The following is a 115,343-nucleotide window of genomic DNA, read 5'->3' on the forward strand; positions in this document are numbered from 1 at the left end:
GCAGCACGCAAAGCGGTAGTGAAACCAGTAAACGGGGGCTATTTGGTAGAGGAGGGCTTTTGGGGATTCGGTTCAGGTTCCAAGCATGCAACCCATGCTTTGTTAAATTTGAATGACGCAAAGTCCATGGAAGAAAGCGGGAATTTGGGGATGATGTTAGCCGTTGTTCCGATGAGTGAAGTTACAATTGTAGATGACTGGTATACGATGAGTTTAAAAGGGTCGGCAAGTAACAGTTTGGAAATCAAAAATGTCTTTATTCCGGATCAATATGTTGTCACCCAGGACACGAAACAAATAAGTTCTTTGTCTGTTGAATTAAAAGGGCGTGACAGATATAGACCTTATGTACAGCTTATTACAAGCATTACAACCGGAATCAGCGCGATTCTCGGACTTGCCAGAGGGGCTGTCGAGTATTTTGTTGAAAAAGCGCCTCATAGAGGAATAACAATGACTATCCATCATTCTCAAGCGGAAGTAGGACATATTCAGTATAAAGTAGGGCTTGCGGCCATGAAGGTTGAATCCGCTCATCTTCATATCAGTCGAGCCATTGATCATATGGAGCATCACGTGCAAAATGCAGAAGGGTTCAGTCTAAAGGAATTGGCTCAGCTTCAAACGGATATGACCTATGCAGCGATGTTATGCTGGGAAGCTGTAGACATGCTAATGGCGGAGAGCGGAGGGAGTGTCATTGCCGATTCCAATCGCTTGTCTCAAATCTTCCGCGACATTAGAGGTGGCTCCAATCATGCGCTGACTACAGCATCCACAGGGCTTGAGCTATACGGAAGAGTGCTATTGGGCTTACCACCACAGCATGGTATGACATTAGCTTACGTATCATCTCAAAAACAACTAACGGAGCTAAGCAGACAATGAGTAAAATAGCGATCATTTCTGGAAGCCCCAACAATAGATCCCGGGTAAACGGAGTCATACAATATGCCAAGTTGAAATTGGAGCAAAAGGGCTGCGAAGTGGCGATCATTGATGTGTCATCGTTACCTCCAGTTGACTTGATGCATGCGAATTTCAATAGCAAGCCCATATTAAGCGCACATGCCAAAGTGGAAGAAGCAACAGGAATCATTGTTGCAAGTCCGGTTTATAAAACGACCTATACTGGCGTCCTTAAAGCTTATATTGATTTATTACCGCAAAAAGGCTTTAAAGATAAAATTGTAGCTTCGTATTTTGTGGGAGGCACCATTTCGAACTTGCTTTCAATTGACTATGCATTGAAGCCCCTTTTAGCCTCGATGGGTACTAAATCTTTTGCTGAAAATGTATTTGCAATCAACAATCAAATCGAACGTAATGAAGATGGCGAAAAAAACATACGTTTCCAATTAGCTAACGAAATCCAGCAACGTATGGATGCCTCCATATTCGATCTGATTTCCTACGCAAAATGCATCTAAGGTTAAGATAAAGAAAACGTTGGTTAGAACGTCATGGAGTAGTTTGCCGATTGGCAAGCTGCTCCTTTTTTCGAACACATACATATACTTATCGAATCCTGGGAGACCGGTCGTTCCTGTGATATCCAAAAAAAATTGTTTTTTTCAGTCTGCTCTTTCTTGATTTGAGTCATCGGCTGATACACGATATAGAAACTATCCGCTTCATCTTGATTCTCCCTAAAGTAATATTGTTCACGTAACGTAAACGCTACAAGCGGGATTATCCTTAATGAAGGATAGGATGTTCACCCAGGTTATGCTTGAGGATATCTGCAAGAGTGCTGAAATATCCAAGGTCACTTTTGTCAAGTTTTATCAACGCAAAGAGGATCTGCTGATTTATTTTATGCGGGTTTGGTTTACTGAACGGATGATCGAGATCGAACAAGAAGGAAAAAAGGATTTCAGGCATTCCGCCATTTACTGTCCGAGGTCGATAAGGAGCATCAAGTAAGGCCGGGGATGATGCCGAGTTTGATCTCCTTTCTTGCAGAACATAACATGCAGCCTTGCATGCCCGAGCTGAGTCGGGCGGAAGTATCGCTGCTCTTTCCCGGTCACGAGGAAGCGGGAAGCCAATCGGCTGCCTTTGTTCAACTAAACCGTCAGATTAGTCTAAAGGGTATTAAGGCGCACACCCTCCGAAAAATTACTATATAAGAATTAGCTTGCCATAAAAGAAAATATATCATAAACTGTTGATGCATCAACGTTGATATATCAACAATAAGGATTACGGAGCAGTGAACTTAAGATTGCCCGTAGAAAAGGAGAAAAATAGATGACAAAGACAGCATTAGTAACTGGTGCGAATAAAGGGATTGGATATGAGATCGCAAAAAAGTTGTTAAAAGAAGGATATCGTGTTCTGGTTGGAGCACGCGATCAGGGGCGAGGAGAAACGGCAGTAACTGCCCTTCGAGCATTTGGTGATGCGCATTTGCTATTGTTAGACTTGGCTGATTTACACAGCATTGATCAGGCAGTGACAACGATAACGCAGAATTACAAAGAGTTATCTCTTTTGGTGAACAATGCCGGTATTCCAGGCGATATGCATAAAGTTGGATGGGAATTTGCCGTTGAGGATCTCCAAACCACGTATGAAGTCAACTTTATCGGTCCTTTTGCGCTTTCAAAAGGTTTGCTCCCTCTGCTGATTGCCAACAAGGGCATGATTCAAAATATTAGTATACCTATTGAGCCATTACCATTTTTCAATGCATTTGCTTATACAACATCCAAGGCTCCATTGAATGTCATGACGAAGTCATGGGGAATGAGCTTTGAAAAGGAGAATATACCAGTAGAAATTTTCACCGTGATGCCTGGAGCGGTTTCGACAGATTTGAACGGGAATATGACAGGAGATTTTGTGAAAACACCTGTTCAAGCTGCGGAATTAATCGTTAACTTTGTTTTGGATGATGAAAACCACAATGGACAAGTAATAAATTACGACGGTACTCTGTCAGTGTACTGAAGAAATATTTCTATGGTAGCCCTCTTTCTACTGGAGAGAGGGCTTTTAGGTTTGGATGAGAGGGTGGAAACAAAACGAAAGAACGACACGTTTTCGTAGTGCTGTAGGGAGACCGACTTGTAAAAAAAGAAATTAAGTTGTATATTGTCTAATACATTGCAAACACGTAGCAGTAAAATATTATGATGAAAGATGTGATGGTTTTGAGTAAAGATTGGTCACAGGAGTCGAAGTTATTATACGAAATGTATCGTGTAAACAACTCCATAAATACTATATTTGATGCTTACATCAGTATCAGCCAATCTCGCTTCGAAATACTCGCATTAATATATCAAGAGATTGAAATCAGTCAAGGGGAATTACAAAAGAAAGTGACTCTTGACAAGGCAGCTATCGCGAGGCATCTCAAACAACTTGAAGACAATAAGATCGTATCACGAAGAAAAAAAGATGAGGACAATCGTATTATTTTGGTTCAATTAACAGATTACGGAAGAGAATTGATCGAAACATCACAAAAGGAAAAAGAGCATTTTGCGAAGGAACTATTAACGAATATTAGTGATACGGAACTGGATGTGCTGAGAAAAATATTAGTGCAATTAAATAAAAATGTGGAACAAATGAAGGAAACATAACAAGAGCAGGGTCTGAACTGCTCCCCGTCAAGTAGACAGTAAAAAAACAAAAAATGGTTCTAGGCAAGCCGCGAATAAGCGGCTCTTTGTTTTTATAAGATACTGCACTCATTATTGCTATAGTAAATTCGTTGCCTGCCACAATTGTAATTATTCAAAAGACAACAGATGCGCCGTGGAAGAAATCATATTGCAGAACATGGAGGTTGATAAGTTTTTTATGCAAATTTTAGTATTGGGTGCAACTGGACGAGTCGGAAGTCATATCGTTGCCAACGCAATTGAGGATCAACATCATGTAACTGTACTGGTTCGTAATCCCGAAAAATGCCAGACTCATGATAAAAACTTAACAATCATTCAAGGAAATGTATTGAATCAAGAGGATATTATACGTGCTATCCATGGAGCCAATGTCGTTATTAGTGCACTGAACACGGATGGGACCAATACGCTATCCGAAAGTATGCCGTTGATCATTGATGCAATGCTTAAAGAAGGAATAGAACGGATCATTACTATAGGAACAGCTGGTATCTTACAAAGCAGGCTCTCTCCAAGTGTTCTGCGATATCAATCCAGTGAATCCAGACGTAAATCCACCCGTGCTGCAGAGGAACATCATCGAGTATATTTGTTGCTTCAAGAATCAACACTGGAGTGGACGATTGTGTGTCCTACGTATTTACCGGATGGAGATCATGTAGGTGAGTATCGTGTAGAGCGTAATGTCCTACCTGAAGGTGGCACTGTAATATCGGTGAGGGATACAGCAGAATTCACGTACAATCAAATTAAAGATGACTCTAATATTAAGTCTCGTGTAGGCATTTCTTACTAATAGATAAGAGGTTGGTACACATGTAAAAATATCCTCACGTCTACTCCAAATTCTGGTGTATTATCAATCAAGTTCGCAAGTACAACCCTTGACATGAAGCTGTCTGATTTTCTGTTGACTGTTAACTTACTTGCTTGCCGTTTTATTTGAAGAACAGATTTGAACTTGGTGCTGTGGATATTTTGCTGTACTCAAACTCAAAATATAAAGATGAGAAAACACTTTTTTTCTATTTAAAATTCTAGAACTTCTAAACACCTTGATCCAGTAGACGACACTGCCCGTAATTGCAGAGAAACTATGACAGCTTGATATCTGGGCAGCAAGCAAAAAACGATAGAAACTGTACTATGATGAATCTAAGAAGATGAAAATAAGTCTGGAGCTGAGGTTTGAAAAGATCTATCATATGACGCAGAGATGCTAAACCCTTCATCTCTAAATGTAGAAAAATGACGAATACTGTGATTGCTAACTGAATTATTATGTGATATTATGATCCAGTAAACGTTTACATCAATAACGAATTGAATATTAGCAGTGTTTGGCTGTTACTGGTAAAGCAGGCATGACCAAAATGATTTTGCATTTTCCTTATGTGAGTAGGGGAAGGCATATCGTTTTGGTCTTTTTTATTTCTAAATTCAGAAACGAGGCAAAAACATGGATTATCGCAAATTAGGACAACAGATTACTGAATTGGTGGGAAAGAGAGACAATATCGCTCGGCTTACGCATTGCGCAACCCGACTCCGATTCGAATTGCACGACATCTCAAAAGCAGAGACTGAAAAACTCAAAGCACTCCCAGGTGTGATTACCGTTGTGAACAATGGTGGACAATACCAGGTTGTTGTGGGCAATGAGGTACAGCAGGTCTATCGTGTTATCACTCAACAGATGGGTTCAGCAACCGGTAGCGGGGACTCCAAATCGGATTCCGGCAAAAATAATGGATCAAAGCAAAAACAGAGCTGGATTTCCAGATTCATCAGCGTGATCTCAACTACATTTACTCCGGTAATCCCGGCAATTATAGGCGCGGGCATGATCAAAGCGATATTAGCCGTACTTGTGCTGACAGGCCTTGTAACCACAGAAAGCCAAAACTATTATATCCTTAATACCATTGCGGACGCAGCGTTTTATTTCATGCCCATTCTGCTGGCTTATGGAGCTTCCATCAAGTTTGAGACAAGTCCAATTCTGGCGATGACGGTTGCCGGAGTGTTGTTACACCCGGGATGGAGCGCTTTGATGGCGGAAGGAAAAGATGTTTTTTTCATCGGTGTTCCGGTTCGACTAACCGACTATGCGGGCTCTGTGCTGCCGATTATTATTGTCGTTTGGCTCATGTCTTACATTGAACGTTTCGCGGATCGGGTATCGCCTTCCAAGATTAAATTTTTCACGAAACCGATGATTGTACTATTGATTACAGCACCACTTGCATTAGTGGCAATCGGGCCATTCGGAACATACCTGAATGATCTGGTTGCAATGGGTGCAGAAGCGATTAATGCCAGAGCCAGTTGGCTGATACCTTTGTTAATGGGAACTTTGCAACCATTCCTGATCGTGACAGGTACTGCTTGGGCGATGACGCCGATTGCAACCAGTCAACTGACCAAAAATGGATATGAAATGATCAATGGTCCGGGAATGCTCGCGTCCAATATTGCTCAAGGTGGAGCAACGCTTGCTGTAGCATTAAAAACAAAAAACAAAAAACTGAAACAGCTCGCTGCTTCATCCGGTTTCACCGCTGTGCTGGGCATCACGGAACCATCCTTGTACGGCGTAACACTGAAACTGAAGAAACCCTTGATTGCCGCAATGATTGGTGGTGGCGTAGCAGGGATATACGCTGGTCTGACCGGATTAGTGCGTTATGCCTTCGTTTCTCCGGGGCTTGCCGCGTTGCCGGCCTTCATTGGCAGCAATCCGATGAACATCGTTCATGCCATTGTGACTTGTCTGATTGCTTTTATCGTTACCTTTGCTCTGACATGGATCATTGGTTTTGAAGATCCAGTGGACGATGATGAAGAAGGCAATACCAACGTTAACGATGACAAGACGCTTTCCGAGCAGCTGGTTAAAGACAACACCCCAAGCATGCAGTCTGCTGCAACAACAAATGCGAATGTATCGAGCCCAAATGAATCAGGCCCGCTTACGATCGCCAGTCCAATGCAAGGAGAATTGGTCCATCTTGACCGTGTACCAGACGATGTTTTCTCTTTGGGATTGTTGGGTAAGGGTGCTGCGATTATTCCTGCAAAAGGAGAACTGTATGCGCCGATATCAGGTGAAGTTACGGCTTTCATGGACTCCAAACATGCGGTCAAATTAAATGGTTATGATGGAGAAGAGGTATTAATTCATATTGGAGTAGATACGGTCAATCTAAAGGGGAGGCATTTCCACTCTTCCATTAAAGTGGGGGATCGGATTAAACGGGGTGACTTATTGATCACCTTCGATATCGATGCCATCAAGTTGGAAGGTTACGAAGTCATAACCCCGATTATTATCGCCAATTCGGAACATTTCCCCGACATAAAGCTGGAGAAGCAGAGTCGTGTGGATGTTGGAGCGACCATTATCCAACTTTCGTAACGACGGTAACACGGATCTGTCATTATTCAACATTAAATTGAAGGAGTGCTTGAGATGTTATATCAACACATCAAACCATTCCCCAATGAATTTCTGTGGGGAGGCTCTACCTCTGCCTATCAGGTGGAGGGAGCCTGGAACGAAGATGGCAAAGGCCAGTCCGTGATTGATATGTGTGATCATCCGGCTGGAACCGCCGATTTCACGATTGCGAGCGACCACTATCACCGATTCAGAGAAGACGTGAAGCTTTTTGCAGAGCTGGGCCTTAAAGCGTATCGTTTTTCGATTGCATGGACTCGAATTTTGCCCTCAGGCACAGGTGCTGTTAATAATAAAGGACTCGATTTTTATCATCAATTGATTGACGAATTGCTGTTCCATGGCATTGAACCCATTGTAACCATGTACCATTTCGACCTACCCTACGAGCTTGAGAAAACTGGAGGATGGAACAACCGGGAGACGATCGATGCTTTTGTCGAGTACGGGCGTATCTTGTTTGAGAATTACGGGCATAAAGTGAAATATTGGTTGACCATTAATGAACAAAATACGATGATTCTCCATCCGGGTGCCATTGGTACACCGAAGGGCGGACGTTTGCCTTCCAGTAAGGAACTGTATCAACAAAATCATCACATGTTTGTAGCTCAGGGCAGAACGATGCGGTTATTTCATGATATGCTCCCGCAAGGTAAGATCGGTCCTGCATTAAACATGACTTCCATGTACCAGGCAACCTCCAAACCAGCAGATGCAATCGCTGCTCATAACTGGGAGACGATCCGCGGATGGGGTTTTCTCGACTTATCAGTGTGGGGACGGTACAATCCATTATTCTGGAGTTATTTACAGGAACGTGGCATCGAGCCGGTTATTGAGCAGGGCGACATGGATGACATCAAGGCAGGCCGCCCCGATATGGTGGCTATCAATTATTACTCAACGGCAACCATTGCCGCCAGTATGGGCGATGCTTCGGATGTTACAGCTCGTGCGGGTGATCAGCAAATTATGCTTGGCGAGCAGGGAGTATACCGGGCCGCGGAGAACCCTTATACGGAAAAAACGAAATATGGCTGGGTCATAGACCCGGTTGGTCTTAGGTTAACATTGCGTAAAGTATATGAACGATATGGTCTCCCGGTTTTAATTACGGAAAATGGCATAGGAGCTCCGGATGTACTGGAAGCAGATCACACGGTCAACGATACGTACCGGATTGATTTTATCGAGAAACACCTGGAACAGATCAGACTGGCTCTGACGGATGGGGTGGATGTGATTGGTTATTGCCCTTGGTCCGTTATTGACGTGGTAAGCACCCATCAGGGTTATGGGAAACGCTACGGCATGATCTATGTAAACCGTGGTGAACAGGATCTGAAAGACTTGAAGCGGTTGAAAAAGAAAAGCTTCTCATGGTATCAGCAGGTCATCAGGCAGAATGGCAAATGTATCGGTAATTCGGATCAGGCGGTCACGAAAGAATAAAGGATCGTGATGAATGCATGAAAGTAATCAAAATATTGAATAACAGCTTGCTTCTGACCAAAGATGAACAGGGGCGAGAAGTGATTGTCATGGGTAAAGGTTTGGCATTCAAAGGCAAAGTCGGGGAGCAACTCGATGAAGAGCATATCCAGAAACGATTCATTCTGCAAAATAATCCGTCTGCCCAGGCTTACGTTCGAACCATCGAAAACATGCCAGAATCACATGTGAATGTCATTAACAAACTGATTTCCAATGCGAAAGAAAAGCTGTCACTCGACGATCAAATCTTTTTTACGCTTATGGATCACTTGTCGTTTGCTATTGAACGATGGAAAAAAGGTGTGTCATTACAGAATCGCATGTTATGGGAGATCCAGAGGTTTCATCCTGTCGAATTCGAACTGGGCGTTGAAGCTGTCCTCATGTTGAATCAAGAACTTGGCATTGAGCTTACGGAAGAGGAAGCGGGAAATATCGCCTTTCATTTCGTCAATGCCCAAACACATGAGAAGAAAATGGAGCGCACGATGCAATCCGTTAAAATGTTAAAAGATATTTTTAACCTGATTCAATACAGCTTTGATATGCAATTGAACAAAAATTCCATTCATTATGTGAGACTCGTCACACATTTGCAATTCTTCATTCAGCGTTTACAAGAAGGGCGTCTAGGTAATTCGGCGAAAGATTTTATATTCCAGCACATGGTAAAGGAGCATCCGCTTGAATACAAATGCGCCGAGATGATTAAAACCTACGTGCAAAATATGCTGGAGATCACGATATCAAACGAAGAATTATTATATTTAATCATTCACATTGCTCGAATTGTGCAGGAGGAACAAGATAATGATGGACGATTATAAGGGGGTTCTTTGGACTCAGGCAAGCCATCAACCAAAAGTGTAAAGCCCATGAGCCAGTAAAGATCATCGAATACTTTAAACATATCTGCTCTAAGATTCGTCCGGTAGGGCCGCCATTAAATGATGGATCGGCAAAAGTGTACCAACACCTCATGTTAATGTGAGGGATGGAGTGTTTCACGGTGCAGGGGGAGCAACAAATTTAGAAGAGATACTAGATTGCTTTAAAACGTGGGCCTCAAGTCTGGAGAGAAGTTAATCCACCTTCAAGAGAATGAAACCTTGTCGTAAGATAGGGAGATCATCTTGGAGGTGTTTTTGTAATGGCAGCAAGGGCAACCAGTTGGTGAGCATTATAGCTACGGAAGAGGTCCAGAACACACGACAGAACTCGAAAAAGTTAAGGCAGAAAACCGATTCTTGAAACAGCAACTGAATCTACTAAAAAGTACAAGAGACTGGAAAATAGGTGGAAGCAGAAGTCGTTATCACTTGGGTCGAGTCCATTCGCAAGAAGAGCAAGCGTCCAGATTCGACGGTGGAGAAAGTACTTCAGCTTAAGCTAACGAGCAGGTTAGTTCAAATAATTGGAAAGGATATTTTTAGAGCTATATCGAATTGTTTGTAGACATAAAAATTGTAGGTTTTGGTATGTGATATTTCAATCATTTCTCGAATGAAAACCCGCCATGGGTTAAGCCGGCCCCCTTCATAATTTGAGGTACGCTAACTTCTTTAATTCCTTTCTACAACATGGCTAGTAGGAGCAAAAGAAAACCTACAGCGGTAAGCTAATGCCCGTATAGATGGAATTTCCAAAGCTATTGCTTGCTAAAGGCGTTAAAATAACAGGAAGTTTACTTAACTTCCCAAATAGCGGATATGTACGTAAGGATGAGGAAAAGGAGGGCAATCATGGATTCAATGCGTTATCCAATCGGCCATTTCACTGCAGTTGAGAATCCTACCGAAGAACAGCGTAAGCAATTAATTGAATCAATAGATGAGATCCCAAATAAACTTCGGCAAGTCATTGACGGTTTGGATGTTGAACAATTAACTACTTCGTACCGACCTGGGGGTTGGACTTTGCAACAAGTGGTTCATCATTTAGCAGACGCAGAGATGAACGCTTATATTCGCTTCAAAAGAGGATTAACCGAAGAACAACCACTTGCAGGGACATTTCGTGAGGACTTGTGGGCAGAATTAATAGATTATAAGGATACGCCAATTGAGACATCTATCTTACTTTTGGAAGCACTTCATAATAGATTTAAGATGTTATTAGTCAAAATGAAACCCACGGACTTTGCAAGGTTAGTTGCGAGTCCAACTCACGGAACAATGACTTTAGATATCGCAATTCAAAGATTTTTGTGGCATGCCCAACATCATATTGCTCAAATAAGTTCTTTTCGGGATCGAATATGTGATGATAAACGTACTTAGAGTGTTCCACAGTGAACGACAGTTCAATCATAACAAGATGGTAGCCGACCAGAATGACCGGCTACTTTTAAATTACTTCAAAGGGTAGTTTAATGAGAGGTATCATACGGCATTCGGTAGCATGGTGCTACTGCCCAAAAAGAGCGATGCTGCGCGAAGCCTGCATACGGGGTTAATGGTGGCATAGATGATTTTCCGTCCGTATGGCGAAAGTTGTGCTATTCATAATATCCTTCAGTAGATTTTCTCAAAGTTCTGAATTGATCCGTATCATGCCCGAACCACACTTGGGAATTCGTGCGGGCAGCCAAAGTACGAATTTTCTCTACTGCGTTACGATAGCCGATCAAATCATAAATAATACCAGGCGGCTTAACCGGAGGCCCAAAACTTTCCGCGGTATAGATGGCATCGGAAGCTAGTATGATTCCCCCGGTTTCTGGCATTTCGATATGAAGACCTAACATTCCCCATGCATGACCGCTTCCGAAATTCAAGATTTTGATACCATCCACCAGATCCAAGTTGTCTTCTCCCGGTTTGATCGTTCTCCATTGCAGCTGGTTTTTGATCCATGCATCAATATCAGCCCAGACATAGGCCCCTTCTTTTTCATTGCGGGCGTAGGTCTGCAATGCTCCATTAAACTCATCCTCATGGACGATAATGGTCGCGTTCGTGAACAATTCGAGGCATCCGGCATGGTCCAGGTGCAAGTGGGAGACAACGACATACTTGATTTCCTCGGGTCTAACCTTAAGCTGCTCCAGACGGTTATGCAGGTAACATTCCTCGCTTGCCAACCATGGAGACGACAGTTGAGTCGATTGTGGCCAGCGCCCTTGAGTGCCCATTGAGTTTGGGTTGCAGGCTGTATCAAACAAGATTTTCCCCTCAGGATGATCAATCAATACCGTATAGATTGGAAACTCCACAAATTGTGTCTGGGCATTCGGATTATTAATTGTTGCTGGATTATGCATGGAGATGATCCAATTTTTATCCATGCTCATTCGACCGTTATCCAATACATATAGCTTGGGATGCATCTTAATAATATTTGTCATGTTTATTTACCTACCTATCGAAGTAATCCAGTACAAGGTAACCCCATTCGGGAGCGCATCTACTTGCTCTTGGAACACTCTGATTCGCCCTTAAGCGGTATCTTTGCTATGGCAGATCTAGTTCAAGCTTCTCAGTACTGGTATAGACATACAGTAATACAAAAAATAAAATGATATAAGTAGGCACTTTAAAGTGTCCTGGGAACTTCATAGTGCATAGGAGGGGAACTATTTGGCACATTCATCAACAACTAAACAATCTGATATTTCGGTATCCAATTGCGGCTATAGCAAGGTTCTTGACATAATCTCTAACAAGTGGACTGCACTTGTTATATATGCCATGGAAAACGGTAAAATCAGATATGGAGAAATGCTCCGGAGGGTTGAGGGGATATCTAAAAAAATGCTTACCCAGACGGTACGCAAGCTGGAACGTGATGGATTGGTCCAACGACACATTACTCCTACAGTACCTCCAAGTGTTGAGTACTCACTAACAACATTAGGGGAAACATTGCTTCTGCCGATGAAAGAGCTAAGGCAGTGGGGAAGAGAAAATTACACTCAAGTTGTAGAGGCGCGGGTTAAGTATGACTTTGCTTATACTACTGGTTCACATGAAGCCGACAGCATAAATTGATGAACTTTCAATACATGAAATATGACGTTGGAATAGCGCCGTTTCGAATATCCACTAGGCCGTGGAAGGCTCTTTGAAGGGGCTGAAAACGGACTATTATCCCGTAGACGATTACTGTCGAGGGACAATAACATGGTCCCATTGAAAGTCGCTATTTAGCGGCTTTTTTATTTTATAGGAACAAGTTCTTGTCCCGATTGTCGAAATGGACAAGAATCTGGTCCGATTGCCCCGATTAGGCATCTATCTAATCAATTTAGAGTAGAGTATAGCCCAAAATGCAATAAGTATTTGGGGAACGGATAACATTTTAGCAATTTTTATTTAGTAAATATTCCAAGTATAACGGTATAACTCTTCTTGCTGTAAAAAAATAGACAAGGGGATACAACAATGCTATAACCTTGGAAGAAGTGACTTTGTAGAGCCATTCAAGCGCTCTACAAAGAGTCATTGGATCGAGCAGGAAGAAAAAAATTACTTCAATAAGCTTTCTGAGCGATTTATGCCCATTATAGAAGCCTATTGGCAAGAGGATGGGGCAGATATGGAACTATATTGGTCTGTTATGGAGAATCAGTGAATCGAAAACCATTGTATAGATCTGATGCTCATTAACCAGTTTCTATGGCGTAAAGCAGGGATCTTGAAGAAAATGAACTGGCAGCTCATATTTATTTCACCATAACTATAGTAACTGATTGAGCTTGCTTTCAGGCTCTTCACCATTTTCTACACGTTTTATATTCTTGATAAAGAAATCATATCTTTTTTTATGAAATTTGCGACCATCAGGCATTCCTGCTGTATGGGGAGTAAGTATCACATTACTCAGATTCCTGAGCTCACTATCCATAGGAAGCGGTTCAGATTCAAACACATCCAGGCATGCGCCTGAAATATCCCCGTTTTTTAATGCATCAATCAAGTCTCTTTCGTTGACAATCCCGCCGCGGGCTGTATTGATAAAAAGAGTGGTATTCTTCATTTTCTTGAATGCCGCTTTGTTGATCATTTGTTTGGTTTGCTGATTCAAGGGTATATGTACACTGACTATGTCCGATGTGCTTAGCAGAGTATCGAAATCCGTCATTTTCACAAAATCGTCCGATTGTGCAATGGCATTTCTCGCATAAGCCAGCACATTCATATCAAAAACCCTGCAAAACGCAGCTACTTTTTTTCCGATAGCGCCCAAACCGATAATCCCAATCGTTTTGCCCTTTAATTCACTCCCTGTATAGTCCAATTGATTTTCATCCATCTTGTTTTTCATGAAAGTATCAAGAAACGGTATGTTTTTATAATAAGATAATATCAGTGCCATTACGTGCTCGGCCACTGCCTGTGCATTCACTCCTGCAGCGTTGGCCACCCAAATGCTGAGCTGTGTACAGGCAGGGACATCGACATTATCAAATCCAGCACCCGTCTGTACCAATTTTAATTTTTTGGCGTTAGCAAGCAGGCTGTGATCCACTTTAATATGTTCAGGGATGAGTACCTGGCAATCTTCAATATGATGCAGCATTTCTTGTCCGGGCGGGACAATTACAACGTTCCAGTCTTGCGGAAAATACTCTGCAATATTTGATTTTGAGGTCTCGTTAAAATGACCAACGATGAGAATCTTCATTGCTAAACCACCTTTCATAACCTATACCATTCTTCGAATAAAACCCATTTGATGCTCGTTATCCTTTGGAAAACGCGGCATCAAACTGTAGATCACCGTCAATTGGAAAATCAAGATTCATACTCTTTAATTTTATGGCTGTATTTTATCAACTGATTCTCCTATGCCTGAGCCTAACGTAATATCAGATAATAAAACAACTTTTGGAGCAATGGAAAAGACTATGCTGTTCTTGCCGTTTCAACAGCAATCTGGACGAGGACTCTCCAGTGAAAAAACATTTGCCCCCTCGTCTTTATTAAAAATAATTTTAAACATAAAGTATAATGTTGTAAAACTCAAATATTTTGTGAACTATATGAATTATTTCTATATATTGAGGAGGTATTCTATGTATTTTCCTGGGATTGAAGCGTTTTTAGCTATCGTACGGACCGAGAGTATAAGCAAAGCGGCCGAATTACTGCACCTGTCACAAGCTGCGGTAAGCTATCGGTTAAAGACATTGGAGCAGGAAATGGGTGGCCTTTTGGTTAAGCGAATAAAAGGGGCACCCAAAATCAGTCTGACCCCAAAAGGGGAGAACTTTTTATGAATTATAATTACAATATTCAAGAAAACAACTAATCTACATTCACAAAAAAATGTTGACATGAAACCGTTACATATTTTAATCTTGCTTTGTAGCGAGAGATCACACAATCATACATGTAGACAACTCATGATGAATCTTTTTTTGGACACTTATTAAATATTCATTATAAAGCGTTTGAATAAAGAAGATCATCTCAATCAAAAGGAAAAATAGAACAACCTAAAACATGGAGGGCATAAGTATGATCAAACTGGTAGTCACTGATTTAGATGGAACGTTTCTGAACAATAAAGGTCTGTACGATGTTGAACTCTTCAAAAAAGTTTATGCAGAGATGCAGCAAAAAGGAGTCACATTTGTCGCATGTACCGGCAAACAATGTGAACGTGTTGAAAAATTGTTTGACAAGCATGGCAAAGGAGTTTGGATCCTGGGTGACAGTGCTGCTCGAATTAAAAAAGATGGTGAAGTCGTTAAAGAATTCAGCATTGATCGGGATCTAGCCTTGCAGGCAATTGATCGAATTCAAGACTTTGACAAAACTATGACTCTTATCGTATGTGCAAGCGATGCTGCTTACGTTCATTCTTCCATTTCAGAAGATATGTACAACGTAGTTAGAGGCTCTTATGAACGTGTAATAAAAACAGATTCCTTCGAAACTATCGAGAGTCGTTTTATCAAAATTACGGTCTTTGATACGGAAGGACGTAGCACAGCTTTAAGAGCTCATGTTGAGGGTACGTTGAATGGACAAATTTACATTGTTGACTCGGAGGCTAAATGGCTGGATATTACGGCATTGCACACGCACAAAGGAGAGACCGTTAAGAAACTGCAAGAAATGTTGGATGTCACATATGAGGAAACGATGTCATTTGGTGACGGTGAGAATGATGTGGAGCTCATGGCCATCGCCAAATACAGTTTTGCAGTGAGTAATGCTTGTGAGAATACGAAAAAGGCAGCAAACTTCATTACGAAATCAAACGAAGAGAATGGTGTTCTTCTAACCGTTCAAAAAATACTGGATTTGCAGTAATACTTGTCTGTCAACAGGAATTGTATTATCGAAATGACAGGGCAATCATATGATTGCCCTATTTTTCATTGGATAAGAACGTTACGTTGGATCGCTGTTCGTCACTTGTCTACGATACTGTTGCGGAACTACACCCATCTGTTTACGGAAAATGGAAGAAAAATAACTAGAACTTTGGAAACCACAGGCAAGTGCAATTTCACTTATGGATCTCCGTGTTTCTTTTAACATTTCGCAGCTTTTCTGAAGTCGATATTGTGTGACATAGTTGTTGGGCGACTGGCCCACATATTTGTTAAATAAATTGCAACAACGGCTTCTGCAAACAGCTCCGGCAGATGCGATCTCCTCCAGTGTTATCTTTTGATCATAGTTCTGATGAATGAAATGTGTCATTTCCTGAACATGCGTTAATATGCCAGGTTGACCGGAAACGGGCTTCAACTGATCGCCAATTGTAGCACACAACGACAACGCTTGGGATACCAAACGAAGTGGATTGGGAGGCGTATGTTCCCTATACATTTCCCGATAGAGTTCCTGAATGGACTGTACTATGTCTGGTTGCCAGGCCATCTGCTCCGTGAACACAACAAAATCAGCCATTTTGGAACTGAATTTCTCTTCCCAGTACGTCTGAAGATATGAAGTTTTCTCACCAAGGATAGAGGGATGAATAACGACCACTAGGAACGAACAATCATCTTGATCCGCAACAGCGTAACCATAATGCAAACGTTGGCTATTTACAAAAAGTCCATCTCCTTGATGCAATCGAGTGATACTTCCATTAACCGAGAAATCCATTGATCCCTTTAATATATAGATAAACTCCAGATCCACATGCCAATGTGCAACTGCTGCATGATTATTAAATTGATGAAGGCTTCCTTTACGGACATAAAGGGGTAAATCAGGAAGATTATAATCCAACCGTTCTGATAAATCAGAGAACACCTCTAAATCTGTCATTGAGAATCCCTTCTTTACACAAATGTATACGATATTAATAAAATTATAGCCAATATTGATGGAAACAACAACGATTGTATCCTATTCTTATATTGTGGAAATCAATGGAGAGGACAGATATAGGTGAGAAAACGCATGCAACTTAAAGGTTTCGGCAAACGAGACTTTAATCGAGAGCTAATATCGCTTGTTATCCCCATTGCATTACAAAATCTAATATCAGCAACGGTGATATCTGCTGATGTAATCATGCTGGGTATGATCAGTCAATCTGCAATGGCAGCCGTATCACTCGCAGGACAAATCACGTTTACACTAACATTATTCTATATGGGGTTGTCAGCAGGAGCGAGTATCCTCACGGCTCAGTACTGGGGGAAGAAGGACACACCAACCATACAGCGCATTCTTAGTATTGCCTGCGTGTTCTCATTTGGTATATCAATTTTGTTTTTTTTATTTTCCTTCTTGGTTCCAGAGGCACTGATGCACTTGTTTACCAATGATCCTGAATTGATTCAATATGGCTCAAAGTTTTTACAGTTTAATTCCTTTTCTTACCTTGTGATGGGACTATCGCAAATGTATCTAAGTGTAATTAGAAGTATGGAAAATGCAAAACTCAGTGCGTGGATTAGTTCCTTATGTTTGATCTTAAACATTTTGTTTAATGCCATTTGCATTTTTGTTTTATTTCCATCCAATCCGGAACTTGCGATTGCGGCTGTAGCTCTTGCCACGGTGTTGGCACGTATGATTGAACTAGCATGTTGTTTGCTTCACTCCTTAACCAAGGGAACCATTCGTTTTCGTTTACCTGTACGTGATGGTATTCAGCGAAATTTATTGAAGGATTTCTTGAAATATACACTGCCTGTACAAGGAAACTATATCGTATGGGGAGGAGCGCTTACCGCTACGGCTGCAATTATAGGCCATGTAAACTCCGATATGGTAGCGGCGAACTCCATAGCTTCTGTAGTTAAAAATCTAGCGGTTGTTCTCTGTGGAGGCATAGCTACCGGGGGATCTGTGCTGGTTGGAAAGTATTTGGGACAGGGTGAAATGGAGAAAGCAAGGTATGCGGGTAACAACATGTGTTATTACGCTTTAATTTTTGGAGTCATTGCAGGCTGCACAATTTTGCTTATTAAACCTTTGGTTTACTCTATCGTCAATTTGAATCCAGTTGCGCAAAGTTATCTAGATAGTATGTTATACATTAGTGCGTATTATTGTATAGCCAAATCATTTAACTCCACAACCATAGCGGGTATATTCCCGGCTGGTGGAGATTCGAAGTTTGGATTATGGTGTGACACTATTGTTATGTGGCTTATTATTCTACCGCTTAGTTACCTGTGTGCTTTTGTTTGGCAAGTGTCTCCCATTTTCTTATATTTCGTCATCAGCTTAGATGAGTTGGTTAAACTGCCAATTGCTCTCGCCCGATATCGTCAGTTCAAGTGGCTCAACAACTTAACCAGAAACTTTACATAAATCCAAACTCCACTAAGGATTATGTAATTAACTCTAATAAATATTAGCTTTTCATAAAGGAGAAGATGGTATGAATATCCAAGAACGAATGGCAAGCAAACAATTATTTACGGATGATGATGCGAATTACCCGAAGGAGGCTGCGGAGTTAGCCAAAGCACGCCAGCGAGGTAAGGCACTATGCTATGAAATCAATAATTTGCATCCAGACGATGTTGAAATGCGAAAAACGTTAATGAAACAACTTTTTGGCAGCATGGGAGCAAATGTATGGATGGAGCCGCCACTTCGCATGTCATATGGTTCAAATACGACCGTAGGAAATAATGTATATATCAATTTCAATCTAACCGTGGTTGATGACTACAAAGTTACGATTGGGAATGATGTCATGTTCGGCCCAAATGTAACGATTGCTGTAACGAGTCATCCTGTACACCCTGTAAAGCGCAAAGAAGGCGGGATGTTTGCATTACCAGTGGTAATTGAAGATGGGGTGTGGATTGGGAGCGGAGCGATTATTCTACCAGGAGTCACGATTGGCGAAGGAAGTGTCATTGGTGCTGGTAGTGTCGTAACCAAGGATATCCCTGCAAACGTAATAGCTGTTGGAAATCCATGTAGAGTTCTACGAGAGATTACGGAACTGGATCGAGAGTTCTACTACAAAGACATGCGTTTTGATCAGGTTGAATGGTAAAAGAAGTGACACCTACCTTCTAGAGAGGAGTTTGTCGATGATTATCGTTTATTCTATTATTGTATTGTTACTTCTGTTTTTTGTCATTAGAGCCATTGTTCATTCACGCCGAACCCACTTAGTAGCAAGTAAAATGAAAAAAAAGTTTGAACATAACTTTAATGAAGAAGCCTATCATAATGATCAGCGTAATGACAGGATGTAATTCAGATAACAGAAACTATAGCTTTTAAAAAATGGCTATGTTAAATTTGCTTGTTGATTTTCATACAAAAGTTAACCGCCCACTGAAAGGCGGTTAACTTAATCCAATGGCTATTCATCTATAAATGCTTTTCATAAAATACCATTGTCATTTTGTCGTTAATTACTTTTGTTGCACTCGTTTTTTTATAGCCTATCTTTTCATACAAATAACAGTTTCCTTTCTCTTGTAAGATGGTACCCAATTTCCATGACTTTGCATCATCATATATCTGCTCAACCATTGTAAAGACTTTTTGAGCAATTCCTTTTCCTTGATGTTCTGGCAGTATAAAAATGGGACTAACACTATAGATTTGATTATCTTTTTTCACGACTCTAATTCCACCAACAGCAACCTCAAGATGATGAATTATGAAATAATCTGTAAAAGATTGATTGATTTGAGTATTAATTCTTTCTACGGTTTCATTGGCGGGGCTTGTTTCAAAATCCTGATATTTTTCCAACAAGGGCATGAATGCTTTGACTTTCATTTCATGAATAGTCACTGCATCGTTTAAATCTGCTTTACATAATGAAACCTCCATTAAATATATACCTCCTATTGAGACGCTTGTTAAAAATACGATTTATAGTACATGCTCTGTTAACGTAGTACAAGAAAGATGTTGTTCTAAGTTTGTTGTTTGTTTCATTTATAGCAAATAAACAAGATAAAACTAACATATTTTTCTTATTCGACGTTGTATTCTCATATTCCTAGCTTTCTAATTAACGGAACCACGCCAGATAATTTTGCGAATACTTGGTAGCAACACCACTAAAGTGATCCATCCATTTCGACAATGCCTTGGAAAAGATTCGGTTGGAATTTGCTTCAAAGTGGCAAAAATTTCGATGAATCGAACCCAAGTGTACGTTGGAGAGGTGTGTTCGTAAGGTCGTTAAACGTTTGACGGCAGGAAGTCCTTTTGTACGAGAATATCAAATATCAACATTAAGGATTAACATAGCCAAAAAATAAAGAAAGCAACCGACCCAATGGATCGGTTGCTTTTGTTAGCTTATGATCAGGTGTACATGATAGCTGGACACAAGTTGTCAATCGAATTTATTCCTTTTTTGTAGTTAGTGGTAAAACCTTGTTATGCGAATTATATCTTGGTATCTTCTGCAAAGTAGAAAGAACTACGCCGCCTACAATAAGGATGGAACCACCTACTTGTGTGAAATTGACTGGGTTACCAAGCATGAGATATCCAAGCACCATAGCCACAAATGGTTGGAGATTCAGAAATACGGATGCTTTCGCAGCGCCAACTTTCCGAATTTGATTGTTCCAAATGATTGCACATAAGCCTTGAATGAGCAGAGCCGAACTGATTAAGAGTATCCACCACCCCAAAGAATGAGAGTTCTGTTCATCAGGTTCGTACCATACTGCCACCGGAAATACGAGCAGACAGCCTAGCAACGTTGAATATGCAGTCGCTCTGAGGGCATCCATTTTTTCCGTGAGTTTTCTCATCAGGATCGTAGAACCAGAGAATGCGAGCATGCAAATAAACATGATTCCCATCCCCGTTGTTAGCGATAGATGTAATCCTCTGCCTTGGCTGACTACGAAAAATACACCAATAAGTGCAACCAGCGATCCTACCGCCATGCGCAGAGGGAATGATTCTCTTAAGAAGATTCTCGCTAGTAGAGCAGTAAATATAGGAGAGAGCGATAATATGAGTGAAGCCGTAGTTGCATCTATCGTCTGCAATCCTGTAAAGAAAGATACCTGATGCAGTAGCATTCCAATCAAGGCAATCGGGATGAAGTAAATGACATCCCGTGCAGTCAACCGTATCATACGTTTGGACAAAATCAGATAGCCCATCAGGAACACGGAGGAGACGGCAAGGCGGTATGCGGAAAGATGCATTGCAGGAAACTCCTGCAGTAAGAGTGAGCCGAGTACGAAGTTGCTTCCATAAAGCGTCGCACAAAATAAGAGAAGCAGATAAGTTCGCAAGCCAATGCGCCTTCTTTCAAAATTAAGCTAATCCGATCATCTTATAGGTTAGGCTGTCGTTTGATAGCAACTAGCTCAATCTCAATCTCAGCACTACGGGGTAGCTTAGCTACCTGAACGGTAGTTCTTGCGGGATGATGGTTACCAAAATAGTGACTATAAACGTCATTCATTTGTCCAAAGTGATCTAAGTTCGTCATAAAAACAGAAGTTTTCACAACGTCTTCCAGGGAGAATCCAGCTTCAGATAACACATTCTGAAGGTTCGTCAGGATCTGTTGAGTTTGTGCAATAATGCCTTCCTGTAATTGACCTTCAGCATCGATCGGGAGCATTCCGGAAGTGTACAACACATTTCCATTCTTAATAGCTTGCGAATAAGGACCGATTGCCGCTGGCGCTTGTGCGGATGTAATAACTGTATGATCCATGATGGACTTCCTCCTCTAACGATACAGATTTTTTTACTGTTCATGTAATGTGTAATTAAGAACCCGCAGCAATAAGCTGCGGGTGTCAGATCGTATTGATATCCGCTACTTGCGCGTTGTTATTGACCCGCCGGTGTATAATTCTCGTCTAGGAATGATTGAACAGCTTGGAACGCCTGAACTCTATTTTTCTCAAGCAGTACCATATGAGTACCTTCTCCAATTTCAACCCAACGTCGATAAGCAGCTCCGGTTAGGGAAGTGAAGAAGTTTTGTGCCAAATCTAACGGCACATCAATATCCCATTCCGCATGAAGGAGGAGTACAGGTACGGTGATATCTTTAGGTTCATAGAAAGCTTTGCCTACCGTCCAATATTCACGGATGTCTAGGATCGGTCCGTTGGTAGCGCGAATATGTTCAGGGTGTACAGACTGAGTATTAGGATCAGTAGCAAGAGTTGCTTCAACCCATTTCTCAAACCAACCCTCAGGGAGCAGAGTGTCACGTTTCCCTTCAGGAGCAGCACTTAACCAACGTTCCTTCGTAGAACCTGCGGGCACAAGGCGGTAAGAGCCAAGTGGACCGCCTGTATCGATCGGGATTGGTTTAGTGCTGAGCCACTGAGGAGCTATAAGGGTTAACTTGTTCACCTTGTCGTTATTACGGCTTGTATATGCCCCAGCTACCGTACCGCCCCAAGACATCCCAAGTACATTGACCTTGGATAGATTACGATGTTTTAGGACAAAGTCTACAGCCGATCCGAAATCACGAACTCCGGTTTCTGTACGGACAAGCGGAGGATTTTGCTCAGCAGGTTGTTCCATTTCCGATGGTCTTGTGGATCCGCCATAGCCACGAACATCTACCGCATAGACATCATAGCCGTGACTAGCAAGGTAATCTAGGAAGGAAAATCCGTCAAGCTCCACATCATACAGGCTACCCACTGGATAAGTTGCACCATGAACCATGACGATCGTTTTTTCATTAGAGAAGACATTCATAGATGCAGGACGTTTATTAAGGACGGATAACTCAATCCCCGGCGTATCACTAGCTATTTTAAAATTCTCAGATATGATGGAAATGGATTTATTGAATGTGTTGTTAGACATGATATTGCTCGCCTCTCTTTGATGAAATAGATGATGTATTATATAAACCGCCAGTTGAAGCCATCTTCGCTTCGGGTGACATAACCGGCTGAACTCTCTGGGAAATGCGTACTGAAATAAATAATGGGACGATCGGCGATATATTCTAAAGCCCAGCGGCGCGAGATTCGAGCCTGATCACCAAATTCACAATACATCGAATTCCAATCAGGTCTTAAGACTTGGAATGGATGATGCATGATATCGGCTCCGAACAGAGCTTCTTCACCACCTGATGAAAGACGAATGGACATTTGTCCAATACTGTGACCTGGAGTCGGAATAAATGTAAATAGTTCTAGAAACGTTCCGCCTTCTGGACCAATCGTTTCCGTCAAACCTGCCTCTACGACAGGAAGTACGCTTTCTTCGTAAACATTGAAGTTTGCTTCATTTTCTTTGTTATGGCTTGCTTCACTGGAGTAATACTCTTGTTCTTTAAGCGGGAATACGTACTTTGCATTCGGGAATGTCGGTACCCACTTGCCATCAACTAGCTTGGTATTCCAACCGACGTGATCCACATGCAAATGAGTTAGCAGCACGTAATCGACTTCTTCTGGAGTAACGCCTGCCTCTTGAAGTCGTTTGAGATAAGGCAACTGCAGATTGGCAAGATCCGGATTCAGTGGCAGGTTTTTATCGTTACCTGTAGCGGTATCAATAAGAATCGTATGATGGGGCGTCTTCACGACCCAGGTGCCGATACTCACAATCAGTTGCGTATTTTCGTCAATCAAGCCATCGGGGAGGGCATCTTGGTATTCTTCCAACAAAGTAGGATCCCATGTACCTGGAAAATAAACTTCAGGTGGAACGCCACTGATTACCATTTCAGTAACTCTAGTTACGGTAGTATCACCTACGGTGTAAATCTTAGGTAGCTTCGTCATATGCCACATCGCTTTCGTTGAAATTTCGCTGAAAATGAAATCCTATATAAAAAAGAATTATGTGAAAATGTCCCGGGAACTTATTTGCACATCAGCCTTACTAAAATCTTAGTCCAATAATGCTGTTAAATCAACGTTTTTACACCGTAATTGAACCTATGTCAGAATGCTTGCTATTGCTAGTTATTTTGATTAATATCAGTATATAAATTTCGCTAACAGCGAAAAAATGAATATGTAGGAGAAATGCAACATGAATTCGATGGGCGAGGTCATCCGAAATACACGCAAGCAAAAGAAATTAACGCTTAAAGAAGTGGCAAAAACTGGTTCCATCTCATTATCGTTTCTCAGTGAAATAGAACGTGACAAAGCGAATCCATCCATTAGTGTGCTCAAACGGATTGCAAATGCGTTGAACGTTAATTTTACCGATCTATTTGGAGAGAAAGAGCACAGCGTTGTTGTGAGAAAAAACCAACGTAAACCGCTGGTGCATTCTGAAGGCTCTCGTATTACGTGGTATTCCCTGAGCGAGGGAAGTAAAAACAAGATGGGGCCATTAATGGGCGTGCTTGAAGAAGGTGCGACCTCTGGAGATATTGGTGTAGGACACAGTGAAGGCGAGGAGTTTCTGTATGTGCAGTCGGGAGGCTTGGAGTTTGTGCTTGGAAATGACAGATATACGCTAGAAGAGGGAGATAGTATCTACTTCGATGCTAGGACGCCGCATAGCTATAAGAATGTATGGAAAGGAGAAACTATAGTCATTGCTGTAGTGACGCCTCCCACTTTTTAAAAAGTTAATGCTCTGTTAAAATTAATTGGAACATATAACCGACTTTTAAGACAGTAACACTCCAATATGAAAACCTGGATTATTAAACCATGATTAGCTTTCACTCACTCGAGAGGAAGTTCAGCGAGCATATGATCCAGGCAGTGTTGGACGTCAAATTGCAGCCATAGCCGTATCTTGCGATTGCCGCCCGCATTTGGCAAAAGTGAAGGTTCCAGTATTAATTATTCATGGTATGGACGACCCCATGTTTGTCCCTGCCTGTGGAGAAGATACGGCACAAGCTATTTCTGGCGCAGAGCTTATGTTGCTTGAAGGCATGGGACATGAAATGCCACCGCAACTGTATGAAACTATTGTTGATGCCATTGAACGGACCGCCCAGCGCTACAAATAACTTGTAATGCCTCAATTATCACTTTTGGTGACTATATATAAAAGGACCTAAACGGACGTGAGAGCTCAATCGGCTCATGAACAATATTTCGCAGAAGATGCTGATTCAAACTCTTCGAGAGCCGGAAGCAGACGGATTAATTCATCGAAAAATGTACAATCAAGTGCCGCCAAAAGTTGAATATTCAACAACAGAGCTGGGTCAATCCCTTGAACCCATTTTGAAATTGCTATGTGGTTGGGGCGGGCAATACGCAGAGCAATCCTACGCTCCAAGTGAAATCGAGATTTTGTATCCATAACCAGTAGTTAGAATCCGAGGTGATCCGCGTGAGTATATTAAGATACAGTTACCCCACGATGTTAAAAAGAAGCAAAAGCTTGTCTTATCGACAACAAGTTACTTCAATGACAACGGTACTAATGCATTTTCTAATAGAGCATAGTTTAACGGATATAGAACCTTTCCAAGAGGATGGCTCGCTCAAGGATGACTTAGCACTACAAAGCTCCGATTTAACCGATCTAGGAAATGAATTCTTCAAAGAGGTTTTCCCAAAATGGTCTGCATATATTGATCGTGGCGGCGATATTCAAAAGACGACCATTCTTCTAAAAGGATTGAACAAGCTGCAAAATGTAGCTAGCATGTCGGGAGATTAATACCGAGAGGACTAGGGTATGATCCCATTGCTAGTCGCTATATGAGCGGCTTTTTTTGTTTATCTGTACAAGTTCATGCCTGCCGATAGCCAAGAACTATCGTCCAGGTAGAGCATGCATACTCTACTGGACAAGTTGTGTGTTAGCGATCTTAGCCGATTTCGAGATGCGACCATACCACGTAGACAGGAACTAGAGAATAGGATTAGGTACATTTCTTAGAATCATTGATCTGCGGCTAAATCATCGTTGAATTGAAAGGAGGACATAAAAAATGAGCAGTTATTTGACCCAAAATCCTCCCTTAAAAGTGCAGTTCCTTAGAATCAAAGATGAACCGTTTCGGTGGAGTAATTCCATTGAGGTAGTAATTGTACTGGAAGGTAGCATTCATGCTGCCATTGCAGACGAGAATAGAACATTAAGAGTTGGTGGGATTGAAATTTTCAATATCAATCAAGTTCATCGTCTGTTACACACGAATGAAGATAATTTGGTACTCCTTATCAATATCGATGCTGAATTTGCGAAGGATCATTGCTCGGATTTATCAAAAATCTGGTTTGCTCATGAATTTGGCCCTGGAGCATATCTAGGGTTAGAATGAATAAAAGAAATAAATGAAGCCATCTGCACGCTAATAACTCCAGTTGTAAACAACAAGAGTGAGCTACGCGTCATAACTTTAATGAATATAATTGAACCATTGTTGGATCTGCTTATTACGAATTTTGATGTCCAAAGAATTTTCGAAAGTAACCCAATTAAGCTACAACGAATATGGAAAATCTACGATTATTTATTTAATAACCAAGGTTACACCAACAAGGCTTCTCTGAATGAAATTTCCAAAATGACAGAGGAGTAATTAAATTTAGATTATTTATCATCACAGTTTAAGTTATTAATAGGAGATACGCTGCAAAATTTACTTCATTATTTACGAATTGAGCATGCGATAAAACTATTATTAACGACAAATTTAAGTTTGGTTGAAATATCAATCGAGAGTGGTTTTTCTTCTCCTACGATATTTTTATCAAAAATTTAATAAGATTTTCCCAAAGGGACCGAAAGAATTTCGCCAAGAAAATAAAAAAAAGCAAGAGATGATAGAGCACTGCAGAGAAATCATTGATCCAGCATTAGTTCTGCCAAGGCATGAAGGGTTATTTTACAGTTGTGAAGCAATAAGCAGTGAGCAAAATAAATGGATTAACCTCGATCTATTTGGATCTGATGATCAAAAATCAACTTCTCTGCATTTGATTAAAAATTCTGATTTACTTAAACGCAATTCAGATATGAATTTTAATAGGATTCTTCAGGTTCATAACCTAAGCCCATATCAAGTTTTTGGATTTGAAGAAACTTTAAATTCTCTAAACAGTGATATTAAAGTTCTGACAAGGATTATAAACCAATTTAGCGAGAACGATATTCATCCTGTATTTATTGTGAAAGCGAACAGTAAAGTTATGTCAGAACAGATAACAATAATACAGCAACTAATTCAAATCTATACCCTTACCTATGGTGCAGAACGTTTGAAGGGATGGAGGATTGAAATTCGATAACCACAAAAATTGAGCTCTGCGGACTAACGTGTAGGGATAAAAAAAATTTAAATATTCCTTTACAGGAATATTCCCATTGGAGTATATTTGATTCATAAGATGACACGGCCGTTTTTCAGCGAACCAAATAGGCTGTAGACCGATGTCAAATATTCAATAAGGAGAGATTTGTAATGACAGAAAGCAACACATTGGAAAACATCACCTCAAAAGTAGGAGAGCGGGAATTTACATTGGAGCGTGTCTTTGATGCACCTCGAGAGCTTGTATTCAAGGCATTTACCGAACCTGAGCATGTGTCTCGCTGGTGGGCACCGGGACCATTTACAATCCCGGTTTGCAACATAGACCTCCGCCCAGGGGGGATTTGGCACTATTGCATGGAATCGCCAGAGGGTAACAGACATTGGAGCAGGGCGGTTTATCAGGAAATCGTAGAGCCGGAACGAATTGTTTATACTGGCGGTTTTGCGGATGAAAAAGCCAATCCTGTCGCAGGTCAGCCGGAGCATTTGGCCACAGTCACATTCACTGAGCAGGAAAGAAAAACCAAGCTTACGGTTCAGATCGCGTTTGGTTCAGCCGAAGAACTCAAGACAACGTTGAAATTGGGCATGAAGGAAGGACTTTCAATGACAATTAACGGTAAATTGGCTGAGCTTTTGGAAGAACTTCAGACGGCATGAAAAATTCAAAGAAATGACGGTCCACTTGAAAAAGATCTCCAAGAATTAATGAAAATTCGAATGTACATTGTAGGAAAAACAATGGATACGACAAAATGGAGTGCTCTTGCCGAACCCAATCGATTGAACATTGTTGAACTTTTACGCGAAGGCCCTTTCATTGTAGGAGAAATTGCTGATCGGCTTGAACTTCGCCAGCCCCAGGTATCCTAACAGGGAATAACTTCACGTTATTTAGAGTAAGTATCTAAATACTGTTATGCCTGTTCATAACCAGGCGCTTTTGTTGAATAACGAAATCCCAATTTCCCTTAATATATAAAGGGGAGTTGGGATTCTTATATGCGTTACGTATTAAAAAGTAGTATCCGCCATAATCAACGGATTGCTCTTTAGACCATTGCAGGTTACGGGAGGGAGAAGCAGCAGTGGCGCCTTTCAAACGCAAAAACCTGGAATGCCAGCCGGTGGCAGCAGCACCCGCCGGATCGCAGACATGGACAACAGATTTGTGGTCAGGCTAGCGTCCTGAAAGATTGTAGCTCTTTTGAGTTTCAACTAACGGGAAACGTTAGTATAAACATAGCAGAGCAGCCGGCGAGCGGCTGTTTTTGATATGCTAAATGAGCTGTTAGGCTCAGTAGGTATGGAACTTTAAGGCTAATATAAAGTCTAATAAAAGAGAGTATTAGTCATGATATAGTCAACGCTAGTGTCTCAGTAAAAAAAAGTGGAAGTAAAACCCAAAATAACGATTGCTTAATCAGTGATTGTAAGGTATTATTCAAATATCAAACTTTTATCTAAACGTTTAAACAGCTAATGAACGATGGTTCGTATGCTTAGACAGGAGAGACTTATGAGAAAAACCAGCATAAAGGACATCGCACTTAGGGCTAATGTTTCTATTGCTACAGTCTCCTATGTACTTAACGGCACTCGCAATGTCCGCCCGGAAACGCGCAGGAGGGTCCAGGAGGCCATCGAAGCATTAAACTATAAACCGAACGAGATTGCTAAAAGCCTTAAACGTAACAGTACCAACACAATTGGTGTTATTACGGAGGATGTGACTGTATTTAATGCTCCGGATATTATCGATGGCATCAACGACTTTGGAGACCGTCATGACCTTCATATCCTGCTCGTCAACCTTAGGCTAGACAAGCGAATTGGTCGCAATTTTCAGGACGTCGAAGCGTATCGTAAGTATGCAACCAATGCCGTATCCGAACTGCTTAGTAAACAGGTAGACGGCATTATCTATATTGGAGTTCACACTCGCGACTTGACAGGTCTGATCAATGTTGAAGGTAAACCAATTATATATACCTACGGTTACACACAAGACGATATTTCAATTCAGTATAATGATGAACAGGCATCTTATGAAGCGATGTCGTACTTGGTACGAAAGGGACACAGTCGCATCGCAATTATTAGTGGTTTAATGGATTCAATCCCTTCAAGACGCCGATTAAACGGTTATTACAAAGCAGTTACCGATTTTGAACTGCCATTTGACCCTTCCTTAATAAAGATGGGGGATTGGGAAAGAGATTCTGGCTATAGATACGCTAACGAGCTACTCGACATGGACAATCCGCCGACTGCGATCCTGTCAATGAACGATGTTATGGGGGTCGGGGTTCTTCAGGCCGCGAAGGAAAAGGGGCTTAGCGTCCCTGATGATATTTCTGTAGTTGGTTTTGATGATAGGGAATTCAGCGATTACCTGAGCCCACGTCTGACAACAATGGGATTACCGCTTCATGAGATGGGATATTTAGCGATAGAAACCCTTTACCGTCTAATCAATGGAGAAGATGTTCAAAACCTAACCATGCCGGAATGCCGCTTGATCGAGCGTGATTCAGTTCGGATTCTGGAAGCTTAGAAGCTAAAAAGGAGCATGCCAGTTTCCATACATAGAACAAACGCAGGTAGGCTTCGCAATACCATAGAGGAATTATAGTTTCTCTTTTCAAAAATAATTTAAACGTTTAACTTAATTCCGATCGAGGAAAGGGTGATCTAAGTGACCATTCTTAGTAATGAAAAATTTAGGATCGAGTTTGGTGAACGTGGTACCGTTCAGTCATTGGTGATGAAAGATGATCCCCATGAGATGAATTGGGTAGTAGATCCTCATTATTTGCGAGAGGTTGGATTTCAAGATGATGAGGATAAGCTCTTTGGAGAATGGAGTTTGCAGTTGAATGACAGGTTTGTTCAAAGCTCGATGTTTAAGCCAAATATTACGAAACATAGCACGAACCATCTTACCGTGGAGTTCAAAGACGTACAGGTCAAGATCTTGTTTTCATATTTGCTGGAAGGCGATCAATTCCGCTGGGGTATCAAACTGACCAATGAATCGGATGAGACCATTAATATTCAAGGGTTGCACGTTTGGTTTTCTCTCGCCTACATTATGTTCCGAACGCAAGATGTGTACCGTAACATGCATGAATCCTGCGCCGTATATACGCACATCGGAGGGAACTTTGCCAAATTTGCTGCTGTACGACGAAGTAACGAAGGGCCTCATCTGGGGATCTACACGCTCAGAGGGAATACATCCACCCTGGGTTCTCTTTGTCGCTATTGTAACCGCTTTCTAGAACAAGTTTCTCCATCTTTGGACGGCTTGTTATACCACAGGCTTTCTTTGGTGGAGGATGGGACCTCATTGAAAGATTTGGTACTTAACGATTGGATATATGATGACGCTTACAAATCTTTAACGTTAATGCCTGGACAAGCGGAAAATTGGGAGTACGGATTTGTGTCATTCCAGAACCTGGCGGATTTCTACCACCAAGGTAAGGTCCTCGGACATCCTCACTGGAGCTATACACCCGTTGTGCCTGAAGGAGGACAATTCACAGCCTCAGTCCGTTTGCCTAGGGATCTTGAAATAAGGACGTTAATGTTACACAGTGCGCCTGGACACACGAATGACATCGAAGAGAAGGATATCTCGACACTACTGATTCCTTCAGGAAAGTCTATGTCACTAGACGTGGGCTCTGATCAAATTAGCAACCTCGTCGTTGAACAGGAGTTCATAGTAACCCTACCCGCTGACGTACCGGGAGAACGTAAGCTGGAGTTGATACTCAAGGACGGACGTCGTGACATGCTGGTTTGGAATGTCCTTGAACCCGTTCATACATTGCTTGAAAAGCGAGCAGAATGGCTGGCAGTAAATAGCTATGAAGGCGGAGAGGCAGCGGTTCGGCCCCATGCGTTCCGTCCGTTATCTAACCAAGGTGAGTCACTGGGAAAATTGGCATTCTTATTGATGGAAAATCTGAAGTCTTCACCTGTTCCCGAGCAGGTTATGAGGGCGGAAGCAGCAGCGGTGCTGGATATGAAGGTGCACTGGTTCATTGAAGGTGATCTCTCCCGTCCGCAACCTTTGTACGGTAACTTTTATCGTATCTACGATTTCGATTATATCGCGCACGTTTTTTATCTATTATCACAAATGGATGAAGAGCTGCTTCATCTGCATTCTCCTTCCGAGTATTTGAAATGGGCCGCCGAAATTATTTGTTTGCGACTTGATCCAGATTGCCATTTAGGTCAGCGAGAAAAGGACGAATCGCGTCTAAATGGCGTGTTTATTCTTTACATACGTGAACTACTACAAGCGTTGAAAGACAAAGGATATGCTGAATTACATAATCAACTACGACAGCTATGGGATCGCTTTGGTCGGGAAATGGAAATTGGTGTTCGGCACTACGGCGGAGCCGTTACAGAGCACTTTTATGATAATGCCGGATTTGGTCCAACGTGCACAGCATTATGTTTCCTTGGGCATACCGACGAGGCTTCACAATATGGTCAGCTTATTTTGGCAAATATCGGATTCAGCAACGACTATAGGCTGCAGAATCCGGATCGATGGTGGGAAGCACTGTCTCCAATGATCCATTCCTTATGGGGCGGACTAGCGGCATCGTCGGCATTGGTTGCGTATGAACATCTCGGTAATACAGAATATCTGGAAGCAGCTTATCGCTCTACAATGGCAATCTTTCATTGCTATGACTGGAATGTAAAATCCACCCCGCGAAGGCTGGAGCAAGGTGAAGCCGCATCGACGTATAGTGTATCTGCACCCAACTTGAACATGCCGGAATTGTCGCGTAATCGTTTTGGACAATCGGTGTTCGTGGGAGCAGACGATCCGCTGTTTGCCGCTTTGTTCTCCGATGTATCGGGGGATGATTGGGATATGGGTGAGGAATTAGTAGCTTATTTGCTGGGGTTTGGAACTACGACGTACCTCTATCGAGATGAAGGAGGCACTTTAAGATGTGTCAACGGATTCGTGACAGAAGAGCATGATGGTTGGACCGTGAAAAGTTATGCGGCGTATCCGTCCAGGTACGTATTTCGTGAAGAAGACTTAGAGTTCAGAGCTCCTCAAGGAACGTTGCAAAAGAGCATTCGCCTGGAAAATGGAAAGTTCTGCGCTTGCCTTTGACGAGTCTTCTAACTTGGCAGTTCCCACTTGTTCTATAAAAGGAAGTACAGACTTGATTAACGATCAGCACCACATAATCATCCGGATATGATGCAAGACCATGTTTTTAAGTTAAACGATTAAATTCGTTGACTTGAAATAAATAGCATTGAAAAAGGGAGGAAACAAACATGAGGTTCGGTAAGCGCAAGTTGGTTCTGTCTCTCGCATTAACCTTGGCTTTCTCCACGCTGGCAGGTTGTTCTGGCAATTCGGACACTTCCGGTAATGCCAAAAATGCAGCAGCAGGCAACGGGGATCCGTCTGCTGGGGGCATCACCCTTGAGTTGTTGTATTGGGGGGATGATGTACAGAAGCAACTGGTGGAATCCGCTGCAGAAAAATATACAGCGGACACCGGGGTGAAAATTAATGCGCAGGTGTTGCCGGCAGACGGCACATTTGACACCTTCATCCAGACGAGGCTTCAATCCGGAGAACTGCCGGACATCAGTTACATGGGGGAAGCTGACATTCAAAAGTATAATGAGATGGGCATTTTAGAGGACATTTCCGACCTGCTTGCGGATGGAAGCATTCCGGAGAAACTTCCTGCAATCACCATCCATACCCCAGAACAGAAAGTTATCGGTGTAGGCTTGTCCAACCAAATGGAACTGCTGTTCTATAGCAAATCGAAATTTGATGAGGCAGGCGTCCCATATCCACCTACTAAGGTTGAAGAAGCCTGGGATTGGGATACCTTTGTTGCCAATGCTAAAAAGCTAACCAAGGATTCGAGTGGTAAGACAGCTGCCGATGCTGGATTCGATGCTGCATTGACTGAAAACTATGGTCTTGGTTTTACGGCAGGTCGTGAATTTCACCATTTCTGGGCAGCGAGCGCCAATGGAGGGGGCATTGTATCCCCGGATGGAAAAGAGTTTCAATGGGATTCACCACAAACGACAGAAGGTATTCAAAAACTGGCTGATCTTGTGAACAAAGACAAAGTTGCTTCGGCCTTTAGCTATACCTGGAGTTCTGGAATTGGCTCCGCTGTGGATGCGTTAAGCGGGGGTTATGCTATGGCTGTGAGCGGATCCTGGGATTTAGCGAATATCAAAGGCAATGAGGATATTGGTGTAGGTGTGCTCCCGAAAATGGAGAAAGCAGTAACCATGAATGCTGGAGCTCCACTAGTTGTGTACAATACCTCCAAACATATCGAAGAGGCTAAGAAATTCTACGCCTATATGGTTAACCCGGAAAACAGCCTAGACTTGCTAAAAAGCGGAGCATGGCTGCCTAATCAGGCGGACTGGTATACAGATCCGGCTTTAATTGAACAATGGACGGCTGATCTGCCAGCCAGCGCAAAGGAAACCATCCTTAGCTATGCTACGACAGAGGATGCCATTGTCCAATGGCCAGCGTATTATGTTCCGGCTTACTTGAAAATGAACACGGAATACGAAAAGTCGATCGACCAAGCACTATCCGGCCAGAAAAGCGTCAAAGAAATTTATGATGCGATTATGCCGGCAATTAAGTCGCTGTGGGAAAGCGGAAAGGTTTCCTAACCATAGGAACGAAGTTTGAATTCGAAAAGAGAGGCTATGCTTATGAATCCAGAACGCAAAATCGGTTCGGAAACCGTTCCTGCCAGAAGATTTGCAAAAGGTGCCACTAAAGAGGCCATTGCCGGATATCTATTTGCTGCCCCCGCCATTATCGGATTTTTGGTGCTGACGATGTACCCAATGCTCGCCAGTTTATATTACAGTTTTCATAAAATTACGATTATGAGCGGCAGTCAGGTCATGGAATGGATTGGGCTAGATAACTTCAGGTATATTTTCAGCAATCCGAGCTCTGAATTTAAAAAATCGATTACGGTTACGCTGGTCTATGCCTTTGTAAACGTTGCGCTAGTTATCGTGTTCTGCCTGATCGTTGCCTTGCTACTGAACCGCAAGTTTCTTGGGAGAAATGTGCTAAGAGCTATCTTTTTTCTTCCATCCGTCGTACCGATGCTGGCGACAACGATCGTTTGGCAGATGCTATTGCAAAATCAGGCCAAAGGCGGGCTCGTCAACTGGGTTCTACTACAAATGGGCATTGCTCCATGGGATTTTCTCAACGACCCACTTCGGATCTTTTACACCTTGTTTATCATGAGCCTGTGGACATGCGGCGGGACGATTGTTGTATTTATCGCCACGTTGCAGGATGTCCCCGGAGAATTGCTGGAGGCCGTTGAGATGGATGGAGGCAATGCCTGGCACAAGTTTTTAAAGGTGACTTATCCAACGATTAAACCCGTACTCTTTTTTCAGCTCATCATGTGTATGATGACGTCGATCCAGATTTACACTCAAAGCGTAGTATTGTCGAGAAATGGCGCGCCTGACCGAATGACATACTTTATCAACGTCATGATCTACGACCATTCCTTTGTACAAGTGGGCATGCGAGGTTTGGCATCGGCGGAAGCTTGGATCGTATTTCTCATCACGTTGGTGATTACGGGCGTGTTGTTTTACTTTCAAGGCGCGCTTAAACGTGATGATGCCAAGGGCAAACGAAAGTGGGTGAGATAATGGAGACAGCACCTGCACCGATGAAGTATACGAGCATCAAGCAGGCTAAAAACCGAAGAAGAGCAATTCATTTCGGCTTGATTGTGTTATCTCTCCTGCTTGCATTAATTTTTGCTTTTCCATTGTACTGGCTGTTACGCGGTGCAATGGTGAGTCATTCGGAAATTTTGGCCAGGCCGCCTGTATTTTTTCCGAAGGAGCTTGGGTTCGAGAATTTCAGGCTAGGACTGGAACGGATTCAGTTCTGGCGGCAGTTATGGAATTCGGTCTCCATCGTTGTTCCGTATGTCATTGGCACCGTCATCACGACCAGCTTTGCAGCATACGCATTTGCCAAATTACGATTCCCCATGCGCGGCACCTGGTTTGTGCTGGTTATCAGCAGTATGATGCTTCCTAGTGCAGTTACACTGCTGCCGCAATTTTCGTTATATACATCGCTTGGGCTTGCAGGCAAACCTGCCCTAATTATTCCAGCCTTTTTTTGCGCAGGCGGCAATGCATATTTCGTTTTTCTGCTAAGACAATTTTTTATGACAATCCCTGCTGAACTGAGCGAGGCGGCCAAAATCGACGGCGCAGGTTATTTCCGCATCTATTACCGAATCATGCTGCCTCTCATTCGCCCTGCCATGATCGTTGTTGCACTGTTCAGTTTCATTAACTGTTGGAATGAATTTTTCTACACCATGATTTATCTGAAAACAGAGGCTGATTATACCTTGCCTATGGGCTTGTACATGGTGAACGGAATGCGTATTCCAAACTATGAGCAGGTCATGGCGCTTGCACTCATCGTAACACTTCCCTGCCTGGTGTTTTTCCTGATCGGCAACAAATATTTCGTAGAAGGAATTACGTTGACGGGAATTAAAGGTTAATAAGGAGGAGACGAAGCAATGGCGACAAAGAAGAGGAAATGGGCAACAAAAATGTGGGTGGCCGCTTTGGCCACCGTCGTAACCTTGAATACAGGCATCATACCTGCATCGGCGAACTACACGACAGACTTTGTGCATGAAGGCGTAGGTACCGACTACGGCGATGCAACATGGAAGAACAATCAGATCGTAAGCCAGCCCGTGGATTTCAGTCAGGAAACTGTCGGTCAAATGATGAAAGCGATCGAAGATTTTGATTTTGACCAGTTCGCTGCAGATCATGCCGACTTGCCATGGCTCGATAAGTTGCTGGTAAACGAGGGTGTCATCCCAGACGATAACAATGATGATGGCAGTGCCAACACGCTCTTCAGCCGGGGGAGCGCGCTGTACATGAAAACGCAGGATAACCGGCAGCTCGGTTTTGTTGGGACGGTACACTATGCGGATACTCTCAACAAGGATACGATGTACAACATAACTCTTTCTACGGGAGCCGTAGTGGAAGACAAGGCTGCTCGTAAAAACTACCCTAGCCATGCTGACCAAACCTACATGAGTGGCGGTTTGGACATCAGCCAGCGTAAATTTATTACCTCCTCTAACAGTGCTGTTACTTTACTGAAGTTAACCAATAACGGTAATGCGCCAATTACGTTAACCATGACCGTCAAATCGCCATTTGTAACCGAAGCCGAGGGAGATGAATTGATCGGTAAACGGGTGGCTGCCCCAATCATGGTTGGACGTGCCGGAGAAAAGTATGTGGAAGCGATGTCCCATGTTGACGTTCATCTCAGCGGGGATGGCATGACCCCTGTTGGCAATGATTTGGTGAAAGAGATTACGGTCTCTGCAGGTACCTCGGTGGATGAAAAAGTGGTCATGGGGTGGTTGGCGGAAGAAATCCCGGCCTCGAAAACACAGTATGCTGAATTTAAAGCAAGCAATAATGAAAAGGCTTTCAATGATCAAGTAAAGGAATACAACGAATGGTGGGCACAAAATATCCCCTACATCGATATTCCAGACGAAAATGTGAAAAAGGTTCTGTATTATCGTTGGTGGTCCAATCGCTTCAACTTGCTGGAAGCGAACATTCCCGGAAACGACTGGCAATTCCCGATGAACATGGAAGGGGTGCTGGGTTATAACAACGGCATCACAGTAAGTGTTCCGTGGGTGTTGCAGGATTTGAAGTGGCTGCGAGACCCATCTTATGCATATGGGACTTGGCTAGCCCAAGGCGAATATTCTGAAAACGCCAACTACAAAAACAATCCGGGAAGACCGAATATCTGGACATGGGATATGATGCAAAATACCTCGCAAGTCGGTTGGGAAGCTTACAAGATTTATGGTGGCGGAGAAAAGGTGTTGAAAAAATTCGCTGATTTCTCGGCAAACGATGTGACGGGCACACTGAATCATTTCAGGGGAACCAATCCTGATTTGGTTTATTACAATCACGGGCCAATTACCGGCAATGATGGAGACACCGTGTCCATGCACTGGAAAGGAAACGGAAACTATGCGCGTTTGGACGGTTCTTCTACAGCATATGCAAACGCAGTAGCCACCCAACAAATGTACGAACAACTGGGGGATGACGCAAACGCAAAGCGAATGGAAGAGGTGGCACAGCGAATTCGGAACGCCATTTTGAACAACATGTGGTACGACGAAGCAGATTTTGACGGTGACGGCGAAGCCGATACCAACGGAGAAGGCAGCTTTTTGCACAAAAAAGTCATCAACCAACAAGACGTATTCAATCCATGGCGTGACAACAATATGTTTGTGTTTAACTTCGGTGTAGTGCCGAAAGAAGGGGAGGCAGGATACGAATCCAAGTACTTGACCCAGTTATCCGATTACGGTGATCCGAACTATTACCCGATTTTCCCATTCTTTACGGCAGATCAGCACAGTATCATGAAACGTGTGGAAGCATTCCAGAATGGAGAGACCAGCGCGTTCGGAACGGACCAGTTCGCTTGGTGCAACTTTGGAAATTACATCAACACGATTCGTGCTTCCTTGCGTCATTACCCGGTGGAGAATATCAACAGCGACACCTACAAAACATTATTTGACTGGGGTGCATGGTTACACACGGTTGAACCAGGCATTACGGATCACCTGGATTCCAATGAGTTTTTCTGGCTGGAGGATTATTTCTTCGGTACACCTTGGACGCCACAAAATCCGCCAAACCCAAGTGGCAAGATGGTTCGTGCCTGGATTCACCACGATACGCTGGGCATGATGAATTATTCCGTCATGGAAGATATGGCAGGCCTTCAACCAAGAGCGGACGATAAAATCGAGCTATGGCCACTTGATATCAAATATGACCATTTCGCCGTGGACAATGTGCGTTACCATGATGCCAATCTGTCCATTGTGTGGCAAGACCCGGCCAAATATAGAGATAGCGATCCATATTACAAGGATATCCCCGTGGGATACTCATTGTTCATCAATGGCGAACGTGTCATGACTACGGATGAAATGTCGCATATCATCTTTGATACAGCAACAGGCAAGGTAGAAAAACCGGACGGGGACGTGCCGGGGGCGGTTGGAGACAACACAAACACCAACGTTATTTATGAAATGGGTAGTGCTGTTAATCTGGCTTCGGCAGACGATACTTCACTGGCAGGCAATGAAAAAGCAGTGGACATGTTCAATAAAGCTGGAGTTGATGTGGAGCATAACGGCGTAAACCTGGCGACGGCAGCTGGTACTACGGTTGAATCCAGCTATATCCATAGCAATTCCAATGTGAACAGACTGGCAGACGGGTCTACGATTGCATCCATTAACCATACCTCGAATACTGCGTTGTTCGGCGGCTCGCCGAATCCATCTGATTCAGTCACGTTTCAATTTGATGGAGTCCAAACGGTGGATAACGTAAAAGTGTACTTTTATAATGACCGGCGGCCAAACGGCTATGCAGCTCCACAAACGTTTGGTTTGGAATACTTGGATGCGGACGGCACCACATGGAAGCCTGTAGAAGGGCAATTCCGTTATCCGAATTATGTGGCCGCAAATTACAATAATGTTGAATTCAGTGCGGTGAACACAGCGGCTATCCGAGTCCATTTTACGCATGCATCGGGCTATTCAACAGGAATTAAGGAAATTCAAATCTACAATAACGACCTGAACGTTACGCCTTCGGAAAATCTTGCACCAAAAGTGCAACTAGACCTGCCGGTGAACGTGGAGCAAGAAGCTCCATTGAAGTTGGCGCCAGTAATTACAGATGATGGTCTGCCAAGCGGGCGTTTGACTTATGCATGGAATCTAGTATCAGGCGATGCTGGTGCAGTACAGGCAGAGGCAATGGATCAGGCGACATTGAATGTGACATTCGGCGCGGTAGGCGAATACGTCTACGAGTTGAGCGTCAGTGACGGGGATGCAATCACGAAGGTAGAAGTGCCCATCACGGTATACGTAGCGACAGCTGAATTGTCTAATGTCATTGCCAAGTTTGCAGACCGGGTATCGCCACAGGGCAAACTTGTCCGCAATGCGGATGACTTCACGCCGGAGTCGTGGCAGGCGTTGCAAGCAGCATTGACTGAAGCCAAGGAACTGCTTGCTAGAGATGATTATTCGCTTGATGAAGTGCAGTCCATGACGAATCGAGTTCGCCTTGCTGAGGAGAGTCTTCGTTACCGCAATGCTGCACTGTTGGCTACGCCGAGTGCTTCTTATACATCGGCATGGGAATCTTTGAACTCGGTGAATGACGGGTATATTCCTTTAGTCCCTGGAAGCATCGGCAACCCAGAGATCGAAACGCAGTATGGAAACTGGGGATCGCCTAACCAGAGTCATTGGGTGGAGTATACATGGAAAACGCCTGTGACCCTGTCTGGCAGCTCAATGTACTTTTATGATGATGGAGGCGGCGTACAGGTTCCTGCCGATTACGACTTTGAGTATTGGGATCAGGAGACGGGCGAGTATGTGGCGGTTAGCGGACTTAGTGAGAAGGAAATGGAAAAGGGTAAATTCAACCAAGTCACCTTTAATGAAGTCACAACCGACAAATTACGTTTAACGATGAAAAACCAAAGCAGTTCGGTATACACCGGTTTAAAAGAATGGCGTGCTATATCGGCCAAACCTGAAGGGGAAGAACCACCTCAAACGGACCATGGTGCGATAACAGCCATTGAGCCAACATCAGTTAATACGACCATCAACGTCATGCCGGAGTTGCCTTCACAAGTGACCGTGACCTATGAAGACAAAACGAAAGGGCTGGCTAATGTAGTATGGGATGAGATTCCCGAAAATAAGCTATCCATCGCAACTGATTTTGTTGTGCTTGGCAGTGTGGAAGGAACCGACATAAGAGCAAGCCTTCGTATTTATGTCAAATACGATAAGTCCCGCCTGAAAGCGGCAATTGATGCTGCATCAGATCCTTCCGTGAATGAAGAGAACTATGTTGGCACACCGGAACAATGGCAAACGTTGCAAGCAGCTTTGCAGTTAGCTAGTGACGTGTATAATAATGACGCTTCGACCGAAGGAGATATCGATTCAGCGTACAAAACGTTGCTCGAAGCTTTTGAAGCTCTAGAGCCCGTAGAGGAACACAATGTAACTATTATCGGGATCAACATTCCGGGCGGTTCTGTGGATCAGTTGGCCAAGGAAATCGTTGTTCCTGAATCGACAACGCTGGAGGAACTTAAAACTGGTTTAAACGTTCCCGCAAGTGTGACATTTGCGGTTTACGAATCCGATGGGTTGACGTCGGCCATTGATTTGAAGACAGGATACAAAGTGACGTTAACCGGTTCTGATCAAATCACAACGAAGACGTACACGGTCCTGATGGTTACAGAAAATCCGCCAGTGAATACAGCTGCGCTTCAAGCAAAGCTGAATGAAGCAAGAGCGTTCAAGCAAGAACGCTACACGGTGGCAAGCTGGAAGAATTTAGCGGAAAAGATCTCGACTGCCGAACAATTGTTGACGAGTGGGTCCGCTTCACAGGCTGACATTGATGCTGCGGTTCTCGCGCTGGATTCTGCCATTGCGGGATTAAAACTGTTGCCTACACCTAAACCGACTCCAAGTCCATCGCCATCGGCTCCAACACCAGTTCCAGCACCAGCTCCTACTCCTCCGGATCCGGAAGAAGTTACGCCAGTTACCATTAGTCAAGGCAAAATCAATGTAAAAGCAGTTGCCACCGACAAAGATGGTAAGGACAAAGTTCAGCTCACAGAGAGCGATATTAAAGCAGCGCTGGAAGATACGAAGGACGGGAAGTTAACCATTATCATCCAAAAGGGCTTGGAAACACAACAAGTCGAAGCCTTGCTCCCGTGGAAGACGCTTAGTACTATGAAATCTTTAACCAGTGTAAGAATTGAAATGGGATCAGCCGTGTTGACGATACCTCATCAATTCCTGACTACGATTAAGGACATCAATAATCTAGGAGTGGTCTTTGAAGCCGTGGAACCAAGCCAGTTGCCAAAACAAGCTGGAAAACTTCTTGAAGCTGAAATGGTCACCAACATCACGGTGAATGCGGATGGGAAAAGTATTTCTTCTAAAGAACTACATGGAAAAGGACTTAGACTAGCCATGCCTTATCAGTTGAAGGCAGGGATAAAAGGGCATCAGGTGGTTGCATTTACGCTGAACGATGCCGGAGTGGCCCAAGCTGTAGTCGGTGGTAAGTATGATGCATCCACTAAAATGTTTGAGTTTAACATGCAGCAGAACGGCATGTTCGGAGTACTTGGCGTAAACGTTGCCTTCAAGGACTTAATCAATGTGAACTGGGCTGTGGAAGGCATTGAAGCCCTAGCAGCAAGAGGAGCTGTTGAGGGAACGGGAGCTGGAGATTTCAATCCGGCATCTCTAGTAACCCGAGCAGAATTCCTCAAAACGTTGATGAACTCATTCGATTTGTTGGATGAAACAGCAACACCTGCATTTAGCGATATCAAAGAAGGCACATGGTATAACACTCCAATCGCAAGTGCGCATAAGCTGGGCATTGTCAAAGGCAAAGCAAATGGCACTTTTGGTCCCAATGAACCAATTACCCGTGAGGAAATGGCTGTGATGATTTATCGGCTTGCAGAAAATTTAAATGTGACATTATCAACCGAAGGGGAAGATGATTCTGTGAAGTTTGTTGATTTGGATAATCTTTCTCCGGAATCCTCAGCAGCAGTAGAGGCTGTTCGCAAGGGTGGTTTAATTACAGGCATGCCGGATGGCCGCTTTATCCCTAATGGCCAGACCACACGCGCGCAAGCGGTGACGGTCATTTACCGATTGCTGACACACCTAGAAAAGTAGAATCTGGACAACTCTAAAATCTAAATGTTACAAAAATAATGGTTGCCCAACATTTTTGTTGAGGGGCAGCCATTATTTATATTATACATTATAAGTAAAGGGATTTGTTATACTGACCAGTTTGTTCCACACATTAAAAATAATAATTGTAACGGGATACAGAACTACGCCAGCGGTATATGGTACGGGTAGTCTTTTGCCTATCATGGTTATAAGCTGCCGCCGTGTATCTTGTTGAGGAGACAAGCCTGAATAAGAACATTGTAGCAAGGAAGGCGGTCGTGAAAGGTTGCAATCATGTAAATTTCAGTTGGAAATGATGATTTCACCCTGATGTAATGATTTGTAAAATAAGGATATTAAATAGAACAAGGAGAGGTTCCCATGACAAAACCAGATGTACCGCACCATCCACAGACGCCAAGGTATAGCCATAAAATCAATGATCCATTCTGGTCGCATTATATTGAACTGGTCCGCAACGTAGTTGTTCCCTATCAATGGGAAGCGCTCAATGACCGTATCGAAGGAGCTGAACCAAGCCGGGCCATTCGGAATTTTCGCATCGCTGCAGGGGAGGAAGAGGGCGTTCATTATGGCATGGTATTTCAGGACAGCGATGTTGCGAAATGGATTGAAGCAGCTGCGTATCTGCTCTCTGCGAAGCCCGATCCGGAACTGGAAGTCCTCGTGGATTCCGTTGTTGAGACCATAGCACAGGCGCAGCAAGCCGATGGTTACTTGAACACATACTTTACCTTGCGTGAACCTGGGGCGCGCTGGACGAACCTCGCCGAATGCCATGAACTCTATTGTGCAGGACATATGATTGAGGCTGGTGTGGCGTATTATCATGCCACGGGCAAGCGTACGCTGCTGGATGTGGTTGTTCGCTTGGCAGATCATATAGGCACCGTGTTTGGTACAGAGCCGGGACAATTGCCTGGTTATGATGGGCATCAGGAGATTGAACTTGCACTCTTCAAGCTGTATGAGACGACAAAGGAAGAGAAATATCTCGAACTGAGCCGATATTTTTTGGATCAGCGGGGAGCGAGTCCGCATTTTTTTGTAGAAGAATGGGAACAAAGGGGCCGTACCGTACATTTTGATGGGTTGGACATGGTTCACAGGCACACCTACTCCCAGTCCCATCTTCCCATTAGGGAGCAGTCGACAGCGGAAGGCCATGCGGTTCGACTGGTGTACATGTGTGCGGCTATGGCAGATGTAGCTGCAGAGACGGGGGATACATCGCTGAAAGAAGCCTGTGAACGGTTGTGGAGCAACACCGTAAGCAAGCGAATGTACATTACGGGAAGCATTGGTTCATCAGCAAAAGAAGAAGCATTTACAGGCGATTATGATCTGCCGGGAGATACCGCCTACGCAGAGACCTGTGCCTCGATTGGCCTGATCTTTTGGGCGAAGCGCATGCTTCAGATGAAGCAGGATAGCCGGTACGCGGACGTTATGGAGCGAGCCCTGTACAATACGGTGATTAGTGGAATGTCCCTGGATGGTCAACGCTTCTTCTATGTGAATCCGCTTGAAGTCGATCCGGAGATTCAACGTGTGAATCCTAATTATGCCCACGTGCGAACACGCCGACAAGGGTGGTTTGGCTGTGCCTGCTGTCCGCCGAACATTGCACGATTACTGGCCTCATTGGATCAATATGTGTATACACCAGCTGTGGAAGAGGCTACGTTGTATGTGCAATTGTACATCGGCGGGGAAGGGGAATTCACACTTAAGGGTAGAAGAACAGCGCTAACTATGGCGTCTGACTATACCTCCACCGGAGAAGTGAAGCTGATCGTTCGGCCCGATTCCTCGGAGGGTATGGAGTTTACGATAGCTCTGAGAAAGCCGGACTGGTGCGAAATTCCCGAGCTGTGGATTAATGGGGAGAAGACAGAACAGGGTGGACTTATTTTTGAATGCGGTTACATGAAGGTGACCCGTACGTGGAAAGCCGGTGATGAGATCAGGCTTCTCTTCCCAATGGAGTTGCTGCGGATGAAAGGACACGATCAGATCAGAGCCACTTTCGGAAAAGTAGCCATACAGCGGGGACCGTTTATGTACTGTCTTGAAGAAGTCGACAATGGCCGCGGATTGCATCGCATTCAGCTGCCCCGGGACGCCCGGTTTCATATCGGTAGCGGGGAGCGGATGCCTCTGGGAGTTCCGGAACTTACAACCATTGGGCAGCGAATGATATCCCATGAAGACTGGGGAACACATCTGTATCGCAGGGATGTCCACTGGGATGTCCAGCCTGCCGAGCTTCGTTTCATTCCCTACTTCACTTGGGCCAATCGGGATGAGGGAGAAATGAGCGTTTGGATTCGGGAGTGCAAATAAGGGGGATGTCTACCGGAAGAGAAGATGATGAGCGAACGAAGCGGGCACTTATACCGTTCTAGGAACAGTGGAAGGGACCGAGCTAAAAGGTGTTGCCACAGTGACGATTGCGGAACAGGAACCAGAAGCAGGGCAAGGTAAGGGTGAAGCTTGGGTTGAAAAGAGCTTCTTCAAAAAGGGTAGACATAAAGGGAAAGCGTCCGATAGGCCCGGGATGCGTTGTAGGATGACGCGATCTCTGGTGAACGGACGCTTTTTATTTTTCAGGGTATCGGTTCTGAAGGAGTCGGTTTATTTTCTGTGTTGGTGAACTTGCTGCGAAAGTTGGAAGGGGAGATGCCCTCTTTTTTGGAGAAACAGGAAGAGAAGTAGGATACATGATTAAAGCCGATCTCTTCGGCGATACGAGCAACGGACCAGGCGGTTTGCAGCAGCAGCTTTTTGGCCTGTTCGATTCTGTAATGCAGCAGATATTCCATGGGTGTCATACCGTACACTTTCAGCATGCTGCGTGCGAGATAGTTTGGATGGTAGTTGAGTTCCTTTTGCAGCAATGGGTTGGAGATCGGTAGAGGGTAATTGTGGCGGATGTAGAGTTCAATTTTCTCGGCAATCCGGATGGCGGTAACGTCGGACAGTGAGGAGAGCCCAAGGTCCAGATGCTGCATAAATTGCTGGAAGGTCGCCTGTCGTTTCCAGTTGCGCATGGACTGAGGCTCCTGATCAAGCTGAGAGAAATGCTCCAGCAGCTCCATGTCTTTGGTTGTAATGTGCATATGCTTGGGGATGAAGATGGAACAGACATCACAGTGGTTCAGATACGCGCTTACCTTATGTGCTTCGATTAGTTCGGCCTGATTGGCGAGGCATTCGTCCATGTTGGCAGACTCTCTCCAGCTGCCATAGGTTTGAAAATGAATCCAGATCATTTCCGTTTCCGTCTTACAGGCTGCGCTGCCGTAGTGGTGTCCGTCCGGCTTAAGGATCAGTGCTTCTCCTTGCTTCAGAAGCCATTCTGTCCCGTTTTCGCTAATGGCGAGTGAACCACGTGTAACGACAATCAGATCAAAGACACCGATGTCACTGCGGCTGATGTGATATTCACCAGCTTCGTAATAAGCACGTCCGCAATCAATAAAATAGGGAATGGGTGGGGTGATGAAATGAAGGATGGGCGAGTCCAATCTGGCACCTCCGAACAGGTTGAAATATTTAAAATTCATGTTGGCATCAAGCATTTATTTTTTATGATACAGCAAGTAACATAGAAAATAAAGCGCTTACGAATTTCGGTTTTCTATCCTTAAACGGATTCAGATTACAACCTTGGGAAGGGGATTGAACATGAAGAAAATGCACGTATGGTTAGGGGTATGTCTTCTTGTGGTGGTGATGGCTCTGAGTGGTTGCAGTACAACAAAGGAAACATCAGGCGGGATATCTGGAGAGGCAGGAAACGGAGGAGTGACCAAACTGGTCTTCTGGACTTTTGTGGATGCCCATCAGAAGTTTTATGAGAGCATGGCAGAGCAGTGGAATCAGGAGCATCCTGACCAACAGATTGAACTGGAAGCAACCACGATTCCATATGACGATATGCATACCAAGCTATTGCTTGCCTTGCAATCCGGTGTGGGCGCACCTGATCTGGTTGATATCGAGCAGAGCAAGTTCCCCAATTTTATGAAAGGTGTACCGCAGCTGGTGGATCTGACTGACATGATTCAGCCCGAACTGAATAACATTGTGCAATCCCGGGTGGAGATCTACAGCAAGGAAGGTAAATACTACGGTATCGATTATCATGTAGGAGCCACCGTCATGTATTACAACCGGGACATTCTGGATCAAGCGGGCGTTAACGCAGATGACATCAAAACATGGAGTGATTTCGAGCAGGCAGGGAAGCAGGTGCTCGAGAAGACAGGCAAACCGATGATCACGTTTGAAGGTAACGGGAACTGGTCCTGGTGGCCGGCCATTAGCCAGCAGAAGTCGGATCAGGTGGATGCCGATGGCAATGTAACGGTGAACGCCCCCATCAATATTGAAACGATGAAGTTCTTTCAGAAAATGGTCAAAGAAGGTGTTGCTGCTGTCGCGCCCGGTGCAGGGCATGACACGGAAGAATACTTCGGATATATGGATAAGGGGAGTGCAGCAGCAGTGTTTATGCCGTTCTGGTTCATGAACCGGTTCACCGATCATATTCCGGATCTCAAGGGCAAGATGATCATTCGCCCAATGCCGGCCTGGGAGGAGGGCGGTAATCGTTCCGCAGGCATGGGAGGTACAGCGACGTCCATTACCAACCAGTCCGCATCGATTGATCTCGCCGAGCAATTTCTCGCTTATGCCAAACTGTCCAAAGAGGGTAACATTCAGATCTGGAAGCAGCTTGGATTCGACCCGATCCGCACAGACGTATGGACAGATGCAGCCATGAAGGAGTCGAACAAATATACGGATTATTTCGGTGATGATATTTTTGACACCCTGCTGGGGGTTAAGGATGAGATTTCTCCAGTCCACATTCGGGAGAAGTCGCCTGAAGTATTCGATGCGGTGCGTAACAAAGCGATGCCAGAGATCTTCATTAATCTGAAGGATCCTGAACAAGTTCTGAATGACGTGCAGGCTGAATTGACTCGGTAAACGGTATTGTTGGGATCGTTTTTGATATAGAGTATATGGCTTATTCCAGGTAGGGGGTTGGTCCACAGTGCAGCTTCATAAGGAAACAACTGCTTCTGTACGCGCCACCAGGCGCCGGAGCATCAGAGTGAATTCCAGAACATGGGCTCCATATTGGTTTGTGTTGCCGTTTATCTTGTCATTTCTCATTTTTTTCGCTTATCCGTTGTTTCGGGCCGGAATGATGAGCTTTCAGCAGGTTCTCCCTGGCGATGTTCAGTTTGTGGGACTGGAGCATTACCGCAAACTCTGGAACGCCGACTTTCGGGCTGCACTGTGGAATAGCACACGTTACACCTTCTGGACGCTGCTGCTGTTGGTTCCGGTACCCATGGTGCTTGCCGTATTGCTCAATTCCAGTCGCATGATGGCGCGAAACCTGTTTCGCTCAGCCCTGTTTATTCCTGCACTGACGTCGGTTGTTGTGGCGGGGGTAGTATTCCGGCTCATCTTCGGAGAACTCGACGGAGCACTGTTGAATTCCGTCCTGAATGTCTTTGGCATTCCAAGCCAGCAGTGGTTATACAGTTCGTCACTCGCAATGGTTGCACTGGTCGTGCTCGCAGGCTGGCGCTGGATGGGCATCAACATGCTGTACTTTCTCTCTGCGCTCCAGAGCATTCCCAAGGATCTGTATGAGGCCGCAGATATTGATGGTGCTGGAGTGATGAGGAAATTCACGAGTATTACGGTGCCCATGCTTAAGCCGATTACCATCTATGTGATTACGATTACGCTGTATGGCGGGTATGCGATGTTCACGGAGAGCTATATGCTCTGGGCAGGCAAACCCTCTCCGCAAAATATCGGACTGACGATGGTGGGTTATATCTATCAGCAGGGATTCCAATATTTCAATCTCGGATTCGGTGCAGCCATCGGCATCACATTACTGGTGATCACGCTCCTGATCAGCATGCTTCAGCTGACCGTGCTGGGCATGTTCAGGAAGGAGGATTAGAACCTTGAGTGGACAGAGAACTAAAATTAGTGCTGCTTCTGTTCTGTTACTGGTGTTGTTTGCAGTTTTGGCTGTCTTGATGTTATTTCCATTGTATGCACTGATGCTTGCTTCACTGAAGCCAGCTGCCGAACTGTTCCGGTACGGCCTCAACGTTCGTTGGGACTGGGCCTTAATGAGCCTGGACAATTATAAGACGATCTTTGCCGGATCGGGAGCGGCAGGCCATTATTTCACGTGGTACAAAAACAGTCTGGTCATCACCGCGTTGTTCACGGTTTTGAGCCTGTTGTTTTCGTCCATGGTCGGTTACGGACTTGGCGTGTACCGGTTCAGAGGACAGAATCTGATCTTCACCCTCGTGCTGGTTGTGATGATGATTCCGATGGAAATTATTATCCTGCCCCTGTATGAATTGACAATTAAACTGAAGCTGATCAATACAGTGTGGGGTGTCATTCTGCCTTTTGTGGTGGCCCCTTTGCCGATCTTTTTCTTCAGACAATTCGCTCAGGGTTTGCCCAAGGATTTTATGGATGCTGGCAGAATTGACGGCTGTACCGAGTTTGGCATCTTCTTCCGTATCATGGTGCCGCTGATGGCCCCGGCATTTGGCGCAATTGCTATCTTGCAGGCCATGAACAGCTGGAATAACTTTCTCTGGCCACTCATTGTGCTGCGGACAACGGAACAATTTACCCTGCCGATTGGGCTGGCTTCCTTCGTATCCCCGCTGGGCAATCATTATGAGGAACTGATCTCAGGAGCCGTGCTTGCCATTGTGCCCATCTTGATTCTGTTTCTTTTCTTTCAGCGGTACTTTATCTCAGGTCTCACGGTCGGCGGGGTGAAAGGTTAAAGCAAACTCCCTCTATACGACGAAATTGATGTGTCAGGAATAAGATCGAGTTCGAAGGGAGTCAGAGGCGATGAAAACATGAATGAAGCTTGGGGCAGATTTTACCCTCACTGCGCTAGCAACCGGCGCCGCTGGGAGACAATGAAGCAAATGCAAGCACAAAAATAGAAGTGCAGCGCTTTGATGGAAAGTACTACACGAAAAAAAATTACGTTATCAACATATTGTCAATTTTCGTATGCAGGGACGTTGAAGGAGTTGTCCTCTGAAAGGATCCTAAATGGTGTAAGCTCCATGTACGAGGAAGTCACGGATTATCTTAACAATTTACTTCAAGGCTCTACTTTAGCCGAAAGCATGAACGTCATTTTCTATTGATCGGTCAAAGGTCATTCGTAGAGGGCACTTTACTTACCGGTTTAAGAGAATTAATCCCCTAATCGATAGGATCACATGTATACAGGAGGTTATAATGACAATGATTTCGAAGAAGTGGAAGCCGCTAATGATCGCGCTGCTACTGGCTTTTCCAAGTCTGCCGTTGCAGATTAGCGCTTTGCCTGATGTCGCGGCGGCTGCAGTAAAGACAGGTATCTCCAATGCCAGCCTGTCGGCCAAAGTCGGCGACTTAGGCCAGATAGAAGAGCTCTACATTAACAACAATCCTACCAATAAACAGGGGGAGCCCATCAATTTCGTCCTGCCTAACACTACATCACCGCAGAATGGTACCCAGCACCAGTGGATGGGTGAAATGATCTTCTCTTACCGTACGGGTGCCGATGGACAATTCCCTGACAACAGGGACGGCTTTGTAGAAGTTGATACCAATAAAACATTGGCCGCCGGAGGATCTACACAATATTCGACCATCAATCCTGATAACCCCTATATTAACAAGACAGCATCAGCAGACGGCAAGAAGGTAGAAGTCAACTTTATCGGACATAACCTGGCCTCTACGGACCAGCGGGTAATGAAGGGCTTTGATGTGAAGTCAGTTTTCGATATGGAGACCAATGATGGTTCAATGCTGTGGGAAATTACAGTGAAGAACAAGAGCAGTCAGTATATTGAATTCGGGGATATCGGTTTGCCGATGCCATGGAATAACAAATACCAGACCTTATCCGATACTTATGATGACCGTGTGACGGTGCATAATTTCGCAGGTGCTGACAGCGGCTATTCCTATGCTATCCGCACCAGTGGTGAGGGGAACTTCATGCTCTTCACCCCGGTGCCGGAAAGCGGCGCTCGAATCGAGTATGTGGATTATTGGATGCATGAAGCTGGAGAGCGGCGTGCTGCAGATACCTTTAAGAACTGGACAGGGGACAGTGGCGGCTGGTATCCGGGGCTGAACGTGCTCTATATCCACTCCAAAGAAATCCAAAAAACGGGACGCGGATACTTCACCGATGCTTCCAGCCTCGTCCTAGGACCAGATGAGTCCAAGACGTATAAGTTCAAATTCTCAGCGGTCCGTGGAGGCGACAATACTCCGCAGGAAAGCGCCCAAAGCCCAAATAACAGTTCGACCTCAATGGAAGACCGCGAAGCCAATCTTCGGTCCATCTTATATAAATCAGGCATGATTGATGCCGTAGCGGTGCCGGGCTTCCAGACAGCGATCAATATGCCTGTAAAGCTAGACCTGCACTATGACGACAGTATCGTTGAAGTACAGTCCATCGATATTCAAAATGTGGCGGAAAATGATCCGTTTGACGAAGCGCATATTCCGGATATCAAGCCTGGGAAGAGCAGAAAGGAAATGGTTGACAACTCGCGGGCCGGACGTGGACTGCCTGACGGAAACCCCGGCTACAACGAGTCGGTTGAGTTTGTGGAGACCAAAATCGTAAATGGTGAACAGCATCATATCTATTCACTTCGGTTTGATTCGATCGGCAACAACAGCGTGCGTATCGATTATAAGCTGAAAGACGGCAACGAATGGGTGGATAAATTCACTCAATTTGAATTCAATGTTCTAGCCGAACTGGATGCAATCTCGGATGCCCATTCCGAATTCATGGCCCAGCAAACACAGGATAAGAACCCGGATAGTCCGACTTACGGTAACTATTTCGACTGGTACCTGTCAAGCGGCATGGATCTCAACACAAACCATTGGGGAGATGACTGGAGCCATGACAATATCAACTTCATGACGATGAAGAACTATCTGGCCCCTAACCCCGATGAAATTCGCTCAATTGAAACATACCTGATCGACTTCATGTGGGGACGATACATGAAGAATACTCAGGATAGCTATATCGTTGCGAACTGGCTGAAAGACTCTGGAGCGTACACCGACAAAGATAAGCCTTATACACGTACATTCTCCGAAATCATGGAAGCTACCGGATTTTTCAACATGTACCGAATTCAGAAGGCATATCCCAATCTGATCGAGTACCGGGAATCGCCTCAGTTTTATCTGGAGAAAGCTTATAACATCTACTATAAGCGTGTTTCCACCGGGGCCATCGGATTCTATGGCGAGCAGCAAGTCCCGGATATGATTGAAGCGCTGAAAGAAGAGGGGATGCAGACCGAGTCAGCCAATCTGCAGAAGAACTTCGCCCTCGACAAGGGACGCAATATGACTAGAGCCACGTATCCTTACGGCTCGGAATTTGAATATGATAATACTGGCGAAGAAGGGGCTTATGCAGCAGCAAAGGCGCTGCGCACTTACTATCCTGCAGACGCGCTTACAGGCGCAGCTGAGAAAAGTATGGAAATGGCCGATTGGAAAACACGTGCCATGCGCGGGATACAGCCTACTTGGTTCCATTATTCCGTGCCCGTCTTCCGCGGGGGTGAAGGCTGGTGGAATTTCCAATATACTGCGTCTTTAGCAGGATACATTATGGATGACTGGCTAAGGTATGAGAATGATGGCAGATCGGTGGAGCAGACCGCAATTGCACAGCAGCGCAATTATGCGGCGAAAATTTCGAATTTTAACGCTGTCAATATGGGACAGATTTCGGCGAATTCAGTTGGCAGCACCTCTTGGAGATATTCGATGTATAAGGGAGGCACGGGTACGAAGGACGTATACGATGGCGGCTCACGCGTCATGAGTAACGGCTGGAATGATTTTTCGGGTGAATCAGAAGAAGGCCTCTATGGTTCCTTACTCAGCATTAGCTCCGATATTGTTACAGATCCCATATTCGGGCTGTTTGGATATGGAGCGCTGGTGACTGATGAAGGAGACAGCTACAACATTACGCTGAAAGACGGTTTCGGCAAGCGGATCAATCTGATCGATGAGAAAATCTATTTGGAGCTGGAAAGCGATAAAATAGAAAACGCGCAAATTCAAAAAGATGGTAAGGGCTTTACTCTCCAGCTCCTCAATCTTTCCGGGAAAGAGCATACTTCACGAATTTCATTCGATGGAGCGGGGATGGAGGATGGCTACTATACCATGAAGCTGAATGGTGCAGCTGCTGGACAGTTCTATGTTAAGAACAATGAAGGCGTTGCCATGTTTCAGATGGGCAGTGTGCAGCGTGCTGAATTGACCATTGAAAGGTCAGCAGGCGGTGAAAATGAAGCTCCGCGAATGAATGTAGAGCTGGCAACACAACATCCGCAGGCGTTGATTCCATTTATGCTGAATGGAATTGTGACCGACGATGGCGCCCCGGAGGGGACTCTGTCCTATCAATGGGAAGTGATCAGCGCCCCGGAAGGCGGCAAGCTAACTTTTAATCATCCGAAAGCAAGTATGACACAGGCTACGGGTACCAAAGAAGGCTCTTATACCGTTAAGCTTATTGCAAATGATGGACAACTGACTGGCTCCGGGCAGGTAACCTTCGAGCTGGCTTCACCGCCTGATAAACAACCTCCAGCAATTGGCCAAGTGACTGCGGTTCAGGATGTTGCCAATAACAGTATCGTGGTATTGTCCGGGGAGGCTATTCCTGACCCTGTGCATAGCGAGGCAGAAGAACCCCAGTTGGAATACACTTGGGCCGTGAAGCAAAAGCCTGAAGGTTCGGCGGATATTTCTTTTGTGGATGGTGACAAAGCAGCTGCCTATGCGCGTGTAAGCAAGGCCGGCACCTACACGTTTACCTTCAGTGCGGCAGACGGAGACAAGAAGGCCAGCAAGGATGTGAGCATTGAGATCAAGGAAGATACAGTGGATGTTTACCGGGCACTCAGTGTAGTGACCAAGAAGAATACTGAACCAGAACTTCCTAGTCAAATCTATATTCTGTCAGAGGACGGCTATCAGGAGCAGGAAATCACTTGGGATGTTATTGATCCGGTCAGCTATGCTAATACAGGCCAATTTGAAGCCAAGGGAAGCGTCAATGGCAGTGTACTAGAGGTTCGGGCTACCGTATATGTCGTGAATACTGGGCTGCAGAATGCGGCGCTGACAGCCAAAGCCGCGGCAAGCTTCTCTGGTGGCGACGGATATCCGGAAGCGATGAATAACGGCATTGAACCTAAGAGCTCGGCAGATTTCTCGCCGAACCGCGGTGCAACCAACAGTGCATGGCATAACTGGGGAAGAGAAGGAGATCCGGCATGGGTGACGTATGAATGGGATCAGCCATTCCTGGCCTCTTCCATGGATGTATACGTATTTCAGGACAACGGCGGGAACTTCCGTCCAAAGGATATGCAGCTAATGCTTCGCGGCCAAGATGGGAAATGGTACACCCCGCGGGGCATTAAGGGACTTGGCAATGAGCTAAATAAGTATAATACAACTACCTTTGAGCCCGCATATATTACAGGTGTCCGTATGGACATGAAACCTTCAGTTAATGGCTGCGGTATTCTGGAGTGGAAGGTAAACGGCTACACCGGCGCGGTAGATAAGTCAGAACTGATCAAGGTCTATAACTATGTAAATACATTAAATGCCTCGAACTTTGCAGATCCTGGCCTTGGACCAATTGAAGAGGCGAAGACAGAAGCTTCTGCTGTAATCAAGAATATGAATGCCACAGACGGAGAAATTACCCTGGCGCTGGAAAAGCTGCTTATGGGTTTGCGTCTGCTCAGTCCGAGAGACGGCAATATGGCCTTCCTCGCAAATGCTTCATCCAGCTACACCTCCCCTTGGGAGAGCCTGGCGGCAGTGAATGACGGGAAGAAGGCTGGCAACAACATCGCGCATTGGGGAACCTGGGGTCACGAAGGCGCAGAGGAGTGGGTGCAATATGAATGGCCGCAGGGTGCCTCCATCCGGAGTTCGAATCTCGTGCTGTGGTCAGATGCCGGCGGGATCAAGCCGCCTACCAAAATTGTATATTCCTACATCCCGGCGGATAGTGCTACCGATGAATGGGTAACAGCGGGAACGGTTACGGAAGGAATCAAAGTAGTTGAACATTCTCCGGCGGAATCCTCCAATCCGTATACGTTTGATCCAGTGCTGAATGTAAAGGCACTGCGGGTGACCCTGACCAAGCAATCACAGGCAGGCGATAACGGTGTCGGCCTATGGGAATGGGAAGTTCTCCAGGCCGGATCCATTCCTGATCGCGAAGCTCCAGTAACACCGGCCGGGGTGGCACCGTCCATTCTCCGTGGAGATGACGGCAAACTGATTGGTGTTACAAGCGAAATGGAGTATAAGAAGGAAGGCGAAGAAGAATATACTGCAATTGCAGGAACTGAGGTTACAGGCCTCACCGCCGGTAAATATTATGTCCGGTATATGAAGACCGATTCGCTGAGCGCTAGCCTGGATAAGGAAGTAGTTATACCGGCTGGGCAGACACAGGAGCAGGCTGCACCAGATGCGAGTGGGTGGGTAATCTCACACGCCAATTCGGATACCAACACAAAAGGCAAAATTGAGGGTTTAAATGATACGATGGAATACCGGAAGCTGGGCGAAGAGGATTACGTACCTGTTACAAGTACAATTATCAGCGATCTGGAGCCTGCCAGCTATCAGATCCGGTACGCAGCCACAGACAGCCTAAAGGCAAGTCCGCCGGTAACCGTAGACATTCGCAATGAAGCCAAGGAAGGCAGAGAGGCACCCACAGCAGATGGACTGGTCATTACACCGCCTACAGCGGCAGGCGGAAATGATGGCAGAATCGAAAATGTGACTGCCGATATGGAGTACCGGAAGGTGGATCACGGTGTATACATGCCGGTCAGTGGAACCAGTATTGAAGGCCTGGAGGCCGGCAGCTATGAGCTCCGGTACGCCGGAACAGATATGAGCAATCCAAGTCCTGCTATCCTTATCGTCGTTCCTGACGGAACCAAGCAGGAGCAGAATCCGCCGTCCAATGCAGAGGTCAAGGCTGTAAATGTCAGTGCAGCCGGGGCCAAGGACGGTAAGATAACTGGTGTAAGTCCTGCAATGGAATACCGGCAAGAGGGAGGAGACACTGGCAACTGGAATGCGATCACAGGCACAGAGGCTACAGGTCTTGGCAACGGAATCTACGAAGTGAGATATAGAGAAACGGCAACTCATTATGCCAGCCAATCCCTTATAGTCGTCATCAGCAATCCGGTCAAAAATCCAGATCCGACGGAAACACCGGTGTCAACGGATGCACCTGTGACAGTCAAAGCACCTTCACCGACTCCTGAAAACGTAATAGTCAAAGGGAACTTGATCAAGATTGTGGCACCAAAGGCGGATACCAAAACCGGAATAGCTAAAGGAGCACCCATCCGGCAGGAAGATCTTAATAAGGCTCTGGAGCATGCGCAAGCGGACAGCAGCAATGTTAAGACGCTCAGGGTGGAAATACCGAAAGCAGAGGGAGCAAATTCCTATGTAATTGAGCTTCCTGCAGCTGCACTAACCGCAGATCATGGCAACATCAAGATAGAGATTAATACGGAATTTGGTACCATTACCGTACCTTCTAATATGCTGAACTATGCATCAGGTGCCAAGAGTGTGGAACTGGCACTGAGCCGGCTAGATACTGCAAAGCTTGATTCAGAAGTAAAATCCGTAACAGCCAACAGACCTGTTATTGCATTAACTGTCAAATTGGATGGAGTAGAAATGGTAGCCCTGAATGCACCGGCTGAGATCAGACTGCCCTATGCTCCTGGTGTTGAAGAATTGGCCAATTCCAGATACCTTACAGTTTCGTATGTGGCTGCAAATGGTAAGTTTGTTCAGCTACTGAATGCCAGATACGATAGTTCTTTACAAGCCATGGTTTTTCCAGCGGCAAACACAGGTGAATATGCAGTTGTGTATACTAAAAAGTACTTCAATGATGTCATCAAGGATTCGTGGTATGCACCAGCGGTTGAAACAATGGCGTCCAAAGGATTCATCGACGGGACATCAGCAACAAGCTTTGGTCCCGGCCAAAAGGTCACAAGAGGTGAGTATCTAGCCTGGTTGGTAAGGACACTGGAGCTTAAAACGGAGTTCGACACCACCTTCAGTGATATTGAGCGAACAGATCTCTATTATGAGGAAATTGGAATCGCCAAAGCACTCGGGATCGCCCTGGGCTCGAACGGCAGCTTCTATCCGGAAACGGAGATTGCTAGACAAGATTTGACTGTGCTGACCATGCGGGCCTTGCGGGCAATGGGAAAAACCCAGCAGACCAGTACAGCTGAGGATCTCAAGAGATTTACAGATGCGGCATATGTAGCGAAGTACGCAGCTGATGATATGGCTGCAATGGTTAAAATGGGTTTCATAAATGGGCGAAGCAATTCCATCTTGAGTCCTGCCGGAACGACAACCAGAGCAGAAGCTGCTCAGGTTCTGTATAATATTTTCTTGCAGCTAAAATAAAAGAAACCGACCTTGATCCTGTTTAAAATGTCCCCTATAAGATGGACACTTTGAAAAAGTCCATCTTATAGGGTATTTTGTTTATAATGAAAAAAAGATGTTGGAGCGGATATGTTATGACGAAAAGATTACTGACGAAGAAAGAACAAGAACAATTAAAACCAAATTCAAATGTAATCGCTGTTAGTGAAAAGGCGATTGCATACACCGATGAATTTATGCGCCATTTCATTGCGCAAAATGAACAGGGTAAACCTCCCCGTGAAATTTTTGAAGAAGCCGGCTTAGATGTTAAATGTATTGGTCTGGAGCGTATCCGTTCTGCTGGGAAACGTTGGCGTGCTTCCTATCGTGAGGCGGGTGTAGAGGGGTTACAGGATACACGTAAAACGAACTCAGTTCGCCCATCGGAACGTGTCGAGGGACAAGAACATGTTCCCATTGTCGATTAGATGAATACCTAAGTGGGAGTGGTGGTCTCATTTTTCGTCGTCTTCTATAACCAAAAAATGAGGGACCAACAAATGACTCCAATGTTCGATTCACTCTTAAAGCACTTAGATGAGAAAGGACTATCTCTACGATGATTGCAAAATAAAGGGATGATACCGACAAATTCGGTTGAGCCGATACGAAAGCCGCGAGCCGCGAGGCGCAAATCCAAATGGCATTCCAGAACTGAACAGAATGCTATTATTTGCGTGAAGTGCGGAGGAGCAATAGCAAACGGGATAGCAATTATTTGGTATTCACCGTCTTTTTCATGTCGGGTTGCGTGTTCATGAGCTCTGTGACTTGCTGCGTGACGAGCTGGTGCATAGTGTCTATGCGCGTGGTAAAGGTTTCAGGGATCGGGAGATGTTAGATGAAAAGAAGTAATAATCTTATTATTTTGGAGATCTGATTATCGGGGCTTCATTGTTTTTAAATATGGTGAAAAAGTTGAAGAATATTTTCAAAGGAGCACACAATTTTTTGGTTTAAAACTCATCGAGGTCTGACTTCTAATGGTGTTGTAGGTAACGGCACATCATGATGTTTTTCTGTGTACACTTAATTTGATAGCACGTTCCAGGATAAAAAAAGCGTACATGAAACATAAACAGTAAAGCAAACAAGTGTTTTAATCCCCCGGTTCATCAGCCCTAGATCCCAAGAGACCCGGCAAAAGCATCTGGAGTTGGGGAACACTTCTATGCCAATTTTGATTGTACGATCCTGGATGTCTGCGAAGTGCGGATCGGTAATCACTGTTTGCTTGGACCTGCTACACGGCCCCCCCCCCTTTAGATCCATTCGAACGAAACATAGATCCTGAATACGGAAAGCCAATAACTATTGGAGATAATGTTTGGATAGGCGGAAGCTCTGTAATCAATCCAGGTGTAACCATTGGTAATAACGTCGTGATTGGATCTGGTTCAGTGGTAACCAAGAATATTCCAGACAACATGATTGTTGGGGGTAATCCTGCAAGAGTGTTTAAGGAGATAGAAATACAACAACACTAAATATTAATAGGGAAGCCTACTACCTATTATACAATGCCAAGGTCACTGGATTTAATCAGTGCTCTTGGCTTTTACTGCGGTCGCGATATGCCAACTGGTGGACCAAGAAACCATTACTTTTGATACATTCATCAAAGATTGCTTAGAAATTTCTTTATCTTATTTCAAGTAGTGATATTACTTATGGGCGATAAATCAGGTGCAGAAATAAATTCCTCAGTATACGCCAAGATTAGTATAAGAGCGCATGTATTAAGTAAATCAACCATATGAGAGGAAGTAGAAAAATGATTATTAAAAACTTTATTATAAAATTACTGAGGTTCACGATGAAATATCTTCAGCAATGAATGGCGAATGCTTGATATTGGGACAATCACAGAAGACGAAGCAAAAAACATTTAATCAACCAAAGTAATAATAATAACGGTATGGAATAACCTTTATCTTCAATTTTCGCTTATGCAAAGTGAACCGAAACCAGAGCTGCAGGAATGTCGAGGGACAAGAACATCGTCCCATTACTGACTAGGGATGTATCTAATTTAAATGAAACTACAAAAAAATAAATTATACGTTGCATTCAATATATGTATGCGATATATTGCATATAAGAAATTGAAAGTAAGGATGATAACAATGCCGATACCTAAAGATTTTGCATCACCTGTCCGGATGTCCGCAAAAGAAAGAACATTTTCCCAGATTCAACGATGGATTATAGATGGTACGCTACAACCAGGTGAAAAGCTTATTGATGCTGAATTGGCGGAATGGCTTGGAGTAAGCCGGACACCTGTTCGGGAAGCATTTCAGTTACTCGAAGTACAAGGTCTCGTTTCCATGCATCCTGGAAAAGAAACAAAAGTAACGGAAATCGAGAAAGACGATATTTTTAAGATGTATTCAACTATGGCAGCTCTTCATGCCTTAGCAGCTGAGGTTACCGCTAAGATTATTGTTCCAGAGCAGATAGAGCAACTGAGAGCAATTAATCAAGAATTTGCAAGTGCCATTAAGAGTGGTCAACCTTACCAAGCAATGGAGACGGATGAACAATTTCATAACCAGATCGTGGAGCTTTCAGATAATCCATATGTGACTACATTCAGTGCATCGCTTCAGATTCACATTCGGCGATTTAAATACGTGTTCTTAAAGCAGCCTATTACTGCCACACAAGCTTCTGTCGAAGAGCATGATTCCATTATTAAAGCTTTTGAGAGCAAGGATAGCGATTATGCTCAGGTATTAATGAAACAAAATTTCATCCGTCCGATGCAGGAGCTGAACGAAATACTTTGAACTGAGGGGGCAAGGAAAGATGGAAAAGGGAAACGATCTTCGTATTCGAAGCAAGGTAATCAGTGAAGGTGTTAACCGTGTACCGAACAGAGCGATGCTGCGTGCAGTTGGTTTTACTGATGAGGATTTCAAAAAGCCAATGATTGGCGTAGCTAGTACTTGGAGTGAGGTAACCCCGTGCAATATGCACATAAATGAATTAGCTATTCAAGCCAAGCAAGGTGCACGTAACCATGGCGGTGCTCCACTAATTTTTAATACGATTACAGTTTCAGATGGGATCTCGATGGGGCATGGAGGAATGTTGTTCTCGCTGCCGAGCAGGGAAGCTATTGCAGATTCTATTGAAATTGTCGCCGGGGCCGAGCGTTTTGACGGCATCGTAGCCATAGGTGGATGTGACAAGAACACTCCTGCATGTTTGATGGCAATCGGACGGATGAATATTCCATCCGTCTACGTATATGGCGGAACGATTCAACCTGGCAATCTCGACGGTAAAAATGTTGATATCGTTTCAGCCTTCGAAGCAGTTGGCCAATATCATGATGGAAAAATGACAGATGAACAACTTCATAAGGTAGAATGCAGCGTCTGCCCGGGTCCAGGATCTTGTGGGGGTATGTATACCGCTAATACTATGGCCGCAGCGGCAGAAGCAATGGGAATGTGTTTACCCGGTTCCTCTTCTACGCCAGCCATTTCCACTGATAAAGCAGCTGAATGTGCAGCAGCAGGTAAACAGGTCATTTCACTACTTGAACAGGAAATCTACCCAAGAGACATTATGACGAAGAAGGCGTTTGAGAATGCGATTACCGTTGTGATGGCTTTGGGTGGTTCAACAAATGCGTTCCTCCATTTGCTGGCCATTGCGCATTCGGTAGAAGTTGATTTAACATTAGACGATTTTGAGCGAATCCGCTTGCGTGTTCCACATTTGGCAGATCTTAAGCCTAGCGGCCAATATGTCATGCAGGATTTGAATGAAGTTGGCGGTATTCCGGGGGTAATGAAGTTATTGCTCGCTGAGGGACTCCTTCATGGTGATTGTCTTACAGTCACTGGAAAAACCTTGGCAGAGAACCTAGCCGAAGCAACTCCACTTCAAAATGACCAAGAGATTATTCGCCCATTAGATAAACCACTTAAGCCAAATGGACCATTGGTTGTGCTTAGAGGTAACCTCGCTCCTGAAGGCGCTGTTGCCAAAATGTCAGGTATGAAGAAACAGCAGTTTTCCGGTCCGACAAAGGTGTACGACAGCGAAGAGGAAGCGACGGAAGCTATTATGAAAAATGAAATTCAACAAGGAGATGTATTGGTCATACGCTATTGCGGTCCCAAAGGCGGACCAGGTATGCCTGAGATGCTATCCGTTACCGCATTAATTGTAGGTAAAGGTCTTGGCGGGGAAGTTGCCCTTATAACAGATGGTAGGTTCTCGGGTGGCTCGCATGGATTTGTAGTCGGCCATGTGTCACCCGAAGCACAGGTAGGTGGACCGATCTCTCTGCTGAGGAATGGGGACATAATCACCATTGACAGCGAAATACAGGAGATAATGGTTCAAGTGACAGAAGAAGAGTTGGCTGCTCGGGCGCAAGAATGGGTGCAACCTCCGCTTAAAGTAAGTTCTGGCGTACTAGCCAAATATGCTAGACTAGTTTCCTCTGCATCAAGAGGTGCAGTAACAGATATGTTTGAATAAAATATATCCGTTTTGTCAGAACTATGGTTAAGCTAATTCCTGGTGTTGATTTCAACAGGACTGGCATGCTTAATGCACGCCTTACTTCATTCGTGGTTAGAAATCAAAGGCGCAATAGTCGATGTGTCTATCCAGCAAGAAAGGGGTTCTTTGACTTTAAAGGTATGCCGATCATAGCTGTCAAGGTTCCTGACGGAATGGAACGGAACTTTACGGATATAGAGAAGTTAGCGAAACTCCAATAGCCTATGCTCAAGAAGCTGCCAAAAATATGGGGTTCGTTTACGAGGCTTGGATCAGAAAGCATAAGCTTGAAGCGTTAATTGAATATAAGAAAATGGTAGAAGAAAATAGTTGAAAAGGAACTTGTATATGTCAATGGATTAAGACTTAGCGCATTCTTAATATACTGTCAGATCGATTTAAACGATCTGACAGTATATGCATTTAATCACATATATAAAAGAAAGGATCACCAATTATAAAATGTACCCTAATAAGATAGACACTTTGAAAAAGGTCATCTTATAGGGCTTTTTTTGTTTATAATGAAGAAAAAATGAGCGGTGGTAGGAATGAGATGACCAAAAAAATATTCACAAACCAACAAAAGGTGGAAAGAATATGGTATAAGCCCACCTAAAAAGAAATAATGAGGGAGACTAATAATGGCAAAAAAGGTTACGGCAAAGATAGGAGATGTCTTCGCAATAAGAATTAATCAGGGTCGTTATTGTTATGGACAAGTTGTTTCTAAAGGAAGGATATCAGATTGTATGATTGTATATGATTTGGTATCAATGGAACACCCAAAGGTCAGTGAAATCACGTCGAAACCAATCATTTTCTTAATACAGACTGTAAATTCTAGGATTGAAGATGGCATCTGGAATGTGATTGGAAATGGGCCAGTACCAAGCATGACATTTCCGTTGTACAAAGTGGAAACTGAAGATGGATATAAGTTGGTGGATCATAAAGGTGATGTTGTGAATGAAGACCCCAGTGCTTCGGAGATTGAAAATGTTCCCGAATTGGAGTCTTGGTCACCTGTTAGTCTAGAAAAAGCAGTCAATGCTAGGTTTGTAACAGGAGAATGGGAACCGTATTATAATGAGTTAATTTATACAGGTTAGTTTTATGTTTAACCACAGACGACGCGAGATTGGATCTATTCGTGGACGCCATTGCAGTTCGCGGCAGGAGGGCTGCGGGAAGTGATGTACTTCGGGGACTAGATGCACAAGAACTTGTACCGATTGCCGGAATGGACAAGAACATATACAGATTTTCAATTAGATATTTATCTAAATGGGTGACGAATTTAATGCACCAACAATTATACCCGGGTAATATTGACTTATTTTTTTACCCGGGTATAATTATCAGAGAAGAACTGAAAAGAAAGAGGTGTAACATGAGGACTGTACCCACTCAAATAAGCTGTACTGCCTTTGTAGGGATAGAGCGCATTGCCGAAGGTACCTTACAGCACGTTGTTGCTATCGTAAAGGATACCCTGAATGATAAAGAATTCGCCCAATTGCTTATCTTTGATGATTTTACCGGAAAACCAATCGATATTGATTTCCGTGGGAAAACAGCCGAGGTACTTCAACGGTTAAGCAATTCGGCTGGACATGTACCGGATGCAGCAGAAAGTGAACAACCAACACGTCGGGTTGGTCGTCCCAAGCTGGGGGTGGTATCCGGTGAGGTTACTTTGCTTCCTCGACATTGGGATTGGCTTAAATCTCAACCCGGAGGAGCCTCTGTAACTTTGCGAAAACTGGTCGATGAAGCTCGACGTTCCGGGAAAAATGAGAGTAAGGTTCGCGCGGCACAAGAAGCAAGTTATCATTTTATGACAGCAATGGCGGGCGATTTCCCTCAGCACGAAGAGGCCTTGAGAGCACTGTATGCTGGGAATCAGGATCGTTTCCACCAATTGATTGACAACTGGGCACCCGATATCAGAGACCATATCAAAACATTAGCCGAGAATGCATTTATAAAGGAAGAGACCTAAGAGCAACGTCAGAACTGTTGACAATAGAAGAAAAAATAATGAAAGGAATGTTATGAACGTGACTGAATTGATTCGTTACATTGAACCGACTCAAAACACTGGCATGAAGTTTGTACGACGAAACATTGAGGGGAGTATATTCATGTTAAATCTGCTGCGTTTTCGTGATATTGCAGACTACACATCTCACCCTGAGTTAACTCCTAATGAACCGATCAGTGGGGCGGAAGCTTTCGACCGATATATTAAACACACGCTTCCGTTTTTACATGAAAGTGAGGGGGAGATCGTTTTTATGGGCAATGGTGGGGAATATCTAATTGGCCCCGAAGACGAAAATTGGGATCTTGTCATGTTGATTCGTAAGAGCAGCATGCAGTCGTTTCTTGCTTTTTCGAATCATAAAGCATACCTGGCAGGTATTGGACATCGGACTGCGGCCATTGAAGATTCTCGCCTGCTACCCGTTACAGAGCTTCCTAAAGTCATTTAAATGAAGGAGAAAACAACAATGAATATTCTGAAAGTAAACGGCATTGATCTCGCATATGACAGCTATGGCAACGAAACTGACGAAACCGTTCTTCTGATCGCCGGGCTTGGAACGCAGATGATCCGTTGGACCGTTCCATTATGTGAAATGTTGGCGGCGCGTGGATTTAGAGTCATTCGCTTTGACAATCGGGATACCGGTCTATCCACACACTTTAACCACTACGCTACGTTGGATTTTGAAGCACTCGCAAAAACACTAATGTTGGGACAGCGCCCGGATATTCCATATACACTCGATGATATGTCTGACGATGCAATTGGACTGCTAGACGCTCTTGAGATAAAAAAGGCACATTTTGTTGGCCGCTCCATGGGCGGCATGATCGCCCAGCTTGCAGCCAGCAGATACCCTGAACGGGTTCTGTCCCTTACTTCCATCATGTCAACAACAGGAAACCCCGAGCTTCCACCAACATCTCCGGAAGTCATGGCGTTGATGACTCGGCCTGCACCGAATCCGATGGAGGATGAGGCAGGGTATTTAGCTCATAGCTTGGCTTTTGCCAAACGCATTGCCGGCACCGGCTATCCGTTCGAAGAGGACGAGTATCGTTCACTCATTCGAGAGGAAGTCCAGCGAGCTTATGATCCGGGCAGTGTTGGGCGACAAATTGCAGCAATTGCAGTTTCTGGCGACCGTCGTACGCATTTGGCAAAAGTAAAAGTTCCAGCATTAATTATCCATGGAATGGACGACCCGATGTTTGTCCCAGCATGTGGCGAAGATACAGCGAAAGTCATCTCTGGTGCAGAGCTCATGTTGCTTGAAGGCATGGGACATGATCTGCCACCGCAACTTTTTCAGATTGTTGCTGATGGCATCGAACGTACAGCCCGGCGCAAAGGATAACACGTTTGAAACGAAGAACTAGTATTGATTGCCGAAATGGACAGAACATATTCAACTGAAGCGAACCCGAAAAGGAGACTGCTTATGAATTTTAATATTTATGAAGCCCTGGATATGTTGGAACGTACACCCAAAACATTGGAATGTCTCTTATCCGGTCTAACGGAGGGGTGGCTATGTAACAATGAAGGGGAAGGAACCTGGACTCCGGTCGAAGTCATTGAACACCTCATAGAAGCAGAAAAATGGAACTGGGTCACACGATTAAAAACCATTGTTGCTCATGGGGAGAAAATATCCTTCACCGCGTTTGACCGCTTCTCTCATTTGAATCGCCAATCGAAAAGAACGGTAGAAGAAGCATTATCCGAGTTCCATGACATTCGAATGGATAGCCTGGCTTATGTCAGGCTGATCGCGAAGAAAAACTTTGATCTGGAGCAGAACGGTTTGCATCCGGAATTCGGTGTCGTTCGAATAAGCGAGCTGCTCTCCGCGTGGGTTGTACATGATCTGACGCATATCTCGCAAATTGTTCGAGTGATGGCGGAAAGATACCGGGAAGACGTTGGACCTTGGAGCGCTTACTTAGGCATCTTAAATAAAAAATTACCTTCTTTGATTGAAAATATCAAAATAAATAGTGGATCGGGAGACAGGAAGGATGCAAGTTGTATTCAAGTAGCAGCCTGCCAGCAGGCTGCTCTTTTGTTAGAATATAGGCTTTTTAATTTTTGATGTTCCATTAAGCATATTACGTTCGTGATTTGTTAATGACGCTTGGTTAACCACTCCGATTGCAGCATTGCATATTGATACTCATCTACCCATTTGCCTTTGGACATGTAATTTTGGAGCAAATGCCCTTCACGTCTCATCCCTAAACGCTCCAGAACGCGAATGGATTTTTCGTTTCGCACATCGGTAAAAGCGATCATTTTATGTTTGTTCAGCGAGCCAAAAACATAGTCAAGTACAGAGTAAAGAGCCTCATGCATATATGCTTTTCCTTGATATTCTGGTGCAAGAGTAAATCCGAGTTCCACGATTCGAGGTTCGGCTCCAAGTGTATGAATTGCACAATCTCCGATAATTTGATTGGACTCAGCCAAAGCAATGGCGTATTGAAACCACGTACCCGGTTGATCATGGCTTTGCATCATTTGCTTTTGAACAAACGCTTCCGCATCTTCATACGTATAATCCTCCCAGGATTGAAACCGGGAAACATCCGGGTTAGCCCGGTATTGATAAAACGACTGCACATCGTGCAAACCAAATTGCCGTATAACAAGGCGATCAGTAACTGCGTATACTCCGCTTGAATTCTCCAAAAGTTAACCTCTCTTTTCCAGTAGTTCTTAAACCGTTCTTAATTTTAAAAATTCGATGAGCCATTCCGACAATTGCTGCTGTGCTTTGCTGATAAATCGGTCAGCATATTACATCAACTCCAGGTGACGAACAGGAGTGGGCGCAGAAATAGGAATCGATACGATATCATACCATTCCGGATGTTGTTTTAGCCTCTCTCTCGGTTGTACGGTCGCACCGATGCCGGCCGCAACCAGCTGTAACAGGGAGGGTTAGTGCCAAAATACACTAAATTACGAATTTGATCAATGATTTGCGTTGCTTGAACAAATAGAAGACCAGTAAATCAAGCACTTATAATAAAAGGATACAACATTGACGCCCATTCATTGTAAGCGCTTAATTATATTAGTAACGTAAAAGGTTTAATGGGAGGTCTTCACGATGCTAAAAGTGAAAACGCTTCGATGCGAACATTTCAATAATCCGATCGGGTTGGGTTGTCTGAAACCTCGGTTCAGTTGGCATATCGTATCGGACAACACGTAGGTCATTCAAAAACGCGTTCAGCTGCAAGTATCATTAAGTGCAGAATTCGATACTCTACTCTGGAATCATTTCACTTATTCCGAGCAATCTGTTCTTGTTCCCTACGAGGGGCCACCGTTGGAATCGGGGCAACGATATTATTATCGGGTCAAAGTTTGGGCTCGAGGAGCGGAACACGCTGAGGCTGAAGAGTCGGCATGGACCGAGCCTGCCTTTTGGGAAATGGGCCTGCTACATGAACAAGACTGGAAAGTTAAATGGATTACTGTCCGGGAGCGAAGCACGCACGAGGGGTATAAAGCTCGGGCGCCATTTGCCACAACCAAAAGATTTTCGGTAGATGGTAAGGTTTGCAAAGCGATCATTTATGCGACTTCTGAGGTAAATCACTCACCTTAATAAAGATGTAATGCTCAATAATGTCTACTCCCTATAAATTATTCATGGATCGTCAATCAAGTGCATCATAGACTAATTATATCTATAAATTAACGATTTATTTCTTGAGTACAATTGACAATAATAGATTCCATATGTAGCATTTGATTAGTATCAACCAAATAAAACTTAATTAAATGGAGGGATTTTCCATGGCTAAAGTAAACGTAGGCGAAGAGAATGCACAACCCATTCAACTGTATTACGAAGATCACGGCGAGGGGAAACCCATCATCCTTATTCATGGCTGGCCTTTAAGTGGACGATCCTGGGAGAAGCAAGTACCTGCCCTGATAGAAGCTGGTTACAGGGTTATTACGTATGACCGTCGTGGTTTTGGTCAGTCTTCCCAACCTTGGGATGGCTATGACTATGATACATTTGCTTCAGATTTACATAAATTGATTGTACACCTTGATTTGCGCGATGTTACACTGGTCGGTTTCTCCATGGGAGGCGGTGAAGTGGCTCGCTATGTCGGAACATTTGGAACGGAGCGGGTATCCAAAGCTGTTTTTGCCGGAGCTGTCCCTCCTTACCTGTATAAATCCGAAGATAATCCTCAGGGAGGATTGGACGATGCAACAATTGAAGAATTCCAAAATGGGGTTAAGGGAGATCGTCTAGCCTTCTTGGATGCATTCACGAAAAACTTTTTCGCTGCAGGAGATCGTACTGATCTGGTGAGCGAACCGTTCCGTCTATATAACCGGGATATTGCTGCTTTCGCATCACCTAAGGGAACCCTGGATTGTATTGCTGCCTTTGCACGTACCGATTTCCGTCAAGATCTGGAGAAATTCAATATTCCGACCTTGGTTATTCACGGTGATTCCGATTCTATTGTGCCACTGGAAGTCAGTGGACAGCGTACACATGAATCCATCGCTGGCAGCCAACTTGTTGTGGTAGAAGGTGGACCGCATGGCTTTAACGCGACACATTCTGAAGCATTTAATGCAGCGCTTATCGAATTTTTGAATAGCTAAGCTTGGATGAAGACCGGTTAGATAGACATACGAAATAAATAAAGAGCAGGGTACCCTAATAGTAAGGATGTCCTGCTCTTTTAACGATTGGCAGATCTGTCGAGGGAAAGAACATATTCCCATTGAAGTCGCTATTTAAGCGGCTTTTTTTTGTTTTATAGTACAAATTCTTGTCCCGAGTCGAAGACAAGAACTTGTACCTATTGCCGATTTGATAGATGTTAAATCATACAGGAGTAGAGTGTGAGCAGTGTAATGTGCTGGAAGAGGCCATATGACGGTGGCTTAGTCTACAACTTTATTTTCCGCGCCTAATACTTTATTTTAATTGAACAGAAGGAAAAAAAACCTTTTACAATCATTGTCAGTACGTTATAATACACTCATCAAGTGGATTACCTAACAAGAAAAGTGAAATATTGTAATTTCCTTTTCGCAGTCATGTAGCCACCCTCGGCTGGTCATAGTCTTGAGTTGCTTATTACATAATAGATATCGGAGGTATGGTTATGGTCAAGAAGAAAATTTCCACAGCCCTCAGCGCAGCTTTAATCGTTTCTATGCTGGCTACTGGCGTGTTAGTCGCTATCCAAGCTAAAACAACGTTAGAGGTAGCGAAGTCAGCAGGGGATAAAAAGGTTGAAGTTATTAAATGAAGAAGCTATGTGAGACTCTAGTAGTCCCAATTAGGGGGATTCGAAGCACCTGATTCGAAAGTCAAGGGAATCAAAAGACACCACAGTGGTAGTAGTTAAAGATAGAAAGTGAACAAAAATAGTAAATTTATTAACCCCAGCTCGGTTAACCCAGCTGGTTTTTTTCATTATGGAGTGGAACAGAGTACGACGGCAGTCGGTCCAAGTTCTTGTCCTTAAATTTTAATAATGTCGAAGGACAAGAACATTATGTCATTGCTGATTAGATTATTATCTAAACATAAACATGGTAGAAATCGTGTCGCGTGACAAAAGCATAAACCCATAAAAATTGATAAAATAAAGCTGCCGCTGTTGGTGACGGTCATGCTGTAAGTGATTGTACCCCCGATAACGGCATCAACAGACTGGGGAGCTTTTAACCACCAGGACATTTCCGAGGCGATATTTTGGTTAATATTAGAAATGTCCTCTCTGTAATGCTTTTTACAACAGCGACATTTGGAGCGGGAATCTGCGGCTGTATCACCGGTGTGGATGTGATATTGGAAGAAGCAGAGCCAGAAAAGACACTTGAGGTATTGCTGACGGTTGACTGGTTGTTATTCTGTGAAGGAATCGGTATTGTTATCCTCACCTCGGTGCGCTGGGGTTCCCGTTACCGCGTACAATCCGTGCTTGTTTGCGCTGTACCTTCGACCATTACTTACTGCTTATTGATCATTCCAGTCATTCTGTCCTTTTGGTTCATCAATACAGGGGGCTCGCGGGCATATTTTATGCGATTTGGGATGACCGAAAATATGTCTATACCGATTTATCCCCGACTGATTCAGAGTCATGAACGGAGTCGATGGCAGGGGAAGCACGTACTGGAGATCGCCTGCGGCAGGGGCGGAAAGATAGGCACTCTGCAAAAGCTACGGGCCATGCATCGTCGCTGGCCTCGATTTGACAGCAAAATAATATGGAGCATATTGTGGTCTTGTACATACGTTCGAAACTAATGACACATCGAATTTTATTCATCAGTTTATAAGTAAACAGTTCTCAAACAGGTTAATAGAGAATACTACTTCATATGCGCTTACAGATGATGATGTTAAATTTATCAAGAAAGAAAATTTCCCACCGAATGCCAGGAAATGGTTAGATGGTTAATATGTATCGGCCATTTCTAGCTAGTTTAAATGTAACGGTCAAACACAGCCTGGAACTAGCCGTTATGCGTCAATAAACAATAACTTATTTGATAAATACAGTTCCTCGCATGTGAGTCGCTTATAAGGCGGCTTTTTTATTTGGAACAAGTTCTTTCCTGATTACCGAGTAGGATATAACTACTCAATTTTTATCCATTAATTCGGTAAAACAACGTCAGAATAATTAAATAGGCTCCTGGTTAAATTAAGTCCGAAACTGCCAAGTCTATCTATTGGCAGAAATTAAGATGAGATCGCCCACCTTATTTTTAACGAACCTGACAAAGCATGAAAATTTAAAAACTGAGAAATAGGAGCGAACAATGATAAAACCAATTGAACTGATCACTCATCCCCCGTTCAATCCAATTCACGATAAGCTCTATAATCCATTTGAGTTACTTGAGCACTTTAATCCAGAAAATGCACTTAGTTTACCTGCTACGCCAGATTTCCAGTGCTTTTTATATTTTCATCAACAAGGGGGGACTACCATCTCGGACCCCTACGCCGCGATGATGGAAGCTTTGCATGACACCTCAGTTGTGCGGGAAATGAACTCATTTCTGAAAACAGAGATGCAGGCAGGACGCCGTCCAGTCGCAATCATGGGTGGGCATCGAGAGCCACGGGGCAGCAATGCATATCGCGAGGTTGCACGAATTGCTCAGAAGCTTTCTGAATCTGGTTTCATCGTCGTTAGTGGTGGCGGACCAGGCTGCATGGAAGCGACCCATCTTGGTGCACTTTTCGCAGGACGTTCAGCAGAATCACTTACTTCCGCAATCAATAGGTTGGCGCAAAAACCATTTGATGAATTTCCAAAAAACATGCATCACCTCATTGGTAAAGATGGAAGGACAATCAATGAAGATTTGTTAAGTGATCTCCATGCATGGATGCTTCCGGCTTGGAAAATTGCTAATGAACTTAAGGACCAACTCACGCCTCTCAATCGTAGTTTGGCATTGCCGACATGGCATTATGGTCATGAACCATTTACGCCGTTTGCGACCCATGTGGCGAAATACTTCCTAAACAGCATACGGGAGGATGTTCTCCTGACGCTTGCTTCATGCGGTATCGTTTTTTCTGAAGGGCGGGGAGGAACTATCCAAGAAGTGTTCCAAGACGCGGGCCAAGTCTATTACCGAGACACAGATAACAAAGCTCCTATTACTTCAATGTTGTTTCTTGATAGCAAGTTCTGGACAGTTCCGGAAGTCCCAGATGGTAAGCTACACATGCCAGTGTTGGATTTGCTTCATCAACTCTTCGTAGTTAGTGGGAATATGACAGAGGAGGAATTCAAACGCTATATCCGGCTCGTCGATGATGCTGATGAAGTTGTGAACATCATCATTGAAAATGCTCCGTCCGCAAGCGAAGTCGTGCATAAACTTACCAGGTTCGGCATCAGTAATATCAATTCAGAGCTCATGGCCGAAAGGGCTGAGACTCTTGTTAGTCAAAGGAGGAAATGATGCTAAGGCTTGCTTCATACAATGTAGAAAATCTCTTTGAGCGAAGATACTAAACGCCGATGAATGGATGGAAAACAGGAGCTTATCTGGTCGGGAAGTTTTGGAAGGATTTGCTCAACTTAACTCGCTGTTAGCCCAGCCGACATACAGCTCATCTGATAAGAATGAAATTGTGCGCTTGATGGAAACACTGGGGCTTAATGAATCAGATGAGTCCACGTTTGTCCTGCTGCGGCGTAATCATGGAACACTTGTCACTCAAGATCTTTATGTTCTTTTTCAACGCAACTGGAAACTTAAGTTTTTCGAGAGTCTAGTGAAATACATCAGAATGTTAACCCTAGCAATAGACAGCCCACTAATTAATCGGCTGTCTTTTCGTTATGCTAACGGGAGGTTAGCTTAACGAGTGCTGGTTCAGTCATTTACAACAGTTGTGAGTGTTTCGATAATACATAAAGATAAAACAATTTTGGGCAGTCTGTTCTATCGGAATCGCCCGTTTGTCGATCACCACGTTCATGTTCTTATCCAGCAGCCGCCAATGCTTCCTTTCCAAGTGATCACGCTACTGCGGCATTTGTTGTAGCAGCAGCGATTTGGTTCAACCATCGCAAGGAGGGGTGGGCATGGTTATCCTTGGCTGCCTTTATAAGTGTTTCGCGGGTTTGGACAGGCGTTCATTATCCGCTGAATGTCATTTCAGGTTTTATATTGGGCACGGGTACTGCTATCACCATTCATACTTTTCTTTCTAAAGCTGATTTGGTGCAGCGAAGCTTCACAAAGGTTACCGGAATATATGAAAGAGTGGAGAGTAAAGTATGGCCGGTCAATTCCAAGATGAGCCGATAAATGGAACTATGACCGGCTGATGGATGGATGCCAGAAATAAATTTATTTACGTAATGAACAAACGCATGTCTTTAGAAGTCCTTTCCTTTATGAAAGAAAGTGAGGAGATGTTAGATATGAAGAAACTAATTGAAGCCGTGATGCAGCGTGCGGCTATACTGACTATCGTAGTTGTGCTCGTGCTTGCTTGGGGATCGGTTGCCGCGATCCAGATGCAGCGCGATTATTTGCCTGGTATCAATAACACGACGCTCATGGTATCGCTGCGGGCATCCGCTTACCAGGCAGATCAGGTAAAACGCGATATTACAACGCCGCTTGAGCAAGCGATCCGTAAAACCGATGGAATCGTTAACCTCGAAACAACATCCTATGATGGCGGATTGTTGATGAATCTGTATTACCCGATGAATTACAGCATGGACAAGGCCGAGCGGGATATCCGAATGGCACTGGGTGACGCAGATTTGCCGGTCGGTGTTAACACACCAACCGTTACGAGGCTGACGACCAGCACGTTCCCGGTTCTTACCTATAGCCTGACCGCCAATAACGGGAAAGTGGATGACAATACATTGCGCTCGACGATCCAGGCCGACATTGTCAGCCAACTGAAATCTGTACCCGGTGTTGCGGACGTCCAGGCCGTCGGGGGAGCAAAAAGTGGATATGTGGTTCTGGTTCGTACCAAAGACCTTGCTGCAGCTGGATTATCGCTCGACGATTTCAACAAATCAGTAACGGCTGCAGTACCAACCCTGCAGGGCAATATACAAAATGTGAAATCCCCTTTCCCGGTAAGGGTGGAAGGCTGGGATTTGACGGAGCAAGACCTTAAAAACATTGCCATCAAGAACAACGATGGCGTCAGCGTGCCATTATCGACCATAGCTTCCGTTTCGCGCTCTCTTAACGACGTACAAACGATGTCTCGTACGGACGGCAAAGCCAGTGTTCTAATTAATGTAATTAAAACTCCAGGCGCCAATATTACAGACGTTGCGGACCAGGTAAAAACGCGTGTGGCCGCCTTACCTGCCATACAGAGCGGCGATGTCACTATGACACTTACCGGAGACCGCGCTCATGATTTGAATGCTTCCCTGATGGGACTTGTCCGTGAAGGACTTCTTGGCTGTGTATTCTCGATGTTGTGCGTGCTGATCTTCTTCCGAAATGTCCGTTCGACCCTGCTTATAGCCGTATCGCTGCCAATCTCACTGCTTGCAACAACGGCGATCCTAAAGGCAATGGGTGTCACTCTCAATATATTGACTGTCTCTGGATTAATTGTGGCCATGGGCCGGATTGTCGACGATGCGATCGTTATCCTCGACAACATGCACCGTAAAATGCAGGAAAAGAAAGAACAGGGAACGCTGCATGTACTGGCTGCATCCGTGGTAGAAATGCTTCCTGCCATCTTTGGCTCCACGGCGACAACGGTGGCCATTTACGTACCTATAGCACTTGTCGGCGGCATTATCGGCGCGTCGTATTCCGGCTTTGCCTGGTCTGTCGTCATCGCGCTCGCCGTTTCGTTCCTGGTTGCCATTCTTGTGATCCCGGCATTCGCCTATATTGGCTGGCATAAACCGGGCGGAAAGGCGATAACGCTGGAACCGACCATGAAGCCGTTTCTAACGGCGGCGCTCAAACACCAGAAAACCGTAATCGGAGTATCGATAGTTATTTTCATCGTCGCGGCGTTTTTTGCTTCGCAACTTCCGTTCAGCCTGCTGCCCAGCGCAGCCAGCGGTCAGGTTGCTGTTCAGCTTGAGCTTCCGAAAGGTACACCGCTGTCCGAAGTTGACAAGGCGGTACAGGGTGTGGAAACGGTGCTGAAGCAAGATCCACAGGTCGCTTCATTTTCGTCGACGTTTGGCTCCTCGTTCACGCCGCAGGCGGATGACGTATTTGACCAGGGGGGCGGCTATATTCAGCAGCCGAATATCGCAAACTTGTCGGTATCGCTCAAAGATAAGAAGCAGGTGAACAACTATATCACTTCACTGCAGAAAAGATTGGGCAGCCAACAGGGTGAGGCAGCGGTAACGATCACGAACCAAAACATCGCTGGCGATGATTCTACGATCAATATCATGCTTAGCGGCTCAGATGCAAGAACTTTGGATAAAGCGGCAACTGCTGTGCGTTCTAACCTTTCAGAAATTGGCGGTCTGAGCGTTGTTGGTAAAACGGATTTGACCAACGGAATTCCTAAGTTTAGGATTGCGCTGGATCGGGGAAAAGTATTAAAAGCCGGAGTGATCAGAAGTGATATTAACAAGGTGCTCGCCCGTTATATGACTAAAGGAAAAGACTTTGATATCTCGGTCTCCAGCGGAACGGGCATCATCCCTGTCGACGTCTATCTCGACCCGGTGAAGACAGGGCAAACGCAGGTTGAGGGTTCGCTTCCCGTCTATACTCCGGACCAGGTGCTGGCTTCGCTCGCAGCCGAGACTGTGAAGGGGAGTGGCGGAAAGGTTTACCGGCTGGATCAACTCGGAACGATCCTTAGAAGCAATACCGTCTCATCCATTCAAGAACGCGACGGCAAGCCCTACACGGTAGTCCAGGCCCGTATTGTTTCCAGTGATATCAGCGGTGTATCGAAAGCGGTGAATAAGACGCTTCAAACCACGGATCTTCCGGCAGGTGTCATCTATTCGCTCGGCGGCATCACGCAACAGGTGACACAAATGATCTTCGAGATGACCATTGCCGTTGTTATCTCGATTCTTCTTGTATTGCTCATTACCAGTTTCGTCTTCCGAGGCTGGCGGGCTCCAATCGCCGTCCTTATCAGTATTCCGCTTGCGCTCTCCGGTGTCGTTCTCGCACTATATGCGGTACATGGACAGTGGAACCTCGCCGCGCTGATCGGTGTACTGATGCTGACAGGTATCGTGGTTACGAACGGTATCGTACTTATCGATAAAATTGAGCGCAACCGCCGCGAAGGCCTGAGCTTGCGGGACGCTGTCATGCAGGGAAGCCTGTCCCGGGTACGCCCAATCTTTATGACGGCCGCCACCACTGTGTTGACACTGATTCCGCTCGCGCTCTCGGGAGATGACGGAACGGTCATCTCCAAGGTGCTGGGTGTCGTCGTCATCGGCGGTATGATCACATCCACGCTAAATAGTTTTGTGGTGATTCCGATTTTGTATGAAGCCTTGAATCGTAAGAAGTACCGGGAGGTCGGCCTCACCGATAAAGGTGCCACGGTATAAATCCAACAGAATAAGGCGGATTGCTCGTCCTGCAATCCGCCTGTATTTCGGAAGGTGATCAATCTTGGACATTTTGACCCATTTGCTGGAACATTACGGGTATGGGCTTATCTTTCTGTTCTTGTGCCTCGAAATGCTGGCATTGCCACTTCCAGGGGAAGTGATGATGAGCTACATCGGCCTCTCTGTATATGAACAAAAGCTGAGCTGGTTAATCAGTATCGTGTCGGCCGGCGCAGGCGTTTTGACCGGAGTAACGCTTTCGTATTGGATTGGTTACCGTTTGGGAAGGCCGTTTGTAACGCGATACGGAAATCGTGTCCATCTTACGGAAGAACGCGTTGACAAAATGGCCCTCTGGTTTGAGAAATATGGAGACAAACTGCTCTTCGTAGCTTATTTCATTCCGGGCGTCCGGCATATCACGGGGTATTTTTGCGGGGTTACACGCATGTCGTTCAAGCGTTACGCTCTCTTTGCCTATACCGGCGCGATCTTCTGGGTAGGCTTGTTCATCTCCTTGGGCAAGGTGCTTGGCCCTAAATGGGAACAGTATCATTCAACGGTAAACCATTACTTGGTTATCTTCGGTATCGTATCCGCACTCCTGACCGTTGTCATCTATGTATATCGTAAGTATAAACGTCAGGTGGTTGAAGCGCTTATGCAGCTGCTCATACAAGGTGGGCGCCGCTTTAACTCGTTTGGTAAGGTTCGTTTTCTGTTGCTCGCTTCGTTTGCCTTTTTCGTGTTGTTCTTCTCGCTGATGCTCGGTTTGATCCAGGACTTTCTTGCCCAGGAATTCGGACAGTTCGATGAAATCGTATCCTATCTGGTTGCAGCCACGTTCGGTACTGAATGGAGTGAATGGATGCATGTCTTTTCGAAGTTTGGCACCTTATATTTCTATGGTCCGCTGCTTGCTTTGACGGCGCTATGGATCATGCTGCACATTAAAGAGCGTAGGTTAGACCTGATCTTTCTGGTATGGGTAGTTGCCGGAGGGGAGTTCATTGACGAGATTTTACGCATGGTGTTCCATCGTCCAGGGCCCGTCACGGCTGGCTTCCAGTTTTTTAATACTTTCCCGAGTGAAGAAACGTTAACTTCATTGACGGTGTGTGGCTTTTCGGCTTTTCTACTGCTAAGATATTACAGCTTTCATTATATCCGTGTGCCCATCATTATGGGTGTCATCCTGATCTGCCTCGCGGTAGGGATCAGCCGGATTTATTTTAAGATGCAATATCCTAGCGATGTCTTCGCAGGATATGTATTCGGCGGTGTATGGGTCAGTTTCAACGTAATGCTTCTAGAGATTCTCCGAAAATTGCGAACCGTTAGGGAATGATCAAACACGAAAGGAGGAAGCGGTTATGGCTATTCTGCATAACTTTCCGCTGATTGCCGCTCTCTGCGCGATTGTAGCTGCTCAGATTATTAAGGTACCGATATATCTCATCACACACCGTATTTGGAATGTCCGGCTCGGGTTCAGTACAGGCGGGATGGCGAGCTCACACTCCGCAGCAGTGACTTCACTGGCCACCGCAATCGGAATCAGGTTTTAATTCTAGCGGATTTGCCATTGCGGCAATTATGAGTGCGATCATCATGTTTGACGCTGCGGGTATCCGACGGCACGCCGGTATGCATGCGTCGATTCTGAACCGGTGGGCCAAATCCATTCCGGGCATTTCGCAAGAAGGAAACATATGGGGTGAACTGAAGGAGCTCCTTGGTCACAGGCCAAGTGAGGTTTTTGTGGGAGCACTAATAAGACTGCCGGGTTGCTCTTTTGAGAAGTCAACCAGCATTCGCTCGTTGGTTGCCAAAGACATTACCATATAATATAACTATGTTCCATGAGTGAACGAGTTTCTGTCTCGATAGCAGTCTTACACAAGGCAGACTGGTCACATTGCCGAAACCTTAGGCCCGAGCATTTACAGAGGCATAAGAGTATGGCATTATTGGGAAAGCTTTCTTATCGTCAGGAGTTGAAAAAGCGTGGTGGATGAGAAGCTAAGTCGGATCATTGATCGGGCAAGACGGGGCGACCAGGAAGCTTTCGCAGAACTCGTGATCCGTTATAAAGGCCCTGTATTTCGCCATACCTTCGGTATGCTTGGAGACCGCGGAGAGGCGGAAGATGCGGCCCAGGAAATTTTCATGAAAGCCTACTTTGCGCTAAGCAAATTGGATGATGTTCATGCGTTTTCCAGTTGGCTCATGCGCATTGCCTCAAATTTATGCAAGGATAAACTGAAACAAAGAACCAAGACCATTGAGACCTATGAAACGTTGAAAGAGACCATCCCTGATGATTCTGCCAGTGACCCTAATCTGAAGCTTTCGATGGAAGAAGCACTGGCACGGCTTTCGGTCGATCACAGGGAGATCCTTCTCCTGCATGACGTGCAAGGTTTTCGGTATGAAGAAATTGCCGAGTTGACAGGAATCCCGATGGGGACCGTCAAATCCCGGCTGTTCTCGGCTAGAATGTCGCTTCGGAAGATATGGAACAAAGGGGAGGGGGAATAACATGCACCCCGAAGAACAGTTATCAGCCTACCTGGATGGGGAGTTGGGGCATGAGGAACAAGTGCAAATCGAAACGCATTTGGAAAACTGCTCGTCTTGCCAATCCTTACTGCTTGAATTGACGGATCTAAAACAAACGTTCTCATCAGCTATCTATGAGCTGGCCGAGCCGGATGACCTCGAAACCCGGGTTATGCAGGCCGTTGCAAGAGAAACCTCAATACGGAACCTTGGTAAGCTATGGATCTTTGTACCGCTGCTTTCTGTGATGGTTTTTGTCCTGTTAGTCATTACAGCCGGACCTATAGTCATTCCTCTTATGCAGGGCGTATTGGTTATTGGCAGAGCGCTGCTCTATACAGTGTCTCATGCAGTAGCAGATATGCCGATGCTTTCGGGTATTGTGGTCATTCTCTCGCTGATCGTGTTATTTGCTTCCGTTCTGTCAATTCGTAAAGTGCTGCGATCGACCGCTATGTGAGGGGGAATAAATGATGAAAAAGAAAATACTTTCTTTAATTGTACTCCTTACCGCGGCAATCCTGTTTTTTTATCCGCAAGGGGTATCTGCTCGCAGCTTGTTTGAGCATTCAGAGACAACTGTCCCTGTAGGACAAACAGTTGACGATCTGTATGTTATTGGAGGAAACGCCGACATTTTGGGTCACGCATCGGGGATTGTCATTGTAGTAAACGGGAACCTACACCTTTCCGCAACCGCGAGGGTTGACGGAACCGTCGTGGTCATAGGAGGAAAAATCACACAGGATGAAGGCGCGGTCACCGGCGACGATATCTATAATATTACGCTGGATACCGGTACGCAGAACAGCCTCCTCATCGGTGGAGGAATTGTCGCTGGGCTATGGCTTATTCAACTTGCAGGCAGTCTTTTGTTGATTCTTATACCGTTGTTCTTCTATTTAGTTGGAGGGCGCAAAGCTAAAGCGTGGGTTAAGCGAAAGCCGATCGCATCTTGGAGGAAACAGTTCTACTTGGGTTCTCTGGGCAGTGCAATCCTCATTGCTTTCAGTTTACTCTGTATTGTGACATTAGTGGGTATTCCTTTACTGCTTGTTGTCTTTCTGATCTTGTTTGCAGCCTTGATCATGGGGATGACGTCCTTTAGTCATATGATCGGTGGCTTTTTACAGGAGAAATGGATCCCAAATGAATGGGTTAGACTGGTCATTGGAGCATCACTAATTGTGGCATTCATGAACATCCCGTTAATCGGTTGGCTGGTGTGGTTGCTCATGATGGTATTATCGCTCGGAACGTTTACACATTGGTTGTATACGTTTCGTAAGAAGAAACAAACTGAATAGATTTGCAGCGGGATTAGTGATGGTTCAAGTTGTTGCTAATACTAGATCAGCTCATATCGGTTGATTTTTTGTGTTAGAGTATGAAATATTGAGAATTATATTGAAAGAGATAAGAATACATTATTTGCAAAATATTATCATGAACTGTACGAATAGTGGCATTTGGGTGTTGGCTATGCTTGAAAATGATGAGGGTTTCATTTAAAAGTTATGTCTAACGACACAAATGAGACCCCATTGTAGGATTTTGACACAAATGTGGATACATTGTAGAGGATTTGAAATTCATGGTGCGAATACCTATATGGATGCAAAACATAAAAAACTCCCGTAGCTGTAGTATTTTGCGGGAGTTTATCTTCAATCTGACTGCCGGGCACAAAGCCCGGCAGTTTAGTTATTAAGGTGGGTTCGTTTAACTTTTTGGTTATTTAAAACGTCCATAATGCTTCCCATAAGGCAGAATTTTATTATATAAGCTCTTATCTTTTAATGCTTTGAGTGGGTATATTTGCAGCCGCGTGTTCACTTCCAGAATCCAAGTTTTCCCCTTTGAATCGACAGCCACATCCAAGCCAAGTTCATGGAATCCATTGTAATGGCGGTCAAAGTTTTTGCCAACGGCAACGCCAAGTCTTTTGAGTTCAGTCTCCAGCTGTGGGGTGAATGTGGATCTGAAATCGGCACCGTTCATCGTCTTGCTGAATGTTCCAATGGTGCCGCCTTGATTATAATTCGTGGCTACTTTGTTAGGGTTGCAGATTTTGGTGAATAGGGCAGCGCTGACCCAATCTCCCTGTCTGGTTTTCTGGACCATAGCCCGGATATCGAATGGCTTACCATTGCATTTGGCTAAACGAATTCCTTTTTGCAGCAGATAAGATCTGCTCCCTGCAAAGCGATTCTGTCGAGGGACAAGAACATCGTCCGATTTTCGATTAGATGTACATCTAAATAATCAACGCATGGTCTTAAAACCTCATTAAGTACCCTTCCGAAAAACACGACATTCGTGAATATAAAGGGTGGCAACCATGGTCAATTTGGCTCCTACGGGATGCAAAAGGGAGACAGCGCGCCTAAGGTTACAGGACAGGAACAGCTTCAGCAGGTTGTTCAGGCACTGAAAGAATGGATGAAATCAGTACAAAAATAAAAAAAGGACCGTAAGTGTTCATCTTCCATCGATGAATGCTTTCGGTCTTTTTTTGTTTATCCTGTACCTTTATGCCCTGGCAGCATCTTTATAAAAATATCTAATGAACGACGGTATCAGTTTCCGCCTCTCTTTGTTAACGTCTTCGGAAGGCTCCGCCGCGTGCCAGAGCGAAGAAGATGAGCAGGGCAATAATCGAGCCAACGATGGCTGGAATAATATGAAATCCGCCAATCACCGGCCCCCCTTGGTCCCAGCAATTACGTTCCTAACCAGGAACCGATAAAACCCGCAATAATGTTCCCAAGTACACCGCCCGGTACGTCCTGCCCAATCAAGTTGCTGCTTAACCAGCCAATAAGTCCACCAACTATGAGTACCCAGAGCAGATCCATGGATTGTTCTCCTTTCTTCGGGTTTATTACAAGTTATGTTGGGCTCAGTGGAATATAGCTCATCTTCCAGTTGGTGGAGGAATCTAAAGTGTCTGTGCTAAGATGAGGGTAAATTATGATTCAAGCTGGGGAACAAGGCTAGAAGGGGTGCACATTGAAGAAAATACTTGTCATTGATGATGAAGTCGCAATCAGAGATTTAATTGAGCTCGTACTGAGAAGAGAAAACTACGTCGTTCAAACAGCTGAAAACGGTAAAATAGCCCTGCAGCTGCTGGATACTTTTCAACCGGACCTGGTGGTGCTTGACTTGATGCTGCCTGACTGCTCCGGATATGACCTGTGCAAGGAAATCACCGGGAAACGTGCCGTTCCTGTGATCATGCTCTCTGCTAAAAATGAGGTAATCGACAAGGTGTTGGGACTAGAGCTAGGGGCGGAAGATTACATGACCAAACCCTTTGACAATCGTGAATTGCTCGCTCGGATCAAGGTGATTCTGAGAAGAAACGAAAGCAAGGAGGAATCAAGTGAAGGAACAGAAGTGAAATCTACACGCATCATTCATGAAGAGTTGACATTTGATCTGGAAAGCCGAAGGGTGCTGAAAAACGGTGTACCTGTGTCTTTAACGGCCAAAGAGTTTAAAATTTTGGAAACGTTACTCAAAAGGCCAGAAAAAATCTTTACCCGGGATGAACTGCTGCAGATCGGGTGGGGATATGACTTTATGGGAGACAGTCGCAGTGTGGATATGACCATCATGCGATTACGGAAGAAGTTGGAGGATAACGCGGACGAACCGAAGTATGTCAGGACGATCTATGGATTTGGCTATCAACTTGGAGGTGGCGAGGCCTGAAGTATGCAACCCGGTTACTGCTGAATTATTTATTTTTCTCCGTGCTGTCCTTTGGCATCATCATATTTGCGGTGAATAAAGCCATCGATTACTACAGCTTCATTACCATTGAAAAACAGATGATGGAGAAGGCGGATCTGTCCGAGTTGTCCTTCCGTGAGGTGTTGGCACAGCATAGGTCATCGTCAGGAGAGCCCCAGACGAAGGAAATTGTCAGACTTGCTCTGGAGAAGCTGAAAGCTTCAGGCAAGGAAGTACGTATCTATGACAGCTCCAAGCAGTTGCTGGGCCTGGCTGTGGATGGCATCATCATTAATGATGGCAAACCGCTTATTTTTGACAAAAATATTGAGAAAGCACTGAGTGGCAGCTATGCCTACACCGTCACGGAAGATCATCTGCTTTATTTTGCGACTCCCATTCAGGATCAATTCTACGAAAACGCTTATGTGTATGAGTTCGTGGAGGACATTTCCTACTTTTATGCGATCATGGATCAAATCCGTTATATCCTGTTTGCGGGTGCGGGCGGATTTATTGTGCTGATTACGTTATCCAGTCTGTGGATTGCACGCAACACAACCAAGCCGATTAAGATACTACTTGGCGCTGCGCAAAGTTTCTCTAGACAGGAGTTTCGGAGAGTTCATCTAAAACGGAAGGATGAGCTGGGCATGCTGGCAGATGGGCTGGATTCCATGGGGCGGCAGCTTCATGATTACATTCAGTACCAGAAACAATTTGTCTCCAACGTATCTCACGAGTTAAAAACACCCTTGGCAGCCATTCGTGGTTTCTCTCAATACTTGGTTGAAGGGGAGAACGAGAACAAGGAGCTGCAAAAAATCTATGCTCATCTGCTGCAGGAATCGGATCGGCTGACGCGCTTGATTAATGAACTGTTATTGCTATCCCGATTCGAAAAGGTTGGTTCTAACGAATTGGAAGTCGAGAAGACGGAAATGATCGAACTGATTCAACAAGTCGCAATGAATATGGGAGCCAAGGCTAAGGATAAAGGGATCGAGATCAGAGTCAGTCAAGCGGAGAAAGAAACGGATGATGAGGGTACGACTAGAGTTTATGCCAACGTAAATCCAATGCTGATGTCCCATGCGATCACCAACCTTGTGGACAATGCCATCAAATATTCAGGCAGTCCATCGCTAATCGAATTGAAGTTGGAACATACGCCAAGCGAGGTAGTTATACGGATACGTGATCAAGGCATAGGCATCGCGGGCGATGAGCTGGAGCGAGTGCAGGAACGCTTTTACCGGGCGAAAAATGCAAGTACAGCAAATGGTTCAGGTCTTGGACTTTCCATTTGCAAAGAGATTGTAGAGCGGTTTAATGGATATATCGACATGGAAAGTCAACTGGGAAAAGGGACGACCGTTACGATTGTTTTGCCTCGTGCGTAGACCCACGCCTAAATAGGTAACGTTACAAGATTGGTACATTTCTGTTATGAGACTAACAAATGTTTTTTTTATAATCACTTCATAAGAACAAATCACACATTTATGGAGGGATCATGATGAAGTTAACAAAGAAAGCTGCAGGTTTTATCGTACTAGGTGCTTTACTAACGGTGGCATTAACGGGCTGTCAGTCCACTGATGCTACATCTCCAGCAACCGGACAGAACACAGCGAATGAACAAAGCAAAGGCGAAGGTACAACCAATTCTACTGCGCCTGCTTCCGAAAGTTCTGAAGAAAAGGGTACTGAAGCTATTAAAGAAGGTTCGATGGAGAAGGAAGGCAATGTGGTGCTGAAGGAGCTTGCTTTTGTCTATAATGAGCACACCATTGCGATTTCGGATACAGCGAATGAAGATCAGATGGAACAGATGCTGGGCAAACCGGATAACCTGAAATCTCATACGTACAGTGCTGACGATGGAACAAACATGGATACGTTAATCGGTTTTACAGAAAAGGTTTATACGTATCCTGGTCTGGAGATTAAAACAATCAGTATACCGAAGGGGAAACAAGACTCCATTTTTCATATCGAAATTACAGATCCTAAGTACTCGACAGTACGAAACATTAAAGCAGGAGATAGTCTGGATACACTCAAAAATGCCTACCCTGAGGGGAAACTGCTTGGTAATGGAGCCCCTGATGAGGAGGATGACTTCCGTTACGAGCCATCTAATTATGTGGATGTGATGTCGTTTCATATCAAGGATGCCAAGGTGGAGAGCATTCAGATCTACAGCCTTCTGGACTAATATTTAGTGATCGATGTTGGTAAGCCATTCATACGATTCACCTTTAATACCTGCCCGGGAGAGGGGCAGGTATTTTCTCGTTTATAGACTCGTTTATAGAATGGTAGCTTCGGAAAAAAACTCCTACCATTTCTAACGATTGGGAGAGACACAAACGGTTAGAGGGGGTTGATTCCATGTATGGAGTATGGTAACTTTAATTTAATTAGTAATGAAAGGGTGACCAAAAGCCGATGATCTATTAATCCTATCCACAAAGAAAATCTATATTTCCAGGTTTTCGGGATAGGAGTAGTGTGGGCTTTTATATATTAACATTAAGTACGACTGCTTTTTTGTATAGCAGCACGTCTTTTTGTTTATATGTGTGCCTCCTATCCGTTAACCGGAAAGGAGGTTTTTTTGTGGCTAATTATTGGTTGTAAAAAATCGATTGATGGCAGATAAATTGTGATGAAGGGGATGATTTGAAAATGACAGGACCGAATCCAAATGAGAAATATCCTATACCCGGAAATAAAAATCTACAATTTTATTAAAAACATGATTACAAAACCCAATATAATTGCAGGGGATTACTCATCCTATGATGCATCTAACGGAGAATCATTTGAGGATCAAGTTTTGTACCCTTATGAAATCATTGGAACAAAATTAATAATTGGTAAGTTTTGTTCGATTGCACCTGAAACCGGATTTATTATGGATGGTGGAAATCACAGAATGGACGGTTCAACCTATCCATTCAACATTTTTGGAAACGGGTGGGAAGCATTTACTCCATCTTTAGAAGAGCTACTGATCAAAGGTGATACGATCATTGGAAATGATGTCTGGATCGGAAGGTGTGAAACCATCATGCCGGGTATACTCATTGGTGACGGGGCAATTGTTGCTGCTGAAGCCGTTGTCGTAAAAGATGTGGAACCCTATACGATCGTAGGAGGTAATCCAGCAAAGGAAATACGCAAGCGATTCTCGCCAGAAATCATTCAAGAGTTATTGGAAATCAAATGGTGGGATTGTGATATCAACCTCATCAATCAATATTTGGGCGTGATTGTAAGTGGAAATATGGATGTGCTTAAAAAATTGAAACAGTGTTCTTAATGATTGAATGGAGGTAGTCTAATGAGGATCACGATAAACGAATATGCGATCGCTAGATCAGATGCGGGGCCTTATGGAATAACCGTTGGAAAAGATGGAGCGCTATGGTATACGGAACAGAAAGGGAATCGAATTGGACGAATAACTGCCAATGGTGAAATGAATTCTTTCTCTATCCCAACATCGGATGCAGGTGCTATGACTATCGTTTCGGATCAATCTGGCGACTTATGGTTTACAGAATATAAAGCAAATAAGATCGGGAGAATGTCGATGAATGGTCTTTTTGTAGAATATGAGCTTCCTTCGCCAAACTCTTCGCCTTTTGGCATTACAGAAGGACCTGATGGCGCATTATGGTTTACAGAAACGAACAGTGGCAGAATCGGAAGGATAACAACATCTGGTGACATAACGGAGTTTGACTTAGCGAATCAAAAAGCATTTCCTTCATTTATCACTCAAGGATCAGATGGAGCATTGTGGTTTGCCGAGAATCTGAGCAATAAAATTGGTCGAATAACCACAAAAGGTGAAGTTATGGAGTATTCAATTCCAACTCCTAACTCGGGTCCAGTCGGCATAACAAGCGGACCTGATGGGGCTATATGGTTTGTACAGATTAATGGAAATAAAGTTGGAAGAATAACGACATCAGGTGAGATGAAGGAATATATTATAACGACGCCTGGCGCTCGTCCTCATGCCATTGTTTCCGGGAAGAAAGGAGATCTCTGGTTCACAGAATGGGGAGCGAATCAAATCGGTCGAATTACAACAGAAGGAGTTATTACTGAGTATGAAATACCAACAAAGAATGCAGAACCTCATGGCATTGCGGTTTGTGCTGAGGGAGATGTTTGGTTCGCCGAAGAGTGTAATCAGATTGCTTGTTTGATGGTATTATCGGAATAAGTATTCGACGTGTGTTGTGTTGCTTTGGGCTGCTCTAATAATTAGAGCGCGGTTCGAAGGAGACAACTTCCGGAAGAACATTGAGGTTGTCGACAGATTAAGGAGATCGCGATGGAGAAGAACTGCACACCATCCCAATTGGCCATTGCCTGGACGATTGCCAACGGGGGGCTGCCTATCCCGGGTACGAAGCGTATCAAGTATCTGGAGGAAAATGCGGCCGCGGCTGATATCCTTCTCATGAAGGAGGACCTCGAACGAATCGATCAGGTCAGCCCCAAGAATGTCGTTCACGGCACGCGTTATATGAAAGAACAGATGACGCTGCTCGACGGCTAGACTATCATCAGAAGAAGTAATGGTCCACGGGCTCCGTGGACCATTTGCAATTGGATTGTCTCAGAAGGTCGGCAGCCATGAACGCTCGTTTTACAGATCGAATCAAAATCGCTCCAGGCTTCTGGACGAGCCTGAGAGAAATCGGATAGAACCCATTGACGTTGCGCGCCAAATGAATCCCAAATCAACACTAAACAAGAGACTTGAATTAACGTTCATAGAATATAGTAAGCCATTTAGTGACAAGGAGACGGGATTAGGAGTGTCTTTAGGCTGGAATAGTGGACACGTGCGTGTTCGGTATGTTTACTTTTAATATATCCATGCCAGCCAGGACCTTATACTGCCGAACAGGGATCCAGCTGCAAGAATATGGAGGCTACCCGGTCCGGATCCATTTGAGAAATACATACGTTTTTCCAACCGAAGACGACCACAGCGTTGTGAAAAGTTTGATCAAAATCCCCAATTAATTTTATTCTGTTAAAGGGCATTGAATTGAATAAATGTATGTTAATTTATCGATGTTGTGAAGGAATATACTTAACGGAGTTTAGTTTAATAAAAGTTCCATTTAAAAAGGAATCGCGGTTGGCGATTCCTAAGATTATTATTTATTTGCTGCGTTTATGGTACTAAGTGAATTGTTAAGTGCTGTTTTACACTTGTTTACATCAGGATTCGATGAACGAACTGCTGCTAATACAACATCAATTGTTCCATCAATTTTCGTCCATGTAGTGCTGTCAATTTTTCGAAGCTTAGGTTCTTGTGTATCCCATTGATGTTCCAAATTATCAGCGCCTTTTTTTGCTGTAGCAAAGTCGTTTTTATTTACATCGTTTAGCATATCATTTTCAATTTTAACAAAATCGTTTAATTCACCTCCTAACGTAGCTTGCTCAGCAGCACTTTGTGATCCAATATAATTACTGCGCCAGTTATAACCGCCTATACCAACAACTAAGAAAATTACGAGTACAGCAATCGTTTGTGTTAGCACATGTTTCTTATTTGCATTACTTTGGTTTGTTTCCGCTTTATCACTTTTAGCATTTGTATCAATTTTTGAAACGGCAAGGAAAACGATGATCGCTAAAATAGCGATAAGAAAAATGACACTCGTAACGGTTGTCCCGAGTCCTAATCCGCCATTTACTTTTGGTTGAGATAGGTAATCTCCAAGTGACGCTCCAAGCGGACGAGTTAAAATATATGCAATCCAGAAAGCTAATACCCCGTCAAGTTTCAAAAATTTATAAGCTAAGAACACAAGAGCAATAATAATAACAACGCCTATTCCTGTGTTAAGATAACCAAAACCAAGTTGTTCTGAATATAAATCGCCGACTGCAGTTCCAAGTGCAAAGGTGAAAAGGATCGTAAGCCAGTAGAAAACTTCTCTTTTTTTAGTAAAAATCGAGTGGATCGATAGTGTTTTTTCACTAAGATACCAAAATAGAAAAGTCAGTCCTAGTAGCACCGAGAAAACAGCTGTACTAACCTCAAGTGGTACGCTCATATTATCTGTCAAATTATCCGTTACCAGTGTTCCAAATACACTTATAAGAACAACGGTTACCCAGTAAATGGCTGGAACATACTTGTTTGCTTTAAATTGAAAAAACAATGCAATAAAAAACGCAACTCCCATAATAATGGTAGTGAGAGTTAAACCAAGTCCAATGTTGAAATTGATGAAGTCAGCAAATGTTTCACCAACAGTGGTACATAAAATTTTGATGATCCAAAAGAAAATCGTCACTTGGGGCACTTTGTTAAGTAAAATTATCATTTTATTTTGGTTTTCTTGCATATATAATTTCCTTTCTTTAAAGTGGTTTCCCACAACTTTATTATATTTTTATTCTCTCTAAATAAAATACCCATCCAAATCCAAGTTTATAATAAGGAAGTCTGCGTTGTTTCTCCCACACTGGTTCAGCAGGTCCGCTGCCGTCTCCCCAACGGTCGTTGCCAAGATTTTAATGATCCAAAAAAAAGATGGTGACTTGCGGGACTTTGTTTAACATCCGTCTTCCTGGGCTCATGGGCGGCTGGATCAAGCCCTCCTGATTATGCGTTTACTGTTCCATTTGCCCATCCTCCTTTATCGTCATAGAAACCACCTGCATCAGCTGCTCATACTGTCCATGTTGATTCGGTTTTGTCCATTAGTGTAACAGCTGAAAATTAGAACTTTCTGTGAAAGTGACCCATCTCAACCGAAGCTACGCAGTAAGCGTTGGATAAAATTGCATCCATGGGGTATTGGCATTTCTCATCATATTTTAATTTCTGTCACCTATAACTGGTGGGGAAGGGTGAAGTGCTAATCACGCATGAATTTCACTCCATCCAAAACGAATTGTAGGGAGGGCTTATTCACGACAAATCGTCGAAGGATGCCTTCCTAATTCTTTTGCGATGGCTCTTGAACTTTGACCTTCCGATGGAGGATTTCTAGCTTGCTGCGCTCAATTATGCTAAGATGTGTGTAGCTCATGGTGGATTCTCCTTGTGTGAATGTGGTGTAGGAACCTTCATTCTACACGATCCGGCTATGGGCCCTTTTTTTATTTATTTCCAGTAGGTGTCGCACTTCATATTACAATCCGTCATTAATTTAAATCTAGGAGATATTAATTTTCACCAAATCCTATATATAAGACTGAGAATCCCTTTCATTATGTGAATGGGGCCTTGATGAGCCGTTCCACGCTGTTTCAGCTGGAGTCTTTGAACAAAGAGCATTCCCTGATTGCGATGCGCCGGGCACTGGCGGATGTGGACAAAGGTTTGGGATTCATGGACCTGCAGGCAGACGAGGAGGCGTTGGAGCATATTGCGACAATGGCGAATGGCGATATTCGGCGTGCACTGAACGTTTTGGAACTTGCTGCACTAACTACACCGCCAGAGAAAGACGGCTCGATTCACATTACGCTCGATGTAGCAGAAGAATCTATTCGTCGGCCGATTGTGAAGGCAGATGAATCGACACAATATGATGTATTGTCGGCATTTCATAAAAGCATCAGGGGTTCCAGCGATGCGGCGCTATTCTCGTTTTTATATGCGGTAGAAAAGTTGGGCATGGACCCGATGACGTTTATTCGTCGTCTGATTGCGGCAAGCAGTGAAGATATTGGACTTGCGAATCCGCAGGCCCTGACTCAGGCGATTGGGGCGCTGGATGCTTATCGCAATAATGGCTGGCCTGAAGCCAAGCTGAACATTGCCCAAGCATTCCTCTTTGCTGTTGAAAGTCCGAAGTCCAATGCGGTGTACACGGCGATCTCGAAAGCGATGAATGCCATCGATGAGGTGAAATCGGCTGAGGCCCCTCTTCATCTGAGGGATACTCATTATTCCGGTGCAGTAAAGCTGGGACATGAAGGCTGCCAATACCCGCATAATTATCCGGGCCATTATGTGAAGCAGGAATATTTGCCGAAACAGCTCTCACGCCGCATTTTCTATGAAGCAACGGAACAAGGCAATGAATCCAAGATTCGTCTAAACCAGCAGTGGCGCAGAGAGCTTTAAGATCGATAACCTGGGAGATGCTTGAACGATGAAAGAACTTGTCTATGTTGGAATCGGTGGAATTATGGGTACGTTGTGCCGATATGGGATACAGCTATGGATGCCATCAGCCAATGAAGGTTTCCCTTGGGCAGTGCTGCTGATCAATGCGATCGGCAGCCTGTTTTTGGGTTGGTTTTTCACCATAGCTGTTCCCGGCAAAATAACGCCTCAACTTCGCCTTGCGATGGGTACGGGGTTTACCGGCGCATTCACCACATTCTCCACGTTTACTTTGGATATGGTCCGTTTATCTGAGGGAGGCATGTGGGGGACGGCTATTTCGTACCTCGTTGTGAGTTTACTTGCAGGGCTGTTGCTCTGTGCATTGGGGATTAAGGCTGGACAGCGCATGTTGGGTAAATCGAAGCCGGACGGTGTTGCCCCATGATCATCTGGATTGGCCTTGCAGGAATGTTGGGCGCAGTGCTTCGCTACAGTTTAGGTCGATGGATATCCGGTTCACTCGGAACAGCTTTCCCATGGGGGACATGGGTCATTAATATCAGTGGTTCTCTGTTCCTTGGATTGCTCTATGGCTGGCATCAGTCAGCTTCAATCCCGGATGCAGTCTGGGTGATAGTGGGAACCGGATTTTGCGGAGCTTATACCACATTCTCCACCTTTGGATATGAAACCCTTAGTCTGATGGGGCAGGAGCGCTACTCAAGAGCAGTTCTGTATATCATCAGTTCGGTATTGCTGGGGGTGTCTGCATCCTTTGTTGGCATGTGGCTGGCTGCATAAATGAAAAACTTTATTTTTTTTGCAGGAAAAAGAAGGAAAAAAGCCATCCGTCATGGTATACATGAAAGATGGCTTTTGTTATAGGAATACAGGGTATTGTGCAAAATCCGTATGGGATGGATTCATTTCTGTGATTAAATCTACTGCAACGCCGGTACAGGCACTTTTTGAACCTGATCGATCGTTCCGCCGCCGAGACATACATCTCCATCATAAAACACAACGGCTTGACCAGGCGTAATCGCTTTTTGCTGTTGGTCAAACTGTACATCCACACTGCCATCTTCCTGCCATGTCAGGGTTACACCCTGATCCGGCTGACGATAGCGGAATTTGGCGGTACAACGGAATGGCTCGTTGGGCATGTGTGCTGCACCTGCGATCCAGTTTACACCTGTTGCAGTGAGACCGGTTGAATACAGGCTTGCATGTGCATCGCCTTGAACGACAAGCAGTTGATTTTTCTCCAGATCCTTGTCGGCGACGAACCAGGGTTCACCATTGCCGGAACCGCCAATGCCAAGACCTTGACGTTGTCCAAGCGTATAGTACATCAGGCCGTCATGGCGACCCTTGACTTCGCCGGTAACGATATCAACCATGTCTCCGCCTTTGGCAGGCAAATAATTGCTCAGGAACTCTTTGAAGTTGCGCTCACCGATGAAGCAGACACCTGTGCTGTCTTTTTTCTTTGCAGTGTACAGGCCAGCCGCTTCTGCAATCTTGCGCACTTCCGGTTTTGGAAGATGACCAATCGGGAACATGGCTTTGGACAGCTGATTCTGATTCAGTGCATTGAGGAAGTACGTTTGGTCTTTGTTACTGTCCACACCGCGCAGCAGTTTGAATGTTCCATCTTCTTCAATGAGGCGGGCATAGTGGCCTGTAGCCACATAGTCAGCGCCGAGATCCAGTGCTTTGTTCAGGAATTCGCCGAATTTAATCTCGCGATTACACATGACATCAGGATTCGGAGTCCGACCCGACTTATATTCATCAAGGAAATAGGTAAATACTTTATCAAAGTACTCTTTCTCGAAGTTGACAGTGTAATATGGAATGCCGATCTGTTCGCATACCCGGCGTACATCCTCTGAATCCTCTTCAGCGGTACAGTGGCCGAACTCGTCGGTGTCATCCCAGTTTTTCATGAAAATGCCGATGACATCGTAACCCTGCTCCTTCAGCAGCAGTGCCGTGACGGAAGAATCGACACCTCCGGACATGCCAACGACGACCCGTGTATTTTCAATTGTTTTGGACATCGTTATCACCATTTCTCTATATAAATGTGTTTCGTTTCTATTCTAGCATAACCGGACTCAAGTTACGATACACCCGGCCAACTTTGGATAGTGTCCACTCCAGGCGTACATTTTTGGAATATTGTCAATCTTTCTTTTCCATAAAGCATGCAGATATGTTAACATTAGCTGAGGGTTATGATCGGAATACGGAGGATTAATGGGACTAGGTCTGTATTTATCATATCCCGCTGTGGCGGATTCATGGAAAGCAGTCTTGTGCCACATCCTGTTATTTAATATTTTACAACATGTTTTTTTTGAAAATGGAAAGAGGTGACTCCTTTGAAAATATCGACAAAAGGCCGTTATGGCCTCACAATCATGATGGAGCTGGCAGCCAGAATAGGCGAAGGCCCTACATCTTTGAAAAGTATTGCCGAGCGCAACCAGCTCTCGGAGCATTATCTGGAGCAATTGATTGCTCCCCTGCGTAATGCAGGACTGGTTAAAAGTATCCGTGGTGCCTACGGCGGTTACATTTTGGCAGGCGATCCTGCTACCGTAACGGCAGGGGATGTTATTCGTGTACTGGAAGGTCCAATCTCTCCAGTGGATTTCACTGAGGAAGATGATCCGGCGAAGCGCGACTTGTGGTTGCGCATTCGTGACAGCATTGCAGAAGTATTGGATTCAACAACGCTGAAGGATCTGATTACATTCCAGGATCAGGAACAAAAAGATTCCTACATGTTCTATATTTAACATAGTTGATGATGAGCATCACGAACGACACACTAAAGCCCCCATAAATGGGGGCTTTAGCCATGAAACAAGCTGCAATATGATTCTTCCACTTCTACGATAACCTGGAATGAACACGATCTATGTAACAAGGGACTAAAGAAAGCATCAGTTTTCGAGGTGCCACTGGATCGATGTAGTCGGAAGTTCGAGAATCTAACAACGTTTAAGTGCTTCTATATCTGCTTCCATACGCAATTGACGGCGGTTCAAAATATCAATGCTGTGCTCATGCGTATTCAATTCAGCAGTTGCTTTACGTTCATAAGAGAATTGTGAAGCTTCAAGACGTTTAGTAACTTCCAGTGTCTCCATAACGGCCTGCTGCAGCAGTGGAATGTTTTTGGTTTGTTCCTCGATGACGTTAAGTCTGCTATCCATGGTGTCGAGCCTGTCTTCAATCTTCTCAAGACGGCCATCGATGTTGTCGAAACGCTTGTCCATTTGCTGAAGCTGATTCAGAATTTGACTGAGAACCTGATCACTCATGCCGATCTCTCCTTTTAAATGGATATTAAACATTATACACGAAGATGCGACACAATAGCAGTTGTTTAAATTTTCAATTACATCATGAAAAGATAGAAGTCCAACATATAACGGGGTGAAATCAATGAAAAGAATATATTTGGATCACGCCGCATCGACACCTATGCATCCACAAGTCGCGGAAGCGATGATGAAAGTGATGACAGGACAATATGGCAATGCATCGAGCATTCATGCCTTTGGGCGGGAAGCCAAACGGACCGTCAGTGGAGCAAGGGATGCCATAGCGGCGTCTTTGGGTTGTTTCCCGGATGAGCTCGTATTCACCGGAGGTGGCACGGAAAGCGACAATTTAGCGATATTTGGTGCAGTTTCAGCGAGGAAAGAAAAGGGACGACATATCATTACAACAGCCATTGAACATCATGCTGTACTGCATACTTGTCAGGAGCTGGAGCGCCAAGGCTATGACGTGACCTATTTGCCTGTAGATGAATACGGAAGAATACGTCTGGAAGAGCTGAAAGATGCCATTCGGCCGGATACTGTGCTGATCACGATGATGTATGCCAATAATGAAGTGGGCACGATTCAGCCGATCCGCGAAATTGGTGAACTGGCTCGTCAACATGATATTTTGTTCCATACCGATGCAGTTCAGGCTCTAGGCTCCCAGGAAATTTCCTGCAACGAACTGCCTGTGGATCTGATTAGCTTCTCTGCTCATAAAATCAATGGCCCTCAAGGCGTGGGTGTATTATATGTGCGGCGCGGAATTGTGCTGGAAGCGAGATCTCATGGTGGCCTTCAGGAACGGCAGCGACGGGCAGGTACCGAGAATATAGCGGGTATCGCTGGATTTGCGGAGGCGTTGAAATTATCAGGAGAACAAGCGGAGGCACGCCGTGAACATGATCTGGCATTGCGATCGTTGCTGCTGGAACAACTGGAGAAGCAGGTAGGAGCGGAGCATTTTCACGTCAACGGACATCCGGAATATACGCTACCCAATATCCTGAACATTAGCTTTCCGGAAGTATCCACGGAGACGATGCTCATGAATCTGGACATGGAAGGCATCGCAGTTGCGAGCGGTTCGGCATGTACTTCCGGTTCCCTCGAAGTATCCCATGTGCTGAAAGCGATGAATCTGCCAGATACATTTTTGCATTCCGCGATTCGTTTTAGCTGGGGATTGGGTAATACTACGGAAGAAATCATGATAACCGCCGAAAAAATTGGAACCATTCTGGGGCGACTGCGTAATAGAGCCTAAGGGGCTCATTGCACATGGAACAGAAGGAGGGAAGAAGTTCCATTTCATCGGTTGGATAGAAGCGGTTTTGATGATCGGCGTCTGATTGCCACTCATCAACATTGGGCATACCTAGCAATAGCGCCGCGGCTATTTAATGATAAGAAGATGAGGGGGACCCTGCGATGAAGCTTCAGGAAATGATCGGACTTGCCGTTTTTGACGTTGAGGACGGGAAGCAGGTCGGTAAAATCCAGGATTTCATTGTGAATGACGATTGGAAAATTGAAGGCATTGAACTTGAAAACAAAGGCCTGTTTACCAGTCATGTCAAAATCGTGCAGTGGCAAGATATCGTTGCCTACGGCGAAGATGCCGTCATGATCCGTAATCAACAGGCTGTCCGCAAGACGGCAGCCGACGACATAAAACACACGTACCTCCTCGGTCAATCTAAATTGAAGGAGATGTCCGTGCTCACCGAAGAAGGTTTGCTGCTCGGACGTGTCTCTGATGTTTATTTTGACCAGGAGTTGGGAAATACAATAATAGGGATTGAAATTACGGACGGTTTTGTGTCCGATTTGATTGAGGGCCGCAAATGGCTGCCATGTACAAGCGATATGTCCATCGGGGAAAGTGCCATTATGGTGCCGCCGCTGAGTGAACAGCGCTTGGAAAATGCCATTCATTCTGTTAATGGATAGGTGAATGAATATGAAATGTCCAAATTGTAGTTCGAAAGATATTGGGAAAATCGGTTCCCACCAGTTTTATTGCTGGGGATGCTTTATCGAACTAACAGTGAACGGTGAGAAAATGTCCGTGTACCAAGTAGAGGAAGACGGCACGCTTAGTTCCCTCGATGATCTGTTCTTCGGGGAAGAGCTGCCGCAAGACTTCCCTCATCTTCATGCTTCTTCTTAATAAGAAGCTTAACTTCTTCTATATGCGGTTTCATGACAAAGACTGTCATTGAATGCTGTTATAAATCTTAACAGATGTATATAGCTGCGGTTACATAGTGGTTCAAGGGACTTGTATGAATATATGCTACCCCGGATCACAAGATGCGTCTCCTTCATCATGAAGGGGGCGCTTTTTTAATACGTTAATAAATATTCCCTTCCTTACATATACTGACTTTCAGAGCCAGTCCAAAAGGGAGAGATACAAGTGGAGCAATTAACCAAGAACAAGCTGTTCCGTTATGCCATCTGGCTGCTACTCGGATTGATTATCCTGTATTTTATCTGGCTGCTGCGGCCATTGCTGCTTCATATATATGGATTTCTGAAAACAGTGCTGGCACCTTTTATTGTGGCCCTCATCATATCCTATGTACTCAATCCGATAGTAAGCATGCTCGGAGGGCGTAAAGTCCCTCGGACCATTGCCGTGCTGTTAATCTATGCTTTCTTTCTCACCTGTATCGGGGTTATCCTGATGAATGTCATTCCGGTGTTGATTGAACAGCTGGAGGAACTGAACGAGCATATGCCTGAGTTGTCGATGCGCGCCCAGAGTCTGATGAACAATATGGATCACAAATTAATGCCGCCAAGTGTGCGTACAGGCATGAACAGCTGGTTTTTTCAGATGGAGGATCGGCTTACCCAGGGGATAACGGCGCTGATGGATAATATCGGGACAACCATTAATGTCTTGTTTAACGTATTTATCGTGCCATTTCTCATTTTCTATATGTTAAAAGATTTTGAGGTGTTCGAGCGTACGATTGTGGCATACTTGCCTCGCTCGCGACGCAAAGCCATTGTATCGGTTATGAAAGAGATTGATACGGCCTTGGGAAACTATATTCGCGGACAGTTTATTGTCTGTGTGATTGTGGGCATCTTTGCCTACATCGGTTACATCGTCATTGATATGCCTTACGCACTGCTGCTTGCCAGCATTGTCGCCGTATTTAACATCGTGCCCTATCTCGGCCCGTTTCTTGGCGCTGCTCCTGCAGTGATTATGGCGTCCACGGTATCGTTCAAAATGGTGCTTTTTGTTGTCGTTGTGAACACACTGTGCCAAGTGCTGGAGAGCAACGTCATCTCTCCCCAGGTGGTGGGGCGGACACTGCATTTGCACCCGTTGTCGATTATCTTCGCGCTGCTTGTGGGAGGTGAACTGGCGGGTATTGTGGGTCTTATCCTGGCGGTGCCGGTCATTGCTGTTCTGAAAGTTATTGCGCAGCATTTTTTTGCCTATTACATCAAACGAAAAACCGATTGAATGATGCAGTGTTGCAATCCGCAAGGTTGCGTTGACACCCTCCAGGCATATCGATATAATGGAGGGGTATGTTTAGAATGAAAAATCGATGATGAAATAAAGTACGCCGAGGGTTCCTTTCCTCAGAGAATAGACTTCTTCGGAGCAGACGTTAATCTGATCCCGATGGCTGGAAAAGTCTTGAAAGTTGAAGCGGCGGAAAGCTGATTTCGGAGTGCAGGACAACCCTGCCGGGAGCGACCGTTATTTCGCATCAACGAGGAGATTGTTTGTTTATCCGGGCAGCAAGGGATGAGCAGCAATAACCAGGGTGGTACCGCGATTATAATCGTCCCTGACAAATTCAGGGGCGTTTTTTGTGTTTGTTTTTTTATTTGTTATCAACCCGGGGCCAATATGCACCGGACTATTATAATTAATTGGAGGCACTACGTATGAAAGCCAGTGAAATCCGGTCCAAATGGATAGAGTTTTTTGCAAGTAAAGGTCACAAAATTGAGCCGAGCGCATCGCTCGTACCTCACAATGATCCGTCCCTTCTTTGGATCAATGCAGGCATGGCACCGCTGAAACCGTATTTTGACGGTCGGGAGAAACCGGAGAATCCGCGTCTGGCAAACTCCCAAAAATGTATTCGTACGAACGATATTGAAAATGTCGGTAAAACTCGTCGTCACCATACGTTCTTCGAAATGCTCGGCAACTTCTCCATCGGAGATTACTTCAAGGAAGAGACCATTACCTGGGCATGGGAATTTCTCACAAGCAAAGAATGGATCGGTTTCGATCCGGAACGTCTCTCGGTAACGGTATATCCGGAAGACGAAGAGGCTTTCAAACTGTGGAACGAAAAAGTGGGATTGCCTGCTGAGCGTATCATCAAATTGGATGAGAACTTCTGGGATATTGGCGAAGGCCCGTGTGGACCTTGTACCGAAATCTTCTATGATCGCGGCGAAGCTTACGGCAATGACATGAATGATCCAGAGATGTATCCAGGCGGGGAAAACGAACGTTACCTGGAAGTATGGAACCTGGTGTTCTCCCAGTTCAATCATAACAAGGACGGCAGCTACACACCGCTTCCAAACAAAAATATTGATACTGGCGCAGGACTGGAGCGCTTTGCATCCATTCTCCAAAATGTGGATTCCAACTTTGATACCGATCTGTTCCAACCGATGATTCAAAGAACAGCGGCTCTTGCCGGTGTGAAATATAATGACAGCGTAGAGATTGACGTTGCACTGAAAGTGATTGCCGACCATATTCGTACGGTTGCCTTTGCTGTAGGTGATGGTGTTCTGCCAAGCAATGAAGGACGCGGATATGTAATTCGCCGTCTTCTCCGTCGTGCAGTACGTTACGGTAAAGTGCTGGGGCTGGACCGTCCGTTCCTGTATGAACTGACAACAACAGTCGGTGAAGTGATGGGAGTGTATTACCCAGAGGTGGTAGACAAGCAAGAGTTTATCGCCAAAGTGATCAAAACGGAAGAAGAGCGTTTCCACGAAACACTTAGCGACGGATTGGCTATTCTGGCAGATATCAGTGTTGGGGCCAAATCCGAAGGTCGCACGGTAATCAGTGGTCCAGAAGCATTCAAACTGTATGACACATACGGTTTCCCGTTTGACCTGACCGAAGATTACGCAGCAGAGCATGGCTTGACAGTAGATCGTGAAGGATTCGATGCTTCGATGCAAGAGCAACGTGATCGGGCACGTGCAGGCCGTCAGGAAAGCGAAAGCATGAAGGTTCAAGGTGGACCACTTGCCGATCTGGCGGTTAAAAGTGAGTTTGTTGGTTATAATGACCTGTTGACGGAAGCAAAAGTGGTAGCCATTGTAGCCGGTGATGCGCTGGTAGACTCCGTAAGCGAAGGACAGACCTGTCAGGTCATTTTGGACAAGACTCCGTTCTATGCGGAAAGTGGCGGACAAGTGAGTGATCAGGGCTTGCTGCGCGGAGCTGGCGTAACGGCAAAAGTACAAGGTTTGTTCAAAGCTCCGCTGGGACAACATGTGCATCTGGTGACGGTAGAATCCGGTGAATTGCATGTGGGTGAAGTAATTAATGCTGAAGTGGATGCATCCAAACGTGGCGATATTATCAAAAACCATACCGCTACCCATTTGTTGCACAAAGCGCTCAAGAATGTGCTTGGAACTCATGTGAATCAGGCAGGATCACTCGTAGAGCCTCAACGTCTGCGCTTTGACTTCTCTCACTTCGGCAGCATTACGCCAGAAGAATTAACAGAGATCGAGCGTCAGGTAAATGAGCAGATCTGGAATCGTCTGAATGTAAACATTGAACTGAAAGCTATTGATGAAGCCAAAGAAATGGGCGCTATGGCACTGTTCGGTGAAAAATACGGCGATATCGTACGTGTGGTACAAATCGGGGACTATAGTTTGGAACTTTGTGGCGGCTGTCACGTAAACAATACTTCAGAGATCGGTATTTTCAAGCTGGTGAGCGAGAGCGGAATCGGCTCCGGTGTACGCCGGATCGAAGCTGTTACTGGCCGTGGCGCGTATCTGTACGTAGAAAGTCAACTTGAATTGCTCAAACAATCCGCATCCCTGCTCAAAGCGAATGTGGCGGACGTGCCTAAACGCATTGAAGGTTTGAATCAGCAATTGAAGGAAGCTGCCAGAGAGACTGAATCTTTGCAAAGCAAGCTGAGTGCCATGGAAGCAGGCACTTTGACAGATCAAGTGGTACAAGCAGGAAATACACAATTGCTTGCAGCTCGTGTAGATGCTCCGAACATGGATGCACTGCGGACAGTAGCTGATGAATTGAAAGTAAAACTGCCTAATGCTGTACTCGTACTGGGTGCTCCGGCTGACGGCAAAGTGAATTTCGTTGTAGCTGTCCCTGCTGAACAGGTAAAACAAGGATTGCATGCAGGTAAAATCGTCAAGGAAGTTGCGGCAGTATGCGGCGGCGGAGGTGGCGGACGTCCTGATATGGCGCAAGCCGGAGGCAAGGATGCAACCAAGCTGGATGAAGCGTTGAAACTGGCGGTTTCATTGGTTAGTGAGCATACTGCATAAATCGAACGAACGGCTTTCAAACGCCAAAATGTGCTTCGAAAATGTTCCATTCGTTTATATGGAGGCTGGTTAGGATGCTTCTTCCCGCCCAACTTTTGTCTCATTAGCGATTGAAATCGAATGATGCAGCAGGCTGAATCCAGTAAAGGACAAGCAAAAAACACAATTGCCTTATCCTTTGTTTACTTGTGGCAGTCAGAATATGTTATTATATAAGCAGAAATCAATTCGGCAGGACATGGTCCCCATGTTCATGCAGGAGCGAGGTGCCATCAATGGACTCCATGGATAAGACGGTTAAATTTAATGTGAAAGCCGACGAGCAGGAAGCATCCTCCAAAGAGATTCTTCTCACGGTATATGATGCACTGGTGGATAAGGAGTATAATCCTATTAACCAGATTGTCGGGTATCTGATTTCTGGAGATCCCGCATACATCCCTCGTCACAACAATGCACGCAGTCTGGTCCGTAAAAAAGAGCGCGATGAGCTGATTGAAGAGCTTGTTCGTTCTTATCTGGCCAATCACCGGTAATGTACATCGCTTCCGCTGTGATGCAGCCATGCAGGCAGCGGGAAATGAACCGACAGAAGACAGCCTGAAGCTTGAAAAGGCGAATATTAATCGACCTGAGCAGGCTTGAGGATGGGAGAGCATGGATGAAAATATTAGGTTTGGACTATGGGGACCGAAGAATCGGAGTTGCCGCTAGTGACGCCTTCGGTTGGACTGCCCAGGGATTGGAAGTACTTGAACGCCGCCGGGATGAAGGTGAGTTCGCTCGGATCGCGGAACTTGTGCGTGAGCATGAGATCAGCGAGATTGTGGTCGGACTTCCCAAAAACATGAACGGCACCGTAGGGCCGCGTGGTGAAATCTGCATCGCTTTTGCCGAACGCCTGCGGGGCGAACTGAATTTACCTGTTCACCTTTGGGATGAACGACTGACAACCATGGCAGCTGAACGAACGCTGCTTGAAGCGGATGTTAGTCGCAAAAAACGCAAGCAGGTTGTGGACAAAATGGCCGCAAGCTTGATTTTGCAAAATTATTTGGATGCCAATAGTAAAAGGTGAGGGGGATCAACAATGGCTGAAGATCAACTGGGTATGGAAGAAGAATCGGAGATTATTTACATTGCGGATGACGAGGGTAATGAAGAGGAATTTGAAGTCATCATGAAATTCGAAGTGGACGGTTCGGAGGCCAAGTACATGATGGTTGCTCCGGTTGAACCCGAAGATGGAGAGACGGATGTCTATGCATTCCGTTATGAAGAAGAGGGCGACGACATTAAACTTTTCGTCATCCAAGATGATGCCGAATGGGATATCGTCGAGGAGACGTTTAATACATTTCTTGCAGAAGATGAAGAGGAAGCGAACTAAATGACAGAATACAGCCGCGAAGACTTGAAATGGACAGATTCGCTGCGTCTGGCTTTTGGTGCTCATGTTGAGCTGGAAGAAGAGAACGGTAAATCGCATCCGTATGACTTGCTGGCCGAGTTTGAAGTAAAGGGTCAGCAGTATGCGGTGCTCCGCAGTTCACTCCGTCCTTATGACGAAGTTGAACTTCTGCGGGTTTTGCCGGGAAGTGAAGGCCAGATCATGCCGGAATTAGTCACGATTGACGATGATGATGAGTGGGAGAACATCTCTGAACTTTATGATGAGTGTACACTCCCCATTGACGAAGATTAACCAGCTTCAAATTGAAGAAACCGGAAGGGCGGAGAAGTCCGCTCTTTTTGGTTGTGTAAAGGAGTTGTTTCTTTTTTGAAAGGAAAAGCGATATTAGTCTTTCTGCTAGTCATCTTGGTTGCTGCCGGAGGAGCAGGTGTATATGTCTGGAGCATGATGCGTCCGGTACAAGCATCCACCGAACCGATTGTGTTCGAGATCAAGAGCGGATCAGGAACTTCCAAAATTGCGGACCAGCTGGAGCAAGAAGGTCTGATTCGAAGTGGTTTAGCCTTTAAGGGATATCTGAAATGGAAAAAACAAGGGTCGAATTTTATGGCAGGTACATATTCCTTGAATCCGGGCGTGACATACGATGAGCTTATTAATAAGCTGAATAACGGTGAAGTTGTGCCGGAATCGATGGTGAAGTTTACTATCCCTGAGGGATACACGGTGCTGCAAATGGCGGACAAACTATCTGCTGAAGGCATTGTGAATCGTGAGGAATTTATGAAGCTTGCGAATGATCCATCTGCTTTTGATATCGACATTATCAAGGATGTTCCGGTAGATGAAGAAATGCGATATGCACTGGAAGGATACCTGTTCCCTGAGACGTATGAGCTGAAAGAGGGAAGTTCTACTAAAGAAGTCATGCAGCGAATGCTTGAGGAGTTCCAGACCAAGGTCAATTCTATTCCTGATTTGGCGTCCAAACTCAAGGAGAGAAATCTGTCTTTGCATGAGGTGTTAACCATTGCATCGCTTGTTGAGAGAGAAGTCGTGGTGGATCAGGAACGCGCCCTGGTTGCTGGGGTGATATATAATCGGATCAACCAGGATATGAAACTGGAGATCGATGCCACAGTACAGTATTTATTGGATAAACCGAAGGCCAGATTGTTGTTCAAGGATCTGAAGGTGCAGAGTCCCTATAATACGTATCTGAACAAAGGGCTTCCACCGGGACCGATTGCAAGTCCAAGTCTGGCATCCATTGAGGCAGCGTTGAATCCGGAAGCTTCGGATTACCTGTTCTATGTGACCAAGAAGGATGGTTCATTCGGACATCTGTTTGCCAAGACCTACAAGGAACACCAGCAAAATATAGCCAAAAGTAAGGCTGCGCAATAAGCGGAGGGGATGTATATGAGTACAAAACATGAACTGCTCGTAACGGCGGCAAATGTGAAAGAGGCAGAAGCACTGCTCCAAGCAGGGGCAGATGCTTTGTTAATTGGGGATGATCGCTTTGGCATGCGTCTTCCCGGCAGCTTCAGTGTGGAAGAGACGGCCGAGGTGGTTGGCATCGCAGCCAAAAATCAGGCTCGTGTCTATGTATCCATGAACAATCTGATGTCCAACGAGTTGCTGAAAGAATTGCCGGAATATGTTCAGGCAATAGGCAAGATCGGTGTTGACGGTGTAGAGTTTAACGACCCATCCGTGCTTGCTGCCATTAAGGAGCATGCCCCGCAGATCCGTCTGCACTGGAATGCTGAGATGACATCAACCAACTATGCAACGGCTAACTACTGGGGAACCAAAGGTGCGAGCCGTGTCGTGCTCGCTCGGGAACTGAATATGGACGAGCTGACAGAAATGGTCCCTTTTCTGAAAGTAGAAGCCCAGGTTCAAGTGCATGGGATGACGAACATTTATCATTCCAAACGGAATTTGGTACAAAGTTATATGGCCCATCAGGGGCGCCCGGTAGAGGGAAACTTGGGTAAAGAGCGTGGTTTATTTCTGATTGAGGCTGAACGCCGGGATGAGAAGTTTCCGATCTATGAAGATGTGAATGGAACTCATATCATGAGTTCGGAGGATATCTGTATTCTCGAAGATCTTCATCTGTTGATGGAGGCTGGAGTACACAGTTTCAAAATTGAAGGCATGTTAAAACCGCTTGCGTACAACGAAGCTGTCGTACGTGCATACCGTACAGCTCTGGACAGTTATGCGGCTGATGCCGATGCGTATGCATTTTGTGAAGAATGGCTGGATGAGGTTCGTCAATTGCAAGACCCTGAACGGGAGTTGTCTTTCGGATTTTTCTATAAAGAACAGGTGTATTAATAGACGAGGTGAACGAAATGGAAACAGTGGCGGTACAACGGAAGTTCTCGGGTAAACGTAACCGTCTGGACAAACCGGAGTTGCTTGCTCCGGCAGGCAATTTGGAAAAACTTAAATTTGCAATCCATTATGGTGCAGATGCTGTTTATATCGGTGGTCAGGCATACGGACTGCGTTCCAATGCGGATAACTTTAGCTTTGAAGAAATGCGTGAAGGTGTGGAATTCGCCAAAAAGTATGGTGCCAAGGTATTCGTGGCAACCAATATCTATGCACATAATGAAGATATCGAAGGAATTCAAGCGTATTTGCAAAACTTGTATGATGCAGGAATTGCAGCCATTATCGTAGCGGATCCAGCGATCATCGAGGTAGCTCAACGTGCGGTACCGGGTTTGGAAGTGCATTTGAGTACACAACAATCCACCCTGAACTGGCAAGCTGTGAAGTTCTGGAAGGATGAAGGTCTTCCGCGCGTTGTTCTCGGTCGTGAGACAAGCTTTGAGGAAATTGAAGAAATCAAGGCCAACGTGGACATTGAGATCGAAGCCTTTATTCATGGAGCCATGTGTTCGTCTTTTTCTGGACGCTGTGTGTTGTCCAACCACTTTACGGACCGGGATTCCAACCGGGGTGGCTGCTGCCAATCCTGCCGCTGGAAGTATGATCTGTTTGAAGATGCCCGGGAAGATACCGTGTGGGTTAGCGAAGAAGAAATGCAAATGCAGGCACCTGCACCATTCAAATTGGGAGAGAATCAGTTGCCTCTGTTCGAGGAGCAGGATAATTCCTTTTCTATGGGTTCCAAGGATCTGTGCATGATTGGTCATATCCCGGAACTGATTGATGTGGGTGTGGACAGTTTTAAAATTGAAGGACGCATGAAGTCGATTCACTATGTGGCTACCGTGGTTAACGTATATCGTCAGGCGATCGATTCTTATATGGCTGACCCGGAGAACTATGTATTGAAGCCTGAGTGGGTAGAGGAAATGAACAAGGCAGCGAATCGTCCGCTCAATACCGGATTTTTCTATGATACACCGGACCATGAGGATCATATCTATGAGCCGGAAGAAAAAGCGGTACCTTACGACTTTGCCGGATTGGTTATGGATTATGATGCGACTACAGGAATGGCGACGATTCAGCAGCGTAATCATTTCAAACCAGGACAGGAAATCGAGTTTTTCGGTCCGGGAGGTACTTTTTTTAAACAGGTGGTTGGGGAATTGCAGGATGAAGAAGGCAACGTACTCGATGCAGCCCGTCACCCGCTACAGCGTATCAAAATGAAGGTGGATCAACCGGTTTCCTACTTCGATATGATGAGAAAAAAGAAATAGGTTTAAATACCTAGTTTTCAACAAAATAATACTATGGATTAACAATATAGTGTTATAAAATATCCAATTTTGACCTCCGTATATCGGCATATGGGGGTCTTTTTTTTATAGAAAAATAGGAAAAAAGTTGTAATAAATTTCGAGAAAATGAAAGGGGAAAGAAGAAAGCTGTCGAATACTACATATTTATAGGGGAGAGAAAGAAAAATCCAACAAGTAAATTACTGGCAGGTGAATGGGATTGGTTCAAAAGAAGCAGAAGGACAGTGGGGAAGAAATAACAACACCCGAGAAGGTTAAGCCCGAGAAGGTTCAGAAAGTAAAGAAAGAAAAAGTAGTGAAAAGTAAGACTGGGGATACTCCAGGCAGAAAGTCCTTTAAATTGGACTCAGGGAAGATGAAGCTGGGATGGAACAAGACCAAAAACCAGTGGAAAAAGCAAAACTGGAAGAATGTCGGGGGAACAACGTTAGAGCAAATTAAGAAGGCTAACCCGATTAAATCGGTAGGCGTTAAACTGTTTTTGATCTTTTTTGCGGGCATCATGATTTTTGTGGTTAGTTTGGGTCTATTATCCTACGCTAAAGCCAAGGATACGATTGAGAAGAATGCTTCCCGATCAAACCAGGAAACAATTGAACAAACCAAACAAAAAATGGACATTATTTTGGAACGGTTTGTAGATACATCGACACAGATTTTCTTTGATCCAGAGATGCAGTCCTTGCTGCAAAAGATGTCTGATACGAATTTATCAGCGTATGATACGTTTATCAATTCAAGTTCGATCAATAAACAATTGTCTAACATTGCATTTACGAATAAATCTATGGAAGCGATTTATCTTGTGCCGACGGACGAAACAAGATCTACTATGGGAACAGGAAGCAGCAGTTCATCCGTGGGTGATATTCGCAATGAGGCCTGGTATGATGAACTGGTTCATGCAGGCGGATATCGCTGGCTTCCAACTGAAGCCAAAAAAGATGGTGGTACACCAACGTTCCGCATCGCCCGTTCGATGAAAAACTTGCAAGGGACAACCCAATCCTATGTATTAATCATTGAATTGAAGCTGGAAGTTCTGGAGCAGCAATTGAAGTCTCTTGATCTGGGAGAAGGGTCAGTACTTCAACTGGTCGCTCCGGATAATAAAGTTGTAGCATCAACGATTGCTGATCGTGCAGGGAAAGATACGGATTTGACATTTATCAAAGAGCTAACAGAAAAATCCGGCAGCACGACTACAGAATATACTGTGGATGGTAATTCGACCAATATGCTGGCAGTGTACAGTACTATGGATTCATCCGACTGGAAATTGATCGGTATGGTCCCAACTTCTATGCTGGTGAAAGATGCCAAAGGCATTCTGACACTGACATTGTGGATGGCACTCGTAGATGCTGCTATCGCCGTATTAATCGGGATATGGATGGTTCGCATGATCGCACGTCCATTGGGTAGCCTGAAAGATCTGATGCAGGAAGGTGCCAAAGGAAATCTTAAAGTACGCACACCTTATACATCCAAGGACGAGATTGGTCAATTATCAGCTGCATTCAATCTCATGATGGAACAGATTACGAAGCTGGTGGAGCAAACCAACCGTTCTGCGCAAGAAGTACTTGATACTGCTTCAGAACTGAGCAGTGCTTCCAAGAAAACAGCAGTCTCTGCTTCTGAGATTGCCGTGGCTACAGAAGAAATTGCTGGCGGTGCAAGCAGTCTGGCAACAGAAGCTGAACGTGGAAATGAATTGACCGACAATATCTCCCGTCAGATGGAGAGTGTGGTCACTGCTAACGAACAGATGGGCGATTCAGCCCGTCATGTCGAGAAGTCCAGTCAGACTGGAACACATCATTTGAACCAGTTGATGACCAAAACACAGAAGACTGAAGAGATGATCGGTGCCCTCGTCAATAAGGTTGATTCACTGAAAGAGAGTACGTCATCCGTTCTGAAAGTGCTTGATGTTATGCAAAACATTACAAAACAGACCAACATTTTGTCATTGAATGCAACGATTGAAGCAGCCCGTGCCGGTGCGGCAGGCCGCGGATTTATGGTGGTGGCGAATGAGGTTCGTCAGCTGGCTGAACAATCCAGACAATCCATTGATATGGTTGGAGATATTACGGACAAAATCATGACTGAGATGAATGAGACGGTTGATCAATTGTCTGCAGCATATCCGTTGTTCAAAGAACAGATGGATGCTGTGAAAGATACCAATGTCATATTCGCTTCAGTACAGCAACAAATGGGTGCATTTGTGGAGAGTCTGGGCATGGTCACAGGTTCAATCGAAGATTTGAATAAATCGCAAGGAACGTTGTCCGAAGCGATGAGTAATGTCAGTGCAGTAGCTGAAGAGTCTTCAGCTACATCCCAAGAAGTTGCTTCTTTGAGCAGTGAACAGCAAAATATCAGTAATCAACTGGTAAACTTGTCTGCAAAACTGGAAAATGTGTCAACGGAATTGAAAGATACGTTATCTCGCTTTACGGTCTAAACCAAACATATTTGATCCAGTCGAGAAGCCTGCCCCTTGTTGGGACAGGTTTTCTTTTCATTACCGGATAATCCCAGCTTGAATGAAGAATACTATGCCAAAACGTTGAAGGGTGAGGCCTTATGCATCTGCAACTGAAACGACGTCTTTATATTGCATGTATTCTTCTGACAGGTATATTTACTTTGCTTATGATTCGTTTGGCTTGGGTTCAGATCGTTCAGGTCAACCGCACAATGCCAGGATTTCAACGTACCATCCGTGAAATGTCCGTATTGCAGCGAGAACGTGGGGTTGTGCTGGATAGTGGGCGTGGGCATTTTACCGATTACAAAGGGGAGTCCTTAACGGGCAAGCTGGAATGGGGCTTGGTCCTTTTTCCGCATACCAATTCATCAAGTCAATCAAATCAGTTAGAAGTGGCGCAACCCGGAGTTAAAGAAATGGCAGCCCTATTACATACCGATTTGCAATTGTTGCAAAAAGAATGGAGCCAGGGGAATGCACCTCATTTCTGGAAAGCAGGGACACGCCAGCCGATCACGTTGACCGATTCTCAGGTTGCCAGGCTGCGTGATTTGCAGGTATATGGAGCGAGTGTATACCCCATGATGACACGTTATGGGCGGGGCAAATCAGGCATGCAATGGTTGGGTTATCTTGCTGAACAGCCTGGACCTCTGAATTCGAAGCCTGTTCATAAAGATGAAGTAAAGCAGCCTTTTGCCATAAAATCCGGAGCAGCTGGGCTGGAGAGAACATTAGAACCTTTGTTGAAGGGAATAGGACCTACTCTGATCTCACGTATGGTTACAGCTTCAGGAGAGGTTATTGCGACGATCCAGCCCCGCGTGATTGCACCATCCAATACACACTATCCCTTACGTGCGGAGACGACCATTGATGCGAAGATTCAACAGGGGATTGAGCACATTGTGGAAAACTCCGGCATGAAGGAAGGATCAATCGTTGTGCTGGATGTGAACCATGCTGATGTGCGCGCTATGGTTTCGCGACCTTTTTATGATCCACGGCATGTGAAGCCCAACCAAACGGCTTGGATGAATCGAGCTGTAAAGGGGGCAGTACCAGGCTCCATATTCAAAATTGTTACAGCCGCAGCGGCACTGGAATATCAGGCGGTCTCCCAAGGTGAGACCTTCCATTGCGGTGGCGATTGGGGGAAATATGGGCTGTCCTGCTGGAAGGAACATGGGCATGGGGAATTAAATCTGGAGCAAGGATTTGCCGAGTCCTGCAATATTGTATTTGCTGAAACGGCCCGCCGGCTCAGTATGGAGCAGCTGGAGCGTACGGCGGATGCACTCGGGCTGGGGCGTCCTGTAGGTTGGGAGGGGAAGCAGGTCGCCGGAATACCGATCTTGCAGCATTTCGACCATGAGGAGGCAGGACGAGTAAGGCTGCCTTCAGTCTCACCTCAGGATGAAGGTGCAAAGGTACAGACAGCTATTGGTCAGCGGGACGTGTTGGTGACCCCGCTGCAAGCGGCCAACCTGATTGTTACACTCCTTCATGAGGGGAAGGTAAGCGCCCCGCGTCTCGTTCAGCGTATCCGATATGCCGACGGTGATACGATGCTGGAAATGCCGCAGCATGACTCACCCTCGGCAGCAGGACAGATCTCTCCTGCAACAGCACATCAGCTGTTGTCCTGGATGAAGAAGGTCGTGAGTGATGGAACAGGAAAATCCCTGCAACATGCACGGTGGCAAGTGGCAGGGAAGTCAGGTACCGCACAGGTACAGCAGCGCGGAGAGAAACGTAATCATCAATGGTTCATCGGGTATGGGCCAACTCATCAACCCCAATATGCTGTAGCTGTTCTCGTCCAAAATGTTGCTCCGAACAGCCGTCATCAAGCAACACTAATATTCAGGAAAGTGATGGATTATTTGGCGGAATCCTCATGATTTTCGACAGGAACAGCTTCCTGCACCGGAGCCTCAGCAGCCCTTCCGGAGGCTTCACTAACCGGTGTGTCCATAACTAACGGGGAGGATTCGAATTCATCTTTTGGCAAGTGAATCCACTGCTGGAGGTATCCTTGCTGCAGCAGTTCCTTGAGCAGGATCAGCAGCACTGGAGACAACACCACACCGGCCAGACCAAAAACGGAGAGAGAGATTAGCATAAAGGAAAGCATCAAATATGCGGATGATACTCCGATCGAGTTACCCGAGATTTTCGGTTCCAGGAGTTGGCGTGTCAGCATGGTTACAGCAAGTACTACAATTAAGCCAATCGCAAGACTGCTATTCCCCACGATGAACAGATAAACAATCCACGGAATGAATATGACAGGAACACCCAGCAAAGGCACAAGGTCAAAAACAGCACAAATTGCTGCGATAGTGAAGGAATTTGAGGTTCCCAGAATCAACAAGCCTGCATAAATCAATACAAATGTAATCAGCATCATGATCATCTGGGCTTTCAAATATGAGCGAATCGTCTTGAACACGTGATTACGCATAAATTCAAGAGCCAGCTTCAACGTTTTTGGCGTTTTGGCCCGGGCAAATTTGCGCCAGGACTCAATCTCGATACTCAAAAAGAACGCGAGAATAATGGCAATCCCGAAGTTGGTAATAAATGAAGAAAATGAACTCAGAAAACCGATGACCATTTGCGCACCGCTGGTTACCCATTTGGAGAGAAATCCGGTTAATGTCGCAAAATAGTCACTAACCTTGTCGGTAATTCCGTCAGGTAATGCATCCGACTTATCCTGAATGAAATAAACCAGGTTGGTGAATTCACGCTGGACCATTTCAATATAATAAGGGAAATTATCCTGCAAGTTAGATATCTGGGATACGATGATTAGTCCCAATCCAAAAAAGGCAGCAACGATAGTTGCTAGAAACAACAAAACTGAAATGGCGGCGCCCAAGGTTTTGGGCAATCCTTTACGATGCAGAAATCTTGCCAGAGGTTCGATCATCCAATACACTATAAATGAGAGGAAAACTGGTGCAGCCAATTGATATAATCGACTGAAACCGTACATGATGAAATACACGGTTAACACGAGCAGCGCAATGTCAAAGACGGTGCGCCCGTATTTTCTGTAAAGCGGTAGCATGGGCAGGGCTCCTTTGTACGTCGTTAAGGTGAGCAGTTTGCATAAATCCAAAGAGCTTTTTTCAATCAGCAAGATATAGATCGAAATGCTTTTATTCATCTAGATCTTGTACCCGGGAGCGAGTAGAATCGAATTATGCATAATGCTAAGGTAAAAATTTGGATGCATTTATTGTACACGATTGCTGAGTTTTTGGGAAAAGAGGATTCAAGAAAAGTCTGAATTATGATAAAATTAAAGGCGGTTTATTTTGGTTAGTGCTCTTTGGTACGGTAATTCAGCAAGAGAAGCGGGGAGTTTGTAGCATGACAAATTTACTTCAGAGTATATTACTGTGGTTATTGTACATTTCATCTTTTTACGCCTTTATTCCGAGTTTGGTTAGCAGACTTTTCGGTTTTCGTGTGTTTAGACGTGGGAGAAGTGAGACGGAGTTTTCCTTAACCTTTGATGATGGTCCAGATCCGGAGTATACGCCCAGGTTACTTGATTTGCTCCGGCAGCATGAAGCGAAGGCCACGTTTTTTGTCGTGGGGGAGCACGCAGCCCGTCATCCCGAGCTCATTCAGCGCATGCATGAGGAAGGTCATCTCATTGGAATTCATAATTATATTCACAAAACCAATTGGTTAATGCGGCCGCGCACGGTGAAGGATCAGATCCAACGGACGGGTCAGATTATACAGGAGGTTACAGGGGCAAGAACTTGTTATTATCGTCCGCCGTGGGGGATTATGAATCTGTTTGATTTTTTCAGTAAAAAAGATCGTCGGATCGTACTGTGGTCTTCCATGTTTGAGGATTGGAGAAGCAGTGTGGGTGCAGAGAAATTGACTGAACGAATGCTGAAGGAGCTAAGAGGCGGAGAGGTCATGTTACTGCATGATCGAGGGACCACCCTCGGCGCTGATGTACACGCGCCGGAGCAGATGCTCCAGGCGCTGGAAGTCGTATTGAAGGAAGCAGACAGGCAGGGATTACAAAGTGTGCGCGTCGATACGTTGATGGGAGGCGTTACGGTGAGCGAACCTAAGAGTTCAAGTCAGCCACAAACCCATTTATCACTTTGGAAGAAAATGGTAGTTGCGTTATGGCTGGGCTGGGAAAAATTATTCCACTGGGTGTACCATTTGCAAACAGCTTCACCAAATGATCCGCTGCTTCACTTCCGCTCGCGTGTGTATCACGGAGCATTGGTTGAAATGAATGATGGTCATGTGATTCAGAACGGAGATCCGGTAATTGAACTTCATTTTGACAATAAAAAATTATTCGATCTGGGAATGACTTCACGATCCAGTATGCATCTGGCTATTCGCATGATTCGGGCCATGGAACAGCAATTGCCTGATTTGGCAAGTAAGGTCGTACTTGACCCTGAACTGAAATCAGCCAAGGCTCTGTATGGTGTCAGCATGATTAACCGGGGACCGGAGAAGTTCGGATTCACGGTGAAGGAACTGGCTCCTGGGCCGTTCAGCTCTGCATCCAAAGTGTACCTGAAACTTCTGTTGAGTGTAATTCATCCAGCGGGGACAAAACGTCTAAAGCAGCGGTCAGAACAATTGGTTCCCAAAATGATTGCCATGCCTATGGACGTGTTGCTGGAACGTTATGGACAGCATGCACTGGTAGCAGCGACAGTGGAGCAATCTCCTGAGGATGTGCTGGTTCCTGAACACGATCTCGTACCCGAGCGAAACTAAAATAAAGGGTTGCCCTTCGCCAATGTCGGCGAGGAGCAACCCTTTTTCTATTAGCATATCTCTTCAGAATCTCGGTTAATATGCCATTGAATTAAATTTTCAGTACGCCGCCATTGCTTGCATTAGTCACCAGCTTGGAATAACGGGCCAGGTAACCGGTTTTAACTTTTGGTTCAAAACCTTTCCAGCCTGCACGACGACGTTCGAACTCTTCGTCACTGATGTGCAATTCGATAATGCGGTTGTTCAGATCCAGCTCGATGATATCTCCTTCTTCAACGAAGGCAATTGGACCGCCTTCAGCAGCTTCGGGAGAAATATGTCCGATACTGATTCCGCGGGATGCACCTGAGAAACGTCCATCGGTGATCAGACCGACTTTGGCACCCAGACCCATACCTACAATCTGAGAGGTTGGAGCCAGCATCTCAGGCATACCTGGTCCTCCTTTTGGCCCCTCATAACGGATAACGACAACATGTCCTTCTTTGACTTTGCCGTTAGCGATACCTTCCAACGCTTGTTCCTGGGAGTCAAAGCAGATGGCAGGACCTTTGTGGTATCCACCAACCGAAGCATCAACAGCACCAACCTTGATGATGGCGCCTTGTGGTGCAAGGTTACCGAACAATACAGCCAGTCCACCTTTTTCCGAATGCGGATTATCCAGGTGATGGATCACGTTGGTATCCTGGATCTCTTGGCCCTCAACGTTCTCACGAATGGTTTTACCTGTTACGGTAATACAATCACCGTGGATCGCGCCTGGTTTCTTAAGCAATTCGTTCAGAACTGCGCTTACGCCGCCTGCATTGTGAACGTCTTCGATATGAAGATCGGAAGCGGGTGCAAGCTTCGCCAGATGCGGAACTCGGTTAGCCACTTCATTAATACGCTCGATTGGATAATCGATGCCTGCTTCGTGAGCCAGTGCCAGCGTATGCAGTACCGTGTTCGTGGAGCCGCCCATGGCCATATCCAGTGCAAAAGCGTTGTCGATGGCTTCTACAGTAACGATATCACGTGGTTTCAGATCCATTTTAATCAGTTCCATCAATTGTGTCGCGGATTGTTTAACAAACTCACGACGCTCAGGAGCAACGGCAAGGATGGTTCCGTTACCTGGCATAGCCAGTCCCATCGCTTCAGCAAGACAGTTCATGGAGTTTGCTGTGAACATACCGGAGCAGGAGCCGCAAGTTGGGCAACCGAACTGTTCAAGCTCAAGAAGGCTCTTATCATCGATTTTACCTGCTTGGTAAGCACCGACACCTTCAAATACAGAAGTCAGGGACAGCGCTTTACCATTGCTGTCACGACCCGCTTTCATAGGTCCACCGCTGACGAACACGGTAGGGATGTTCACGCGGAGTGCGCCCATCATCATTCCGGGCGTAATTTTATCGCAGTTCGGGATACATACCATGCCGTCGAACCAGTGTGCAGATACAACCGTTTCCACGGAATCCGCGATAATGTCACGGCTCGGCAGCGAGTAACGCATACCGATGTGTCCCATGGCAATTCCGTCATCTACTCCGATGGTGTTGAATTCGAATGGAACGCCACCGGCTTCACGAATAGCTTCCTTTACAATTTTACCGAATTCCTGCAGATGGACATGGCCTGGCACGATATCAATGTATGAGTTACATACGGCAATAAACGGCTTGCCAAAGTCCTCTTCTTTAACGCCCGCTGCGCGGAGCAAACTGCGGTGCGGTGCACGGTCAAAACCTTTTTTGATCATATCGGAACGCATCTTCTTGGCTGACATGGTGTATTTCCCCCCAAATATATAATATTGAGCAACATGAATGGAAATATAAATGGCAGTGCATCTGTCGTTTATTTTCATCCGTACTCTAAAAAATAGACCGACATTGCCGGCTTCGAGCTTCCCGTAGTTTGTGAAGTTCTTTGGTGCTTTAAACCCGTGAACAACCCGGTTTTTCTATAGAGTCTATCACAACCGTCGTCATATTTCTACAATCAATAGAAAGAAGCTTCATTCCATTAGTGGAATGAAGCCCCGGGTTTAATGCAACACATAATGCATCAGGACATATTAACTGCTACCGCCTTTACGTCCGATCTCCCGATAGAATTCCTTATTATGAGTTTCTGAAGTAGCTTCTCCGCCCTTGCGTCCAATTTCCTTATAGAAATGGGAATCATGCGCATCTGAAGTAGCTTCTCCACCTTTTTTTCCTATCATCTGGTAGAAGCTTCGATCATGATTTTTGGATGTAGCCTTGCCTCCCAATCTGCCTGCTTCCTCGCGGCTCATTTTGCGTTCAGACGTTTGTGGACGTGCCATTACAAATCACTCCTTATATCATAAGTTATTTGTTGTAGCGCGTAATGCTACTTACCACGTAATTTCTAGCCTGAAACAAGTCGGTTTCGATGGGGAAAAGAGGGCCTCAGCTTATCTGAACCAGGGTGCTGAACGTTTCAATCCCCCTTGGCGATTGAAGTGAAAGCGGGAAAGATCGGGTTCAATGAGAGGCCGAAAGGCATGACGGACCACTGGATGAGCAAGTGTTATAGCAAACATTAACGCAATGCATACAATCACCGGAATGTATAAGCTGGTCTCCATATTATTGTAGGCTCCCGACCAGACCGTAAGACGAACAAGAAATCCATGGAGCAGGAAAACGTAAAGGGTGCGTCGTCCCATATCTGTCAGTTTGGATGTCAGAGAAGGAACCCAGGCGAGAAATAATGCTCCTGATCCCATTTCCAGTGTGTAGACCCCAAGTCGATAGATTCCGGCATACCACTCATGACGACCAAGCTCTGCGTAAGTCATATTGCCCGTTAACCAGCCAGCGGAAATTCCCAGTCCTCCAAAAGCAATCCAAATTAGTAGTCCAGCAGATAAAGCAGCTGCCACATTGCGGGCCAAGCCTGATTGCAAACGTGAACGAATCACTCCCCCGTAATCATAACCAATCATGAAGAACGGCAGGAAAACAAAGGTCCGGCTGAAACTAAGCCAGAATCCGTCAATT

86 protein-coding genes and 16 pseudogenes (2 of these 102 only partly in view) are annotated in these 115,343 nt (G+C 44.9%); 81 read left to right on the plus strand and 21 right to left on the minus strand.

All coding sequences use genetic code 11. From position 1 onward, the window contains the following. The 9 genes from ACFTRD_RS12850 to ACFTRD_RS12890 form a co-directional block, all read left to right on the plus strand. Positions 1–888, plus strand: the 3' portion of a protein-coding gene (locus tag ACFTRD_RS12850; protein WP_379380343.1) for an acyl-CoA dehydrogenase family protein. It extends 378 nt beyond the left edge of the window; 888 of the gene's 1,266 nt are visible here — the last part of the coding sequence; its start codon lies off the left edge, out of view; it ends in the stop codon at positions 886–888. Continuing rightward, positions 885–1,430 (plus strand): NADPH-dependent FMN reductase, encoded by a 546-nt coding sequence (gene ssuE / locus ACFTRD_RS12855; protein ID WP_379380345.1) that lies wholly within the window; start codon positions 885–887, stop codon positions 1,428–1,430. The genes ACFTRD_RS12850 and ssuE overlap by 4 nt, the downstream gene beginning before the upstream one ends. A gap of 823 nt (positions 1,431–2,253) precedes the next feature. Then, on the plus strand, positions 2,254–2,955 hold the full coding sequence (locus tag ACFTRD_RS12860) for an SDR family NAD(P)-dependent oxidoreductase (protein WP_379380347.1): 702 nt from the start codon (positions 2,254–2,256) through the stop codon (positions 2,953–2,955). 182 nt (positions 2,956–3,137) lie between these two features. Continuing rightward, entirely contained in the window at positions 3,138–3,596 is a 459-nt protein-coding gene (locus ACFTRD_RS12865) for a MarR family winged helix-turn-helix transcriptional regulator (protein ID WP_379380349.1), read from the plus strand. Between the two features lie 220 nt (positions 3,597–3,816). Next, positions 3,817–4,437, plus strand: a complete 621-nt coding sequence (locus ACFTRD_RS12870) for an NAD(P)-dependent oxidoreductase (protein WP_379380351.1) — start codon at positions 3,817–3,819, stop codon at positions 4,435–4,437. A 663-nt stretch (positions 4,438–5,100) separates the two neighbouring features. Continuing rightward, on the plus strand, positions 5,101–7,059 hold the full coding sequence (locus tag ACFTRD_RS12875) for a beta-glucoside-specific PTS transporter subunit IIABC (protein ID WP_379380353.1): 1,959 nt from the start codon (positions 5,101–5,103) through the stop codon (positions 7,057–7,059). Positions 7,060–7,113: 54 nt separating this feature from the next. Next, positions 7,114–8,556, plus strand: a complete 1,443-nt coding sequence (locus ACFTRD_RS12880; RefSeq protein ID WP_379380355.1) for a glycoside hydrolase family 1 protein — start codon at positions 7,114–7,116, stop codon at positions 8,554–8,556. 17 nt (positions 8,557–8,573) lie between these two features. Further along, a complete protein-coding gene (locus ACFTRD_RS12885; RefSeq protein WP_379380357.1) occupies positions 8,574–9,425 on the plus strand; it encodes a PRD domain-containing protein in 852 nt (283 codons plus the stop codon). A gap of 915 nt (positions 9,426–10,340) precedes the next feature. Then, a complete protein-coding gene (locus ACFTRD_RS12890; RefSeq protein WP_379380359.1) occupies positions 10,341–10,877 on the plus strand; it encodes a YfiT family bacillithiol transferase in 537 nt (178 codons plus the stop codon). Positions 10,878–11,095: 218 nt separating this feature from the next. Here ACFTRD_RS12890 and ahlS read toward each other — a convergent pair whose 3' ends face one another. Further along, positions 11,096–11,944: an AhlS family quorum-quenching N-acyl homoserine lactonase gene (ahlS, locus tag ACFTRD_RS12895; RefSeq protein ID WP_379380361.1), complete on the minus strand. Its 849-nt coding sequence runs from the start codon at positions 11,942–11,944 to the stop codon at positions 11,096–11,098. 232 nt (positions 11,945–12,176) lie between these two features. Here ahlS and ACFTRD_RS12900 point away from each other — a divergent pair, with 232 nt between their 5' ends. Next, positions 12,177–12,587, plus strand: coding sequence for a winged helix-turn-helix transcriptional regulator (locus ACFTRD_RS12900; protein WP_379380363.1), 411 nt, complete (start codon positions 12,177–12,179; stop codon positions 12,585–12,587). Positions 12,588–13,275: 688 nt separating this feature from the next. On the opposite strand, the gene ACFTRD_RS12905 is transcribed toward ACFTRD_RS12900, so the two are convergent. Further along, entirely contained in the window at positions 13,276–14,223 is a 948-nt protein-coding gene (locus ACFTRD_RS12905) for an NAD(P)-dependent oxidoreductase (RefSeq protein ID WP_379380365.1), read from the minus strand. A 391-nt stretch (positions 14,224–14,614) separates the two neighbouring features. Here ACFTRD_RS12905 and ACFTRD_RS12910 point away from each other — a divergent pair, with 391 nt between their 5' ends. Together ACFTRD_RS12910 and ACFTRD_RS12915 are read left to right on the plus strand one after the other, a co-directional pair. After that, on the plus strand, positions 14,615–14,818 hold the full coding sequence (locus tag ACFTRD_RS12910) for a LysR family transcriptional regulator (protein WP_379380368.1): 204 nt from the start codon (positions 14,615–14,617) through the stop codon (positions 14,816–14,818). A 241-nt stretch (positions 14,819–15,059) separates the two neighbouring features. Beyond that, the gene (locus ACFTRD_RS12915; RefSeq protein WP_379380370.1) at positions 15,060–15,860 is read left to right on the plus strand and encodes a Cof-type HAD-IIB family hydrolase; all 801 of its coding nucleotides are present in this window, start codon (positions 15,060–15,062) and stop codon (positions 15,858–15,860) included. 81 nt (positions 15,861–15,941) lie between these two features. Here ACFTRD_RS12915 and ACFTRD_RS12920 read toward each other — a convergent pair whose 3' ends face one another. Next, a complete protein-coding gene (locus ACFTRD_RS12920; protein ID WP_379380372.1) occupies positions 15,942–16,832 on the minus strand; it encodes a helix-turn-helix domain-containing protein in 891 nt (296 codons plus the stop codon). Between the two features lie 135 nt (positions 16,833–16,967). Here ACFTRD_RS12920 and ACFTRD_RS12925 point away from each other — a divergent pair, with 135 nt between their 5' ends. Both ACFTRD_RS12925 and ACFTRD_RS12930 read left to right on the plus strand, forming a co-directional pair. Beyond that, a complete protein-coding gene (locus tag ACFTRD_RS12925; RefSeq protein ID WP_379380374.1) occupies positions 16,968–18,332 on the plus strand; it encodes an MATE family efflux transporter in 1,365 nt (454 codons plus the stop codon). Between the two features lie 70 nt (positions 18,333–18,402). Continuing rightward, positions 18,403–19,032 carry a sugar O-acetyltransferase gene (locus ACFTRD_RS12930; protein ID WP_379380376.1) on the plus strand — a complete coding sequence of 210 codons (630 nt, stop codon included), beginning with the start codon at positions 18,403–18,405 and terminating at the stop codon, positions 19,030–19,032. Positions 19,033–19,355: 323 nt separating this feature from the next. On the opposite strand, the gene ACFTRD_RS12935 is transcribed toward ACFTRD_RS12930, so the two are convergent. The 5 genes from ACFTRD_RS12935 to ACFTRD_RS12955 form a co-directional block, all read right to left on the minus strand. Continuing rightward, the gene (locus ACFTRD_RS12935; RefSeq protein ID WP_379380378.1) at positions 19,356–19,826 is read right to left on the minus strand and encodes a GNAT family N-acetyltransferase; all 471 of its coding nucleotides are present in this window, start codon (positions 19,824–19,826) and stop codon (positions 19,356–19,358) included. Between the two features lie 524 nt (positions 19,827–20,350). Continuing rightward, the gene (locus tag ACFTRD_RS12940; RefSeq protein ID WP_379380380.1) at positions 20,351–21,262 is read right to left on the minus strand and encodes a DMT family transporter; all 912 of its coding nucleotides are present in this window, start codon (positions 21,260–21,262) and stop codon (positions 20,351–20,353) included. 41 nt (positions 21,263–21,303) lie between these two features. After that, on the minus strand, positions 21,304–21,693 hold the full coding sequence (locus tag ACFTRD_RS12945) for a Rid family detoxifying hydrolase (protein WP_379380382.1): 390 nt from the start codon (positions 21,691–21,693) through the stop codon (positions 21,304–21,306). Positions 21,694–21,812: 119 nt separating this feature from the next. Beyond that, positions 21,813–22,814: an alpha/beta hydrolase gene (locus ACFTRD_RS12950; protein WP_379380384.1), complete on the minus strand. Its 1,002-nt coding sequence runs from the start codon at positions 22,812–22,814 to the stop codon at positions 21,813–21,815. A 38-nt stretch (positions 22,815–22,852) separates the two neighbouring features. Next, on the minus strand, positions 22,853–23,746 hold the full coding sequence (locus ACFTRD_RS12955; protein WP_379380386.1) for an MBL fold metallo-hydrolase: 894 nt from the start codon (positions 23,744–23,746) through the stop codon (positions 22,853–22,855). A gap of 253 nt (positions 23,747–23,999) precedes the next feature. Between ACFTRD_RS12955 and ACFTRD_RS12960 the strand changes: the two genes are divergently transcribed. The 16 genes and pseudogenes from ACFTRD_RS12960 (at position 24,000) to ACFTRD_RS13035 (ending at position 44,561) form a co-directional block, all read left to right on the plus strand. Then, entirely contained in the window at positions 24,000–24,545 is a 546-nt protein-coding gene (locus tag ACFTRD_RS12960) for a helix-turn-helix domain-containing protein (protein ID WP_379380388.1), read from the plus strand. 196 nt (positions 24,546–24,741) lie between these two features. Continuing rightward, the gene (locus ACFTRD_RS12965; protein WP_379380390.1) at positions 24,742–24,942 is read left to right on the plus strand and encodes an alpha/beta fold hydrolase; all 201 of its coding nucleotides are present in this window, start codon (positions 24,742–24,744) and stop codon (positions 24,940–24,942) included. Positions 24,943–24,979: 37 nt separating this feature from the next. Continuing rightward, a pseudogene (locus ACFTRD_RS12970) lies at positions 24,980–25,243 on the plus strand (winged helix-turn-helix transcriptional regulator). A 79-nt stretch (positions 25,244–25,322) separates the two neighbouring features. Then, a complete protein-coding gene (locus tag ACFTRD_RS12975; RefSeq protein ID WP_379380392.1) occupies positions 25,323–25,604 on the plus strand; it encodes a hypothetical protein in 282 nt (93 codons plus the stop codon). A gap of 274 nt (positions 25,605–25,878) precedes the next feature. Next, positions 25,879–26,211 carry a hypothetical protein gene (locus ACFTRD_RS12980; protein ID WP_379380394.1) on the plus strand — a complete coding sequence of 111 codons (333 nt, stop codon included), beginning with the start codon at positions 25,879–25,881 and terminating at the stop codon, positions 26,209–26,211. A gap of 312 nt (positions 26,212–26,523) precedes the next feature. Beyond that, positions 26,524–26,655 carry a hypothetical protein gene (locus tag ACFTRD_RS12985; protein ID WP_379381346.1) on the plus strand — a complete coding sequence of 44 codons (132 nt, stop codon included), beginning with the start codon at positions 26,524–26,526 and terminating at the stop codon, positions 26,653–26,655. Beyond that, positions 26,597–27,181 (plus strand): hypothetical protein, encoded by a 585-nt coding sequence (locus ACFTRD_RS12990; protein ID WP_379380396.1) that lies wholly within the window; start codon positions 26,597–26,599, stop codon positions 27,179–27,181. Before ACFTRD_RS12985 ends, ACFTRD_RS12990 begins: the two co-directional genes overlap by 59 nt. Before the next feature lie 173 nt (positions 27,182–27,354). After that, a complete protein-coding gene (locus ACFTRD_RS12995) occupies positions 27,355–27,867 on the plus strand; it encodes an SRPBCC family protein (protein ID WP_379380398.1) in 513 nt (170 codons plus the stop codon). 81 nt (positions 27,868–27,948) lie between these two features. Beyond that, positions 27,949–28,077, plus strand: a pseudogene (locus ACFTRD_RS13000) (ArsR family transcriptional regulator); the annotation flags it as partial. A 628-nt stretch (positions 28,078–28,705) separates the two neighbouring features. Further along, the gene (locus ACFTRD_RS13005; RefSeq protein ID WP_379380400.1) at positions 28,706–29,764 is read left to right on the plus strand and encodes a LacI family DNA-binding transcriptional regulator; all 1,059 of its coding nucleotides are present in this window, start codon (positions 28,706–28,708) and stop codon (positions 29,762–29,764) included. A gap of 141 nt (positions 29,765–29,905) precedes the next feature. Then, complete coding sequence (locus ACFTRD_RS13010) at positions 29,906–32,368, plus strand: hypothetical protein (protein ID WP_379380402.1); 2,463 nt, start codon at positions 29,906–29,908, stop codon at positions 32,366–32,368. A gap of 170 nt (positions 32,369–32,538) precedes the next feature. Continuing rightward, positions 32,539–33,930 (plus strand): extracellular solute-binding protein, encoded by a 1,392-nt coding sequence (locus ACFTRD_RS13015; RefSeq protein ID WP_379380404.1) that lies wholly within the window; start codon positions 32,539–32,541, stop codon positions 33,928–33,930. 42 nt (positions 33,931–33,972) lie between these two features. After that, on the plus strand, positions 33,973–34,950 hold the full coding sequence (locus ACFTRD_RS13020; protein WP_379380406.1) for a carbohydrate ABC transporter permease: 978 nt from the start codon (positions 33,973–33,975) through the stop codon (positions 34,948–34,950). Continuing rightward, positions 34,950–35,831, plus strand: coding sequence for a carbohydrate ABC transporter permease (locus ACFTRD_RS13025; protein WP_379380408.1), 882 nt, complete (start codon positions 34,950–34,952; stop codon positions 35,829–35,831). Before ACFTRD_RS13020 ends, ACFTRD_RS13025 begins: the two co-directional genes overlap by 1 nt. Before the next feature lie 18 nt (positions 35,832–35,849). After that, positions 35,850–42,191: an S-layer homology domain-containing protein gene (locus ACFTRD_RS13030; protein ID WP_379380410.1), complete on the plus strand. Its 6,342-nt coding sequence runs from the start codon at positions 35,850–35,852 to the stop codon at positions 42,189–42,191. A gap of 384 nt (positions 42,192–42,575) precedes the next feature. Then, positions 42,576–44,561, plus strand: coding sequence for a glycoside hydrolase family 127 protein (locus tag ACFTRD_RS13035; RefSeq protein ID WP_379380412.1), 1,986 nt, complete (start codon positions 42,576–42,578; stop codon positions 44,559–44,561). Between the two features lie 263 nt (positions 44,562–44,824). On the opposite strand, the gene ACFTRD_RS13040 is transcribed toward ACFTRD_RS13035, so the two are convergent. Further along, positions 44,825–45,745 (minus strand): helix-turn-helix domain-containing protein, encoded by a 921-nt coding sequence (locus tag ACFTRD_RS13040; protein ID WP_379380414.1) that lies wholly within the window; start codon positions 45,743–45,745, stop codon positions 44,825–44,827. Positions 45,746–45,905: 160 nt separating this feature from the next. On the opposite strand from ACFTRD_RS13040, the gene ACFTRD_RS13045 reads away from it, so the two are divergent. The 13 genes and pseudogenes from ACFTRD_RS13045 to ACFTRD_RS13105 form a co-directional block, all read left to right on the plus strand. Continuing rightward, positions 45,906–47,216 (plus strand): ABC transporter substrate-binding protein, encoded by a 1,311-nt coding sequence (locus tag ACFTRD_RS13045; RefSeq protein ID WP_379380416.1) that lies wholly within the window; start codon positions 45,906–45,908, stop codon positions 47,214–47,216. Between the two features lie 67 nt (positions 47,217–47,283). Beyond that, positions 47,284–48,216: a carbohydrate ABC transporter permease gene (locus tag ACFTRD_RS13050; RefSeq protein WP_379380418.1), complete on the plus strand. Its 933-nt coding sequence runs from the start codon at positions 47,284–47,286 to the stop codon at positions 48,214–48,216. A 4-nt stretch (positions 48,217–48,220) separates the two neighbouring features. Further along, on the plus strand, positions 48,221–49,075 hold the full coding sequence (locus ACFTRD_RS13055) for a carbohydrate ABC transporter permease (protein ID WP_379380420.1): 855 nt from the start codon (positions 48,221–48,223) through the stop codon (positions 49,073–49,075). Between the two features lie 472 nt (positions 49,076–49,547). Then, positions 49,548–56,867 carry a DUF5695 domain-containing protein gene (locus ACFTRD_RS13060; RefSeq protein WP_379380422.1) on the plus strand — a complete coding sequence of 2,440 codons (7,320 nt, stop codon included), beginning with the start codon at positions 49,548–49,550 and terminating at the stop codon, positions 56,865–56,867. 116 nt (positions 56,868–56,983) lie between these two features. Next, complete coding sequence (locus tag ACFTRD_RS13065; RefSeq protein WP_379380424.1) at positions 56,984–57,319, plus strand: HTH domain-containing protein; 336 nt, start codon at positions 56,984–56,986, stop codon at positions 57,317–57,319. 727 nt (positions 57,320–58,046) lie between these two features. Further along, a pseudogene (locus ACFTRD_RS13070) lies at positions 58,047–58,378 on the plus strand (sugar O-acetyltransferase); the annotation flags it as partial. A gap of 639 nt (positions 58,379–59,017) precedes the next feature. Continuing rightward, positions 59,018–59,683 carry a GntR family transcriptional regulator gene (locus tag ACFTRD_RS13075; protein WP_379380426.1) on the plus strand — a complete coding sequence of 222 codons (666 nt, stop codon included), beginning with the start codon at positions 59,018–59,020 and terminating at the stop codon, positions 59,681–59,683. 19 nt (positions 59,684–59,702) lie between these two features. After that, positions 59,703–61,394 (plus strand): dihydroxy-acid dehydratase, encoded by a 1,692-nt coding sequence (ilvD, locus tag ACFTRD_RS13080; protein WP_379380428.1) that lies wholly within the window; start codon positions 59,703–59,705, stop codon positions 61,392–61,394. Between the two features lie 668 nt (positions 61,395–62,062). Further along, positions 62,063–62,530 carry an Imm26 family immunity protein gene (locus tag ACFTRD_RS13085; RefSeq protein ID WP_379380430.1) on the plus strand — a complete coding sequence of 156 codons (468 nt, stop codon included), beginning with the start codon at positions 62,063–62,065 and terminating at the stop codon, positions 62,528–62,530. Between the two features lie 281 nt (positions 62,531–62,811). Then, positions 62,812–63,423, plus strand: coding sequence for a DUF2239 family protein (locus ACFTRD_RS13090; protein WP_379380432.1), 612 nt, complete (start codon positions 62,812–62,814; stop codon positions 63,421–63,423). 142 nt (positions 63,424–63,565) lie between these two features. After that, positions 63,566–63,916, plus strand: coding sequence for a DUF1330 domain-containing protein (locus ACFTRD_RS13095; protein ID WP_379380434.1), 351 nt, complete (start codon positions 63,566–63,568; stop codon positions 63,914–63,916). An 18-nt stretch (positions 63,917–63,934) separates the two neighbouring features. Further along, entirely contained in the window at positions 63,935–64,828 is an 894-nt protein-coding gene (locus ACFTRD_RS13100) for an alpha/beta fold hydrolase (RefSeq protein WP_379380436.1), read from the plus strand. Positions 64,829–64,912: 84 nt separating this feature from the next. Continuing rightward, positions 64,913–65,437, plus strand: a pseudogene (locus ACFTRD_RS13105) (DinB family protein); the annotation flags it as partial. A 161-nt stretch (positions 65,438–65,598) separates the two neighbouring features. Here ACFTRD_RS13105 and ACFTRD_RS13110 read toward each other — a convergent pair. Then, positions 65,599–66,162 carry a GNAT family N-acetyltransferase gene (locus ACFTRD_RS13110; protein WP_379380438.1) on the minus strand — a complete coding sequence of 188 codons (564 nt, stop codon included), beginning with the start codon at positions 66,160–66,162 and terminating at the stop codon, positions 65,599–65,601. 424 nt (positions 66,163–66,586) lie between these two features. On the opposite strand from ACFTRD_RS13110, the pseudogene ACFTRD_RS13115 reads away from it, so the two are divergent. The 12 genes and pseudogenes from ACFTRD_RS13115 to ACFTRD_RS13170 all read left to right on the plus strand — a co-directional run. Beyond that, positions 66,587–67,069: pseudogene (locus ACFTRD_RS13115) on the plus strand (glycoside hydrolase family 78 protein); the annotation flags it as partial. Positions 67,070–67,281: 212 nt separating this feature from the next. Continuing rightward, positions 67,282–68,118: an alpha/beta fold hydrolase gene (locus tag ACFTRD_RS13120; RefSeq protein WP_379380440.1), complete on the plus strand. Its 837-nt coding sequence runs from the start codon at positions 67,282–67,284 to the stop codon at positions 68,116–68,118. A gap of 509 nt (positions 68,119–68,627) precedes the next feature. After that, positions 68,628–68,774: a hypothetical protein gene (locus ACFTRD_RS13125; protein ID WP_379380442.1), complete on the plus strand. Its 147-nt coding sequence runs from the start codon at positions 68,628–68,630 to the stop codon at positions 68,772–68,774. 449 nt (positions 68,775–69,223) lie between these two features. Further along, positions 69,224–69,781: a hypothetical protein gene (locus ACFTRD_RS13130; RefSeq protein ID WP_379380444.1), complete on the plus strand. Its 558-nt coding sequence runs from the start codon at positions 69,224–69,226 to the stop codon at positions 69,779–69,781. Between the two features lie 518 nt (positions 69,782–70,299). Then, the gene (locus tag ACFTRD_RS13135; protein WP_379380446.1) at positions 70,300–71,460 is read left to right on the plus strand and encodes an LOG family protein; all 1,161 of its coding nucleotides are present in this window, start codon (positions 70,300–70,302) and stop codon (positions 71,458–71,460) included. 540 nt (positions 71,461–72,000) lie between these two features. Next, positions 72,001–72,315: pseudogene (locus ACFTRD_RS13140) on the plus strand (phosphatase PAP2 family protein); the annotation flags it as partial. A 116-nt stretch (positions 72,316–72,431) separates the two neighbouring features. Beyond that, complete coding sequence (locus tag ACFTRD_RS13145) at positions 72,432–75,554, plus strand: efflux RND transporter permease subunit (RefSeq protein WP_379380448.1); 3,123 nt, start codon at positions 72,432–72,434, stop codon at positions 75,552–75,554. Between the two features lie 64 nt (positions 75,555–75,618). Continuing rightward, positions 75,619–76,905 carry a VTT domain-containing protein gene (locus tag ACFTRD_RS13150; RefSeq protein WP_379380450.1) on the plus strand — a complete coding sequence of 429 codons (1,287 nt, stop codon included), beginning with the start codon at positions 75,619–75,621 and terminating at the stop codon, positions 76,903–76,905. Positions 76,906–76,930: 25 nt separating this feature from the next. After that, positions 76,931–77,405 (plus strand): annotated as a pseudogene (locus ACFTRD_RS13155) (divergent PAP2 family protein). 159 nt (positions 77,406–77,564) lie between these two features. Continuing rightward, entirely contained in the window at positions 77,565–78,098 is a 534-nt protein-coding gene (locus ACFTRD_RS13160; RefSeq protein WP_379380452.1) for an RNA polymerase sigma factor, read from the plus strand. 1 nt (position 78,099) lies between these two features. Next, positions 78,100–78,579, plus strand: a complete 480-nt coding sequence (locus ACFTRD_RS13165) for a zf-HC2 domain-containing protein (RefSeq protein ID WP_379380453.1) — start codon at positions 78,100–78,102, stop codon at positions 78,577–78,579. Positions 78,580–78,589: 10 nt separating this feature from the next. After that, positions 78,590–79,426: a bactofilin family protein gene (locus ACFTRD_RS13170; RefSeq protein ID WP_379380454.1), complete on the plus strand. Its 837-nt coding sequence runs from the start codon at positions 78,590–78,592 to the stop codon at positions 79,424–79,426. Positions 79,427–79,853: 427 nt separating this feature from the next. Here the strand turns inward: ACFTRD_RS13170 and ACFTRD_RS13175 are convergent. Continuing rightward, positions 79,854–80,321: pseudogene (locus tag ACFTRD_RS13175) on the minus strand (YheC/YheD family protein); the annotation flags it as partial. Positions 80,322–80,417: 96 nt separating this feature from the next. Between ACFTRD_RS13175 and ACFTRD_RS13180 the strand changes: the two are divergent. Further along, a pseudogene (locus ACFTRD_RS13180) lies at positions 80,418–80,582 on the plus strand (alpha/beta hydrolase); the annotation flags it as partial. Positions 80,583–80,718: 136 nt separating this feature from the next. Here ACFTRD_RS13180 and ACFTRD_RS13185 read toward each other — a convergent pair. Then, positions 80,719–80,977: pseudogene (locus tag ACFTRD_RS13185) on the minus strand (GlsB/YeaQ/YmgE family stress response membrane protein). A 154-nt stretch (positions 80,978–81,131) separates the two neighbouring features. Between ACFTRD_RS13185 and ACFTRD_RS13190 the strand changes: the two are divergent. The 6 genes and pseudogenes from ACFTRD_RS13190 (at position 81,132) to ACFTRD_RS13215 (ending at position 86,445) form a co-directional block, all read left to right on the plus strand. Next, positions 81,132–81,839: a response regulator transcription factor gene (locus tag ACFTRD_RS13190; RefSeq protein WP_379380455.1), complete on the plus strand. Its 708-nt coding sequence runs from the start codon at positions 81,132–81,134 to the stop codon at positions 81,837–81,839. A gap of 71 nt (positions 81,840–81,910) precedes the next feature. Further along, complete coding sequence (locus ACFTRD_RS13195; protein ID WP_379380457.1) at positions 81,911–83,263, plus strand: sensor histidine kinase; 1,353 nt, start codon at positions 81,911–81,913, stop codon at positions 83,261–83,263. A 113-nt stretch (positions 83,264–83,376) separates the two neighbouring features. Beyond that, positions 83,377–84,081: a hypothetical protein gene (locus tag ACFTRD_RS13200; RefSeq protein ID WP_379380459.1), complete on the plus strand. Its 705-nt coding sequence runs from the start codon at positions 83,377–83,379 to the stop codon at positions 84,079–84,081. A gap of 473 nt (positions 84,082–84,554) precedes the next feature. Continuing rightward, a pseudogene (vat(I), locus tag ACFTRD_RS13205) lies at positions 84,555–85,191 on the plus strand (streptogramin A O-acetyltransferase Vat(I)). A 21-nt stretch (positions 85,192–85,212) separates the two neighbouring features. Next, positions 85,213–86,106: a Vgb family protein gene (locus tag ACFTRD_RS13210; RefSeq protein WP_379380461.1), complete on the plus strand. Its 894-nt coding sequence runs from the start codon at positions 85,213–85,215 to the stop codon at positions 86,104–86,106. A 111-nt stretch (positions 86,107–86,217) separates the two neighbouring features. Next, positions 86,218–86,445: an aldo/keto reductase gene (locus ACFTRD_RS13215; RefSeq protein WP_379380463.1), complete on the plus strand. Its 228-nt coding sequence runs from the start codon at positions 86,218–86,220 to the stop codon at positions 86,443–86,445. 1,054 nt (positions 86,446–87,499) lie between these two features. Here the strand turns inward: ACFTRD_RS13215 and ACFTRD_RS13220 are convergent. The 3 pseudogenes from ACFTRD_RS13220 to ACFTRD_RS32570 all read right to left on the minus strand — a co-directional run. Then, positions 87,500–88,261: pseudogene (locus ACFTRD_RS13220) on the minus strand (COG4705 family protein); the annotation flags it as partial. 123 nt (positions 88,262–88,384) lie between these two features. Next, positions 88,385–88,496 (minus strand): annotated as a pseudogene (locus ACFTRD_RS32565) (hypothetical protein); the annotation flags it as partial. 333 nt (positions 88,497–88,829) lie between these two features. Beyond that, positions 88,830–88,951 (minus strand): annotated as a pseudogene (locus ACFTRD_RS32570) (helix-turn-helix domain-containing protein); the annotation flags it as partial. 164 nt (positions 88,952–89,115) lie between these two features. Here ACFTRD_RS32570 and ACFTRD_RS13235 point away from each other — a divergent pair. The 3 genes and pseudogenes from ACFTRD_RS13235 to crcB (ACFTRD_RS13245) form a co-directional block, all read left to right on the plus strand. Beyond that, positions 89,116–89,994, plus strand: a pseudogene (locus tag ACFTRD_RS13235) (AAA family ATPase); the annotation flags it as partial. 28 nt (positions 89,995–90,022) lie between these two features. Further along, positions 90,023–90,424: a fluoride efflux transporter CrcB gene (gene crcB, locus ACFTRD_RS13240; RefSeq protein WP_379380465.1), complete on the plus strand. Its 402-nt coding sequence runs from the start codon at positions 90,023–90,025 to the stop codon at positions 90,422–90,424. Then, entirely contained in the window at positions 90,421–90,780 is a 360-nt protein-coding gene (gene crcB / locus ACFTRD_RS13245; protein WP_379380467.1) for a fluoride efflux transporter CrcB, read from the plus strand. Before crcB (ACFTRD_RS13240) ends, crcB (ACFTRD_RS13245) begins: the two co-directional genes overlap by 4 nt. Before the next feature lie 140 nt (positions 90,781–90,920). Here the strand turns inward: crcB (ACFTRD_RS13245) and mnmA are convergent, their stop codons facing one another. Then, positions 90,921–92,045, minus strand: a complete 1,125-nt coding sequence (gene mnmA / locus ACFTRD_RS13250) for a tRNA 2-thiouridine(34) synthase MnmA (RefSeq protein WP_379380469.1) — start codon at positions 92,043–92,045, stop codon at positions 90,921–90,923. Positions 92,046–92,369: 324 nt separating this feature from the next. On the opposite strand from mnmA, the gene cymR reads away from it, so the two are divergent. Further along, complete coding sequence (cymR, locus tag ACFTRD_RS13255) at positions 92,370–92,789, plus strand: cysteine metabolism transcriptional regulator CymR (protein WP_062325025.1); 420 nt, start codon at positions 92,370–92,372, stop codon at positions 92,787–92,789. A 195-nt stretch (positions 92,790–92,984) separates the two neighbouring features. Here the strand turns inward: cymR and ACFTRD_RS13260 are convergent, their stop codons facing one another. Next, complete coding sequence (locus tag ACFTRD_RS13260; RefSeq protein ID WP_379380471.1) at positions 92,985–93,317, minus strand: hypothetical protein; 333 nt, start codon at positions 93,315–93,317, stop codon at positions 92,985–92,987. A gap of 124 nt (positions 93,318–93,441) precedes the next feature. On the opposite strand from ACFTRD_RS13260, the gene ACFTRD_RS13265 reads away from it, so the two are divergent. The 14 genes from ACFTRD_RS13265 (at position 93,442) to ACFTRD_RS13330 (ending at position 109,442) form a co-directional block, all read left to right on the plus strand. Beyond that, a complete protein-coding gene (locus ACFTRD_RS13265) occupies positions 93,442–94,593 on the plus strand; it encodes a cysteine desulfurase family protein (protein WP_379380473.1) in 1,152 nt (383 codons plus the stop codon). 164 nt (positions 94,594–94,757) lie between these two features. Then, positions 94,758–95,279 (plus strand): PRC-barrel domain-containing protein, encoded by a 522-nt coding sequence (locus ACFTRD_RS13270; RefSeq protein ID WP_379380476.1) that lies wholly within the window; start codon positions 94,758–94,760, stop codon positions 95,277–95,279. Between the two features lie 10 nt (positions 95,280–95,289). Next, positions 95,290–95,499, plus strand: coding sequence for a hypothetical protein (locus ACFTRD_RS13275; protein WP_024633070.1), 210 nt, complete (start codon positions 95,290–95,292; stop codon positions 95,497–95,499). Between the two features lie 249 nt (positions 95,500–95,748). Beyond that, positions 95,749–96,816: an AI-2E family transporter gene (locus tag ACFTRD_RS13280; protein ID WP_379380479.1), complete on the plus strand. Its 1,068-nt coding sequence runs from the start codon at positions 95,749–95,751 to the stop codon at positions 96,814–96,816. Positions 96,817–97,250: 434 nt separating this feature from the next. Further along, positions 97,251–99,881 carry an alanine--tRNA ligase gene (gene alaS / locus ACFTRD_RS13285; protein WP_379380481.1) on the plus strand — a complete coding sequence of 877 codons (2,631 nt, stop codon included), beginning with the start codon at positions 97,251–97,253 and terminating at the stop codon, positions 99,879–99,881. 275 nt (positions 99,882–100,156) lie between these two features. Then, positions 100,157–100,417, plus strand: coding sequence for an IreB family regulatory phosphoprotein (locus ACFTRD_RS13290; RefSeq protein WP_024633073.1), 261 nt, complete (start codon positions 100,157–100,159; stop codon positions 100,415–100,417). A gap of 125 nt (positions 100,418–100,542) precedes the next feature. Beyond that, complete coding sequence (gene ruvX / locus ACFTRD_RS13295) at positions 100,543–100,959, plus strand: Holliday junction resolvase RuvX (RefSeq protein ID WP_192270147.1); 417 nt, start codon at positions 100,543–100,545, stop codon at positions 100,957–100,959. Between the two features lie 12 nt (positions 100,960–100,971). Further along, positions 100,972–101,271: a DUF1292 domain-containing protein gene (locus tag ACFTRD_RS13300; RefSeq protein WP_024633075.1), complete on the plus strand. Its 300-nt coding sequence runs from the start codon at positions 100,972–100,974 to the stop codon at positions 101,269–101,271. Next, positions 101,272–101,586: a DUF1292 domain-containing protein gene (locus ACFTRD_RS13305; protein ID WP_024633076.1), complete on the plus strand. Its 315-nt coding sequence runs from the start codon at positions 101,272–101,274 to the stop codon at positions 101,584–101,586. Between the two features lie 75 nt (positions 101,587–101,661). Then, entirely contained in the window at positions 101,662–102,702 is a 1,041-nt protein-coding gene (mltG, locus tag ACFTRD_RS13310; RefSeq protein WP_379380485.1) for an endolytic transglycosylase MltG, read from the plus strand. A gap of 15 nt (positions 102,703–102,717) precedes the next feature. After that, positions 102,718–103,647: a peptidase U32 family protein gene (locus ACFTRD_RS13315; RefSeq protein WP_379380487.1), complete on the plus strand. Its 930-nt coding sequence runs from the start codon at positions 102,718–102,720 to the stop codon at positions 103,645–103,647. Positions 103,648–103,664: 17 nt separating this feature from the next. Beyond that, the gene (locus ACFTRD_RS13320; protein ID WP_379380489.1) at positions 103,665–104,993 is read left to right on the plus strand and encodes a peptidase U32 family protein; all 1,329 of its coding nucleotides are present in this window, start codon (positions 103,665–103,667) and stop codon (positions 104,991–104,993) included. 235 nt (positions 104,994–105,228) lie between these two features. Then, positions 105,229–107,511, plus strand: a complete 2,283-nt coding sequence (locus ACFTRD_RS13325; RefSeq protein ID WP_379380491.1) for a methyl-accepting chemotaxis protein — start codon at positions 105,229–105,231, stop codon at positions 107,509–107,511. A gap of 122 nt (positions 107,512–107,633) precedes the next feature. After that, the gene (locus tag ACFTRD_RS13330; protein WP_379380493.1) at positions 107,634–109,442 is read left to right on the plus strand and encodes a peptidoglycan D,D-transpeptidase FtsI family protein; all 1,809 of its coding nucleotides are present in this window, start codon (positions 107,634–107,636) and stop codon (positions 109,440–109,442) included. On the opposite strand, the gene ACFTRD_RS13335 is transcribed toward ACFTRD_RS13330, so the two are convergent. Then, positions 109,421–110,617, minus strand: coding sequence for an AI-2E family transporter (locus ACFTRD_RS13335; protein WP_379380495.1), 1,197 nt, complete (start codon positions 110,615–110,617; stop codon positions 109,421–109,423). The two genes, ACFTRD_RS13330 and ACFTRD_RS13335, sit on opposite strands and share 22 nt — an antisense overlap. Before the next feature lie 305 nt (positions 110,618–110,922). Here ACFTRD_RS13335 and ACFTRD_RS13340 point away from each other — a divergent pair, with 305 nt between their 5' ends. Next, on the plus strand, positions 110,923–112,323 hold the full coding sequence (locus ACFTRD_RS13340; protein WP_379380497.1) for a polysaccharide deacetylase family protein: 1,401 nt from the start codon (positions 110,923–110,925) through the stop codon (positions 112,321–112,323). 91 nt (positions 112,324–112,414) lie between these two features. Here the strand turns inward: ACFTRD_RS13340 and ilvD (ACFTRD_RS13345) are convergent, their stop codons facing one another. The 3 genes and pseudogenes from ilvD (ACFTRD_RS13345) to ACFTRD_RS13355 form a co-directional block, all read right to left on the minus strand. Further along, positions 112,415–114,100, minus strand: coding sequence for a dihydroxy-acid dehydratase (gene ilvD / locus ACFTRD_RS13345; protein WP_379380499.1), 1,686 nt, complete (start codon positions 114,098–114,100; stop codon positions 112,415–112,417). Positions 114,101–114,394: 294 nt separating this feature from the next. Beyond that, positions 114,395–114,643, minus strand: a pseudogene (locus ACFTRD_RS13350) (KGG domain-containing protein); the annotation flags it as partial. 111 nt (positions 114,644–114,754) lie between these two features. Beyond that, a protein-coding gene (locus ACFTRD_RS13355; RefSeq protein ID WP_379380501.1) for an acyltransferase family protein crosses the window boundary here: on the minus strand, positions 114,755–115,343 show its 3' portion. The gene runs 464 nt beyond the window's last position; the window shows 589 of its 1,053 coding nt (coding positions 465–1,053); the start codon falls outside the window, past its right edge — the gene reads right to left on this strand; it ends in the stop codon at positions 114,755–114,757.

The organism is Paenibacillus sp. NPDC056933, from assembly GCF_042674385.1.
Classification (GTDB): Bacteria; Bacillota; Bacilli; order Paenibacillales; family Paenibacillaceae; genus Paenibacillus.

Excerpts from the sequence above, each read along its gene's own strand:
- ssuE (WP_379380345.1), top strand. The coding sequence starts at position 885 with ATGAGTAAAATAGCGATCATTTCTGGAAGCCCCAACAATAGATCCCGG.
- ACFTRD_RS12860 (WP_379380347.1), top strand. The coding sequence starts at position 2,254 with ATGACAAAGACAGCATTAGTAACTGGTGCGAATAAAGGGATTGGATAT.
- ACFTRD_RS12865 (WP_379380349.1), top strand. The coding sequence starts at position 3,138 with ATGATGAAAGATGTGATGGTTTTGAGTAAAGATTGGTCACAGGAGTCG.
- ACFTRD_RS12870 (WP_379380351.1), top strand. The coding sequence starts at position 3,817 with ATGCAAATTTTAGTATTGGGTGCAACTGGACGAGTCGGAAGTCATATC.
- ACFTRD_RS12875 (WP_379380353.1), top strand. The coding sequence starts at position 5,101 with ATGGATTATCGCAAATTAGGACAACAGATTACTGAATTGGTGGGAAAG.
- ACFTRD_RS12880 (WP_379380355.1), top strand. The coding sequence starts at position 7,114 with ATGTTATATCAACACATCAAACCATTCCCCAATGAATTTCTGTGGGGA.
- ACFTRD_RS12885 (WP_379380357.1), top strand. The coding sequence starts at position 8,574 with ATGAAAGTAATCAAAATATTGAATAACAGCTTGCTTCTGACCAAAGAT.
- ACFTRD_RS12890 (WP_379380359.1), top strand. The coding sequence starts at position 10,341 with ATGGATTCAATGCGTTATCCAATCGGCCATTTCACTGCAGTTGAGAAT.
- ahlS (WP_379380361.1), bottom strand. The coding sequence starts at position 11,944 with ATGACAAATATTATTAAGATGCATCCCAAGCTATATGTATTGGATAAC.
- ACFTRD_RS12905 (WP_379380365.1), bottom strand. The coding sequence starts at position 14,223 with ATGAAGATTCTCATCGTTGGTCATTTTAACGAGACCTCAAAATCAAAT.
- ACFTRD_RS12910 (WP_379380368.1), top strand. The coding sequence starts at position 14,615 with ATGTATTTTCCTGGGATTGAAGCGTTTTTAGCTATCGTACGGACCGAG.
- ACFTRD_RS12915 (WP_379380370.1), top strand. The coding sequence starts at position 15,060 with ATGATCAAACTGGTAGTCACTGATTTAGATGGAACGTTTCTGAACAAT.
- ACFTRD_RS12920 (WP_379380372.1), bottom strand. The coding sequence starts at position 16,832 with ATGACAGATTTAGAGGTGTTCTCTGATTTATCAGAACGGTTGGATTAT.
- ACFTRD_RS12925 (WP_379380374.1), top strand. The coding sequence starts at position 16,968 with ATGCAACTTAAAGGTTTCGGCAAACGAGACTTTAATCGAGAGCTAATA.
- ACFTRD_RS12930 (WP_379380376.1), top strand. The coding sequence starts at position 18,403 with ATGAATATCCAAGAACGAATGGCAAGCAAACAATTATTTACGGATGAT.
- ACFTRD_RS12935 (WP_379380378.1), bottom strand. The coding sequence starts at position 19,826 with ATGGAGGTTTCATTATGTAAAGCAGATTTAAACGATGCAGTGACTATT.
- ACFTRD_RS12945 (WP_379380382.1), bottom strand. The coding sequence starts at position 21,693 with ATGGATCATACAGTTATTACATCCGCACAAGCGCCAGCGGCAATCGGT.
- ACFTRD_RS12950 (WP_379380384.1), bottom strand. The coding sequence starts at position 22,814 with ATGTCTAACAACACATTCAATAAATCCATTTCCATCATATCTGAGAAT.
- ACFTRD_RS12955 (WP_379380386.1), bottom strand. The coding sequence starts at position 23,746 with ATGACGAAGCTACCTAAGATTTACACCGTAGGTGATACTACCGTAACT.
- ACFTRD_RS12960 (WP_379380388.1), top strand. The coding sequence starts at position 24,000 with ATGAATTCGATGGGCGAGGTCATCCGAAATACACGCAAGCAAAAGAAA.
- ACFTRD_RS12980 (WP_379380394.1), top strand. The coding sequence starts at position 25,879 with ATGAGCAGTTATTTGACCCAAAATCCTCCCTTAAAAGTGCAGTTCCTT.
- ACFTRD_RS12995 (WP_379380398.1), top strand. The coding sequence starts at position 27,355 with ATGACAGAAAGCAACACATTGGAAAACATCACCTCAAAAGTAGGAGAG.
- ACFTRD_RS13005 (WP_379380400.1), top strand. The coding sequence starts at position 28,706 with ATGCTTAGACAGGAGAGACTTATGAGAAAAACCAGCATAAAGGACATC.
- ACFTRD_RS13015 (WP_379380404.1), top strand. The coding sequence starts at position 32,539 with ATGAGGTTCGGTAAGCGCAAGTTGGTTCTGTCTCTCGCATTAACCTTG.
- ACFTRD_RS13020 (WP_379380406.1), top strand. The coding sequence starts at position 33,973 with ATGAATCCAGAACGCAAAATCGGTTCGGAAACCGTTCCTGCCAGAAGA.
- ACFTRD_RS13025 (WP_379380408.1), top strand. The coding sequence starts at position 34,950 with ATGGAGACAGCACCTGCACCGATGAAGTATACGAGCATCAAGCAGGCT.
- ACFTRD_RS13030 (WP_379380410.1), top strand. The coding sequence starts at position 35,850 with ATGGCGACAAAGAAGAGGAAATGGGCAACAAAAATGTGGGTGGCCGCT.
- ACFTRD_RS13035 (WP_379380412.1), top strand. The coding sequence starts at position 42,576 with ATGACAAAACCAGATGTACCGCACCATCCACAGACGCCAAGGTATAGC.
- ACFTRD_RS13045 (WP_379380416.1), top strand. The coding sequence starts at position 45,906 with ATGAAGAAAATGCACGTATGGTTAGGGGTATGTCTTCTTGTGGTGGTG.
- ACFTRD_RS13060 (WP_379380422.1), top strand. The coding sequence starts at position 49,548 with ATGACAATGATTTCGAAGAAGTGGAAGCCGCTAATGATCGCGCTGCTA.
- ACFTRD_RS13065 (WP_379380424.1), top strand. The coding sequence starts at position 56,984 with ATGACGAAAAGATTACTGACGAAGAAAGAACAAGAACAATTAAAACCA.
- ACFTRD_RS13075 (WP_379380426.1), top strand. The coding sequence starts at position 59,018 with ATGCCGATACCTAAAGATTTTGCATCACCTGTCCGGATGTCCGCAAAA.
- ilvD (WP_379380428.1), top strand. The coding sequence starts at position 59,703 with ATGGAAAAGGGAAACGATCTTCGTATTCGAAGCAAGGTAATCAGTGAA.
- ACFTRD_RS13085 (WP_379380430.1), top strand. The coding sequence starts at position 62,063 with ATGGCAAAAAAGGTTACGGCAAAGATAGGAGATGTCTTCGCAATAAGA.
- ACFTRD_RS13090 (WP_379380432.1), top strand. The coding sequence starts at position 62,812 with ATGAGGACTGTACCCACTCAAATAAGCTGTACTGCCTTTGTAGGGATA.
- ACFTRD_RS13095 (WP_379380434.1), top strand. The coding sequence starts at position 63,566 with ATGTTAAATCTGCTGCGTTTTCGTGATATTGCAGACTACACATCTCAC.
- ACFTRD_RS13100 (WP_379380436.1), top strand. The coding sequence starts at position 63,935 with ATGAATATTCTGAAAGTAAACGGCATTGATCTCGCATATGACAGCTAT.
- ACFTRD_RS13120 (WP_379380440.1), top strand. The coding sequence starts at position 67,282 with ATGGCTAAAGTAAACGTAGGCGAAGAGAATGCACAACCCATTCAACTG.
- ACFTRD_RS13125 (WP_379380442.1), top strand. The coding sequence starts at position 68,628 with ATGGTCAAGAAGAAAATTTCCACAGCCCTCAGCGCAGCTTTAATCGTT.
- ACFTRD_RS13135 (WP_379380446.1), top strand. The coding sequence starts at position 70,300 with ATGATAAAACCAATTGAACTGATCACTCATCCCCCGTTCAATCCAATT.
- ACFTRD_RS13145 (WP_379380448.1), top strand. The coding sequence starts at position 72,432 with ATGAAGAAACTAATTGAAGCCGTGATGCAGCGTGCGGCTATACTGACT.
- ACFTRD_RS13165 (WP_379380453.1), top strand. The coding sequence starts at position 78,100 with ATGCACCCCGAAGAACAGTTATCAGCCTACCTGGATGGGGAGTTGGGG.
- ACFTRD_RS13170 (WP_379380454.1), top strand. The coding sequence starts at position 78,590 with ATGATGAAAAAGAAAATACTTTCTTTAATTGTACTCCTTACCGCGGCA.
- ACFTRD_RS13200 (WP_379380459.1), top strand. The coding sequence starts at position 83,377 with ATGATGAAGTTAACAAAGAAAGCTGCAGGTTTTATCGTACTAGGTGCT.
- ACFTRD_RS13210 (WP_379380461.1), top strand. The coding sequence starts at position 85,213 with ATGAGGATCACGATAAACGAATATGCGATCGCTAGATCAGATGCGGGG.
- ACFTRD_RS13215 (WP_379380463.1), top strand. The coding sequence starts at position 86,218 with ATGGAGAAGAACTGCACACCATCCCAATTGGCCATTGCCTGGACGATT.
- crcB (WP_379380465.1), top strand. The coding sequence starts at position 90,023 with ATGAAAGAACTTGTCTATGTTGGAATCGGTGGAATTATGGGTACGTTG.
- crcB (WP_379380467.1), top strand. The coding sequence starts at position 90,421 with ATGATCATCTGGATTGGCCTTGCAGGAATGTTGGGCGCAGTGCTTCGC.
- mnmA (WP_379380469.1), bottom strand. The coding sequence starts at position 92,045 with ATGTCCAAAACAATTGAAAATACACGGGTCGTCGTTGGCATGTCCGGA.
- ACFTRD_RS13260 (WP_379380471.1), bottom strand. The coding sequence starts at position 93,317 with ATGAGTGATCAGGTTCTCAGTCAAATTCTGAATCAGCTTCAGCAAATG.
- ACFTRD_RS13265 (WP_379380473.1), top strand. The coding sequence starts at position 93,442 with ATGAAAAGAATATATTTGGATCACGCCGCATCGACACCTATGCATCCA.
- ACFTRD_RS13270 (WP_379380476.1), top strand. The coding sequence starts at position 94,758 with ATGAAGCTTCAGGAAATGATCGGACTTGCCGTTTTTGACGTTGAGGAC.
- ACFTRD_RS13275 (WP_024633070.1), top strand. The coding sequence starts at position 95,290 with ATGAAATGTCCAAATTGTAGTTCGAAAGATATTGGGAAAATCGGTTCC.
- alaS (WP_379380481.1), top strand. The coding sequence starts at position 97,251 with ATGAAAGCCAGTGAAATCCGGTCCAAATGGATAGAGTTTTTTGCAAGT.
- ACFTRD_RS13290 (WP_024633073.1), top strand. The coding sequence starts at position 100,157 with ATGGACTCCATGGATAAGACGGTTAAATTTAATGTGAAAGCCGACGAG.
- ruvX (WP_192270147.1), top strand. The coding sequence starts at position 100,543 with ATGAAAATATTAGGTTTGGACTATGGGGACCGAAGAATCGGAGTTGCC.
- ACFTRD_RS13300 (WP_024633075.1), top strand. The coding sequence starts at position 100,972 with ATGGCTGAAGATCAACTGGGTATGGAAGAAGAATCGGAGATTATTTAC.
- ACFTRD_RS13305 (WP_024633076.1), top strand. The coding sequence starts at position 101,272 with ATGACAGAATACAGCCGCGAAGACTTGAAATGGACAGATTCGCTGCGT.
- ACFTRD_RS13315 (WP_379380487.1), top strand. The coding sequence starts at position 102,718 with ATGAGTACAAAACATGAACTGCTCGTAACGGCGGCAAATGTGAAAGAG.
- ACFTRD_RS13320 (WP_379380489.1), top strand. The coding sequence starts at position 103,665 with ATGGAAACAGTGGCGGTACAACGGAAGTTCTCGGGTAAACGTAACCGT.
- ACFTRD_RS13325 (WP_379380491.1), top strand. The coding sequence starts at position 105,229 with ATGGGATTGGTTCAAAAGAAGCAGAAGGACAGTGGGGAAGAAATAACA.
- ACFTRD_RS13330 (WP_379380493.1), top strand. The coding sequence starts at position 107,634 with ATGCATCTGCAACTGAAACGACGTCTTTATATTGCATGTATTCTTCTG.
- ACFTRD_RS13335 (WP_379380495.1), bottom strand. The coding sequence starts at position 110,617 with ATGCTACCGCTTTACAGAAAATACGGGCGCACCGTCTTTGACATTGCG.
- ACFTRD_RS13340 (WP_379380497.1), top strand. The coding sequence starts at position 110,923 with ATGACAAATTTACTTCAGAGTATATTACTGTGGTTATTGTACATTTCA.
- ilvD (WP_379380499.1), bottom strand. The coding sequence starts at position 114,100 with ATGTCAGCCAAGAAGATGCGTTCCGATATGATCAAAAAAGGTTTTGAC.